General features: G+C 59.5%; 104 protein-coding genes, 2 tRNA genes and 2 rRNA genes (1 of these 108 running past the window's edge). 61 read left to right on the forward strand and 47 right to left on the reverse strand.

Annotated features, from left to right (window positions below; translation table 11 throughout):
* The 4 genes from G5253_RS08530 to G5253_RS08545 all read left to right on the forward strand — a co-directional run.
* Positions 1-142, forward strand: a 23S ribosomal RNA gene (locus G5253_RS08530); the annotation flags it as partial.
* A gap of 81 nt (positions 143-223) precedes the next feature.
* Positions 224-338: ribosomal RNA gene (rrf, locus tag G5253_RS08535) — 5S ribosomal RNA — on the forward strand.
* Positions 339-520: 182 nt separating this feature from the next.
* Positions 521-1,027, forward strand: coding sequence for an NUDIX domain-containing protein (locus G5253_RS08540; protein ID WP_266134195.1), 507 nt, complete (start codon positions 521-523; stop codon positions 1,025-1,027).
* Between the two features lie 132 nt (positions 1,028-1,159).
* On the forward strand, positions 1,160-3,322 hold the full coding sequence (locus tag G5253_RS08545) for an AsmA family protein (RefSeq protein WP_266134194.1): 2,163 nt from the start codon (positions 1,160-1,162) through the stop codon (positions 3,320-3,322).
* 173 nt (positions 3,323-3,495) lie between these two features.
* Here G5253_RS08545 and glnE read toward each other — a convergent pair whose 3' ends face one another.
* From glnE to G5253_RS08590, 9 genes are all read right to left on the reverse strand, one after another.
* Positions 3,496-6,369, reverse strand: coding sequence for a bifunctional [glutamate--ammonia ligase]-adenylyl-L-tyrosine phosphorylase/[glutamate--ammonia-ligase] adenylyltransferase (gene glnE / locus G5253_RS08550; RefSeq protein WP_266134193.1), 2,874 nt, complete (start codon positions 6,367-6,369; stop codon positions 3,496-3,498).
* A 187-nt stretch (positions 6,370-6,556) separates the two neighbouring features.
* Positions 6,557-7,900, reverse strand: coding sequence for an NCS2 family permease (locus G5253_RS08555; protein WP_005343409.1), 1,344 nt, complete (start codon positions 7,898-7,900; stop codon positions 6,557-6,559).
* A 264-nt stretch (positions 7,901-8,164) separates the two neighbouring features.
* Complete coding sequence (locus G5253_RS08560) at positions 8,165-8,494, reverse strand: hypothetical protein (RefSeq protein ID WP_216951990.1); 330 nt, start codon at positions 8,492-8,494, stop codon at positions 8,165-8,167.
* A gap of 93 nt (positions 8,495-8,587) precedes the next feature.
* Positions 8,588-10,255: an energy-dependent translational throttle protein EttA gene (gene ettA / locus G5253_RS08565; protein ID WP_005338959.1), complete on the reverse strand. Its 1,668-nt coding sequence runs from the start codon at positions 10,253-10,255 to the stop codon at positions 8,588-8,590.
* Between the two features lie 191 nt (positions 10,256-10,446).
* Positions 10,447-11,277, reverse strand: coding sequence for a 5'-methylthioadenosine nucleosidase (locus G5253_RS08570; RefSeq protein ID WP_266134192.1), 831 nt, complete (start codon positions 11,275-11,277; stop codon positions 10,447-10,449).
* A 107-nt stretch (positions 11,278-11,384) separates the two neighbouring features.
* A complete protein-coding gene (locus G5253_RS08575) occupies positions 11,385-12,242 on the reverse strand; it encodes a lytic transglycosylase domain-containing protein (RefSeq protein ID WP_216951988.1) in 858 nt (285 codons plus the stop codon).
* 155 nt (positions 12,243-12,397) lie between these two features.
* Positions 12,398-12,586, reverse strand: coding sequence for a hypothetical protein (locus tag G5253_RS08580; protein WP_227341324.1), 189 nt, complete (start codon positions 12,584-12,586; stop codon positions 12,398-12,400).
* Between the two features lie 204 nt (positions 12,587-12,790).
* Positions 12,791-13,396, reverse strand: a complete 606-nt coding sequence (locus G5253_RS08585) for a DUF2076 domain-containing protein (RefSeq protein ID WP_245094942.1) — start codon at positions 13,394-13,396, stop codon at positions 12,791-12,793.
* A gap of 110 nt (positions 13,397-13,506) precedes the next feature.
* Positions 13,507-14,520: an NAD-dependent epimerase gene (locus tag G5253_RS08590; protein WP_227341320.1), complete on the reverse strand. Its 1,014-nt coding sequence runs from the start codon at positions 14,518-14,520 to the stop codon at positions 13,507-13,509.
* A 307-nt stretch (positions 14,521-14,827) separates the two neighbouring features.
* On the opposite strand from G5253_RS08590, the gene G5253_RS08595 reads away from it, so the two are divergent.
* Positions 14,828-15,439 (forward strand): YitT family protein, encoded by a 612-nt coding sequence (locus tag G5253_RS08595; protein WP_005349421.1) that lies wholly within the window; start codon positions 14,828-14,830, stop codon positions 15,437-15,439.
* A 101-nt stretch (positions 15,440-15,540) separates the two neighbouring features.
* Here the strand turns inward: G5253_RS08595 and G5253_RS08600 are convergent, their stop codons facing one another.
* The 5 genes from G5253_RS08600 to G5253_RS08620 all read right to left on the reverse strand — a co-directional run bounded on the left by G5253_RS08600 (position 15,541) and on the right by G5253_RS08620 (position 21,816).
* Entirely contained in the window at positions 15,541-16,587 is a 1,047-nt protein-coding gene (locus G5253_RS08600; protein WP_100654460.1) for an ABC transporter ATP-binding protein, read from the reverse strand.
* Positions 16,584-17,642, reverse strand: coding sequence for an ABC transporter ATP-binding protein (locus G5253_RS08605; protein ID WP_266134190.1), 1,059 nt, complete (start codon positions 17,640-17,642; stop codon positions 16,584-16,586). The genes G5253_RS08600 and G5253_RS08605 overlap by 4 nt, the downstream gene beginning before the upstream one ends.
* Positions 17,643-17,673: 31 nt before the next feature.
* Positions 17,674-19,491, reverse strand: a complete 1,818-nt coding sequence (locus G5253_RS08610) for an extracellular solute-binding protein (RefSeq protein WP_266134189.1) — start codon at positions 19,489-19,491, stop codon at positions 17,674-17,676.
* 149 nt (positions 19,492-19,640) lie between these two features.
* On the reverse strand, positions 19,641-20,684 hold the full coding sequence (locus G5253_RS08615) for an ABC transporter permease (protein WP_013724081.1): 1,044 nt from the start codon (positions 20,682-20,684) through the stop codon (positions 19,641-19,643).
* A 106-nt stretch (positions 20,685-20,790) separates the two neighbouring features.
* Positions 20,791-21,816, reverse strand: a complete 1,026-nt coding sequence (locus tag G5253_RS08620) for an ABC transporter permease subunit (RefSeq protein ID WP_031227629.1) — start codon at positions 21,814-21,816, stop codon at positions 20,791-20,793.
* A gap of 740 nt (positions 21,817-22,556) precedes the next feature.
* Here G5253_RS08620 and G5253_RS08625 point away from each other — a divergent pair.
* The 8 genes from G5253_RS08625 to G5253_RS08660 all read left to right on the forward strand — a co-directional run bounded on the left by G5253_RS08625 (position 22,557) and on the right by G5253_RS08660 (position 31,705).
* A complete protein-coding gene (locus G5253_RS08625; RefSeq protein WP_266134188.1) occupies positions 22,557-25,112 on the forward strand; it encodes a TonB-dependent receptor in 2,556 nt (851 codons plus the stop codon).
* 108 nt (positions 25,113-25,220) lie between these two features.
* A complete protein-coding gene (locus tag G5253_RS08630; protein ID WP_005343435.1) occupies positions 25,221-25,985 on the forward strand; it encodes a DUF3450 domain-containing protein in 765 nt (254 codons plus the stop codon).
* Positions 25,982-27,355, forward strand: a complete 1,374-nt coding sequence (locus G5253_RS08635; protein ID WP_110303404.1) for a MotA/TolQ/ExbB proton channel family protein — start codon at positions 25,982-25,984, stop codon at positions 27,353-27,355. The genes G5253_RS08630 and G5253_RS08635 overlap by 4 nt, the downstream gene beginning before the upstream one ends.
* A 10-nt stretch (positions 27,356-27,365) precedes the next feature.
* Complete coding sequence (locus G5253_RS08640; RefSeq protein WP_005338936.1) at positions 27,366-27,893, forward strand: MotA/TolQ/ExbB proton channel family protein; 528 nt, start codon at positions 27,366-27,368, stop codon at positions 27,891-27,893.
* Between the two features lie 67 nt (positions 27,894-27,960).
* A complete protein-coding gene (locus tag G5253_RS08645; RefSeq protein ID WP_005338933.1) occupies positions 27,961-28,368 on the forward strand; it encodes an ExbD/TolR family protein in 408 nt (135 codons plus the stop codon).
* Positions 28,369-28,384: 16 nt separating this feature from the next.
* Positions 28,385-29,020, forward strand: a complete 636-nt coding sequence (locus G5253_RS08650; RefSeq protein ID WP_005343441.1) for an energy transducer TonB — start codon at positions 28,385-28,387, stop codon at positions 29,018-29,020.
* A gap of 11 nt (positions 29,021-29,031) precedes the next feature.
* Positions 29,032-30,273 carry a tetratricopeptide repeat protein gene (locus tag G5253_RS08655; protein WP_021230403.1) on the forward strand — a complete coding sequence of 414 codons (1,242 nt, stop codon included), beginning with the start codon at positions 29,032-29,034 and terminating at the stop codon, positions 30,271-30,273.
* A gap of 511 nt (positions 30,274-30,784) precedes the next feature.
* Positions 30,785-31,705, forward strand: a complete 921-nt coding sequence (locus G5253_RS08660; protein WP_005338927.1) for a L,D-transpeptidase family protein — start codon at positions 30,785-30,787, stop codon at positions 31,703-31,705.
* A 91-nt stretch (positions 31,706-31,796) separates the two neighbouring features.
* Here the strand turns inward: G5253_RS08660 and sppA are convergent, their stop codons facing one another.
* Complete coding sequence (gene sppA / locus G5253_RS08665) at positions 31,797-33,641, reverse strand: signal peptide peptidase SppA (protein ID WP_266134187.1); 1,845 nt, start codon at positions 33,639-33,641, stop codon at positions 31,797-31,799.
* Positions 33,642-33,959: 318 nt separating this feature from the next.
* Between sppA and G5253_RS08670 the strand changes: the two genes are divergently transcribed.
* Together G5253_RS08670 and G5253_RS08675 are read left to right on the forward strand one after the other, a co-directional pair.
* Entirely contained in the window at positions 33,960-35,999 is a 2,040-nt protein-coding gene (locus G5253_RS08670) for an NADPH-dependent 2,4-dienoyl-CoA reductase (RefSeq protein WP_266134186.1), read from the forward strand.
* A 114-nt stretch (positions 36,000-36,113) separates the two neighbouring features.
* On the forward strand, positions 36,114-36,662 hold the full coding sequence (locus G5253_RS08675) for an NAD(P)H nitroreductase (protein WP_005338924.1): 549 nt from the start codon (positions 36,114-36,116) through the stop codon (positions 36,660-36,662).
* A gap of 382 nt (positions 36,663-37,044) precedes the next feature.
* Here the strand turns inward: G5253_RS08675 and G5253_RS08680 are convergent, their stop codons facing one another.
* The 3 genes from G5253_RS08680 to G5253_RS08690 form a co-directional block, all read right to left on the reverse strand.
* On the reverse strand, positions 37,045-37,599 hold the full coding sequence (locus G5253_RS08680) for a sugar O-acetyltransferase (protein WP_266134185.1): 555 nt from the start codon (positions 37,597-37,599) through the stop codon (positions 37,045-37,047).
* A 164-nt stretch (positions 37,600-37,763) separates the two neighbouring features.
* Positions 37,764-38,642 (reverse strand): 50S ribosomal protein L11 methyltransferase, encoded by an 879-nt coding sequence (prmA, locus tag G5253_RS08685; RefSeq protein WP_005349476.1) that lies wholly within the window; start codon positions 38,640-38,642, stop codon positions 37,764-37,766.
* Between the two features lie 537 nt (positions 38,643-39,179).
* Complete coding sequence (locus G5253_RS08690; RefSeq protein ID WP_181223327.1) at positions 39,180-40,196, reverse strand: zinc-binding alcohol dehydrogenase family protein; 1,017 nt, start codon at positions 40,194-40,196, stop codon at positions 39,180-39,182.
* A 100-nt stretch (positions 40,197-40,296) separates the two neighbouring features.
* On the opposite strand from G5253_RS08690, the gene G5253_RS08695 reads away from it, so the two are divergent.
* Positions 40,297-41,169, forward strand: a complete 873-nt coding sequence (locus G5253_RS08695; RefSeq protein WP_216951974.1) for a LysR family transcriptional regulator — start codon at positions 40,297-40,299, stop codon at positions 41,167-41,169.
* 1 nt (position 41,170) lies between these two features.
* Here the strand turns inward: G5253_RS08695 and G5253_RS08700 are convergent, their stop codons facing one another.
* The 7 genes from G5253_RS08700 to acs form a co-directional block, all read right to left on the reverse strand.
* Entirely contained in the window at positions 41,171-42,598 is a 1,428-nt protein-coding gene (locus G5253_RS08700; RefSeq protein WP_042080616.1) for a PTS transporter subunit EIIC, read from the reverse strand.
* An 89-nt stretch (positions 42,599-42,687) separates the two neighbouring features.
* Entirely contained in the window at positions 42,688-44,145 is a 1,458-nt protein-coding gene (gene panF, locus G5253_RS08705) for a sodium/pantothenate symporter (protein WP_204420362.1), read from the reverse strand.
* Positions 44,135-44,398 carry a YhdT family protein gene (locus tag G5253_RS08710; RefSeq protein ID WP_005349483.1) on the reverse strand — a complete coding sequence of 88 codons (264 nt, stop codon included), beginning with the start codon at positions 44,396-44,398 and terminating at the stop codon, positions 44,135-44,137. Before G5253_RS08710 ends, panF begins: the two co-directional genes overlap by 11 nt.
* Positions 44,399-44,605: 207 nt before the next feature.
* Positions 44,606-45,946 (reverse strand): acetyl-CoA carboxylase biotin carboxylase subunit, encoded by a 1,341-nt coding sequence (gene accC / locus G5253_RS08715; RefSeq protein ID WP_216951972.1) that lies wholly within the window; start codon positions 45,944-45,946, stop codon positions 44,606-44,608.
* 15 nt (positions 45,947-45,961) lie between these two features.
* On the reverse strand, positions 45,962-46,417 hold the full coding sequence (gene accB / locus G5253_RS08720; RefSeq protein ID WP_216979391.1) for an acetyl-CoA carboxylase biotin carboxyl carrier protein: 456 nt from the start codon (positions 46,415-46,417) through the stop codon (positions 45,962-45,964).
* Between the two features lie 36 nt (positions 46,418-46,453).
* Complete coding sequence (aroQ, locus tag G5253_RS08725; RefSeq protein ID WP_139743401.1) at positions 46,454-46,903, reverse strand: type II 3-dehydroquinate dehydratase; 450 nt, start codon at positions 46,901-46,903, stop codon at positions 46,454-46,456.
* A 288-nt stretch (positions 46,904-47,191) separates the two neighbouring features.
* A complete protein-coding gene (gene acs / locus G5253_RS08730; RefSeq protein ID WP_421203158.1) occupies positions 47,192-49,138 on the reverse strand; it encodes an acetate--CoA ligase in 1,947 nt (648 codons plus the stop codon).
* 169 nt (positions 49,139-49,307) lie between these two features.
* On the opposite strand from acs, the gene G5253_RS08735 reads away from it, so the two are divergent.
* Both G5253_RS08735 and G5253_RS08740 read left to right on the forward strand, forming a co-directional pair.
* On the forward strand, positions 49,308-49,586 hold the full coding sequence (locus G5253_RS08735) for a hypothetical protein (RefSeq protein ID WP_266134183.1): 279 nt from the start codon (positions 49,308-49,310) through the stop codon (positions 49,584-49,586).
* 277 nt (positions 49,587-49,863) lie between these two features.
* Positions 49,864-50,097: a hypothetical protein gene (locus G5253_RS08740; RefSeq protein WP_216951968.1), complete on the forward strand. Its 234-nt coding sequence runs from the start codon at positions 49,864-49,866 to the stop codon at positions 50,095-50,097.
* On the opposite strand, the gene G5253_RS08745 is transcribed toward G5253_RS08740, so the two are convergent.
* The 6 genes from G5253_RS08745 to torC form a co-directional block, all read right to left on the reverse strand.
* On the reverse strand, positions 50,087-50,710 hold the full coding sequence (locus G5253_RS08745; RefSeq protein WP_216951967.1) for a MipA/OmpV family protein: 624 nt from the start codon (positions 50,708-50,710) through the stop codon (positions 50,087-50,089). The two genes, G5253_RS08740 and G5253_RS08745, sit on opposite strands and share 11 nt — an antisense overlap.
* Positions 50,700-51,839 carry a hypothetical protein gene (locus G5253_RS08750; protein WP_227341298.1) on the reverse strand — a complete coding sequence of 380 codons (1,140 nt, stop codon included), beginning with the start codon at positions 51,837-51,839 and terminating at the stop codon, positions 50,700-50,702. The genes G5253_RS08745 and G5253_RS08750 overlap by 11 nt, the downstream gene beginning before the upstream one ends.
* Positions 51,840-52,009: 170 nt before the next feature.
* Complete coding sequence (locus G5253_RS08755; RefSeq protein ID WP_266134182.1) at positions 52,010-52,378, reverse strand: hypothetical protein; 369 nt, start codon at positions 52,376-52,378, stop codon at positions 52,010-52,012.
* Between the two features lie 7 nt (positions 52,379-52,385).
* Complete coding sequence (torD, locus tag G5253_RS08760) at positions 52,386-53,054, reverse strand: molecular chaperone TorD (RefSeq protein WP_058057287.1); 669 nt, start codon at positions 53,052-53,054, stop codon at positions 52,386-52,388.
* A 99-nt stretch (positions 53,055-53,153) separates the two neighbouring features.
* Positions 53,154-55,646 (reverse strand): trimethylamine-N-oxide reductase TorA, encoded by a 2,493-nt coding sequence (torA, locus tag G5253_RS08765; RefSeq protein WP_266134181.1) that lies wholly within the window; start codon positions 55,644-55,646, stop codon positions 53,154-53,156.
* A gap of 27 nt (positions 55,647-55,673) precedes the next feature.
* Positions 55,674-56,840 (reverse strand): pentaheme c-type cytochrome TorC, encoded by a 1,167-nt coding sequence (gene torC, locus G5253_RS08770; protein ID WP_080771394.1) that lies wholly within the window; start codon positions 56,838-56,840, stop codon positions 55,674-55,676.
* A gap of 145 nt (positions 56,841-56,985) precedes the next feature.
* Between torC and torR the strand changes: the two genes are divergently transcribed.
* Positions 56,986-57,699, forward strand: coding sequence for a two-component system response regulator TorR (gene torR / locus G5253_RS08775; RefSeq protein ID WP_266134180.1), 714 nt, complete (start codon positions 56,986-56,988; stop codon positions 57,697-57,699).
* A 36-nt stretch (positions 57,700-57,735) separates the two neighbouring features.
* Here torR and G5253_RS08780 read toward each other — a convergent pair whose 3' ends face one another.
* Together G5253_RS08780 and torT are read right to left on the reverse strand one after the other, a co-directional pair.
* Positions 57,736-58,140, reverse strand: coding sequence for a GFA family protein (locus G5253_RS08780; protein ID WP_199415961.1), 405 nt, complete (start codon positions 58,138-58,140; stop codon positions 57,736-57,738).
* A 37-nt stretch (positions 58,141-58,177) separates the two neighbouring features.
* Positions 58,178-59,224: a TMAO reductase system periplasmic protein TorT gene (gene torT / locus G5253_RS08785; protein WP_266134179.1), complete on the reverse strand. Its 1,047-nt coding sequence runs from the start codon at positions 59,222-59,224 to the stop codon at positions 58,178-58,180.
* 70 nt (positions 59,225-59,294) lie between these two features.
* Between torT and torS the strand changes: the two genes are divergently transcribed.
* Positions 59,295-62,120 carry a TMAO reductase system sensor histidine kinase/response regulator TorS gene (gene torS, locus G5253_RS08790; RefSeq protein WP_266134178.1) on the forward strand — a complete coding sequence of 942 codons (2,826 nt, stop codon included), beginning with the start codon at positions 59,295-59,297 and terminating at the stop codon, positions 62,118-62,120.
* Between the two features lie 48 nt (positions 62,121-62,168).
* Here torS and G5253_RS08795 read toward each other — a convergent pair whose 3' ends face one another.
* Positions 62,169-62,453, reverse strand: coding sequence for a hypothetical protein (locus tag G5253_RS08795; RefSeq protein ID WP_088870031.1), 285 nt, complete (start codon positions 62,451-62,453; stop codon positions 62,169-62,171).
* A 324-nt stretch (positions 62,454-62,777) separates the two neighbouring features.
* On the opposite strand from G5253_RS08795, the gene glyA reads away from it, so the two are divergent.
* The 13 genes from glyA to G5253_RS08860 all read left to right on the forward strand — a co-directional run bounded on the left by glyA (position 62,778) and on the right by G5253_RS08860 (position 76,448).
* Positions 62,778-64,031 carry a serine hydroxymethyltransferase gene (gene glyA, locus G5253_RS08800; protein ID WP_005338884.1) on the forward strand — a complete coding sequence of 418 codons (1,254 nt, stop codon included), beginning with the start codon at positions 62,778-62,780 and terminating at the stop codon, positions 64,029-64,031.
* 150 nt (positions 64,032-64,181) lie between these two features.
* On the forward strand, positions 64,182-64,631 hold the full coding sequence (nrdR, locus tag G5253_RS08805) for a transcriptional regulator NrdR (RefSeq protein WP_005338880.1): 450 nt from the start codon (positions 64,182-64,184) through the stop codon (positions 64,629-64,631).
* 199 nt (positions 64,632-64,830) lie between these two features.
* On the forward strand, positions 64,831-65,940 hold the full coding sequence (ribD, locus tag G5253_RS08810) for a bifunctional diaminohydroxyphosphoribosylaminopyrimidine deaminase/5-amino-6-(5-phosphoribosylamino)uracil reductase RibD (RefSeq protein WP_206876738.1): 1,110 nt from the start codon (positions 64,831-64,833) through the stop codon (positions 65,938-65,940).
* A 55-nt stretch (positions 65,941-65,995) separates the two neighbouring features.
* Positions 65,996-66,649: a riboflavin synthase gene (locus G5253_RS08815; protein WP_266134177.1), complete on the forward strand. Its 654-nt coding sequence runs from the start codon at positions 65,996-65,998 to the stop codon at positions 66,647-66,649.
* Between the two features lie 149 nt (positions 66,650-66,798).
* Complete coding sequence (gene ribBA, locus G5253_RS08820) at positions 66,799-67,908, forward strand: bifunctional 3,4-dihydroxy-2-butanone-4-phosphate synthase/GTP cyclohydrolase II (protein WP_266134176.1); 1,110 nt, start codon at positions 66,799-66,801, stop codon at positions 67,906-67,908.
* 276 nt (positions 67,909-68,184) lie between these two features.
* Positions 68,185-68,655 (forward strand): 6,7-dimethyl-8-ribityllumazine synthase, encoded by a 471-nt coding sequence (gene ribE, locus G5253_RS08825; RefSeq protein WP_005338866.1) that lies wholly within the window; start codon positions 68,185-68,187, stop codon positions 68,653-68,655.
* A gap of 14 nt (positions 68,656-68,669) precedes the next feature.
* Positions 68,670-69,083, forward strand: a complete 414-nt coding sequence (nusB, locus tag G5253_RS08830; RefSeq protein ID WP_005343514.1) for a transcription antitermination factor NusB — start codon at positions 68,670-68,672, stop codon at positions 69,081-69,083.
* A gap of 57 nt (positions 69,084-69,140) precedes the next feature.
* Positions 69,141-70,100: a thiamine-phosphate kinase gene (gene thiL, locus G5253_RS08835; RefSeq protein ID WP_266134175.1), complete on the forward strand. Its 960-nt coding sequence runs from the start codon at positions 69,141-69,143 to the stop codon at positions 70,098-70,100.
* Entirely contained in the window at positions 70,097-70,591 is a 495-nt protein-coding gene (locus G5253_RS08840; RefSeq protein WP_139732883.1) for a phosphatidylglycerophosphatase A, read from the forward strand. Before thiL ends, G5253_RS08840 begins: the two co-directional genes overlap by 4 nt.
* Positions 70,592-71,078: 487 nt before the next feature.
* A complete protein-coding gene (locus tag G5253_RS08845; RefSeq protein ID WP_005349510.1) occupies positions 71,079-72,803 on the forward strand; it encodes a dipeptide ABC transporter ATP-binding protein in 1,725 nt (574 codons plus the stop codon).
* A gap of 70 nt (positions 72,804-72,873) precedes the next feature.
* Entirely contained in the window at positions 72,874-74,430 is a 1,557-nt protein-coding gene (locus G5253_RS08850) for an ABC transporter substrate-binding protein (RefSeq protein WP_042054176.1), read from the forward strand.
* 99 nt (positions 74,431-74,529) lie between these two features.
* Entirely contained in the window at positions 74,530-75,504 is a 975-nt protein-coding gene (locus tag G5253_RS08855) for an ABC transporter permease (protein ID WP_005349514.1), read from the forward strand.
* Positions 75,505-75,506: 2 nt separating this feature from the next.
* Complete coding sequence (locus tag G5253_RS08860; RefSeq protein WP_040068611.1) at positions 75,507-76,448, forward strand: ABC transporter permease; 942 nt, start codon at positions 75,507-75,509, stop codon at positions 76,446-76,448.
* Positions 76,449-76,522: 74 nt separating this feature from the next.
* Here G5253_RS08860 and dxs read toward each other — a convergent pair whose 3' ends face one another.
* The 3 genes from dxs to xseB are packed head-to-tail and all read right to left on the reverse strand — an operon-like array spanning position 76,523 to position 79,555.
* Entirely contained in the window at positions 76,523-78,391 is a 1,869-nt protein-coding gene (dxs, locus tag G5253_RS08865; RefSeq protein ID WP_266134174.1) for a 1-deoxy-D-xylulose-5-phosphate synthase, read from the reverse strand.
* Positions 78,392-78,412: 21 nt separating this feature from the next.
* A complete protein-coding gene (gene ispA / locus G5253_RS08870; RefSeq protein ID WP_266134173.1) occupies positions 78,413-79,303 on the reverse strand; it encodes a (2E,6E)-farnesyl diphosphate synthase in 891 nt (296 codons plus the stop codon).
* On the reverse strand, positions 79,304-79,555 hold the full coding sequence (gene xseB / locus G5253_RS08875; protein ID WP_216951955.1) for an exodeoxyribonuclease VII small subunit: 252 nt from the start codon (positions 79,553-79,555) through the stop codon (positions 79,304-79,306).
* Positions 79,556-79,765: 210 nt separating this feature from the next.
* Here xseB and pomA point away from each other — a divergent pair, with 210 nt between their 5' ends.
* From pomA to greA, 3 genes are all read left to right on the forward strand, one after another.
* The gene (gene pomA, locus G5253_RS08880) at positions 79,766-80,524 is read left to right on the forward strand and encodes a flagellar motor protein PomA (RefSeq protein WP_216951954.1); all 759 of its coding nucleotides are present in this window, start codon (positions 79,766-79,768) and stop codon (positions 80,522-80,524) included.
* Positions 80,525-80,532: 8 nt separating this feature from the next.
* Positions 80,533-81,426 carry a flagellar motor protein MotB gene (locus tag G5253_RS08885; protein WP_216951953.1) on the forward strand — a complete coding sequence of 298 codons (894 nt, stop codon included), beginning with the start codon at positions 80,533-80,535 and terminating at the stop codon, positions 81,424-81,426.
* 155 nt (positions 81,427-81,581) lie between these two features.
* Positions 81,582-82,058, forward strand: a complete 477-nt coding sequence (gene greA / locus G5253_RS08890; RefSeq protein WP_216951952.1) for a transcription elongation factor GreA — start codon at positions 81,582-81,584, stop codon at positions 82,056-82,058.
* Positions 82,059-82,112: 54 nt separating this feature from the next.
* Here the strand turns inward: greA and G5253_RS08895 are convergent, their stop codons facing one another.
* The gene (locus G5253_RS08895; protein ID WP_266134172.1) at positions 82,113-82,697 is read right to left on the reverse strand and encodes a PilZ domain-containing protein; all 585 of its coding nucleotides are present in this window, start codon (positions 82,695-82,697) and stop codon (positions 82,113-82,115) included.
* A 103-nt stretch (positions 82,698-82,800) separates the two neighbouring features.
* Complete coding sequence (gene yhbY / locus G5253_RS08900) at positions 82,801-83,097, reverse strand: ribosome assembly RNA-binding protein YhbY (protein ID WP_266134171.1); 297 nt, start codon at positions 83,095-83,097, stop codon at positions 82,801-82,803.
* Positions 83,098-83,194: 97 nt separating this feature from the next.
* Here yhbY and rlmE point away from each other — a divergent pair, with 97 nt between their 5' ends.
* From rlmE to pnp, 15 genes are all read left to right on the forward strand, one after another.
* Positions 83,195-83,824 carry a 23S rRNA (uridine(2552)-2'-O)-methyltransferase RlmE gene (gene rlmE, locus G5253_RS08905; protein WP_216951950.1) on the forward strand — a complete coding sequence of 210 codons (630 nt, stop codon included), beginning with the start codon at positions 83,195-83,197 and terminating at the stop codon, positions 83,822-83,824.
* Between the two features lie 45 nt (positions 83,825-83,869).
* Positions 83,870-85,816 (forward strand): ATP-dependent zinc metalloprotease FtsH, encoded by a 1,947-nt coding sequence (gene ftsH, locus G5253_RS08910; RefSeq protein WP_323137619.1) that lies wholly within the window; start codon positions 83,870-83,872, stop codon positions 85,814-85,816.
* 59 nt (positions 85,817-85,875) lie between these two features.
* Positions 85,876-86,721, forward strand: a complete 846-nt coding sequence (gene folP / locus G5253_RS08915) for a dihydropteroate synthase (RefSeq protein WP_139405726.1) — start codon at positions 85,876-85,878, stop codon at positions 86,719-86,721.
* Between the two features lie 15 nt (positions 86,722-86,736).
* Entirely contained in the window at positions 86,737-88,071 is a 1,335-nt protein-coding gene (gene glmM, locus G5253_RS08920) for a phosphoglucosamine mutase (protein WP_266134169.1), read from the forward strand.
* 131 nt (positions 88,072-88,202) lie between these two features.
* On the forward strand, positions 88,203-88,967 hold the full coding sequence (tpiA, locus tag G5253_RS08925; RefSeq protein ID WP_266134168.1) for a triose-phosphate isomerase: 765 nt from the start codon (positions 88,203-88,205) through the stop codon (positions 88,965-88,967).
* Positions 88,968-89,294: a preprotein translocase subunit SecG gene (gene secG, locus G5253_RS08930; protein ID WP_266134167.1), complete on the forward strand. Its 327-nt coding sequence runs from the start codon at positions 88,968-88,970 to the stop codon at positions 89,292-89,294. It abuts the gene before it with no gap.
* Between the two features lie 7 nt (positions 89,295-89,301).
* Positions 89,302-89,386 (forward strand) — tRNA-Leu (locus G5253_RS08935).
* A 92-nt stretch (positions 89,387-89,478) separates the two neighbouring features.
* A tRNA-Met gene (locus tag G5253_RS08940) sits at positions 89,479-89,555 on the forward strand.
* A 166-nt stretch (positions 89,556-89,721) separates the two neighbouring features.
* Positions 89,722-90,180, forward strand: a complete 459-nt coding sequence (gene rimP / locus G5253_RS08945; RefSeq protein ID WP_005338809.1) for a ribosome maturation factor RimP — start codon at positions 89,722-89,724, stop codon at positions 90,178-90,180.
* A 14-nt stretch (positions 90,181-90,194) separates the two neighbouring features.
* Complete coding sequence (gene nusA, locus G5253_RS08950; protein WP_227341268.1) at positions 90,195-91,697, forward strand: transcription termination factor NusA; 1,503 nt, start codon at positions 90,195-90,197, stop codon at positions 91,695-91,697.
* Positions 91,698-91,717: 20 nt separating this feature from the next.
* Positions 91,718-94,411 (forward strand): translation initiation factor IF-2, encoded by a 2,694-nt coding sequence (gene infB / locus G5253_RS08955; protein WP_005338806.1) that lies wholly within the window; start codon positions 91,718-91,720, stop codon positions 94,409-94,411.
* Positions 94,412-94,466: 55 nt separating this feature from the next.
* Entirely contained in the window at positions 94,467-94,904 is a 438-nt protein-coding gene (gene rbfA / locus G5253_RS08960; RefSeq protein ID WP_005338799.1) for a 30S ribosome-binding factor RbfA, read from the forward strand.
* Position 94,905: 1 nt separating this feature from the next.
* Entirely contained in the window at positions 94,906-95,856 is a 951-nt protein-coding gene (gene truB, locus G5253_RS08965; RefSeq protein WP_005338798.1) for a tRNA pseudouridine(55) synthase TruB, read from the forward strand.
* A 144-nt stretch (positions 95,857-96,000) separates the two neighbouring features.
* Positions 96,001-96,270: a 30S ribosomal protein S15 gene (gene rpsO / locus G5253_RS08970; RefSeq protein WP_005338797.1), complete on the forward strand. Its 270-nt coding sequence runs from the start codon at positions 96,001-96,003 to the stop codon at positions 96,268-96,270.
* Positions 96,271-96,437: 167 nt separating this feature from the next.
* A complete protein-coding gene (gene pnp / locus G5253_RS08975; RefSeq protein WP_266134166.1) occupies positions 96,438-98,579 on the forward strand; it encodes a polyribonucleotide nucleotidyltransferase in 2,142 nt (713 codons plus the stop codon).
* A gap of 226 nt (positions 98,580-98,805) precedes the next feature.
* On the opposite strand, the gene G5253_RS08980 is transcribed toward pnp, so the two are convergent.
* A complete protein-coding gene (locus G5253_RS08980; protein WP_266134165.1) occupies positions 98,806-99,894 on the reverse strand; it encodes a ketoacyl-ACP synthase III in 1,089 nt (362 codons plus the stop codon).
* Between the two features lie 225 nt (positions 99,895-100,119).
* Here G5253_RS08980 and G5253_RS08985 point away from each other — a divergent pair, with 225 nt between their 5' ends.
* From G5253_RS08985 to G5253_RS08995, 3 genes are all read left to right on the forward strand, one after another.
* Positions 100,120-101,061, forward strand: a complete 942-nt coding sequence (locus tag G5253_RS08985; RefSeq protein ID WP_266134164.1) for a LysR family transcriptional regulator — start codon at positions 100,120-100,122, stop codon at positions 101,059-101,061.
* 127 nt (positions 101,062-101,188) lie between these two features.
* Positions 101,189-101,797, forward strand: a complete 609-nt coding sequence (locus G5253_RS08990; protein WP_041207998.1) for a LysE family translocator — start codon at positions 101,189-101,191, stop codon at positions 101,795-101,797.
* A gap of 97 nt (positions 101,798-101,894) precedes the next feature.
* Positions 101,895-103,754, forward strand: coding sequence for a peptidase U32 family protein (locus G5253_RS08995; RefSeq protein WP_266134163.1), 1,860 nt, complete (start codon positions 101,895-101,897; stop codon positions 103,752-103,754).
* A gap of 85 nt (positions 103,755-103,839) precedes the next feature.
* On the opposite strand, the gene G5253_RS09000 is transcribed toward G5253_RS08995, so the two are convergent.
* A complete protein-coding gene (locus G5253_RS09000; RefSeq protein WP_266134162.1) occupies positions 103,840-104,313 on the reverse strand; it encodes a methylated-DNA--[protein]-cysteine S-methyltransferase in 474 nt (157 codons plus the stop codon).
* Positions 104,310-105,848: an AlkA N-terminal domain-containing protein gene (locus G5253_RS09005; RefSeq protein WP_266134161.1), complete on the reverse strand. Its 1,539-nt coding sequence runs from the start codon at positions 105,846-105,848 to the stop codon at positions 104,310-104,312. The genes G5253_RS09000 and G5253_RS09005 overlap by 4 nt, the downstream gene beginning before the upstream one ends.
* Before the next feature lie 411 nt (positions 105,849-106,259).
* On the opposite strand from G5253_RS09005, the gene G5253_RS09010 reads away from it, so the two are divergent.
* From G5253_RS09010 to G5253_RS09035, 6 genes are all read left to right on the forward strand, one after another.
* Positions 106,260-106,649, forward strand: coding sequence for a type IV pilin protein (locus tag G5253_RS09010; protein WP_266134160.1), 390 nt, complete (start codon positions 106,260-106,262; stop codon positions 106,647-106,649).
* A gap of 1 nt (position 106,650) precedes the next feature.
* On the forward strand, positions 106,651-107,070 hold the full coding sequence (locus G5253_RS09015) for a GspH/FimT family pseudopilin (protein WP_042656730.1): 420 nt from the start codon (positions 106,651-106,653) through the stop codon (positions 107,068-107,070).
* Positions 107,067-107,459, forward strand: coding sequence for a type IV pilus modification PilV family protein (locus G5253_RS09020; RefSeq protein ID WP_042656731.1), 393 nt, complete (start codon positions 107,067-107,069; stop codon positions 107,457-107,459). Before G5253_RS09015 ends, G5253_RS09020 begins: the two co-directional genes overlap by 4 nt.
* On the forward strand, positions 107,453-108,001 hold the full coding sequence (locus G5253_RS09025; protein ID WP_042656732.1) for a PilW family protein: 549 nt from the start codon (positions 107,453-107,455) through the stop codon (positions 107,999-108,001). Before G5253_RS09020 ends, G5253_RS09025 begins: the two co-directional genes overlap by 7 nt.
* Complete coding sequence (locus G5253_RS09030) at positions 107,998-109,629, forward strand: DUF7305 domain-containing protein (RefSeq protein WP_266134159.1); 1,632 nt, start codon at positions 107,998-108,000, stop codon at positions 109,627-109,629. The genes G5253_RS09025 and G5253_RS09030 overlap by 4 nt, the downstream gene beginning before the upstream one ends.
* A gap of 94 nt (positions 109,630-109,723) precedes the next feature.
* Positions 109,724-110,125 (forward strand): VOC family protein, encoded by a 402-nt coding sequence (locus tag G5253_RS09035; protein ID WP_182962982.1) that lies wholly within the window; start codon positions 109,724-109,726, stop codon positions 110,123-110,125.
* Between the two features lie 118 nt (positions 110,126-110,243).
* Here the strand turns inward: G5253_RS09035 and G5253_RS09040 are convergent, their stop codons facing one another.
* The 4 genes from G5253_RS09040 to G5253_RS09055 form a co-directional block, all read right to left on the reverse strand.
* Positions 110,244-111,722 carry a carboxypeptidase M32 gene (locus G5253_RS09040; protein ID WP_266134158.1) on the reverse strand — a complete coding sequence of 493 codons (1,479 nt, stop codon included), beginning with the start codon at positions 111,720-111,722 and terminating at the stop codon, positions 110,244-110,246.
* Positions 111,723-111,860: 138 nt separating this feature from the next.
* A complete protein-coding gene (gene smrA / locus G5253_RS09045; RefSeq protein WP_266134157.1) occupies positions 111,861-112,442 on the reverse strand; it encodes a DNA endonuclease SmrA in 582 nt (193 codons plus the stop codon).
* Between the two features lie 187 nt (positions 112,443-112,629).
* The gene (locus tag G5253_RS09050; protein ID WP_005338733.1) at positions 112,630-112,809 is read right to left on the reverse strand and encodes a DUF3149 domain-containing protein; all 180 of its coding nucleotides are present in this window, start codon (positions 112,807-112,809) and stop codon (positions 112,630-112,632) included.
* 121 nt (positions 112,810-112,930) lie between these two features.
* The gene (locus G5253_RS09055) at positions 112,931-113,833 is read right to left on the reverse strand and encodes a TraB/GumN family protein (RefSeq protein WP_266134156.1); all 903 of its coding nucleotides are present in this window, start codon (positions 113,831-113,833) and stop codon (positions 112,931-112,933) included.
* Positions 113,834-113,921: 88 nt separating this feature from the next.
* Between G5253_RS09055 and G5253_RS09060 the strand changes: the two genes are divergently transcribed.
* Positions 113,922-114,254 carry a DUF1904 family protein gene (locus tag G5253_RS09060; protein ID WP_266134155.1) on the forward strand — a complete coding sequence of 111 codons (333 nt, stop codon included), beginning with the start codon at positions 113,922-113,924 and terminating at the stop codon, positions 114,252-114,254.
* A 108-nt stretch (positions 114,255-114,362) separates the two neighbouring features.
* Here G5253_RS09060 and G5253_RS09065 read toward each other — a convergent pair whose 3' ends face one another.
* Positions 114,363-114,986: the 3' portion of an SDR family oxidoreductase gene (locus G5253_RS09065; RefSeq protein WP_266134154.1), read on the reverse strand. The gene runs 204 nt beyond the window's last position; 624 of the gene's 828 nt are visible here — the last part of the coding sequence; its start codon lies off the right edge, out of view; it ends in the stop codon at positions 114,363-114,365.

A 114,986-nucleotide genomic window follows, 5' to 3' on the forward strand; every position in this document is an offset into this window, starting at 1 on the left:
GAAGCGAGCCCTGAGATGAGTCATCCCTGACCCCTTGAGGGTCCTAAAGGGCCGTTGGAGACCACAACGTTGATAGGTGGGGTGTGTAAGTGCAGCGATGCATTGAGCTAACCCATACTAATTACCCGTGAGGCTTAACCATACAACACCCAAGAAGTGTTCTAAGGCTTGTAGCAAATACGAACGAATTACTTACATCAGCTTTCTCAGATTGAAGAATTTGCCTGGCGGCCATAGCGCCGTGGAACCACCTGATCCCATGCCGAACTCAGAAGTGAAACGCGGTAGCGCCGATGGTAGTGTGGCATTCGCCATGCGAGAGTAGGACACTGCCAGGCACCCAATTTAAGAACCCCGCTCATCGAGCGGGGTTTTTTATTGCCTGAAAATCAGCAAATCGCCTGATAATTGCCCCGTTTTATTCCCCTCCTCTTGAATTTCCAATCATCCCCGTCTGTTTCACTCATAAAAAATGGCCCAGAAAGCGTAAAATGGCGCTTTATTTCGTCGGAGATAGCCCATGTTTTGTCCAAAATGCGGCGGTCAAACCCTGCAGAGCGTCAGCCCCAAAGAGTTTCTCTGTGGCTGCGGTTTTCATTTTTTCCAGAATGTGGCGACTGCGGTGATGGTGGCGCTTTGCTGGCAGGATGAGGTGCTGGTTGCGGTGAGAGCGGGCAATCCGGGCAAGGGGTTGCTGGATCTGCCAGGAGGATTTGTCGATCCCGGCGAGTCACTGGAGGTGGCGCTGGTGCGCGAGTTGCAGGAGGAGCTGGGACTCGATGTTAGCGCTCATCCTTGCACCTATCTTGGCTCATTCCCCAATATCTATCCCTACGATGGCATTACCTATCACACCTGTGACACCTTTTTCGCCATCAGGCTGAGTGAAAAACCGGTCATCCAGCCGGCTGACGATGTGGCCGCCTGTCAGTGGCTGAAGATCCGCGATATCCCCTTGCCCCGCTTTGCTTTCGAGTCGACACGCACCGCGATGGCGCGGCTGCAGCAATCCTCTTTGCAAGTCTGATCCCTGCTGATGACGATGGGGATTGGCAGCGACCATCCCTGTCTCATCCTTGTCCGCTTTTGTCCCGCAGACGCCATTCGTCAGACGGTGAGTGGTATAGTCAGCCGTGGATCCGGATTCAAGGAGCATATCGTGAAGAAGATAGTTCTCATCTTGCTCGGCATTACCGTGGCGGCCTTGCTGGCCATAGTGACGCTGATAAGCCTTATCGACCCCAATCAATTCAAGCCCCAACTGGCTGAACAGGTGCGCAAGAGCACGGGCCGGGAACTGGTGATGGCGGGGGAGATTGACTGGCGTTTCTGGCCGAGTCTCGGGCTCTCGCTGGAGAAGGTGGCTCTGCGCAATCTGGCCGGTTTTGCCGAGCCGGACCTGGTTCGTTTCGAACAGGGGGAGGCCTCGGTGGCCCTGTTGCCGCTACTCTCCCATCGTCTGGAGATTGGCAAGGTGACCCTGAGTGGCGCCCATCTCTTTATCCAGACCAAGGCGGATGGCAGCTCCAATCTGAGCGGACTCATCAAAGATGCCACTGCTGATGCAAGCGCACCGGTCGTCCCCGCAACCCCTGCGCCAACCGCTGATAGCAAGCCCTGGCAGATAAGCTTGCAGGGTGTCGCGCTCTCCCAGGCCAGTGCGCTGGTACAGGATGATCGCAGCGGCACCTCGCTGCGACTGGATCGCCTCGATCTCGATATGGGGCAGCTGGCCACCGGTCAGTGGGTACCCGTGACGCTGGCCGCCAAGGGGAGTGCCGACAAGCTCGCTTTCGACGTTAAAGGGCAGACCCAGATCAAGCTGGCGCAGGAGGTGATGGCGAGTGAACTGAAAGACTTGAGCCTCAGTGGCAGCCTGAGTGATCCGTCCCTGCGACTCGACAGTTTCTCCATCAAGGGAGACCGACTGGCCCTTGGTGAGTGGAGCAACCTCACGTTGGCGCTGAAGGGGGCCAAGGTAGAGGGGCTGCAAGCTTCACTGGCTGGTTCGCTGGAAGGAACACTCAAGGGACGGCTCGATAAAGAGATGAAGCTGGCCGAGCTCTCCGATGTGCTGCTGACGGCAGCGCTGGAAGGTGATGCGCTGCCACGCCCGCAGATGAAGCTGAAACTGGCCGGGTTTGCCCGTGCCGAGCTCGACAAGCAGTTGATTACCCTGAGTAAGCTGGTGATGAGTGCCGATGAGGCGCTGCTGAGTGGTGATGGAAGCGTGCAGCTTGGTGCCGTTCCCGCAATCAGCTTCGATCTCAAGGGGGAGAAGCTGGATCTCGACAAATGGCTCGCCAAATCGGTACCGACCACACCAGCGCAGGCGAAAGAGGACAAACCGGCAGCCGGTGCTTCAAATGCCGCTGCAAGTGACAATAAAGCGGTAACCGGCAAGAGCGAAGCCCTCTCCGCGGTTGAACCGGATCTGGGCGCGCTCAAAGGTGTGGATCTGGATGGTCGGCTGCAACTTGGCAGCCTGCGCCTGAAAGGGCTGGATCTCGGCGCTGTCGATCTGCAGGTGGCTCTGGCCAAGGGACTGCTGACGCTCAAACAGTTCAGCGCGACCGTGGCTGGCGGTCAGGTAAACGCGAAAGGAGTTCTCGATGCGCGCCAGAAACCCGCCACCTACAAGGTGCACAAGCAGGTGGCCGGAGTGAACATTCGTCCCTTGCTGCAGACTCTGGCCCAGAGCGATCTGCTGGAGGGTAAGGGCGATCTCGATGTGCAGGTGCAGGGGCGCGGTCTCTCTCCTCTGGCACTGCGCAACGGAATGCAGGGCAAGGTGACCTTGAAGCTGAGCGACGGCGCCCTGCATGGCATCAACCTGCCGGAGATGATCCGCGAGGCGCGGGCCACCCTCACCGGCAAGGGGGCCGAGCAGGTGAAGGAGGCGCGCAAGACCGACTTCAGCGCCCTCACCGCCAGCTTCCAGATTGCCGACGGCATCGCCCGCAGCAACGACATCCAGCTTTTTGCCCCCGCCTTGCGGGTCAAGGGGGATGGGCAGACGGCGCTGGTGCCGGAGAGCCTCGACTTCCTGTTCCTCACCTCCATCGTCGAGAGCAGCAAGGGGCAGGGAGGCAAGGATGTGGATGAGCTCAAAGAGATCACCATTCCGGTGCGGATCGGCGGCCACTGGCCAGCCCCCAGCTATCAGCTCGACGTGAAGGCACTGCTCAGCAACAACAAATTGCTGGAGGAGAAGGCCCGCAAGGAGGCCGAACGCGGCCTCAAGAAGCTGCTGGGGGACAAGGCCGACAATGAGGCCGTCAAAGGGGTGGCTGACCAGCTGCTCAAGGGCTTGTTCAAATAGCCCCAGCCTTTCGTTTTATCCCCATGCAGAGCCCGCCCCGTGCGGGCTCTTTCTTATTGTGGAGACCGTTCTGTGAGTGTCGTATCGGACTAGGCATTGGCCTGGCAACTCTATAGGGAAGGGCCCGCCTGAATTGCTTCAGGCGGGCCCTTTTTCATTGCCGCTGGCGGGAATTACTCCCCCAGCAGGGTTTGCCAGACGGCGAGCACATGGCTGCGCTCACTCTGCAGCTGATCGTCGCTCACCTTGCGGGAGATCTCCGAGAGGTTGAGGCGATGGCCGAGGTTGCGGATCTCCAGATAGGCCTGCTTCAGCCCCTCCGCCTGATCCAGCGTCAGCACCCCCGCCATGACGCACTCATCGAAGATGCGTACGTTATCGGACCAGCGGGTGAGGGCATCGGGCTCGCCGCAGGCGTGGGCCAGCACCAGATACTGGGCGATAAACTCGATATCCACCATGCCGCCGGGGGACTGCTTGAGGTCGAACTCGCCAGCCCCCGCTTTCAGCAGGTGATCCCGCATCTTCTGGCGCATCTCGCGCACCTCGCGGGCTAGAGTCGGCAGATCCCGCTCCCTGGCCAGCACATCGCGGCGGATGCGGGCAAACTCGGCAACGATGGCGTCATCGCCATAGATGGGGCGGGCCCGCACCAGCGCCTGATGCTCCCAGGTCCACGCCTCGTTTTGCTGGTACTGCTCGTAGGCCGACAGCGACGAGACCAGCAGGCCGGAGTCGCCGGAGGGGCGCAGCCGCATGTCGATCTCGTAGAGGATCCCGGAAGGGGTGCGGGTGCTGAACAGGTGCAGGATCCGCTGTGCCAGACGCAGGTAGAACTGGCGGCTGTCGATGGGCTTGCGGCCGTCGGTGTAGCTGTTGGGGTCGCCGCCGTGCAGGAACACCAGATCGAGATCCGAGCCGTAACCGAGCTCGATGCCGCCCAGCTTGCCATAGGCCACCACCGCAAAGCCGCGCTGGCCGCTCAGCGCCACCTCGGGCGGCACCCCGTAGCGCTCGCTCATCTGGGCCCAGGCCTGATTGACCACCTCTTCGGTGATCGCCTCCGCCAGCCAGGTGAGGTGGTCGCTCACCTTCATCAGCGGCAGGGCGCCAGCGATATCGGCCGCCACGATGCGCAGCAGCTGCACCTGCTTGAACTGACGCAGCGCCTCCATCTGCTGCTCCACGTCCTCTTCGGGGATGCGCAGCAGGAACTGGCGCAGCTGGGGCTTGTACTGATCGAGCGGGGTGGGGTGGTAGAGGTGCTGGGGATCGAGCAGCTCGTCCAGCAAAATCGGGTAGCGGGCCAGCTGTTCACTCACCAGATGGCTGGCGTCGCACAGCCGTACCAGCTGGCGCAGGGCGCCCGGGTTTTCCGCCAGCAGTTGCAGATAGGCGCTGCGGGTGAAGATGCGGGTCAGCAACTCGCACACCCGCTCGAACAGGCGGGCGGGCTGCTCGCTGGCCACCACCAGTCGCAGCAACTCCGGCATCAGCCAATCCAGCGCGATACGCCCCTGCGGGCCGACCTGACGGCGTTTGTACTCCTCTTTGAAACGCAGCAGCGCAGCGCAGAGCGGGGCGGGCTCGGCCACCCCCTGCGCGGTCAGCAGTTTTTCCAGCTCGGTGGCGTCGAGCTCGGTACGCCAGAGATCGAGCCAGAGCTGCTCCAGATGGGCGGGTGCCTCTTTCTCTTCCCCCACCACGGCGGCGAACTCCTGATGGACGGCGGCCATCTCCTCATCGAGATGAGCCATAAAGGCGCCCCAGTCAGCAAAACCCAGAGCCGCGATCAGCCGCTGGCGATCCCGCTCCTCGGTGGGCAGGGTCTGGGTCTGCTGATCGCCGATCTCCTGCAATATGTTCTCGACCCGACGCAGGAAGCGATAGGCCTGCAGCAGGCGATCGCAATGGGCAGATTCGAGGGCGCCACATTGGGCGATGGCGGCCAGCGCCTCCGGCAGGTGGCGCACCCGCAGCGCCGGTTCACGACCGCCGCGAATAAGTTGCAGCGCCTGGGCGATAAACTCCACCTCGCGAATGCCGCCAGCCCCCAGCTTGATGTTGCCCTCCAGCCCCTTGCGGCGCACCTCGGCGGCGATCATCGCCTTCATCTGGCGCAGGCCGTCGATAACGCCGAAGTCGATATAGCGGCGAAACACGAAGGGGCGCAGCATTTCGGCGAGCTCCACTGCGTGCTCGCATTGGGGGCCCAGCACCCGCGCCTTGACCATGGCGTAGCGCTCCCAGTTGCGGCCGTGGTGCTGGTAATAATCCTCCATGGCGGCGAAGGAGATGGCGAGCGGGCCCGCATCGCCAAAGGGGCGTAAGCGCATATCGACCCGGAACACCTGACCATCCTGGGTGGGCTGGTGGAGGGCGTTGATGATGCGCTGGCCCAGCTTGATAAAGAACTGCTGGTTGGCGAGCTCACGCCGCCCGCCGACCGTGTAGCCGTTCTCGGGGAAGGTGAAGATAAGGTCGATATCCGAGGAAAAATTCAGTTCGCCACCGCCGAGCTTGCCCATGCCGAGGATCAGCAGCGGCTGCGGGTTGCCGTTGCCATCCATCGGGGTACCCAGCTCGCTGCACTGTTTGGCGTAGAGCCAGTCGCGAGCGGAGCAGATGAGGGCATCCGCTAGTTTGGTGAGATGGATAAAGCTCTCTTCCACCGCCGCATGGCCCAGCAGCTCGCGCCAGGCGATCACCAGCATGCGGCTGCGGCGGAACTGGCGCAGGATGCGCTTGAGCGCCTCTTCATCACTCACCTCGGCGAGCAGGGCGGTCAGATCGCTCTGGTAGGCGGGCCAGCGCTCGGAGCGCTCCAGATCCCCGGAGGCGAGCAGCTCGGTCAGCAACTCCGGCTGTTTGAAGAGGGAGTCGGCGACAAAATCGGAGAGGCCGAGCAGGGTCAGCAGGGTCTGGCGAACGGGCTCGGGCAGCGAGCCATAGTCGGGGGCTAGCTCGACCAGTCGCTGCCATTGGCGCTCGGCCTGTTCTTGCAGCAGGGGGGAGAGGGCGGAGAAAGAGGGAGAGTGCTGGGCCACGGTTGCCGTCCTTGTGGTTCACGACAGATGGTTAACGACACGAGGTTAACAACGCTGCCGGTTCAAAATGGTGGCTGCCAATCTAGCACTGTCAGGCCCCCGCGTCACAGCGCAGGGGCGAGAAGCATGATCCGGCAAATAAAAATGGGCTCCTTGTCGGGAGCCCATCGGATTGCGCTGGTCATTATCAGTGGCTATCGACCCAGACGAACTTGAGCACGAACAGCAGGGCCACCACCAGCACGCAGGGGTTGATCTCGCGCCAGCGGCCGGTGCCCGCCTTCATCACGCAGTAGGAGATAAAGCCCACGGCGATCCCCTCGGTGATGGAGAAGCTGAACGGCATCATGACGGCGGTCATAAAGGCCGGTACTGCTTCGGTCAGATCTTCCCATTTCACCCGGGTCAGCTCGGAGCACATCAGCACGCCCACATAGATAAGGGCGCCAGCGGCGGCATAGGCCGGCACCATGGCGGCGACCGGAGAGAAGAAGATAGCCAGCAGGAACAGCAGGCCGACCACGATGGCGGTCAGACCGGTACGGCCGCCGACGGCGACGCCGGAGCTGCTCTCGATAAAGGCGGTAACCGAGGAGGTGCCCATGAAAGCGCCGCCGACGGAGCTCACGCTATCCACCATCAGCGCCTGTTTCATGCGCGGGAAGTGGCCCTTGTCATCGGCCAGCTTGGCGCGGTTGGTTACGCCGATCAGGGTGCCGGAAGAGTCAAACAGGTTGACCAGCATAAAGGAGAAGATGATGCCGGCCAGGCTGATGTCGAGCGAACCCATCAGATCCAGCTGGCCGAACACTGGCTCGATGCTGGGGGGCATGGAGACGAAGCCCTTGAAGGTGACATCGCCAAACAGCCAGCCCAGACCCGTGGTGACCACGATGGCGATCAGCACGGCGGAATGAACGCCGCGGGCGGAGAAGATGCAGATCAGGAAGAAACCGAGCAGACCCAGCAGGCAGGGCAGGGAAGTGAGGTTGCCCACGGTCACCATGGTCGCGGGGCTGGCCACAACGATCCCGGCGTTGTGCAGGCCGAGCAGGGCGATCAGCAGACCGATACCGGCGGTGATGCCAACCCGCAGGGTGAGCGGAATGTTGCCGATCAGCCAGTAGCGCACCCGCAGCAGGGTGAGGATCAACAGACCCATGGCACCCCAGAAGATGGTGCCCATGCCCACTTGCCAGGAGTAACCCATGCCGGCGACCACCACGAAGGCGAAGAAGGCGTTGAGGCCCATGGCGGGGGCCAGCGCGATCGGCAGGTTGGCCAACAGGCCCATCAGGATGCTGCCGATACCGGCGATGAGGCAGGTGGTGACGAACACGGCCTGGGTGTCCATGCCCGCAGCAGAGAGGATCTGCGGGTTGACGAACACGATGTAGACCATGGTCAGGAAGGTGGTGATACCTGCGATCACTTCGGTGCGGGCGGTAGTGCCATGGCCTTGCAGGGCAAACAGGCGCTCAAGCAATCCTTGCCCGGCGGCCTGATTGGCAGCTTGGTGTTGTTGATTCATGTTGGATTCCAATAGGTGACGTGAAATAAGCAGCAGGGGAACGGGCTATCCCATCCATGCGGGGTAAATTGCCCTGTTTCTGGCGGTTAAGTAACCAGACTCGTCCTGATACCGTGACAGCGCGCACATTTTTACACAGGCGGCGCCGTTTACAAACCCCGGATCTGCGAAGCAGATCAATGAATAGAGTAAAAATTCAAACGTTTGCTTTTTGAGCATGAAAAAAGGTTCTCAGCAGAGAACCTTTTATCGAAAATTGGAGGCTTAAAGGGTTTTGAAGTAGCGCTCGACCAGCTGGGCCAGCACCGAGTCGAGCCGGTCTTGCACTTCACCCAGTTCACGGCCGAAGCGGCGCAGAAACAGGCTTGCCTGCTCTTCGGTCAGCTTGCGCCCCTCGATAAAGAACTCTTGCTCCGGCAGCTGCTTGTCATAGCGGGGGATCAGCACCCAGCTCACCAGCTCGGGCTCCACGGCGGCAAAAATCTTGGCAGCAGCGGCACAGAAGGTCTCTATATGTGTCTTGCCATCCGGCCCGAGACAACCCGGTTCAACCCGGATCTGGATGGTGAGTTTTTTCTCTATGGGGGTCGTCATCGTGCTACATCCATGCAAAGGCATCCGTCTAGGATTGTAAGCCAAAAGACAACAGAAAGGGGAGCCGGAGCTCCCCTCAACACGCAGTCAGCCTTATTTGGCGATGCGCTTGTACTTGGCGCGATGGGGCTGGATCGCCTCGGCGCCGTAGGTCTTCTTCTTCCACTCTTCGTATTCGGTAAAGTTACCTTCGAAGAACTCGATCTTGCCCTCATCCTGATAGTCCAGGATGTGAGTGGCGATACGGTCGAGGAACCAGCGGTCGTGGGAGATGACCATGGCACAACCCGGGAACTCCAGCAGGGCGTTCTCGAGGGCGCGCAGGGTTTCGATATCCAGATCGTTGGTCGGTTCATCCAGCAGCAGCACGTTGCCGCCGGTCTGCAGCAGCTTGGCCAGGTGCAGACGACCGCGCTCACCACCGGAGAGTTCGCCAACCCGCTTCTGCTGGTCGGAACCCTTGAAGTTGAAGCGGCCGATATAGGCGCGGCTCGGGAACTCGTAGTTGCCGATGCGCAGGATATCCTGACCGTCAGCGACCTCTTCGAAGACCGTCTTCTTGTCATCCATGCTGTCGCGGAACTGATCGACAGAGGCCAGCACCACGGTTTCACCCAGGGTGATGGCGCCGGAATCCGGCTGCTCCTGACCCGACATCATGCGGAACAGGGTCGACTTACCGGCACCGTTCGGGCCGATGATGCCGACGATGGCACCCTTCGGAATGGCAAACGACAGATCGTCGATCAGCACCCGATCACCGTAGGATTTGCGCAGGTTGGCCACTTCCACCACCTTGTCGCCGAGGCGCGGTCCGGGCGGAATGAACAGCTCGTTGGTCTCGTTGCGCTTCTGGTAGTCGTTGGTGTTGAGCTCTTCGAAGCGAGCCATACGGGCCTTGGACTTGGCCTGACGCCCTTTCGGGTTTTGACGAACCCACTCCAGCTCTTTCTCGATGGACTTGCGACGGGCCGCTTCGGAACTGGCTTCCTGCGCCAGACGGGCGTCCTTCTGCTCCAGCCAGGAGGAGTAGTTGCCTTCCCACGGGATACCCTCGCCGCGGTCCAGCTCCAGGATCCAGCCTGCCACATTGTCGAGGAAGTAACGGTCGTGGGTGATGGCCACAACAGTGCCTTCATAGTCGTGCAGGAAGCGCTCCAGCCAGGCCACGGATTCCGCATCCAGGTGGTTGGTCGGTTCGTCCAGCAGCAGCATGTCCGGCTTTTCCAGCAGCAGACGGCAGAGCGCCACACGGCGGCGCTCACCACCGGAGAGGTGTTTGATCTTGGCATCCCAGGCCGGCAGGCGCAGGGCATCGGCCGCGCGCTCCAGCTGGTTTTCCATGTTGTGGCCGCCCTGGGCCTGGATGATGGCTTCCAGCTCGCCCTGTTCGCGGGCCAGCTTGTCAAAGTCGGCATCCGGGTCGGCGTAGGCCGCATAGACCTCGTCTAGGCGGGCCATGGCGCGTTTCACCTCGCCAACGGCCTCTTCGACCGCTTCGCGTACGGTCTGCTCCGGCTCCAGCTTCGGCTCCTGCGGCAGGTAGCCGATCTTGATGCCGGGCTGTGGACGGGCTTCCCCTTCGATCTCGGTGTCGATGCCCGCCATGATGCGCAGCAGAGTCGATTTACCGGCGCCGTTCAGACCCAGCACGCCGATCTTGGCGCCCGGGAAGAAGCTCAAGGAGATGTTCTTGAGAATATGACGCTTGGGCGGCACTACCTTGCCGACCCGGTTCATGGTGTAAATAAATTGAGCCATTGGCTAATTCTCTTCCTTTTCAGCAGGTTAATGTCTTGGCATTAACAGACTGATGTCGTGGTGGGGCCAGGTCGACACAGGTCAACCCGGTTCCAAAAAACGTTCCGATTGTAAACCAATGGGCAAGGGGGGGCAAAGATGGGGGGGGGGGGGAAGATAGGCCGCCTGTCATGACGGCCTCTTATAGGGCCTTATGCCTTGTGGAAACTGTTGATCAGCGCGTTTGCGTAATCAATGACAAATTGCTGGCAGTGGATGGCAGTCTGCGGGTCAAACTCTTCACCGTGGAGATCGGTATTGGAGAGTACCCGGATGCCGACAAAGGGTACCTTGTAGGCCTCAGCCACTAGGGCGGCGGAGGAGGTTTCCATCTCTTCCGCGGCGGTCTGGTAGGTCTGATGCAGCCAGTTGATGCGCGCTACCTGTCGGTTCCACTCATCGGCGGTGCCAATGATGCCGGCAACTACGCGGCCGTGGCGATAGCGATCGGCCATACCGAGGGCGCGGCCAATCAGCTCGGGATCGCCAGCGAACGAGCTGTGCTCCACCAGCTTGCCGTTATCGCGCAGACGCATGGTGACCTCGAAGTTGTGCCATTTGCTCGGATCGACGCCTTGCTCGGCGGGCATCAGGTCACTGCGATAGGCTCCCATGTTGAAGCTTTTGGTACCGATAACGATATCGCCCCGGTGCAGTGCCGGATCATGGCCTCCTGCCGTACCCTGATTGATGATGAGACGCGGCTTGAAACGCTCAATCGCCAACGTGGTGGCGGCAGCGGCATTGGCCAGACCCACCTCGGTGCGGGAGATGACCACCGGATAGTCCGAGATAGTACCCTGCCAGTATGTCCAGGCCCCCACAGTCAGCTCCGTCTTGTCTTTCAGTGCGGCAACGAGAGTTTCGACTTCGACGTCCATCGCCCCCTGGATCAGGATGGGGGCCGGGGTGGCCGCCATCACGCTGGAGGAGAGGAGGGCAAAGAGGGTGAGCAGGCGCGAACAGCGTTTGATGATATTCATGGGATACCTGTAGGGCTGGCGAGAAAGCGCCGGATCCTACCGAAAGGAAAACGGTTGCGCAATGTTGGTGCGTGTTTTGTCAGTAACGGACATGCTGATGAATGGCCTCAGGGCTGCTTGTGGCCAGCGAAGTAGAGCACCCGTTTTACATACTCCTGTGTTTCGTCATAGGGTGGGATCCCGCCATAGCGTTCCACCGCTTTTTCCCCGGCATTGTAGGCCGCCGAGATCAGTACCCAGTCGCCATCGAAGCGGCGATCCAGCCACTTGAGATAACTGACGCCTCCCTTGATGTTCTGTGCCGGATCAAAGGGGTGAGTGACACCAAACCGCTGCTGGGTTTCGGGGATCAGCTGCATCAGCCCCTGAGCATTCTTGGGTGAAACGGCACGGCTGTTGAGATTGGATTCGGCGATGGCAATCGCCAGCACCAGCCGGGCATCCACCTTATGGTGTTTGGCGGCGTGGCGCAGCATGGTGACCAGTTCTTGCTTGGCAGGAGGCTGGCGGGCCACCCAGGTGTCGACATTGAAGGGGGTGGAAGGGAGCCCGGCCAGATAGCCACCCTGACCGCCACGGATCCCGATGCCGCACTGATCACCCATGGGGGCATTGCCGATGCGAGCGTTGTAGTAGCGGGCAGCCTGCCGGTTACCAAGGCGCATTGCCATGGCGAGGTAGCTGTTGGCCAGCTTGGCGCTGCGTACCGAGGCGGGGCCGGTGGCGAGCAGGCGGCCGATTCGGAAATATCCCTCTGGGTTGCCAGTGCTGGCGGCGACACAGTAGAGGGTGATGGCCTTTTGCAGATTGCCGTGTTGCTGGGCCACTTGACCCTGCTTGATCGCCGTCAGCGCCTTGGGGGCCTGTCTGAAATCCCTGCCTTGTGCCATCGCCCGCGGCGTACCTGCCAGTAACAACGACAAAAAAAGCAGCAAAAACAGTCCGTTTTCGCTGATGTGCCTCATGGGTTATCTCCTGTTTGAGTACAGAAGATATAGAGGAACATGGCTGCTATCGCCATGAACCCAGTGGATCCTGTTGTTATAGCCGGTTGGTTTCAGAGAGCAAAACGGTATGGAACTAACGGCATCTCGACAGTTTCACACCATTTTTCATCCGGTTAAAAGTCGTGGTGATACTCCTGCTCATCCAGCACGGCGGGAGGAAGCGCGCGATAGAAGCTGCCAATTTCGCTGACAACCCAGAGCAAAAGCAGGGCCAGCAGGCTGAGCAGGGGAAGCAGAGAGTGGCTCTGGGTCAGGGCATAGGCCGCAATGGCGGCACCGGTCAAAAGCAGGGTTCGGATCATGAGGTGGCTCCTTGTCGTCATGGGGGTGTTGCGTGGCCACGGACAGAGCGCCTGGGGTCGGGAGTTGTTCCCGGGTGGCACGAAGCGCGCTGAGTATATCGCGTCATGCCGCTGCCGATCCGTGGTGTCATCACACTTTCCATAGTCATGGGTTTCGTATCGAGTTGGGCCCCGCCAGATGCGGGGCCAGTAATGGTTTGACGGTCAGAAGAAACCGCCGTTGTTATCGTCACTGTCGGCCCAGCCGCCACTCAGGTTATCGTCGTCGAGAAAACTGCTGCCAACATCGGGAGGTGAATCCCAGCCGTCCCAGCGTACCGGTTCCGCATCGACCGGATTGGCGATGGGCGCTGGCTCTATTATGTCGATGATCTCCTCGGGCCGGTTGCTGTGAAACAGTCCGCCGATCATGTCGGCCAGCATCACGCCACCGGCAACCCCGGCTGCGGTTTGCAGGGCGCCCCCTAAAAAGGAGCTGGCACGGGACGCGGGCTGGGCAGGCGCGGTTGCCGGTGGCGGCGTAAAGCGCGGGGGCGTGCTGCTCTCGCTACCAAACAGGCCGGAGAGAAAACTGCCGCCGCTCGAACTGTTCTGGCTGGCCTCCAGCTCCTTGACTCGATCGTTGAGGCGGGTAAGGGCTGCCTGCTGGATCAGCAGCGCCTGGGCCATGTAGTAGGGGGCATCGGGCTGCTCTGCCAGATGCTGGCGGATCAGCTGATCCGCTTGTGGGTCTCGTTTGCTATCCCTGGCTTGCGCTTGCTTGAGGCGGTCGAACAGTCCATCGATCAGACCCTGTTCCTGTGATTGCATCTCAAATCCTCGCTATGGTGCGCAGACAGTGCGTTCAGCCATCCTAAAACCCGCGGGGCATCAGTGGTATCTGATTAACTCATCAATGACCGAGAGGCTGCCCGTGCTCGTCAGCGGACGGGCCGGTAGTAGTTGAGATACCAGCGGACAAACTCGGCAACACCTTGCTTGAGGGGCGTGGCGGGGCGCAGGCCGGTGAGGGTGTGCAGCGGCTCGCTGTCGGCCCAGGTGGCGTGCATGTCGCCTGCCTGCATCGGCTGCATCCGCTTGATGGCGGGCTTGCCGATGGCCTCTTCCAGCGCCTCGATAAAATCGAGCAGCCGCACCGGCTGGCCGTTGCCGATATTGAGGATGCGGTAGGGGGCGGCGCTCTCGGCCGCGCTCTGCTCGCTGGCATGCCAATCGGGATTGGGGCGGGGCGGCTGGTCGGCCATGGTGAGGATCCCCGCGACGATGTCGTCTATGTAGGTGAAGTCGCGGCTGAGATCGCCGTGGTTGTATACGTCGATAGGCTCGCCCGCGAGGATGGCGCGGGTGAACTTGATGATGGCCATGTCAGGCCGGCCCCAGGGGCCGTAGACGGTAAAGAAGCGCAGCCCTGTGGTGGGCAGGCCATAGAGCGCCGAATAGGCGTGGGCCATCAGCTCGCCGCTCTTTTTGGTCGCAGCGTAGAGGGAGACCGGGTGATCCACCTGCTGCGCGGTGGAGTAGGGCATCTGATCCCCCATGCCATAGACCGAGCTGGAGGAGGCGTAGATGAGGTGCTGAATCCCGTGGTGACGACACCCCTCCAGCACCGTCAGCATGCCGGTAAGGTTGCTGTCGGCATAGGCGAACGGATTGTCGATGGAGTAGCGCACCCCCGCCTGTGCCCCCAGATGGATCACCCGCTCGAAACCGTGGCTGGCAAAGAGGGCCGCCATGGCTTCACGATCCGCCAGATCCAGCCGCTCGAAGCGAAAATTGGGGAAACTGGCCAGTTGGGCCAGCCGTGCCTCTTTCAGAATCACCTCGTAGTAGTCGTTAAGGTTATCGATCCCCACCACCCGATGGCCTGCGGCGCACAGCTTGCTGGCCACATGAAAACCGATAAAACCGGCGACGCCGGTGACCAGATACGTCATGGTTGGGGTCCTGTGCAGATCATGGGGCTCCTTACGGTGATGGGAAAAGGGGGCTGCGCTTTGTAGCAGAGCCGGCGCGTTTGTGCCATGGCAAACCGCCTCTGACGGCGCGGCATGCTGCATCTTGGTGCAGCGAGTGTCAATGCCAGATGACAGGCACCAGAATGGGGCGTTCAGCCTGACTGTTGTGATCCTTTTCACAAAAAATAGACTGGACCCCATAACGAAGCCCTGTGGACAGGGCTCGCAGCCCGCCCGCAACGGCAGGCGACAGACACTCTCTCTTTACTTCGCTTGGATACAGGTTATGGACAACACCTCGATTCGCACTGCCCATCCTATTTATGAGGATGTGCTAGCCCTGCTGACGGCGGCCGGCTTTGTTTCCCTCGGCATCTTTCTGTTTCATCAGGTTGGCCTGCTCACCGGCGGGACTGCCGGGCTGGCGCTGCTGCTGCAAAAGGTGACCGGCATCAGCTTCGGCCTGCTGTTTTTCGGCATCAACCTGCCCTTCTATGCGCTGGCATGGCTGCGGATGGGGCCACGTTTTACCTTCAACACCTTTGTCTCAGTGGCAGCAGTCTCCTACATGACAGATCACCTTAACGGGGTGTTGCAGATCGGCAAGATAGAGCCCCTCTATGCGGCGCTGATCGGCGGCACCCTGATTGGCATGGGTCTGCTCATCATGTTCCGTCACAAGTCGAGTCTGGGGGGGTTCAACATTCTGGCGCTCTTTATTCAGGATCGCTTTGGCATCCGGGCGGGCAAGCTGCAGATGGGGCTCGATTGCGCCATTGTTGTCGCCTCGTTTTTCGTGGTGCAGCCCTGGATCCTGGCGCTTTCCATCGTGGCGGCGGTTATCTGTAATCTGGTGTTGACACTCAACCACAAGCCGGGCCGTTACCAGATTGCCTGACAAGCTGCGGCAGTGGCTCGATATTGCAAGAGTGACCCGATAGCACGAGGCGGCCTGATGGCCGCCTCGTCTGTTTCTACCCTGGTGTTTGTTCGCTGCGCCTAGCTTGCCTGCTCCAGCCTGCTGTCACCGCTCATGGCGTTGCCACTGATGGCGCTGCCGCTGATAGCGTGACCACTGACGGCGAGCGGGGTGTGGCAGGCCACCTGATGATGGGCCTCATCACACGCCTCAAGCTTGGGCGCCTTGCTTTTGCACAGCTCGGTCGCATGGGGGCAGCGCTGGTGGAAGTGGCAGCCGCTTGGCGGCGAGATGGGGGAGGGCACATCGCCGGTCAGCAGAATGCGCTGGCTGCGCCTGCGCGGGTCCGGCACCGGAATGGCGGAGATCAGCGCCTGGGTATAGGGGTGGCGCGGCGCCAGATAGAGCGACTGGGCATCCGCCAGCTCGACGATCCGTCCCAGATACATCACCGCGATGCGATCCGAGATGTGTTTGACCACCGACAGATCGTGGGCGATGAAGATGATGGAGAGGTTCATCTCTCGCTGCAGGCTGAGCAGCAGGTTGACGATCTGCGACTGCACCGAGACATCGAGGGCCGAGACTGCCTCGTCGCACACCAGCAGCTTGGGCTTGAGGGCGATGGCGCGGGCGATGCCGATCCGCTGGCGCTGACCGCCGGAAAACTCGTGGGGGTAGCGATCCACCGCACTTCCCGGCAGGCCCACTTTTGCCAGCAGCTCTTGCACCCAGCCGCGCCGCTGCTCAGTGTTGCCTTTACCGTGGATGATAAAGGGCTCCTCCAGGATCTGGCCCACGGTGTGGCGGCTGTTGAGGGATTCTGCAGGGTCCTGAAACACCATCTGCATCTCCTGACGCAGGGAGCGCATCTCCTTCGGGCTGAGGGCGGTGATGTCGCGCCCCTCGAAGGTGATGGTGCCTGCGGTCGGCTCGAACAGCTTGAGCAGGCTGCGCCCGAGGGTGGACTTGCCGCAGCCCGACTCACCCACCAGCCCCAGCGTCTCCCCCTGCTTGAGATCGAAGCTGATGCCATCCACCGCATGAACCGTATATTGCTTGCGCAGGAAGCCGCCTCCCAGCCGGAAGTGCTGTTTCAGATCCCTGACCGATAACAGAGTGCTCATGGGGTCAACTCCTTCCAGTAGTGACAGGCGACATGGTGGCGCGGATTGAGTTGCTCCACCGCCGGAATGGCGCTGATGCAGAGATCGGTCGCATGGGGGCAGCGGTTGGAGAAGCGGCAGCCAGCGGGCATCTCGTGCAGGGCTGGCACCTGTCCCTTGATGGTCTTGAGCAGGCTCTTGGGCTCATCCTCCAGGCGCGGGATCGAGCTCATCAGGCCGTGGGTATAGGGGTGACGGGGATGGTCAAACAGTTCGAACACATCGGCCTGCTCCACCGCCCGCCCGGCGTACATCACCACCACTTCGTCGCACAGCTCTGCAACCACCCCCAGATCGTGGGTGATAAAGATGATGGCCATCCCGGTCTGGGCCTGCAGCTCTTTCATCAGTTCGAGGATCTGGGCCTGAATGGTAACATCCAGCGCCGTGGTCGGCTCGTCGCAGATAAGCAAGTCTGGCTCGCAGGAGAGCGCCATGGCGATCATCACCCGCTGGCGCATACCGCCGGAGAGGTTGTGGGGATAGACCGCAAAGCGTTGGGCTGGTTCCGGGATCCCCACCTTCTGCAGCATGGCGATGGCCGCGGCTTTACGCTGGGCCTTGTCATACTCGGGGCGATGGAGACGAAACACCTCCATCAGCTGCTCACCGACCGTCTGCACCGGGTTGAGGGCCGTCATCGGCTCCTGAAAGATCATCGAGATGCGGTTGCCGCGCACCTTGTACATCTGATCCGGCGCAAGCGACAGCAGCTCCTCCCCCTGAAAGCGGATAGAACCGGCTACCACCTGACCGTGGGGTTTGGGCAAGAGCCCCATGATGGCGAGCGAGGTAACGCTCTTGCCACAGCCGGACTCGCCGACGATCCCCAGCGTCTGACCCGGGGCCACCTTGAAGCTGACCCCGTCGAGCACCTTGATTTTGCCGTCATCGACGGCGAACTCCACCTCAAGATCGCGTACTTCGAGGATTGGGGCCTGGTGCTGGCCGTTATCAGCGGCGAACTCCCCCCCGTTATCCGGTACGTCAAGAATGAGGGCCTGAGTGTTGGGCATAACGGCTGCTCCCTTCGCAATGGCCTGAATATCAATGACGTGCATAGGTCTTGTCGAGCAGGTTGATGGGCGCCAGCGCCTCCCCTGCCTCCTTGGCGTTGCGGGTCTCTTCCTTCACCTTGGGATCGAGCCAGAGCAGACCACCACTACTGTGAGGATAACCATCCATCGGCCAGTAGAGCAGATCCGGCGTGTTCTTGGTGGCAGGTACGTCCGGCAGCATCACATAACGCCAGCTGCTGGCCCGCACATAGTTGAGCTGCACCCCGGGCACGAAGATGGCGAGATCATAGATGCGCTGCTGGATCTGGCGGGAGATCTCGGCCCGTTTGGCCATGTCGAATTCGACGTTGTAGGCGTCGATCAGTGCGTCCAGCTCCTTGTCAGCCACGTTGAACAGGTTGTTGGTCTGCGGTTTGTTGGCATTGGCGGAGTGGAACGACTCCCAATATTGTGGATAGAGACCGCCGCCGCCCCAGCCAAGCCAGGCCGCCTCGTGTTTCTTCTCCAGCATCACCTTGAAGCCGGTGGCGCCATCCACTAGGTTAAGCTCCAGATCGAGACCCGCTTTCTTGGCCTCCTCTTTCAACACGGTCAGGCGCTTGGAGTGCTCCTGACTGGTGTAGGTGAGTGCCAGCGTCAGCCGCTCCCCCTTCTCATTTTGCAGGATGCCGTCCGGCCCCGGCTTGTTGTAACCGCCCTTGGCAAAGTACTCCCGCGCCTTGCCGATGTCATAAGCCCGCTCCGGCAGCGTCATGTCGGTGAACTCGCCAAAACCCGAGCCGAAGGTGGTGGCTCTGTCATAGTCGCCGCGCAGCACGGTCTCGATCATCTTGTCGATGTTGAAGGCGTGCTGGATGCCGAGGCGCACGTTCACGTCCGCCAGCTTGGGGTTGGCCACATTGAGGTGCACCCCCTGACCGCCCTGTTTGGTGTCGGTCATGGCCATTACCTTCTGCACGTAGCCTTTTTTGTACTCCGGGGTGACCGCTTTTTCATGCCACCAGTTGGGCAGGATCATCTCGAAGGTATCGATCTCCCCTTTCAGGAAGTGGCGGAAGGCGATGTTGTGGTCGCGGATCACCTGCACCTTGATGGTGTCGATGTTGAATCTGTGCTGGTTGTAGCGATCGTCTTTTGCCCACCAATCCTTCTGCTTGCTGAAGGTGACCGACTTGCCCTTCTTGACGTCGCTGATCACGTAGGGGCCTGTGGTGGGAACCACGGCCCAGTTGTACTGCTTCACCCAGTTGGGGGTCAGCTTGTAGTAGTGCTTGGGCTGGGGCCACAGCTCGGTGGTGTTGAGCAGGTCCATCTTGGCCTTGCGGTTGCCCGCTTTGACCATAATGGTGTGATCATCGATCTTCTCTACCGCGACCACTTCAGTGGTGTAGTAGTTGTTGAACCAGGGCCCCTTGATGTGTTTGGAGCGCATCATCTCGTAGCCGAAGGTGTAGTCGTCAGCATTGACCGGCTTGCCATCCGACCATTTGGCGCGGGGATCCAGCTTGAAGTAGACGGTCTGGCTGTCTGGCGCGATGGCCCAGTGGGTCGCGAGCGAGGGGATGGGGTTGCCGGTATTGGGATGGAAGCTGATGAGTCGCAACTGGTTATCGAGAATAAAGGAGCGGAACGATCCGTTGGAGTCAGGCCCCACGGTGCGGAACGTCAGCGGAAAGCTCTCCACAAACATATTGAGGCTGCCGCCCGGCTGCGCCTTGGGGGAGGCGAACACAGGATCCGTGTCGTTGGTCTCCCATTTGAGATCCGCGGGCAGGCTGGCCGCCCAGACCCAGGATCCGTTTACCAGCACAAAGAGAGCACCTATCCATTTGATTTTATTTTTCATGTTTGACTTCCAGGTCTGGCCCCTACACTGGGGGTCTTGATTGATAACGGGATTATCCCTTGCTCCCGGGACCGCCGATGGCGGCGGCCCGTCCTTCATTAATCACTGTTCGTTACCCGACGCCAGCCGATGCGCTGGCATCGGCTGGCTTATTGGTAACGGGTAAATTTGCGCGGATCGAACGCCTCGCGGATCGCCTCACCGATAAAGGAGACCATGATCAGCACCAGACTCACCGCGGCCACCACCGAGCTGACGATCCAGATGGCATCCAGATTGTTGATGCCCTGGGAGAGCAGCTCCCCCCAGCTCGGGGTCGGTGGTGCCAGCCCGAAGCCCAGATAGTCGAGGGCCGTCAGGGTGGAGATATTGCCCACCACGGCGAATGGCGCCAGGGTGACGATCATCATCAGGGTGTTGGGCAGGATGTGGTTGAAGATGATCCGCCCGGTGGTCGCCCCTTGCGCTCGCGCCGCCATCACATAGTCTCGCGCCCGCTCCTTGTAGGTGAGGGTGCGCATATACCAGGTGATCCCCATCCAGCCGAACAGCACGTTGATGGCGACAAACAGGCCGAAGTTGGGCTTGGCCAGCGACACCAGGATCATGATGACGTAGAGAAACGGCACCTGGGACCAGATCTCTATAAAGCGTTGCAGAATGAGGTCAAAGCGGCCGCCGAGAAAGCCCATCAGACAGCCGATGGTGACCCCGATGGCGTAACTGGCCGCCAGCGCGATAAAGGCAAAGCCGATGGCGATGCGAAAGCCGTAAACCAGTCGCGCCAGCACGTCGCGGCCGCTGGTGTCGGTGCCGAGGAAGTGGCGCTCGGCCGCGCTGGGGGCGTAAGGCGGGTAGGCATCCTCCTTGAAATCCTGCTCGTAGGGGTTCCAGGGTACCGGCGGCAGCAGCACCCAGTCGCCCTGGCCCTCTGCGGCAAATTTGGCCTTGAGCTGGCGGTAGTTGGTTTCGTACTCGTAATCGAGCCCGAACTGCTGACCGGGGATCACATCGCCATAGGTGGGGAAATGCAGCTGGCCCTGATAGCTCACCATCAGTGCCCGGCTGTTGACCAGCAGCTCCGCCAGCAGGGAGAGCAGCACCAGGGTGGTGAAGATGATGAAGGAGTAGTAACCGCGCTTGATCGATTTGAAGCGCTTGAGTTTTTTCAAGGTAACCGGATTGAGCTTCATGGTCAGTCTCCAAACCGCACGCGGGGATCAACCAGGGCAACACAGATATCGGAGACGATATGGCGTGATATCAGCATCGGCATGGCAATAGAGGTCTGGTTCATGGTCAATCTCCAAACCGCACACGCGGATCAACCAGGGCAACGCAGATATCGGAGACGATATTGCCAATCAGCATCAGCATGGAGGTGATGGCCAGAATGCCCATGACGGTGGGGTAATCCCGCTCGACGATCGCCTCGTAACCGAGCAGGCCGATGCCGTCGATGTTGAAGATGGTCTCGATGAGGAAGGAGCCGCCAAAGAAAACGGTGAGCACAGACCCCAGGTGACTGGCGATGGGGATCAGGCTGTTGCGCATGGCATGGTCGGTGACCGCCTTGCGAAACGGTAACCCCTTGGCCACCGCAGTACGCACATAATCGGCCGACAGGTTCTCCATCAGGCTGTTTTTCATGGTCATGGTGAGGATGGCGAAATCGCCGATGGCGTAGGCGATAAGCGGCAGCAGAGCGTGGGCAAAGACAGTGCGGATCTGATCCCAGCTGCTCTCCATGTACTCAAAGTCGTCCCCCGGAAAACCGCCCATTGGCAGCCACTCCAGATGGAAGGCGAAGACGGTGATGAGGAAGATCCCCACCACGTAGGCGGGCAGGGCATAGGCCATGTAGATAAGCATGGAGCTTAACGAGTCGAAGCGGCTGTTGTGCCTGAGCGCCTTGGCCACCCCCAGCGGAATGGAGACCGCATAGCTCAGCAGAAAGGTCGCCAGTCCAAAGAAGGCGGTAACGGGGAGCCGCTCCTTGATGAGATCCCACACCGGCTCGTAGTAGCGGGTCGATTCGCCCAGATCCAGCACCGCCAGCTTCTGCAGCCACTCCCAGTAGGCGACCAGCATCGGCTTGTCGAGACCATAGAAGGCCTTGAGCTCCTCGATCTGCTCATCTGAGAGGGCTTGCGCCCCCTTGCTGCCGCTGGAACGGCCGGATTCATTCTGGGAAACCTGGGCTTGCAGCAGCATGCGTTCGACCGGTCCGCCCGGCACGAAACGGGTGATGGTGAAGACGAGCAGGGTGATACCGAGAAACGTCGGGATGATCAAAAGCATCCGGCGTAGGAAATACGACAGCATGGTGGAACCTCGTCCTTGTTGTTCTTTTTTGCGGCCAGTCAAATCCGGTGACGGGCCTGTCCTTCCTGGCATTACGCGCTGGATTGGTTGCCAAACAGCAGACAATCCGCTTGGCCACTGTAAAAGCTCTGCAACAAAAATCAAGTACAAGGAAATGGAAAACTGGGACAAATGACCCGCTGAGACCAAAAGCACCGAAAAATGACGTTTTTTATCTGAAAAGTGAAAATCAAAACAAAACGCTACTGCTCAACATTATTTTAAAAAATATAAACAGCTGTTTGTTTGAATCTTTTTTTTGTTTATGTGATTGAATTTTAAGTGCTTTTATTTCTGCTGTCAAAGAAGGGAAAACGATATCATCTCGACAAATTTATCTATCTCCCCCATCGGAGTGGTCAGTCACAATAATAATTAAAATAGAGTTTTATTCTTATTTTTGCCAATAAATCGAAATAAGATATAAAGAGACAGCACGTAAACAAATAAGTTCATCAACTTTTAATTCAGCGTCTTTTACATGTTTTAACAACGATTTCACATTGCGCGGGATGTTTTTGGCAGAATTATTCACTAATTATGCCGGTCAAAATTAATACACTCCGCTTATTCCACATCTCACCCTCCCGATCCCCCCACTCCATTGACGTCGCCAGTCAAAGATTGATAAGCCTTACGCATCGCTCCAAAGAGGGCGGTATCAGGAAGCAAACAATAAACAACCAGGAAGGATATAAGCGATGCTTAGGAAGAGCAGAATCTCTGCTGCGATTGCGTTCGCCTTGGCGAGCCTTGCGGCGGCCCCATCCGTATCTGCCGAAGAAGGGCAGAACGTCGAAAAACTGCAGAAAATCAAAGTCACTGGCTCCCGTATCTCTCGTGTTGATGTTGAGGGGGCGACTCCGGTTGTCTCTGTCAGCAAGGCCCAAATTGAACAGTCTGGCCAGCAGACTGTGGCTGATTATCTGAAACAGGCCTCCTACAACTCCTTTGGTGGTTTCTCTCCATCCTCCGGTAGCTCAGCCCAGTCACAAGCCACCGTAGGGCTGCGTGGCCTTGGTGAAGATCGCACGCTGGTGCTGCTCAATGGCAAGCGTATCGCCGGTTCTCCCTCCATGGGGGGCACCGCCATCAACCTCAACACCATCCCCATGGCGGCCGTTGAGCGGGTGGAAGTGAACCTGGACGGTGGCTCTGCCCTGTATGGTTCTGATGCCATCGGTGGCGTTATCAACGTGATCCTCAAAGAGGGTTTTGAAGGCTTGTCATTCCAGGGGCGCGTCGGTTCACCGACCGAGGAAGGTGGTGACGAACAGAGTGGTTCCATCGTCAGCGGTATTTCGGGTGAGAAAGGTTCCCTGATGATGGTCTACGAACATGATGTCAAAGACGAAATCTATTACAAGGATCGTGACTATCTGGCCAAGCAGGGGGCTGAGTCTCCTAGCCTCTATGGTCGCAATATCAAGGGAGTAGACGCGGCAACTGGCAAGACCGTAACCCGTACTCTGAATGGGGTCGACTGTGAAAGCACCGGCGCCGGTTTTGTCACCAAGGGTACGGCTTGCCGCTTCGACTTTGCCCAGGTCGCAGCCAAGACCGCCTCGCGTACTCGCGACACCGTCTATGTCAACGGCCGCTACCATATCAACGACAATGTGGATTTCGTGCCACAGATGATTGGTTCCCGGGTCACCAGTTTTGGTCGTTTCGCCCCTGCTGCAGGTGCCTTCACCGTGGATGGCTCCACCCCTGAAAGCGCTGCAGTCCTGGCTGCCAACAACTTCAGCACCGCCAAGGCTGCGACGGTTTACTACCGCTTCAACAACGTCGGTCCCCGTGACAACGAAGTGACCGACTTGACCGGTACTCTGAACCTGGGTTTTGAAGGGGTGGTTCCGACCGAGGCGGTTGGCGATCTGGAGTGGAACGCCGGTTACATGTACTCCAAGACAGATAACCAGAGTATTGGTAATGGCTATGTATTGGAGCCGGCGGTTCAGACTCAGGTAAACAGTGGAAACTTCGTCAACGGCAGCTTCTCCGCTGATGCCACCAAGGATCTCTCTTATACCACCAGCCGCAACTCCAAGATGGATTTCTTCCAGTGGTATGGCGGTCTGGGTTGGGAGATGGGCGAACTGCCTGCTGGACCGGTCAGCTGGTATCTGGGTGCCGAGTATAACGATTGGGTTTACTCCGACACCTACGACAGCCAGTCCGAAGCGGGTAACGTACTGGGTTCATCCGGCAACTCCGGTAGCGGTGTGCGCGATGTGTTTGCCACCTACATCGAGAGCCTGATCCCCATCACCGAGCAGATCGAGCTGAACCTGGCGGGTCGTTACGACAAGTACAGCGACTTTGGCAGCGCCTTCTCGCCCAAAGCGAGTCTGCGTTATCAGCCACTCGACCAGCTGATGTTCCGTACCTCCTGGTCCCAGTCTTTCCGCGCGCCGGGTCTGAATGATCTCTATGCGGCGGATGCCCAGTCAGCGGACTTTGCCAAGGACTATGTCTACTGCCAGGCCAATGGTATTGCCAACTGTTCCGAAGAGCAGTACGAGACAACGCGCCAATCCAACAAGAACCTGAAGGAAGAGACGGCTGACACCTTTACCATTGGTGCTGCTTACAACCCGCTGGACAATCTGAACCTGTCGCTCGATTACTACTACATCAAGATTGATGACGTGATCCAGTTGGCTACCACCCAGACCCAGTTCTATCAGGAGCTCAATACCGGCAGCAACCCGAACGTCATTCGTGACGCCAACGGCGATGTCGAGAAGGTCTATGCCGGCATGGTCAACTTGGGGCAACTCAAGACCAGTGGTATCGACTTCAAGGCGGACTACAAGTACGACTTCAACTCCTTCACCCTGCGTTACGACTTTGGCAGCAGCTACATCCTGAAATATGAGGAAGGTCTGTTTGCTGGTGGCCCAATGGTTGACAAGAAGGGCTGGAATGGCAAACCCGATTTCCGTTTCAACTCCGGGATCGGTGCCAACTTCCCACAGCTGTGGAATCTGGATACCTACCTGAGTACCAACTATATCGACTCCCAGAGCCAGGACTATGTGGATGACAAGGAAGAGGGCCATATTGCTTCCAACACCGTCTGGAACCTGAACGTGGCGGTCGATACCAGCTGGAATGGCAAGATCCAGACCGGTGTGAAGAACATGTTCAACCGTGGCCCCTCCCTGTCAAATGATGGTTACACCTACGATGAATACCTCTACAGCATTGACGGACGGGTCTACTACATCGACTACACCCAGAAGTTCTAATCAACCCCGTTGATATACAACCTCAGCCGGCCCGGTCGGGCCGGCTGTGCCCAACGTCCAAGGAAGTTACGGAGATAGGGTAATCCTATGAAGACAAGGACCATTACAATGAAGAAAGCGCTCCTTGGCAGCCTGGTTTCGGCCGCCTTGTTGACCAGCTTCAATCTGAGTGCCGCCACTGCCGGTCAGGCCGTGGACGCTCAAGCCGCCACCGACAACGCATCCAAAGTTTCCCAGCAGAAGATCGACAGCTATGCCGAATCTGCCGAATCCGCACTGGCCCAGTACAAGGCAGCCCTGCGTCAGGTCGACAGTCTGCGCACCTACAACGAGCAGGTGAGCAAGATGGTCGAGTCCCAGAGTGCCGAGCTGGCGTCGATGCAAAAGCAGATCGCCCAGATTGATCAGACCAGCACCGAAGTTGTCCCCCTGATGCTCAAGATGATCGACTCCCTCGAGCAGTTTGTGGCGCTGGATCTGCCGTTCCAGAAGGTCGAGCGCGAGGACCGCGTAGCAGCCCTGACCGACCTGATGAACCGTGCCGATGTCACCATCTCCGAGAAGTACCGCAAGATCCTAGAGGCCTACCAGATCGAGGAGGGCTTCAGCCGCACCATCGAATCCTACAAGGCGAGCCTGGACAAGGATGGTAGCGAGAAGACCTACGAGTTCCTGCGGGTTGGCCGCATCGCGCTGCTCTATCAATCCCCGGATGGCAATGAGACCGGGATGTGGAACAAGAAGACTCGCCAGTGGGAAGAGTTGCCCCAGGAGTATCGCAGTGCGGTTGAACAGGGCCTTCGCATCGCCAAGAAGCAGGCGCCTCCCGCTCTGATCAAGCTGCCGGTTCAAACTGCGGAGAAAGCATCATGAAAGGAATCAAACTTGCGATTGCCTCCCTGATTGCGGGAGCAACCCTGGTCACCCTGCCGGTGACCGCCGCCGAAAAACCGGTGGATCTCAATGCGCTGCTGAATCAGGTCAAGGCCTCCAGCCTGAGCGAATCCCAACTCAACAAGGAGCGGGAAGCCCGCTTCCTGGCTGACAAGAACGAGCAGGGGGCGCTGCTGGCCAAGGCCAAGGCCGAGCTGGCTGCCGAAACCGCCAAGGGCGAGCAGCTCAAGGCGACCTTCGATGCCAATGACAAGCAGCTGACCGAGCTGACTGAAACCCTGCGCCAGCGTTCCGGCAACATGGGTGAGATGTTCGGCGTACTGCGTCAGTTCGCCGGTGAGTTCAAGGGGATCTTCAACGCCTCCGCCCGTCGGGTCGAGCATCCGGAACAGACCGCGCTGCTGACCCGTCTGGCCGAGAGTAAAGAGCTCCCCTCCAGCGACGATCTGGAAGCGTTCTGGACCACCACCCTCAGCCGCATGGTGGACGGTGGCAAGGTGAGCCAGATCCCGGCGACTGTGGTCTACGGCGAAGGCAACCAGGCCGAGAAGACGGTCACCCAGATCGGTGAGTTCAACACTGTCTCCGAAGGCAAGTACCTCACCTTCGTGCCGGAGACCGGCAAGTTCGAGCAGCTTTCCCGTCAACCTGACAAGGGGGTGCTGGCACCGATCGCCGAGTTTGAACAGGGCGGTGACGGGGTCAAGCCCATCTTTATCGACCCGTCTCGCGGCGTGATCCTCTCTCTGCTGGTGCAGTCACCGACTCTCAAGGAGCGGATCGATCAGGGTGGTGAAGTGGGTTACGTCATCATGGTGCTCGGCGTGCTCGGTACCCTGCTGGCCATCTTCTGCGGTATCCGCCTGTCGCTGATCGGCTCGTCCATGCGCAAGCAGCTGAAATCTGATCAGATCATCAAGGGCAACCCCATTGGTGACATGCTGGGGGCCTACCAGAGCCATCGCGGTGACAACATCGAGGATCTGGAGTCCAAGCTCGACGAGATCATCCTGCGCAACGTGCCCAAGTTCGAGAAGGGCATCAGCATCATCAAGCTGATCGCTTCCGTCGCGCCGCTGCTGGGCCTGCTCGGTACTGTAGTGGGGATGATCGCCACCTTCCAGGCCATCACATTGTTCGGTACCGGCGATCCCAAGCTGATGGCGGGCGGTATCTCGGAGGCGCTGGTGACCACCATGCAGGGTCTGGTCGTCGCGGTGCCCATGCTGTTCCTCTACACCATTGTGCAGACCCAGAGCCGTCGTCTGATCCAGGTGCTGGAAGAGCAGAGCGCCGGTTTCGTTGCCCGTTATCAGGAACGTCTGCACGCCTCCAAAGCCGCAGCGTAAGGAGTCACCCATGTGGTTCTGGTTGATTGAAGAAGTCGAGTCGGTCCGCCGGTTTTTGGGATTGGGGGGCGATGTACTGGTCGCCCTGTTCTTCCTGACCCTGATGATGTGGGCCCTGTTGCTGGAGCGCTGGTTCTACTTCATGGCGGTCTACCCCAAGCAGGTGAAGCAGACCAAGGCCACCTGGCTGGCTCGCACCGATCATCTCTCCTGGTCTGCCAAGCAGATCCGGCGCGAGCTGGTCTCACGGGTTGCCATGGCGGTGGACAAGGGGATGCCGGTCATCAAGGTGCTGATCGCTCTCTGCCCGTTGATGGGGCTGCTCGGCACCGTGGTGGGGATGGTGCAGGTGTTTGACACTTTGGCCATCACCGGCACCGGTTCGCCGCGGGCGATGGCATCGGGGATCTCCAAGGCAACGGTACCGACCATGGCGGGCATGATCGCCGCCCTTTCCGGCCTGTTTTTTGTCAACCAGCTCGATCACAAGGCCAAACTGGCGGTGCAAAAGCTGGAAGACAACCTGAAACACGGTTGATGCAGGATGCATACCCCCGGCGAGGCATGGCCTGCCGGGGGCACAGAACAAGCAAGGAGTTTCTGCTATGAGAAAACGTTACAGCGACAGCGGTGCTGACGAGGCGGCTATCGATTTGACCCCCATGCTGGACATAGTGTTCATCATGCTGATCTTCTTCATCGTCACCACCTCCTTCGTCAAGGAGTCCGGTGTCGAGATCAACCGTCCCAGTGCCAGCACGGCCGAGACGGTGAAGAAGGGCAATATCATGGTCGCGGTGCGCGAAAACGGTCAGGTCTGGGTCGACAAGCGGGTGGTCGAGGTCGGTGCGGTGCGCGCCAACATCGAGCGGCTGCGGGCCGAGAACCCGGAGAGTGCCGTGGTGATCCAGGCCGATAACGAATCCCGTTCCGGTCTGGTGGTGCAGGTCATGGATCAGATCCGCATGGCCGGTGTCCAGAACATCTCCATCGCGGCAGACAAGAGCAGCTGATGCCGGAGAGAGACCTATGAGATACCTGATATCGTTGGCGGTCTCCTGTGTGGTGGTGTTCTTTCTGTTTCTGGGAATGAACAAGCTGATCACACCGGATCACCGGGAGCTGGTGGAGAAGGATGACGTCACCATGACCGATTTCATCCGCCTCAAGCCCCAGGAGACCCTGCAAGAGAAACAGCGGGAGCTGCCCAAACCGCCGCCGCCCAAGCGTCCGCCGCCGCCTCCCGAGATGGAAGTGGCTAGCACGGATCGGCCGAAGATGGAGAGTGCGCCGATGGACATGCCCAAGCTCGACATCCCGGTCAACATCGGTGGTGGCAACGCGCTGGGTGCCTACAGTACCGGCGGCGGTGGTGGCGGAGTCGGTGGCAACAACGGCGCCATTCCGCTGGCAACCTTCGAGCCCATGATGCCCCGCAAGGCGGCACTGGCGGGGCTGGCCTCCGGCAAGGTGCTGGTGGAGTTCACCGTCACCGAGCGCGGCACTGTCAGCAACGTGCGGATCGTCAAGGAAGAGCCGCGCAGCTATGACCTCGGCAAAGAGGCGCGCAAAACCATCGCCAAGTGGACGTTCAAACCGGCCATGGTGGATGGCAAGCCGCAGGCGAGCCGTATGCAGCAAGAGATCGAGTTTGCGGTCAACTAAGGAAGGTGGCGATGAACAAGTTACACAAGATGATCCTCGCCCCGGTCGCCATGGCGGTGCTGCTCAGCACCGCCAGTTGGGCCGCCGAGCAGCCGGCCCTGTCGGATCGGGCCTATCGGGCGGTCAACAAGGCGCAGGAGCTGATCACCGAGAAGAAATACGGCGAGGCCAATGCCAAGCTGCAAGATGCCCTCTCCGGCGCGGGCGAACGGGTCTACGACAAGGGGGTCATATTGCAGACTCTCGGTTTCGTGGCCGCCCAGCAGGAGAAATACGGTCAGGCGACCAAGTACTTTGCCGATGCCATCGCGACAGGCGGCCTGCCACCACCGGTGGCCCAGCAGGTGCGCTACAACCTGGCCCAGCTCTATATGGCTGAGGGTAATTATCAGGGGTCGATCAAGACCATGAAGGAGTGGTTTGCCAACCAGGGCAAGGATGACAAGCCCAACTCCCATGCCTATATCACGCTGGCCAACGCCCACGTGCAGCTCAAGCAGTACCGTGACGCGATCCCGGCAGTGGATCAGGCGATCAAGCTGTCGGCAGGTAAAGCGCCGGAGTCCTGGTATCTGCTGAAGATGGGCGCTCACTACGAGCTGAAACAGTACAAACCGGCGACCGAGGTGCTGACCTCTCTGGTCAACATGTTCCCGGAGAAGAAGAAGTACTGGACCCAGCTGTCGGCCATGCATATGCAGGCAGGCAACGATGCCAAGGCACTGGCGGCGCTGGAGTCGGCCTATAACCTCGGCATGTTGACCGAGGCCGCCGAGCTGCAGCGCCTCGCCAACTACCTCGCCTTCACCGGCATTCCCCATCGCGCCGCACGGGTGATGGAGAAGGGGATGAAGGACGGGGTGATTGAGCAGAGCGCCAGCAACTACAAGACCCTGGCCAACTACTGGCATCAGGCCAAGGAGCTGGATCCGGCCATCGACACCCTGGCCAAATCTTACCAGCTGGCTCCGAGCGCCGAATTGCAGCTGAAAATGGCGCGCATGATGATCCAGAGCAAACGCTATCAGGATCTGGTGGCGCTGGCCGCCAAACCGGCCGCCAATGCCAATGGTGAACAGCGTGCGGATCTCAAGTTCCTGACCGGGGTCGCCTATTTTGAGCAACAAAAGCCGAAGGAGGCCCTCAACGCCTTCACCCAGGCGGCTCAGAATGGCAACGTCAGCGGTCGGGCATCTCCGTGGATCAGCTTCCTCAAAGAGCAGAGTGGCACCGGAGAGGCAGCCGTCCAGTAATTCCAATGACAACTACCTGTAGTCCCTTTTATGGTTGCCTGGTGGCTCCATTAACCGCTCTTCGGAGCGGTTTTTTTATGGTGGCGGCCAGCACCGGCGGGTGGCCGATGCGCGGTTTTATCCCTCTTCATGCCAATACAGAGCCTCCCTCGACATTGGCCTATCTCCCCGGATGCGACAAACGTTTTAGCTAGGGCTGCAACCGTGACACAAGGTGGCGCAGCGCTGTGGCTGACGGGAGCTCGGGTGGCTCGCTGCCAGGCGGGCCGTGCCATTCATCTTTCTCTTTGCTGCGACTTGCCTGTGTGGCTTTTGCCCTGTTGATAAGCGTCACATCGAAAACGGCTACTTTTAACAAGAAAAGCAACATATGGAAGTTGAAATTTTGGCCGACTCAGGAAAGAATGCGCGCTCGGTTATTGGCGTCGTGGGGCAGGTTAACCCGCCACCGGCAGACCGAGGATGAGACGGCCCCCGGCCCATTTGGTATAGGAAACCACACAGGAATTTTATGAATCCCCTTCGCACTGCCGCTTCGGCCCTTTTATGCACATTTGCGCTGGTCAGCCAGCAGGCTGCCGCCGTCGAGTACCGTCTGCCTGCGGCCAACAGCCGCCTGATCGGTGAAAATCAGGAATACGTGGTGCCTGCGGACAACCGTCCGCTGGAGCAGATCGCTGCTGACTTCCAGCTGGGTCTGACTAACATCATGGAAGCCAACCCGGGCGTTGATCCCTATCTGCCGAAAGCGGGTAGCACCCTGATCATCCCCCACCAGCTGATCCTGCCCAACGCGCCCCGCGAAGGGATCGTCATCAACGTTGCCGAGATGCGTCTCTACTACTACCCGAAAGGGAAGAATGTGGTGGAAGTACTGCCCATCGGCATCGGTCAGCTGGGGGTAAACACCCCGGAGAACTGGATCACCAAGGTAGAGCGCAAACGCGCCAACCCGACCTGGACCCCGACCGAGAACATCCGTCGTCGCTATGCCGCCCAGGGCAAGACCCTGCCGGCAGTATGGCCAGCCGGTCCGGATAACCCCATGGGTCTGCACGCCCTCTATATCGGCAACCTCTATGCCATCCACGGCACCAATGCCACCTTCGGCATCGGTCTGCGGGTGAGCAGTGGCTGCGTGCGTCTGCGCGCTGACGACATCAAGTATCTGTTCGACAACGTGCCGGTCGGCACCCGCGTCCAGTTCGTCAACCAGCCGGTCAAGACCACGGTCGAGCCGGATGGCGGTCGCTACATGGAAGTACACGAGCCGCTGTCGCGCACCGAGGAGGAGTTCAACTCCACCGCCTCCGTGCCGCTCCCGATGACACCGGCTATCACCCGCTTCATCGCCCACGCCGAGTCTGACTCCAACGTGGTCAAGCAGGTGCTGGAACAGCGTACCGGTATGCCGACCCGCCTTAATCCCTGATTGAGCAAGTTGGCGGTGCCGCGCGCACTGGCTGAATAAAGAAAACGGCGACCAGATGGTCGCCGTTTTTCATGGGTGAGTCACCGCTTGCTCACTGCACGCAGACCGGGCAGAAGGCGTAGGTGCCTTGCGGATCGTTGAAGCGGGTGAGCGGGTCGATACTGCGGTTCACTTCCACCAATGCCTTGCCAAATCCAGCCGGCAGCCAGCTTTGCAACTGGGGGGCCAGCACTTGAGCACTGCTGTCAAACAGCTGGCGCAGGAACTTGTCCTTGGTGGACTCCTCCTGCTCGATGGGGGTCACCTGCCACTCTTTGAGGTTGGCCAGTTCGGCGGCTGCCTTGATGGCGTCATCCAGATTGCCGAACTCGTCCACCAGCCCCAGGGCCTTGGCATCTTCGCCGGTCCAGACTCGGCCTTCGGCCGCTTTTTCGGCCTCTTCCGGGCTCAGACCACGGCCCTTGCTGACCAGACCGATGAAGCGCTGGTAGGTATCTTCCACGCTCAGCTGTATGGCCTGACCGACGTGATCCGGCAGGGCGCGGGTCGGGCCGACGCCGACGTAATCTGTGGTGCCGACCCCGTCGGTATGCACGCCGAACTGGGCCAACGCCTTGTCGATGGTGGCGAACATGCCGAATACCCCGATGGAGCCGGTGAGGGTGGTCGGGGAAGCGAAGATTTTGTCCGCATCGGCGGAGATCCAGTAGCCCCCGGAGGCGGCATAGCTGCCCATGGAGACCACTACCGGTTTGCCTGCCTGTTTCAGGGCCAGCAGCTCGGCGCGGATCTGCTCGGCTGCGAAGGCGCTGCCGCCGGGGCTGTCGACCCGCAGGACCACGGCTTTGACCTTGTCATCGCGGCGGGCATCGGCCAGCAGGTCGGAGAGGCTATCACCGCCTATGGTACCGGCAGGCTGGACGCCATCCATGATGGCGCCGCTTGCGACCACCAGACCCACCTCATCCTTGCCGCTCTGGGGATATTGTTCCGGAATGGCAGCCAGATACTCTTTCAGGCCGACCCCTTTCCAGCCGTGGTCGTCCGCTTCACCCACCTCTTTAATGACCGCCTGGGTCATCTCGTCGCGGGTGGCCAGCTGATCCACCAGCCCGTTGTCGAGGGCGTAGTTGGCGGCATTGCCACCGGCTTTGCGCAGCAGCTCGAGGAAGCGCTCCTTGCCCGGCGCGACCGCATCGGGTTCGATCTCCCGCAGCTCGGCTACGTCAGCCACATAGGATTGCCACAGCTGATCCAGCCAGCGCTGGTTCGCTTCTTTGCTCTCGGGAGACATCTCGTCGCGGGTATAGGGCTCGACGAAGGATTTGTAGGTGCCGACCTTGAATACATGCGGGGTGATGTTGAGCTTCTCCAGCGCCGACTTGAAGTAGGTCTGGTAGACCCCAAGCCCCTCGATCACCACGGCGCCACTCTGGTTGAGCAGCACGTGATCGGCGTGGGCCGCCAGCAGGTATTGCCCCTGAGTGTAGAAGTCGGCCATGGCGATCACCGGTTTGCCGCTCTCCCGGAAGGAGTCGATGGCACTCGCCACCTCCTGCAGTTTGGTGAAGTTGGCTCCCTGCAGCCCTTGCGGCTTGATCACCAGCGCCTTGATGCGCTCGTCATCCTTGGCACTCTTGATGGCCCATAGCAGGTCGGAGAGGACGATCTCGCTCGGCTGCTCATCGCTGCTGTCCATCTGACGCAGCAGTTGTACGGTGGGATCTGTCTGGGAGCGTTGCTCCACCAGCACGCCGTTGAGATTGAGAGTCAGCGCGCCTTCGATAGGCGCCTTGGGAGCCTCTTTCTGGCTGACGCTGAAGACGATGACCAGCACTACGATGAGAAACAGCAGATTGACCAGCATCAGCCGGGTGAAATTGAGCAGGCGCCACAGGCTGCGGAACAACCAACCCAGACCTTTGAAAATAGACATAGTCGCGTTATCGCCCTGTTAATGGGTAGAGAAGAGCCATTATTAACCAGTTGCGGGCGAAATTGCCATTTCCGACTGGCGGATCCCGTTTATCTTCGTTCAGGGCACGGCTGTTCGCTGAAAAATTGTCCAAACATTTGTTTGAAAAAGAATTTTCGATTCTTTACTCTAGCTTCAGTTTGATAACAAAAAATTAACTGGAGGCATCGTGAGCCGCTATCCGACCCTGCTGACCCCGCTCGACCTTGGCTTTACCCAGCTGCGCAACCGGGTGTTGAGCGTTGTTCCATGCACCCTGGCCTTAAAGAGGAAGGCATCATGAGTCGCTATCCCCATCTGCTGACGCCCCTTGACCTCGGTTTTACCCAGCTGCGCAACCGTGTGTTGATGGGCTCCATGCATACCGGCCTCGAAGAGGAGAAGGGCGGTTTTGACAAGCTGGCCGCCTTTTATGCCGAGCGCGCCCGTGGTGGTGTTGGCCTTATCGTCACCGGCGGCATTGCCCCCAACCTGCGCGGTCGGCTAGTGCCTCACGGCTCGCAGCTGAGCTTCCCCTGGCAGGTGAGCAAGCACAAGAAGGTGACCAGCGCCGTGCATCAGGAGGGGGGCAAGATTGCGCTGCAGATCCTCCATGCCGGTCGTTATGCCTATCATCCGTTCAGTCTGGCGCCGAGCGCCCTCAAGGCCCCCATCTCCCCGTTCAAGCCACGCGCCATGAGCGAGCGGCAGATCCGCGGCACTATTCGCGACTTCGCGGCTACAGCAGCGTTGGCCAAGGCGGCCGGTTATGACGGCGTCGAGGTGATGGGCTCGGAAGGTTATCTCATCAACCAGTTCATCTGCGAGCGCACCAACAAGCGCACCGATGGCTGGGGTGGCAGCAGCGAAAACCGGATGCGCTTCCCGGTGGAGATTGTCCGCGCCATCCGCGAGCGGGTCGGCACCAACTTCATCATTATCTTCCGCCTCTCCATGTTGGATCTGGTGGAGCAGGGCTCGACCCTGGAAGAGGTGATTGCGCTCGGCAAAGCGCTGGAAGCGGTGGGGGTGACCCTGATCAACACCGGCATCGGTTGGCACGAAGCGCGCATTCCCACCATTGCCACCAGCGTGCCGCGCGGCGCCTTCAGCTGGGTGACCGCCGAGCTGAAAAAGCATCTCAAGGTGCCGCTTATCACTACCAACCGGATTAACACCCCAGAGGTGGCAGAGCGGATTCTGGCGGGGGGCGAGGCGGATATGGTCTCCATGGCGCGCCCTTTCCTGGCTGATCCCGAATTTGTCATCAAGGCGGCCGAGAACCGGGCGGATGAGATCAATACCTGCATCGCCTGCAACCAGGCCTGCCTTGACCATGTGTTCAAGCAGAAGCGGGCCTCCTGTCTGGTCAATCCCCGCGCCTGTTTCGAGACCGAATTGACGTTTGGCCGCGTGCCCCAGCCCAAGAAGCTGGCGGTGGTGGGGGCGGGCCCGGCCGGGCTGGCGTTTGCCTGCTACGCTGCCGAGCGCGGTCATCAGGTGAGCCTGTTCGATCAGGCCAGCGAAATCGGCGGCCAGTTCAACTTCGCCAAGCAGATCCCCGGCAAGGAGGAGTTTCACGAAACCCTGCGCTATTTCGCCAAACGGCTAGAGAAGTGCGGCGTCGAGCTCTATCTCGGCCAGCGCCAGAGTGCCGAGAGCCTGCTCGGCGGCGGTTTTGACGAGGTGATCCTCGCTACCGGTATTCGTCCGCGCACCCCCAATATTCCAGGCATCGAACATCCCAAGGTGATGAGTTATCTCGACGTATTGCGGGATCACAAACCGGTCGGCCAGAAGGTGGCGGTGATCGGTGCAGGCGGCATCGGCTTCGATGTGGCCGAATTCCTTGTGGAGAAAAGGGTAGAGAAGAAGGTGGAGACGGATGCCGATGGGCACCGTGATCACTGGCTCAAGGAGTGGGGCATCGACAAACAGCTTGGCGAGCGCGGTGGCCTCACGGCTCCTGAAATCGACGCCCCCGAGCGCCAGATCTGGCTGCTCCAGCGCAAGGAGAGCAAGGTGGGTGACGGACTTGGCAAGACCACCGGCTGGATCCACCGTACCGTGCTCAAGAACCGCAAGGTGCAGATGCTCTCCGGGGTGCAATATCTGGGGATCGATGACGAGGGCTTGCACATTCAGGTGGGCGAGAGCAAGCAGTGTCTGCCGGTGGATCAGGTGATAGTCTGCGCCGGGCAGGAGCCCCTCAAGGAGCTGCAGGCGGGTTTGCAGGCAGCAGGCAAGCCGGTGCATATCATCGGTGGTGCCGACGTGGCAGCCGAGCTGGATGCCAAGCGCGCCATCCGGCAAGGGGCCGAGCTGGCTGCGATCATCTAGCCAGCTGTGCCATCCTGCCCTTTATCGTGCGATAAACCCCTGAGCCTCAGGGGTTTTCTTCATTCGGTGCTGTGCTAAGGTAGCGCCATCATTGCCCCAGAGAAGGAATTGCCCATGGATGCCCTCACCCTGTTGCTCAATCGCCACTCCTGTGGCCGTCTCGCCGATCCCGCCCCGAGCGGTGAGGTGCTCGACAATATCCTCAAGGCGGGCCTGCGTGCGCCGGATCACGGCACCCTGACCCCCTGGCAGTTCATTCTGTTTGAAGGGGAGGGGCGTGAGCGGCTGGGCAAGCTGCTGGCCGAGGCGGCCCGTGCCCGTGGCGAAGATGAAGAGAGCATCAAGAAGTGCAGCGAAGCGCCACTGCGGGCGCCCTTGGTCGTCGCCGTGGCAACCCGTTATCAGGATCACCCCAAGGTGCCGAAACTGGAGCAGGAGCTCTCTGCAGGTTGTGCCCTGATGGCGATGCAGATGGCGGCGCAGGCACAGGGCTTCAACGGTATCTGGCGCTCCGGCTGGTTTATCTTCGATGAGCAGATCAACAAGGGATTGGGACTGGCGGCAGAGGATCAGCTGGTGGGTTTCCTCTACCTCGGCACCCCCATGCTGGAAGCACGCAAACTGCGCGAGCTGCCGCTCGATGAGTTTGTCCGCCGTTTCTGACACCTCGGCAACGTTGCGGTTGAGAGAAGCAAAGCCTCGAGAAGTCGGGGCTTTTCTGTTTAACCGTGAATAGTAACCAGAGAAATTGGGGAAAATAAATGGCTCAAAGAGGCTTCGCGCGCCATAGCAGGTAATTATTTAAATAGTGCGATGTACCTCGCAATCCTGTGGTATTTCACTATGTAAAACGTTTGCGTATTCGCTAATATCTCCCTGCCAGTTTAGAAGGGCACTCCTTCTAATTTTTCTGCGATGAGAGTCGCAATTCCGTAGCACCTTTTAACAGCCCAACGTCTTCGTGACATTGGGCTTTATTTTTTTATGGGGTGTCGGGGCTGTTGTGAGTTGATGGCGGTATCGGCATACAACGCGGTTGGCTGCCTTATGCTCTGTTTTTGGCTGGCAGGATCCGGGCCGGGTTGCCGACTACCCGAGCACCGGCCGGTACATCTCTGGTGACTACGGCGCCCGCGCCGACGATCGCCTCCCGCCCTATGGTGACGCCGGGCAGCAAGATGGCGCCTCCACCAATCCAGACCTTGTCTTCAATGGTGACCGGCAGCGCTGTCTCTGTTCCCTGAATTCGTTTGTCGGCCTCCAGCGCATGGGCTGCGGTATAGATCTGCACGTTTGGCCCAATCATCACATGGGCGCCGATGCGAATGGGGGCGTTGTCCAGCAGGGTAGCCCCCATATTGATGTAGCTGCGCTCGCCAAGGTGGATGTGGCAGCCATAGGTGCAGTAGAGGGGCGGGCAGATAAAGGCATTCTCTGCCAGTTCGCCAATCAGCTCCGCCAGTAGTGCCCGCTGCTCTGTCTCCTCTTCCGCCTGATTGAAACGGCGATAGCGCCGTGCCGCCTCCCGGCGCAACTGGGCCAGCTCGGGTGCCATGCAGTTGTACGGTTGGCTGCTAATCATCTTCTGGTATTCGCTCATGGCAGGGCCTCAATGATGTGGAAGAACGATGTTAATCCCTTATTGGCCAGAGAAGCGTGAACCGTCCCCCAGAGTAGGAAAGGGGGGAGAAACAACAAGAGCACCCGTGGGTGCTCTTGTTTAATAAAGATGCTGACTTGCCGCCTTGAGAGTGGGAGCTATGTTTAGCCGTGCTTGCGGCCGGAGAGGCGGCACCACTCCTCCTTGACTGCGGTCGGGTCCATCTCGAACCACTGGCCGTAGATAGTTTCCAGTTCCGGGGCCTGGCTCTCCAGCACGCCGGAGAGGGCCATCAGGCTGCCCGGCTTGCCGTGGCCGGCGATCAGCGGAGCCAGTTCGCGCAGCGGGCCTGCCAGGATATTGGCGACCACCACGTCCGCTTCGACATCTTGCGGCTGGTCGGCCGGCAGGTAGAGCTCAATCTGGTCGGCGACGCCGTTGCGCGCGGCGTTGTCGCGGCTGGCCTGAATGGCCTGCGGGTCGATGTCGATGCCGATGACGCGGGCAGCACCCAGTTTCAGGGCGGCGATGCCGAGAATGCCGGAGCCACAGCCAAAGTCGACCACGGTTTTACCGGCCAGATCCAGCCCGTCCAGCCACTGCAGGCAAAGGGCGGTGGTGGGGTGGGTACCGGTACCGAAGGCCAGACCCGGATCCAGCATGACGTTGACTGCATCGGGGTTCGGCACATCGCGCCAGCTCGGGCAGATCCAGAGGCGCTCGCCAAACTGCATGGGGTGGAAGTGATCCATCCACTCGCGCACCCAGTCCTTGTCTTCCAGCTGCTCGACCTTGTAGCCGACATTTTCGCCGAAGATCTGCTGGAAGAAGGCGATAGTGGGGGCCGGATCGGTTTCGGCATCGAACAGCCCCATCACTTCGGTCTCGCCCCAGAGCGGGGTTTCACCGGGCATGGGTTCATAGACGGGCACATCCTTGGCATCCATAAAGGTCACCGCCTGGGCTCCACGCCCCAGCAGCATGTTGCTCACCTTGTCTGCGGTCTTGGCAGTGGCGTTGATTCGAATTTGTATCCAGGGCATGGCGTCGACTCTTCATAAATGTGAAACCGCGAGATTCTACCATCATGGGGCAGTGCTGTCGTGGTTTGCCCATGACGTGGAGGGATTAGGGGGCTTTTGCCGGATTGGCACGGTTCCTGTATTGCTCTATGCAGGCGAAGACGACCGGTTTTCGCTGAACGCTTTGCTCAAGTTCCGTCATCTTTCACTGCCACCCTCGGGTGGCATTTTTTTATCTGCACTTGTTTGCCTAGTAAACAGTCTGCCAGATAAAAAAAGAGCAAGGTCGGCTCCTTGCTCAAGGACGGGCTGACGCCGTTTTGGCGCATTCATGCTGCTGTTGGCACGCCAGATGCAAAGACTAATATGTCCTGCATAAGGATATGTGTGTGATTGTTACCCCAATGTTCAGGTATTCAGGCCATTTCTCGCGAAATGGCCTCTTTTTTGGCTGATTGTCGGACGTTGGTCTGCCACAGGCTGTCATGAGTGCCGCTGATTGTGCCCGTTTGGGGCATCTCCTTGGTGAACTTATCCCATCATGGTGCGTTGGAGGGCTTAGTTGGCAAAGCCGCTCATGTCGATCACCAGCTTGCCTACCATGCGGCCTGCTTCCACCTCGGCATGGGCCTGAGCCAGCGTGACCGGGGTCAGTGACGGGATGGTTCTGGTCAGGGTGGTCTGCAATACCCCTTCATCGACCAGTGCCGCCACCCGGCCGAGCAAGCGGTGCTGTTCGATCATGTCCGGGGTCTGGAACAGGGAGCGGGTGAACATGAACTCCTGGCTGAAGGTGACGCTCTTGCTCTTGAGCAGGGAGAGATCCCACGGCTCGCTCGATTCAGCGATGGTGCAGATATGGCCAAATGGGCGGATCAGCCCTGCCATGGTAGCCCAGTGCTCGGCGGTGGCGTTGGTGCAGAAGATGGCATCGACCTGAGTGATGCCAAGGGCGGTCAGCTCCTCCTGCAACTTGTGGTGGTTTACGACCTGATGGGCGCCCATCTCGAGGCACCACTCACGGCTCTCGGGGCGGGAGGCAGTAGCAATCACCTCCATGCCGGTGAGCTGGCGGGCCAGCTGGATGGCGATGGAGCCTACGCCACCGGCGCCGCCGATGATCAGCAGTTTGCCACGGCTCTCGCGGGTGAGGGCAAAGCGCTCGAACAGGGTCTCCCAGGCGGTGATGGCGGTGAGCGGCAAGGCGGCGGCCTCCACATCGCTCAAGCTGGTGGGGGCGATCGCGGCGATGCGCTCATCCACCAGTTGCAGGGCGCTGTTGCTGCCCGGGCGGCTGATGTCGCCGGCATACCAGACTCGGTCGCCCGCCTTGAACAGGGTGACTTCGCTGCCGGTGGCGATCACTTCCCCCACCGCATCCCAGCCCAGCACCCGGGGCGAGCTTTCAATTTTGGCCTTGGGGGAGCGCACCTTGGTATCCACCGGATTGACGGAGGTGGCAGTAACCCGGACCAGCAGATCCCGCGGACCCGGAACCGGATCGGGCAGGTTGGCTGCGATAAAGCAGTCGGGGTGGTCGCTTGGCAGATAGTGAGTCAGGGCAATGGCTTTCATGGTATTTCCTTTCAAATCGCTGTGTTCGGGATTGCCACTCACTCTAGTCTGGTTGATTATCAAGATTAAGATGGGTAATCGGTAAAGACTGTTTGAATATATGAACAATGTCGATCTGGAGTTGATGGGGCTGTTTGCCACCGTGGTGGAGCAGGGAAGCTTTACCCGAGCCGCCGAGCTGCTCGGTATGCCCAAGTCGTCGGTGAGCCAGAAGATCTCGCGGCTCGAATCCCAGCTCGGGGTGCGGCTGTTGCAGCGTACCACTCGCAGGTTGAGCCTGACCCCGCAGGGGGAGCTCTATGTGGAGCACTGTCAGGGGCTGCTGGCACTGGCCCGCAGTGCCAATCTGGCGATGGCACGGCTGCGCTCGGCCCCGGCGGGGCGGGTGCGGATCACTGCCCCCGAGGCGACCGGCACCCTGCTGCTTGGCCGGATCCTGGCCGAGTTTCGTGCGCTTTACCCCGAGGTGGTACTGGAGCTGACCCTGAGCGATGAGCAGCTTGATCTGGTGGGCGAGGGTTACGATCTGGCGCTGCGGGCGGCGCCGCTGAAAGACTCCAGCCTGATCTGCCGGCGTATCGGTCAGGTGCCGCGCCATCTGGTTGCGGCCCCAGCCTATCTGGCGGCCCACGGCATGCCGCAACAGTTGAGCGAGCTGGGCCGCTATGCCTGTCTGGTGCACTCGGCCATGCCGGTGTGGCCATTGCTGGAGGGGGGCTGGCGGCCGCAGGGGGCCTGTGTCAGCAACAGCTTGCTGGCGCTGCGGGAGATGGCGCTTCATGACGGGGGGATTGCCCTGTTGCCCCACCATGTCTGTGAAGGGGATTTGGCGGCGGGGCGGCTGCAGAAGGTGTTGCCGGATCAGCCCATTCCGGCCAACCCGTTTTACCTTATCTATCCGAGTCGGGAGCATCTGGCTCCCGCCCTGCGCACCCTGATGGATTTCGTGGCCGAGCGGTTGCCGTTCGCCTGAGTTACCAGCTGCTCTGGCTGGCCGACTCCTGATTGGGTTTGAGGCCGAGGGGGACCGACTGGCGCTCCGCCAGCATGCGGATCTGCCCTTCAATCAGGCTGGCGCTGGGGCCCAGCACCAGCACCAGCTGGTGGTCGTTGAGCTGGATCCAGGAGAGGCAGCCCAGACCCAGCAGGCGGGATTCATCCACCAGTGAAATATCGCGCACCCGCAGGCTGAGGCGGGTGATACAGACACTCATCGCCACCAGATTGTCCATCCCGCCCAGCACCTTGAGGTACTGGATCGCCAGCATCTGCGGGTCTGAGGGGGCAACGCTGGCAAGGCGCGGATGCTCCACCGCGATGGGCTTGCTCGGCATGCTGAGGGGGGCGCGCTCCAGCAGTTGGTAAAAGAGCAGGGTGTAGGCGACGAAAAACAGGATACCGACCGGAATGAGCCAGAAGCTGTGCTCCCCAGCCTGATAGCTCAGCACCAGATCCAGCAGACCGGCGGAGAAGTAACTGCCCACCTTGATCCCCAGCCCGCTACAGACAGCGAGCGATAGCCCGGTCAGCAGGGCGTGGGCGAGAAACAGCCAGGGGGCGGTAAAGGCGAACAGAAATTCGATAGGCTCTGTGATACCCACCAGTGCCGAGGTGAGCGCCAGGGTGAGTAGCAGCCCGCCCTGTGGCAGCCGCTGCATCCGCTGGCGGTGCAGCCAGATGGCAAAACAGGCGCCCGGTAGTCCGAACATGATGATGGGGTAGAGACCGGCCACATACCCTTCATGAAGGGGTTGGGCGGTGGCCAGCGCCTGCAGGTTGCTCTCGCCAAGGCCGATGACGCTGCCCAATACCTGATGCAGCCCGAGCGGGATCAGCAGCCGGTTGAGGGTGCCGTAGCAGAAGGCGCCAAATGGCGTGGTGAGCAGCTCGGAGGTGAGCAGGGTCAGCCCGCGCTCCAGTGGCGGCCACAGCAGCGAGAGGGGGATGGCGATCAGCAGGCAGGCCAAGGCCGACACCAGCAGGCTGGGAAACTCCCCCCTGGCGATCTGCAGCCAGCGGGGCAGGGTTTGCTGGTGAACCCAGGGATAGATAATGGCGGTGGTGAGTCCCGCCAGCAGGCCGCAGATCATGTCTGCGTGCAGGTTGGGGGCCAGAGTATTGAAAGCTGTGCTGAGCAGCAGGAAGTTGACCGCACCCGCCAGCGTCTGTCCGCCCAGCTCCTGCCGACTCAGGCCAAAGGCGATCGCCACCGCATAGATAAGCGGCATCTGGCTGAAGATCGCCTGACCGGTGAGGGAGAGCACCGCCAAATCGAGCACGTCGGGTTGGCCAAGCCGGTAGATCAGCGCCGCCATCGGCAGGATGGAGACGGGCAGCAGCAGGGCATAACCGAGCCGCTGCAGGGCTTGAGTAACGACTTGTCGAGTGGCTTTAACGGGCATACAGCGGCTACGTTCTGTGACTTGGCGCACAGTTTAACCGGAAAACACCTATTTGGGGATAGTTTTGGAACCCCTAATTTATATTTTTATTATTTCTGCCCGAAAAGCTCGCGCACTTCCCGCGAGGGCGGTGCCGTCAGCAGGCTCACCGTGATAAAGACCACCAGCGCCAGTGTAAGGCTTGGCACGATGGCGTGCAGGCCAGCCAGCTTGATCCCCCACTGACTCAGTACCCCATAGCTGACGATGCCGCTGACCATGCTGGCCAGTGCGCCCGGGCCGTTGGCCCGCGACCAGTAGAGGCCGAGCACCAGTGGCCAGAGGAACACCGCCTGCAGACCGCCAAAGGCGAGCAGGTTGAGCCAGATGATCATCTCAGGCGGTTGCAGCGCCGCCAGCAGCACCAGGGTGCCCAAGATCAGGGTACAGAGCAGAGAGAGACGCGGAATGCGCACCTCCAGCTTCTCCTGCTTTGGATTGAGATAGTTGAGGTAGAGATCTTTCACCAGAGTGGCGGAAGCCTGGATCAGCTGGGAGTCGATGGTGGACATGATGGCCGCCATCGGCGCCGCCAGAAAGACCCCGGCCAGCCAGGGGGGCAGCACTTCCATCATCAGGGAGGGCATGATCTTGTCCGGGCTGTCCATGCCGGGCAGGATGGCGCGGCCAAGGGCGCCCGCCAGATGCATGCCAAACATCAGCAGGGCGCTGACCACAGTACCGATCAGAATGCCGCGATGGAGCGCCTTGCTGTCGCGATAGCCAAAGCAGCGCAGCGCCGAGTGGGGCAGCCCCACCACCCCGACACAGACCAAGATCCAGAAGCTCAGCATAAAGGGCTGGGTCAGCATGTCGCCGGCCCCCTGCGGGCTCACCAGCTTGGGGTCGATCTCCCTGAGCTGGTGGATGAGGTTCGGCAGGCCGTCACCGGCAATCAAAATCCCCGCCAGCAAGGCGCCGGTGCCGATCAGCATGATGATCCCCTGCAGGGCATCAGTCATCACCACCGCGCGAAAGCCGCCGATGATGGTGTAGAGCAGCACGCAGCTGGCAAACAGCATCAACCCCTGCTGGTAGGAGAGGCCGGTAGCGGTCTCCAGCAGGCGGGCGCCGCCGATGAATTGCACCACCATGGTCGCGATAAAGGCGAGGATGATAGTAATGGAGCCGAGGATCACCACCGCCTTGCTCTGGTAGCGGGCCCACAGCATGTCGTTGATGGTCACCGCATTGACCCGGCGGGCGATGATGGCGAACTTCTTGCCAAGCACTCCCAGAGTGAGCCAGACGGTGGGCAGCTGGATCATCGCCAGCAACACCCAGCCCAGACCGATCTTGTAGGCCGCGCCCGGCCCACCGATAAAGGAGGAGGCCGAGGTGTAGGTGGCCACTAGCGTCATCGCCAGCACCAGCCCGCCCATGCTGCGGTTGCCGATGAAGTACTCCTGCACGAAGTTGCCTTCTGCGCGATGGCGGCTGGCCCAGAAACCCACCCCCAGCACCAGCACCAGATAGATGACGAGCGGCAGCATCAACTCAAGATTCATGGGATGACTCCTTGCCGGAAGGGGAGTGGGTATCGAGGGGGATCTCCACAAACAGCCGGTTCACCATCAGGGCGCAGAGCAGAATGAACAGCAGCGGCATCACCATGCAACTGAGCAGGAACCATAGCGGCAGCCCCCACAACTCCAGCTGGAGCGGGATAAAATAGGCGGTGCCATACCAGGCAAAGAAGTAGAACAGGGTCAGCAGCAGGCAGAAAGCTGCTTCCCGGCGGGCGAGAGCAAAACGGTTCACCTTGGCCTCCGACAAATTTGAGGGGCGCAAGGATAACAAAAAAGGGCCATGTCGCCATGGCCCTTTTTCAGCAGAGGCTCCTTGCGGAGCAGACTTCCACCGGAAGTCCGGTCACTATCAGCGATCCTTACAGACCCAACTTCTTGTGCAGATAGTGGGCGTTGGTACTGCCACCGTGCAATGTCATCGGGTCTCTATCAGCGATCCTTACAGACCTAACTTCTTGTGCAGGTAGTGGATATTGGTGCCACCGTGCTGGAAGTTTTCGTCTTTCATGATCTCTTTTTGCAGCGGTACGTTGGTCTTGATCCCTTCCACCACCAGCTCGTCCAGCGCATGACGCATGCGGGCGATAGCAATGTCACGATTCTCGCCGTAGCAGATCAGCTTGCCGATCATCGAATCGTAGTGGGGCGGTACCTTGTAACCGGCATAGATGTGGGAGTCCCAACGCACGCCCAGTCCACCCGGCGCGTGGAAGCGCTGCACCAGACCCGGAGAGGGCATGAAGGTGGCCGGATCTTCGGCGTTGATCCGGCACTCGATGGCATGGCCACGGATGCGGATATCCTGCTGGGTGATCGACAGGGGCTGACCGGCGGCGATGCGCAGCTGCTCCTTGATCAGATCGATACCGGTGACCATCTCGGTGACCGGGTGCTCAACCTGGATACGGGTGTTCATTTCAATGAAATAGAACTCGCCGTTCTCGTACAGGAACTCGAAAGTACCCGCACCGCGGTAGCCGATCTCGATACAGGCGCGCACACAGCGCTCGCCGATGAACTTGCGCATTTCGGCGGTGATGCCGGGCGCCGGCGCCTCTTCCACCACTTTCTGGTGGCGACGCTGCATGGAGCAGTCACGCTCGCCCAGATAGAGGGCGTTGCCCTGGCCGTCTGCCAACACCTGAATTTCGATGTGGCGCGGGTTTTCCAGGTACTTCTCCATGTAAACCATGTCGTTCTTGAAGAACTGGCCTGCTTCGGATTTGGTTAGGGCAATGGCGGAGGCTAGCTCGGCCTCGCTGCGTACCACGCGCATGCCACGACCACCGCCGCCACCGGCAGCCTTGATGATCACCGGATAGCCGATGCGCTTGGCAATAGCGGCATTGCGCTTGGTGTCGTTGTCCACCGGACCGTCAGAGCCCGGTACACACGGTACGCCTGCCTTCTTCATCGCTTCGATGGCGGAGACTTTGTCACCCATCAGGCGGATGGTCTCGGCGCGCGGGCCGATGAAGATGAAGCCGGATTTTTCGACCACTTCGGCAAAATCGGCGTTCTCGGAGAGGAAGCCGTAACCCGGGTGGATGGCCACGGCACCGGTCACCTCGGCGGCGGCGATGATAGCCGGAACGTTGAGGTAGGAGTCGGTACTGGCTGGTTTGCCGATACAGATGGATTCGTCGGCCAGCAGCACATGTTTGAGCTCCCGGTCGGCGGTGGAGTGAACGGCCACTGTCTTGATCCCGAGCTCTTTGCAGGCGCGCAGGATCCGCAGGGCAATTTCACCGCGGTTGGCGATGACTACTTTGTCCAACATGGGTGGCGATTTCCCTTATTCGATGATGAACAGCGGCTCGTCAAATTCGACGGCCTGACCATTTTCAACCAGGATCGCTTTGATCACACCGGCCTTGTCAGACTCGATTTGGTTCATCATTTTCATGGCTTCGACGATGCACAGGGTATCGCCGACATTGACTTGCTGACCCACTTCCACGAACGGCTTGGCTTCCGGGCTGGAGGAGCGGTAGAAGGAGCCAACCATGGGAGAGCGCATCAGGTGACCGCTCGGTGCGGCATCTGCGGCCGGCGCAGCGGAAACCGGGGCGGCGGCTGGAGCGGCAACCGGAGCGGCTGCTTGCTGCATGATCATCTGCGGTGCGGCAGTGACCTGGCCTGCGAAGTTGCGGCTGATGCGAACGGACTCTTCACCTTCGGAGATCTCCAGTTCGGCGATGCCGGACTCTTCAACCAGTTCAATCAGCTTCTTGATTTTGCGGATATCCATTAGCATTCTCTTTCTTCTTTATCTGATCAGTGATTATCAAGCCGCGTGCAGATGGCGCACGGCCGCGGTTAAAGCGAATTGATAGCCATCGGCCCCCAGACCACAAATGACCCCTTTGGCGACATCAGACAGATAGGAGTGATGACGAAACGGCTCCCTGGCATGAACGTTTGACAGGTGAACCTCGATAAAGGGTATGGCGACACCCAGCAGCGCATCGCGGATGGCGACGCTGGTGTGGGTGAAGGCGGCCGGATTGATGATGATGAAATCCACCTGACCCATGGCCTGATGGATGCGGCTGACCAACTCATGTTCGGCGTTGGATTGCAGATGTTCCAGAGTGACACCGAGTTCGCTGGCGTTGAGCTTCAGATCGGCGACGATCTCATCGAGCGTCTTGCTGCCGTAGATACCCGGTTCCCGTTTGCCCAGCAGATTCAGGTTTGGACCGTTGAGCAGGAGAATTCGGCGATGTTGCGACATATTGAGTGCATCCTCGATGATCATGCTGCTATCTGTCAGCTATCTTGTGGACTACCTGAAATCTAGCCATTTTCTGCGCAAATCGGTGTGCCCTGGCACACAGATTTCGCAATTATATTGATTTCGTGAAAATTAGCAGCATTTTACTGGTCTAATCTCTACATCTGGCTATTTATTGAGCGCCACCTCCCTGTGCACCCAGTTTCAGCCGCTCAGGCCGTTTGTACCGCTGTAGAAACAGCAAAGCCGGCACAGGGCCGGCTTTGTCGAGCAACAAACGAAGCGGGATCAGGCTGCTTCCGACTTCTCGCGGATGAGTTTGTCTACTACGCCCGGATCCGCCAAGGTGGAGATATCCCCCAGGCTGTCGGTCTCGCCGGTGGCGATCTTGCGCAGAATTCGCCGCATGATCTTGCCGGAACGGGTCTTCGGCAGCCCCTCCGCCCAGTGAATGACATCTGGCGTGGCGATGGCACCGATCTCCTTGCGCACCCACTCCTTCACCTCTTTGTGCAGCTCACGGCTCGGCTCTTCCCCGGCGATCAGGGTGACATAGGCATAGATGCCCTGACCCTTGATCTCGTGAGGAACCCCCACCACCGCGGCTTCGGCGATCTTGGGATGGGCCACCAGCGCCGATTCAATTTCGGCGGTACCCATGCGGTGGCCGGAGACGTTCAGTACATCATCCACCCGTCCGGTGATCCAGTAGTAGCCATCGGCATCGCGACGGGCACCGTCGCCAGTGAAGTAGCGGCCGGGGAAGGTGGAGAAGTAGGTCTGCTCGAACCGCTCGTGATCGCCGAATACGGTGCGCATCTGACCCGGCCAGGAGTCGGTGATCACCAGATTGCCCTCGGTGGCCCCCTCCAGCGGTTCGCCCATGTTGTCGACCAGCGCAGGTTGCACCCCGAAGAAGGGTTTGGTGGCTGAGCCCGGTTTCAGGTCGGTGACGCCGGGCAGCGGCGTAATCAGGATGCCGCCGGTTTCGGTCTGCCACCAGGTATCGACAATGGGGCAGCGCTCATCGCCAATGGTGCGGTAGTACCACTCCCAGGCTTCCGGGTTGATCGGTTCACCCACCGAGCCCATGATGCGCAGGCTCTGGCGCGAGGTGCCGGTGACAGCTTCGTTGCCCTTGGCCATCAGGGCGCGGATGGCAGTGGGGGCGGTATAGAGGATGGTGACCTGGTGCTTGTCCACCACCTGACTCATGCGGTTGGTGGCCGGGTAGTTGGGCACCCCTTCGAACATGATGGTGGTGGCGCCGTTGGCGAGCGGCCCGTAGACCAGATAGGAGTGACCAGTGACCCAGCCCACATCGGCGGTACACCAGTAGATGTCCTCTTCGTGGTAGTCGAACACATATTTGAAGGTGAGGGTGGCATAGACCAGATAGCCGCCGGTGGTGTGCAGCACCCCCTTGGGTTTGCCGGTGGAGCCGGAGGTATAGAGGATAAAGAGCGGATCTTCGGCGTTCATCGCCTCGGGCGGGCAGTCGCTGCTGACGGTGGCGGTCGCTTCATGCCACCAGATGTCGCGGTGGTTGTGCCAGGCGACATTGCCGCCGGTGCGCTTGAGCACGATCACCTTGTTAACCTGGGTATCCGGGTTGGTGAGCGCTTCATCCACGTTTTTCTTGAGTGGCACCGAACGGCCACCGCGCAGTCCCTCGTCGGCGGTGATCACGATGCGCGAGCCCGAGTCGATGATGCGACCGGCCAGCGCTTCCGGCGAGAAGCCGCCAAAGACGATGCTGTGCACCGCGCCGATGCGGGTACAGGCCAGCATGGCGATGGCGGCTTCGGGCACCATGGGCATATAGAGGCAGACCACGTCGCCGCGATGAACCCCCTGAGCTTTCAAGACGTTGGCAAACTTGCACACTTCGCTGTGCAGCTCGCGGTAGGTGAGTTTGCGATCTTCGGCGGGGTTGTCCCCTTCCCAGATGATGGCGACCTTGTCACCCCGTTCGGCGAGATGGCGATCGAGGCAGTTGGCGGAGACGTTGAGCTGGCCATCTTCAAACCACTTGATGGAGACATGGCCCGGATCGTAGGAGGTGTTTTTTACCTTGGTGTAGGGCTTTATCCAGTCGAGGATTTTGCCCTGTTCACCCCAGAAGGTATCGGGATCCTCGACGGAGGCCTGGTACATGGCGGCGTAGTCGCCCTTGTCGAGCAGGGCGCTGTTGCTGATATGGGGTTTGACCGGATAGACCTTGCTCTCGCTCATCACTCACTCCTTTGAATACATACTTTTAATAATTAAGTAACAACTTATACCTTTGGCTGATGGGGGCAATTAGACTTTTGGATAGACAGCAACATTTGGTTACAGGGTAATGGGTGACACTCAGGTGGTGAGTGGGTAAAAAGGAGGACTTTGATGGATGGAGGTAGTTATGTTCTCTCTATTGCTCTGTGCATCCCTCTGGCAGTTTGATGTGCCTGTTCTGGCAGACAAGCCCCCCAAAGAGTTTGTGATTACGCATCAGGAGCCGTCACAGACAGTGCGGGATCGGGTTGCCGATGAGCTTGGCAACGCATGGCAGGCAAAAAAACCGGGGGCCAAATTTTCCCTCAGTGAGCCTGGATCCCGTTATTCGGGCGACTCCCCGCTCACACGCATGCTCAATGAGCGGGATGATGGTGGTGTTCCCACCCTGACGTTTGGCAGATAGTCATATCTATCGCCAGGGGATTTTCCCCTGCGGCACCAATGACATCATCATCCTTTGATGAACGCAGTCGACCTGACGTTGCGTACCAATAGATAATCCCTTCTTCCCCTGTTAAGGGCTTGTGGGCACAGATGTTCAGCCTGAGTTGCAAGCCCTTGCTACCGTGGTCCTTTTGACATCCCGAGAGAGCGTTATGTCGCTAACAGAGGATGTTTATCATGCGCGATCAGAGCGTTAGTGCTTGAGCTGTGCGGCTTGCTGGCAAAGAGGGCTGACGATGATTGACTCTGTTGTAATGGAATTTGGCAACATGGTTGGCATGTTGCCATTTGGTCAGGAAACCTGGAGTGCGCAGCAACAGGATATCCCCCTGATTGCAGGAAGCAGTTGCATTGTAGAGCCTAATGATGCGATGGGTTTGACTGTCTGTGCGTTTTCATTTGGCTGGACCCAAGATAGGTGGGCGCTGGTAAACGTGGAAGTTGCCTGTGGTGTGAGTGTTACCAGCTGAAGCGATAGCTCAGGGTCAGGTTCACGACGGGTTGCCAATCGCGATCCTTGATGAGCCACTGCTTGGCACCCGCTTCTGCGTCGAGTTGCCACTTTTGCCAAGCCCAACTGTGCTCCAGGGTTAGCCCCCAGTCTCGCCAACCTTCATGAGCATCATAAGCGGCCATGTGTGCCTGACTGCCCCGGGTCAGCCAGAGGTTGAGGGAGAGCCCGGCCGGCAGCGGCAGGCTGTGCTCCATGTACCAGAGCTGGCCATAACGGCCAGTGAGGTCGACGAGCTGGGACAACGTCAATTGATGGTCATCATCCAGCTGCCATCCCAGGCGCCACATAGCACTGAAACGGGTACTATCAACCACTGGCATGGATCCAACTCCCAAGGCGATAAAACTCTTTTCATAGAGAGGTAGTGCCAGCCCGGCACTGCTTCCGTTAGTGAAAAGGAGCCCAACCTGGGTCTCCCGTTCATAACCCCACCAGAGTTGGCTGTGCTGGGTTGCGTTACTACTGGCCTGGTTACTATCCAGTTGCCAGCTGCTGCCCAGTAACAACTCCTTTGCTTGCAATGGTAGCGTCACCAGTATTAGCAGCGACAGCCAATACTTATTTGCCATATAGCCGCGCCCAGTCCCGATCCTGATGCATTCCCATCAGATGACAGATGATGCCGGAGCGCTGGAAAGCATAAATAAGCAGTATGCTGGCGGTGCAGAGCAACATGATAAGGCCAAAACTGTTGGGCAGTATGGTGCCCTGACGGGCGGTCCACCACAGTAGCAAGGGGCCCCACAGGTGCACGAAGATGCTCTTGTGGAAGATGAAGACGGTCAGCGAGTACATGCCGATCCAGTTGAGTGGTCGCCAGCAGAGACGGATATTGTGTTGGTGTAGCCAGAGCACGGTACCGATCACCAGAAACTCCATACCCCAGATCCCGGCTCGGCCGATCATGTCCAGCGCCAGTTCGTGTTCGTTGGCGTAGATGTCGTTGAGCTCGACCGTGCTTGTCTCGCCGAACATGAGATAGATGGCCAGCGCCACCAGCGACAGCGTCAGTACCAGACGGTTGAGGCGATCTCGCCATTGTGGGCGCTGATGCCAGCACCAGCCATAGAGAAAGCCGAAACAGCCACTGGCCATGAAGAGGTCGAGACGGGCATCCAGCTCATAGTCGGGGTGAACGTGCAGCTTCATCCAGCTGTCGATATGGCCGAGCAGATCCTGTACGCCGAGTTGATCCAGTAGCAGGCTTAGAAGGGTCAGCAGGAGCATGCCGCGGATGCCGAACCAGGCATACACCATGGAGAAGAGCGCCAGCAGGCACATCCAGAGCATGACCGGGTAGAACGAGATGGCCTCGCCGAAGTTGGGGGCGATGACCAACCCTTCGACATAGAGCATCAGTATGATGCTGGCAAACAGGGCCAGCTTGCTACCCAGCTGCGGTTTGAAGTTGGCCTGATCGCGGCGGCTCAGGTTGAATGCGGCCAAGGCCAGGTAGATCTGGCTGACCCAGGGGATTAACCAGGCTGATGCGTGTGCTGTCAGCTGATCCATGGGGAGCAGGTGTCCCGCCATTGCCTTGTGTGATACATAGAAGCTGTCCCACAAGGCATGTTCCCGATTGAAGAAATCGATGTACCAGTAGTTGAGGTAACCGGTGTAGTGCTCAAAAACGGCCATGAAGATGACAAGCCCGCGCAACAGATCGAGGCCTGTGATGCGCGCATCCTGTGGAGGCATACGATTGCTCCTGTGTAGTGTGGCGAAAGGAGCGGCACTATATCGGCTTTTGTAAAACTGAACGGGAGCTGAATGTAAGCAAATATTACGGGGTGCTGTACCGATGTGCTTGTAATCGCTGGGAAGTGCCTGACCTGGCTGTCATGATTTGCAATATTATTGGCTGTTTTTTAGCCTTTCTCTCGGCCAAATGCTTGAATACCGCGCACAAATACCAGCCAGCCGAGCAGATGGAAGGGGAGGGCGAGCAGATAGAGCAGCAGGAAGTGCGACTCGCTGCCACTGCTGTTGATGAAGTCGAGCCAGGCGGCCAGCAGCGCCAGCATGCCGGCAATCTGGAAGCGGCGGCGCAACACCACCTCGACGCCGAGATTGGCAAGGTAGAGGGTGAGCAGGATGCCGGCAAAGCCGGTGAGCTGGGCGGTGCCGTAGAGCTCGCGATCCGGGTTGAACAGCAGCGCGATCAGGGGAGTAATGCCCTGATCCAGCGGGATCAGGGCCAGCAGCCAGCATGCAATCAGAAGCAGGGCTGTCTTCATCGCGGCCTCAGTCGGCAGACGGTGCCGGTTTGACCAGAGAGAGGTAGTTGGCATCCATCTTGAGGAAGACCCCCAGCAGACGGGCACTGGCGCCGTAGAAGCCAAACCGGTCGGCGGCGCGACAGGCGCTTTCGAACTTGTCAAACCAGCCCAGCAGATGACCGTGCAGCAGTGCTTCCTGCTCGTCGAGCCAGCGTTCCCGCTCGGCTGCACTCTTGGCTTCCGCCGCACGGATGATGAGATTGCCCATCAGATCCAGCTCGATGGCCAGATGATCCGCAGGCTCTTTGTATTTGTCGCTGACATTGATACCAAGGCGATCGAGGCGGGCCTGCATCTCGGCCATCGGGGCCTGCATCAGCAGCTTGGCCTCGCCGCGGTAGAGCGATTCGTAGGGCAGGGCGCCCTGTTTGGGATCCACCAGAAACAGGCCGGCGAAGTCGGCGGCCAGTTCCAGCTGGCGATCCGGGCGCACCAGCAGGCGGGCGATAGCATCGTTGAGCTCGGCCACGGCTTCGCGCATCGGATCCAGGGTGGAGAGGCTTTTCAGGAAGCTTCGCACATCATAGGTGTCATATTCGGCGATCTGCTCATCACTGAGTTCGGCGGCGAACAGGGTGGAGAACCACCAGTAGAGTTCGGCCCGGCGTTCGCTGGTAGCCATAAATTCCTGCATTTTTCCTCCGTGGATGGCAATCGGGAGCCTTGATGGCTCCCGATTCTAACGACTTTAAAAATAAAGGAAACTCAAGGGGGCGTTTTCGTCCCTCCGTGGTCAGAGTGCCGGGAACATGGGGTCGATGCCCTTGGCCGATTCAGGCGCGCCGAAGGCGGTGACGGCGGGCGCCTGTCCGCGGAACTTCTCGATCTCCACCAGCGCGGTATGGGCCGTGGTAGCCTGCGCCAGGCTGGAGGAGCCGATGTCGGCGGTCAGCACGTTGGGATCGCCGTAGGTACAGAGCGTCCCTACCTTGCCGCCCTCTTGCGGGCCATACCAAGCCCCTTCCTGAATGCGCACCACCCCAGGGGCGTAGTCATCGCTCACCACCAGCCCGGCCAATACCTGACCGCGACCGTTGAACACCCGCACCAGATCGCCGTCCTTGAGGCCACGGGATTTGGCATCCTGCGGATTCATGTAGACAGGTTCGCGACCCTGCACCGTGTAGGTGGCGCGGTAGTTGTCGGAGGAGCAGAGCTGGCTGTGCAGCCGCTTGTCCGGGTGGCAGGATTGCAGGTGCAGCGGGTACTGTTTGCTGCCCGGCCCGCCGTGAGAGCGCTCGTAGGGTTCAATCCAGACCGGGTGGCCCGGGCAATCCCCATAGCCGTAGTCGGCGATGGTCTTGGAGTAGATCTCGATAAGGCCGGAAGGGGTGCCCAGTGGCTCCAGATCCGGCTCCTGACGGAACGACTCGTGGCGCACCCAGGGTTGGCCCGCCGGGAAGGTGACGAAGCCTTCGCCGTGCCAGAACTGGCTGAAGCGGGGCAGACGAATGCCGATGCCGCGGCCCTGCAGGCGGGCGTCGTCATAGATGCTCTGGATCCACTCCAGCTTGCTCTTGCCGCCGGTGAACTCGGCCTCACGACCGAAGCGACGGCAGAGATCGGCGAAGATGTCGTAGTCATCCCGCGCCTCGAACAGCGGCTCTACCACCTTGTACATGGCCAGAATGCCCGCGTTGGAGTGGGAACCCCACTGCTCGATGTCATCCCGCTCATAAGTGGTGGTGGCGGGCAGCACGATATCGGCGAAACGGCAGCTGGCCGTCCACTGGTGATCGATGCTGACCACGGTTTCCAGCTTGCGCCAGGCGGCGACCATCTTGTTGCGATCCTGCTGGTGGTGGAACGGGTTGTTACCGCAGAACACTGCCATCTTCATGTGGGGGTAGGTGATGGTCTGGCCGTTGAAGGCGATCTGCTTGCCCGGATTGAGGATGCAGTCGACGAAACGGGCCACCGGAATGAATTTGGAGTAGCCCTTCCAGTCGCCATCATGGAGCGGCTTGACCCCGGGAATGACCGAGCTGAAACCTGACATGATGGGGCCGCTGGAGGTGATGGTGCCCGCCCCGTTGTAGTGCCAGCCAAAGCCGTAACCGCCCCCCGGCAGGCCGATCTGGCCAATCATCGAGGCCAGTACCACCAGCATCCAGGCGTACTGTTCGCCGTGGTGCATGCGCTGTACACACCAGCCGCCGATAAGCTGGGTGCGGCCGCTGCTCATGGCGCGGGCCAGCTCGCGGATAGTCTCGGCAGGGACGCCACAGATGGCGGCGGCCCACTCGGCATCCTTCACCTGACCATCGCTGGTGCCCAGCAGGTAGGGCAGGAACTTGTCAAAGCCGGTGGTGTAGTTCTTCAGGAACGCCTCGTCGTGGCGCTTCTCGCTGTAGAGGGTGTGGGCGATGCCCAGCATCAGCGGTACGTCGGTTTGCGGATTCAGGGTCACCTGATCGCAATTGAGGTACTTCTGGGTCTTGGATTTGACCGGGTCGACACTGATCACCCGGATCTCGCCTTTGGCCACCTTCTCTTTCAGCTGTGCCCAGTAGTCGTAGACGCTGTGATCCGGCACCAGCCAGCCCACCTGCAGGTTCTTGATGGGATCTGAGCCCCAGATAACGATGGTTTTGCTGTGCTCCAGCACCAGCGGCCAGGAAGTCTGCTGTTCATACACCTCCATGGCGCCCGCCACGTGGGGCAGGATCACCTGGGCGGCACCGGTGGAGTAGTCACCGGCCTTGGCCAGATAGGTGCCGTGTAGGTTCATGGCGCGTCCCAGCATGGCGCCAGCGGAGTGCAACTTGCCCACCGACTGCCAGCCGGAGTGGCCGGCATAGAGGGCGCTCGGGCCATAGGTCTCCTGCACCCGCTCCAGCTCGTGATAGAAGAAGTCCAGCGCTTGTGACCAGGTGACCCGCACGAAGCGGTTCTGGCCGCGTTCGCTGGTGTCGGACTGGTGCCCCTTGCGCAGCCAGTCCAGTCGCACCATGGGGTAGCGGATGCGGGAGGGGTTGTAGACCACCTCACTCAAGGCCTTGAGCATGTCGGTGGGGTGCTTGTCATGCTCGAACGGCAGGGTCTCGACCCAGCGGCCATCGACCACCCGGGCACGGAAGGCGCCCCAGTGGGAGCCGGACTGCACCAGCTTGTCGCCAGACTCGGCGGCCATTACGGCGCGACCGAGCAGGGAGGGGCCGATCAGGGCAGAGGCACCGCTGGCCAGCAAGCCACCCAGAAAACCACGACGGGAAATATTGATCATCTTGTTATTCCTCTTTCGAATCCGGACTTAGTGGCTGCCCTGACCACCGGTATCGGCGGCATGGTTTTGCAGGTATTTGAGCAGGGTGCGCTCCTCTTCCTTGCTCAGGCGATAGTAGGCAGACATCGCTTTGAGCCCCGAGATCCAGCCGTTGGCAGTGAAGTGAGCGGGATCCGGCGCGCCGTGGCAGGAGTTACAGGTGGATTTGTACATTTCGCCGGCGTAATCCCAGATTGGCTTGAGCGAGGACTCAAAGCCCTTGCCATCGACCCAGGCCTGCACCTGAACCTGTTCCCACTTGATATGGGTGGCGCTGTCGGTCTCCTGTTTGAGCACTTTCTCGCTCGCTTTCAGTTCGTCACGGATGGTGGCGACGAAGACCCGCTTGCCCATGTATTCGCTCAGCACCCGGCCCTTGCCATCGCTCTCGCGCCACCCTTCGATGGTCACCTTGAGGCGATCGCCGCTGCGGTCTACGACGTCGATGCGGGAGGCGGGCAGCAGTTTGCCGACCGGGTCGCTGCTCTGTTCGCTGGCGTAGAGATCTTTTTCACCCAGGTTGTAGAGGGTCTCGGCGGCTGGCGCCTCTTGCGCGTCGTTGACCAGGGTGGCGTAAGTGGCCCGGAAGCCGCCCGCCATGTTGGGCAGTTCGTGGGCGATGCCTTTGTGGCACTCGATGCAGTTCATGTTCTTCGCCGCCGCATCTTTCATCGCCAGCGCAGCCGCCGGGGACTGTTTGGCGTGATCCATGTTGTCGTAGCTGTGGCAGGACTTGCAGGTCTTGGAGTTCTGGCTGCTCATCCGCGCCCACACCTTCTCGGCCAGATGCAGGCGCCGGTCCTCGAACTTCTCCTGGGTGTCGATGCTGTGGCCTATGTACTCCTGATAGAGGTCGTTGGCCGCCTCCATCTTGCGGGCCACCTTGCCGACGAAATCCTTCGGCTGGTGACAGTCGGTACAGACCGCCTGTACCCCTGAGGCATTCTTGAAGTGGATGGACTCCTTGTACTCCGGATAGACGGTGTCTTTCATGGAGTGGCAGGAGATACAGAATTCGAGGCTGCTGGTTTTCTCAAAGCCGTAGTGCAGGCCGACGGTGCCCGCGAGGGTGACGCCGACGCCCACCAGAAGCAGCGCCAGTACCGACCAGCGACGGCTGGGGGTGCGCAGGAAGTGCCACAGTTTTTTCATCATGCTCTCTCACATCACTTTTTTGATGGGAGCCATGATAGGGAGGCGTTGTGAATAGGGCTGCCGCCACAAATTAATGAAATAGGGGTATTTATGACAAAATGTGAATAGAATAATCCTCCCTTGTCGACCATCGTGAACCCTGCCCATGAGCTACCACATTCTGGTTGTTGAAGATGATGCGGTTACCCGCGAGAAGCTGACCGGCTATTTCGAGCGGGAGGGCTATCGGGTGACGGCGGTCGAAAACGGCCAGGAGATGCGCGCCGTGCTGGCGGAGCAGCCGGTCGATCTGGTGATGCTGGATATCAACCTGCCGGGGGAAGATGGTCTGCTGCTGACCCGTGAACTGCGGGCGCGCAGCACGGTGGGGATCATTCTGGTCACCGGCCGCAGCGATGCGGTGGACCGGATTGTCGGCCTCGAGATGGGGGCCGACGACTATGTCACCAAGCCGTTCGAGCTACGGGAGTTGCTGGTGCGGGTCAAGAATCTGCTGTGGCGGATCTCGCTGGCGGCCGCTGCGTCGAGCGAGCCTGCGGTGGCTGACGATGCGGTGCGCTTTGGCCCCTGGCGTTTTGACATCCCCCGTCGCCAGCTCAGCAAGGACGGAGTGCCGGTGCGCCTGACCAAGGCCGAATATGAAGTGCTGGTGGCCTTTGTCGCCCATGCCGGGCGGGTGCTCAGTCGGGAGCGGATCCTGACCCTCATCAGCCATCGCGGCGATGGCCCGAGCGATCGCACCATAGATGTGTTGATCCGGCGGCTGCGCGGCAAGATGGAAGCGGATCCACGGGATCCCCAGCTGTTTGTCACCGTCCATGGTGAAGGCTATCTGTTTGCCGGCGAGATAGCCTCCTGACTCCGTTGCGGTGGCCCTGGCCTGTTTGACCGGGTATCAGACCGGCGGGCGGGTATCAAATTGCGGGCAGTCGTCGCCAATCTGGTGCCAGGGCGCCTTGGAGCCAACGAAGATGTGAAACGCGGGCCGCTGGCTCGGCACGTCGTCCAGTACTCCGAGGCGCAGATTGATCTTGCCGCTGCTGCTCTTCTGGCTGAACAGGCTGGAGCCGCAGTGACGACAGAAGGCCAGGGTGGTCTCTGCCGATTTCCGGTAGCGGCCGATGGCCTCTTCCCCCTTCACTATGGTGACCTTGTTGCCATCCAGTCCGCCGACCGAGGCGTAATCTCCCCCTGAAAACTTGCGGCATTCGCTGCAGTGGCAGTTCCCCATATAGTCAAACTGATCCGGCAGGGTCAGGGCGACGGCGCCGCACAGGCAGTTGGCATGTAACTCTTTCATCTCTTCTCCTTGAGTGTGCTAATCGGATTTGGAACGGCTATTCGACCCGATAGACGGGACGAAAAGCGCCATCCGAGAGGGAATCGGCGGGGTCGGTCAGTGGCGCAGACAGCGTCAGAATGGGTGGCCCCATCACCCGCGGACACTGCTCGGCATTGGCATCAGGGTGTTGTAGCAGGCAGACCGCCTGAGCGACCGCAAGGCGCCCCTGCAGCCGCATCTGATCGCTGTTGGCTGCCAGGATCTTGCCCCGGCGCAGGCCCCGCTGTATCCCGTGGCTGAAGTAGGTGCTCAGCACCCGTGGTCTGTCGAGATGGCGCTGCGCCAGCTCGTTGACCGCCACTTCGGCGGCGATGGCGCCCCCCACCAGATAGTCGAGGTCGGGATAGCGGGCCAGCGTCTGCTGCACCAGCGTGCGCTGGATTTCCCGGCTGTTGTCGCCGCGCTCGGTGGTGACCAGCTTGATGGCGCTCCCCTTGATGGCGTCGGCAAAGCCCGGCTCGACGAAGTTGTTGCCGCCACTCGCCTGCGGGCCGGGGAAGAGGGCAACCGAGACCGGTTTGCTGCCAGCGGGGTGACGCTGCGCCAGCCAGTGGCCGATTTGCCAGCCCATCTGGTACCAGGAGACCCCCACCTTGGCCTGCACCAGACCGCTGGGCAGATCGTTGACCAGACCAAAGAGCGGCAGCGGCGTGGCCTTGATGGCCTCGCGCAAGCCCTGATAGCTCACCGCGCCGAGCAAGATGGCGTCGCTCCCTTCCTGCACGCAGCGCTGCAACTGCTGGCGCTGCTCGGCGAGGGCTCCGTAACCCCCCGCTTCGTGGATCTGCAACTTGACTCCCAGCCGCTTCGCTTCGTCCACCATGCCCTGATTGACCGAAAGCCAGTAGGCGTCGCGCAGATGGGGGTAGAGGGCACAGAGGGTCAGCGGCTTGGTTGCGGCGGCGGGTTCCTGCCACTGCTGGTGCAGCGGCTGGCCGCTGAATTCGCCGCCGGGCCAGATATCGACCGCAAAGGCGAGGGCGGCGCGGGGAAGCATTAGCAACCAGATCAGCAACAACGGGGAGAGATAGACGCTTCGCATGGTCAGGGGTTTTGTTAAAGTGTTGGGCCATATTATCCGGTCAAAGCCGACCACAACCAAGGGACTTCCCGTGAGAATCTTTTCCGGCCTGGGTGGCAAGTTGCTGCTGGCCTTCTCCCTGATGGCGTTGTTGACCCTGAGTGCCTCCCTGCTGGGCTGGGTGGGGCTTAGCCATCTGCGCCAGCTGGAGCAAGGGGTGCAGCAGACTCTGGCCGATCAGGAGCTGGCCCGCACGCTCTCTCGTCTCAGCGGCGAGATCCAGAGCGCGTCCCGGCTGCTGGCCACCGCAACCAGCGAGCAGGAGCGGGAGCATCAGGGACGCTTGCTCACCCTGCAGGGGCAACAGCTGCAACAGGTGCTGGCGCAACTTGGTCGTGGCCAGGGTTCAACAAGCCTCGATCAGCTCAGTCAGAGCATCATCGGCAATCTGGGCCAGCAGGGCTGGCTGGTGGGTGAAAGGTTGACCCTGATGGCTCAGGGTGAAGCGCAGCGGGCCCGTCTGGTGGCGGCGGCCGGGCAGATTGCCGAGCTGGCGCGCAGTCAGATGGAGAACGCCGAAACCGTGATGGTGGCGGGATTGGGTTCCCTCTACCAACAGCAAGGTGCGCAGGCGACCCGGACGCTGGACCGCCTGCTGGAGCAGGATCTCGACTGGCTGGAGCAGATGACCGAGCTGCGTCATCGCACCCTGATGCAACAGCAGCGCATCGAGGAGATGTGGCGCAGCGAACGGCAGGAACAGTTGCAAACGCTATTGCAAGAGGGGCAGCGGGAGCTGGCCATCTTGCAACTGCGGGCCGGGGCGGTGACCGATCCGGCTCGCCGGCAGGCGATGGAGCAGGCGCTGACTGTGCTGGCGCAAAGCGACAAGCTGGTGCAACTGCGCAGTGACTGGCTCGGCAAGGGGGAGGCGCTGCGGGTGCTGGCCAATGCCAATGAGGCCCTGATGAGCAGCCTCAACCAGCAGGTCGGTGAGCTGGTCAGCCGTGCCCGCGATTCGCTGGGGCAGAGCCAGCAGGCGCTAAGCCAGCGCCTCAGGCTGCTGGAGCAGGCGTTGATGGCCATTGGCCTGCTCACCCTGCTACTGCTGATGCTGCTGATGTGGCGCATGGTCTACGGCCGGATCGTCTGGCCGCTGCAACGGGCGGTGGCGGGGATGAGCCGGTTGGCGCGCGGGGATCTGGCCCCCCTTGAGCCGATCGCCAGTACCGGGCGCGATGAGCTGGCGGAGTTGGGGCGGGCCCTGCAGGTGTTTCGTGACAATGCGGTAGAACTGGGCCGCTATCAGCGAGAGCTGGAGTCGCGGGTCGAGGAGCGCACTGGCCAGCTCAGCCACGCCAACGAGCGGCTCAATGAGGAGGTGGAGAAGCAGCGGCAAGCCCGCGCCGAGGCCGAACAGGCCAACCGCGCCAAGTCGGTGTTTCTCGCCACCATGAGCCACGAGATCCGCACCCCCATGAACGGCATTCTCGGGGGCCTGACGCTGCTGGAAGATACCCACCTGAGCGATACCCAGCAGCGCTATCTGGCCGCCATCGAGCACAGTGGCGAATCCCTGCTGGAGATCCTCAACGACATTCTCGACTACTCCAAGATAGAAGCGGGCCATGTGGAGGCGCGCCGTGAGCCCTTCCCCCTGTTCCTGCTGGTGGATGAGCTCTGCGCGTTGTTTCGGCCAAAGGCAGCGGCCAAGGGGGTCACTCTGGCGCTGGAATATGCGCCTGGGCTGGCGCCTGTGGTCGAGGGGGATCTGGGCAAGCTGCGGCAAGTGCTCGGCAACTTGCTCGGCAATGCGGTCAAGTTTACCGCCCGTGGCCAGATTACCCTGACGGTGGCGCCCCTTGTCTGCCAAGGCCCTTGCGCCGAGCCCTGCATCCGCTTCGTGGTGCGCGATACAGGCCCCGGCATTCCGGCCGATGAGCAGGAGGCGGTGTTCGAGGCGTTTCGCCAGCGCAAGCGTGATATAGGCCATCAGGGCGGCACCGGGCTGGGACTGGCGATCAGCCGCAAGCTGGTGGCCGCCATGGGGGGCGAGCTGATCCTTGCCAGCGAACCGGGCAAGGGGTGTGAATTCAGCTTCAGTTTGCCGTTGCAGCGTTCGAGCGCCCAGTTGCCTGCCGAGGCGCAACCGCTGCACCTTGGTCAGTCCCGCGACATCCTGCTGGTGGAGGATAACGAGATCAACCGGTTGGTGGCGCACGGCATGCTGACCCGCCTCGGCCATCGCGTCACCCTGGCGGAGGATGGTCGCAGCGCGCTGGCGCTGGTGACCGAGCGCCCCTTTGAGCTGGCGCTGCTCGATATCAATCTGCCCGATATGGACGGTATGACCCTGCGCGAGGATCTGGCCGCCATCAGCGAGGAGATGCATGAGCGGCCGCTGCCCGCCATCGCCATCTCGGCCCAGATGTATCCGGAGGATATCCGCCACTGCCTTGCCGCCGGGTTTGTCGATTTTGTCGGCAAGCCGGTGCGGCTGGCGGTGCTGGCCAATGCCATCGATCAGCTGTTTCGGCAAGAAGGGGCCTCTATCGAGCCGCGGGTGCAGTTATCAGTAGCCGTGCCCCCAACTAACCGGCCAGAGTGGGCCAATCCGGTGCTGGACGCCGATCTGCCCCTGCTCGGCATGGCGCGGATCCGCCAGCTGGTCGCGCTGTTTGAGTCGCAAGGGCGGGTGTTGGTAGATAAGTTGGCTCAGGGGGAGGGGAAAGAGCAACGTCAGCTGGCGCACAAGCTCAAGGGGAGTGCCCTGGCGCTGGGGTTGACCGAATTGGCCAGCCACTGTGCGTCTCTTGAGGCGGGAGGCGGGGAGCCTGCGGCAATCGGGGCGCAATTTGACGAGGCGGTGAGCGGGTTGCAGCAGTGGCTGGTGGCCAACAGGGATGCGCAGTTCTGATCCCTGCTGGCGATGCACAACGTTCAGAGGGGGCCAGCCCCTGCGCCGTTATTCGATCTCCCGAAACAGCACCTGCTTGCACTTGGCACAGACCCATTCCCTGCGAAAATCGGTCAGGTGCACCATGCCTACCTCCAGCAACTCGTGGTGGCCGCAGTGATAACAGAAGATGATGTCGCCATCGACTGATTCAGGGTGGGCCGCCAGATAGTCGGCTTTGGTGGGGAGCTGCTCCCACGAGGTGGTGGGGACATGTTTGCGTTGGCTGGTGTAGTAGACCCAGTAGAACAGAAAAAAGACCGCCAGGATCACGAATGTCAGCAGATGGTCCATCTTGAACTCCTCCGGTTAGGTGCAGCCCCTCGGATGCATGGCTGCAATCAGCTCCATCATCATTAAATTTGTTTCGAATGAATATGTTACAGGATGGATAAAGAGGGCGTTGTGATCCCCTTCGGGTTTTGCCCGCCCGCAGCGGGATGAAAAATGTGCCGTTTGGCGGAGCGGCCAGGGTATTGAACGGGGAGGGAATCTTGCTTTTTACAACATAAATTCAACATTTTTTTAGGTGGTTGGACTGTCTCTTTGATCCAGCTCACGTTACAATGCCCGCGCCCACTTCACCTAACGCGCAAACGATTTTCAGGAGAGAAACGGATGTTGAAACGTGACATGACCATCGCCAATTATGATCCGCAATTGTGGCAGGCCATCACAGACGAAACCCGTCGTCAGGAAGAGCATATCGAGCTGATTGCGTCTGAGAACTACACCAGCCCCCGTGTCATGGAAGCCCAGGGCTCCCAGCTGACCAACAAGTACGCCGAAGGTTACCCCTCCAAGCGTTACTACGGTGGTTGCGAGTATGTGGATGTGGTCGAAACCCTGGCCATCGAGCGCGCCAAAGAGCTGTTCGGTGCCACTTACGCCAACGTGCAGCCGCACTCCGGCTCTCAGGCCAACAGCGCCGTTTACATGGCTCTGCTGCAGCCGGGCGACACCGTGCTGGGCATGAACCTGGCCCACGGCGGTCACCTGACCCACGGCTCTCCGGTCAACTTCTCCGGCAAGCTTTACAACATCGTGCCTTACGGTATCGATGAGTCCGGCAAGATCGACTACGACGACATGGAACGTCAGGCTGTCGAGCACAAGCCGAAGATGATGATCGGTGGCTTCTCTGCCTACTCCGGCATCGTTGACTGGGCCCGCATGCGCGAAATCGCTGACAAGGTCGGTGCTTACCTGTTCGTCGACATGGCTCACGTGGCTGGCCTGATCGCCGCAGGCGTCTACCCGAACCCGGTTCCCCACGCTCACGTGGTCACCTCCACCACCCACAAGACCCTGGCCGGTCCGCGCGGTGGTCTGATCCTCTCCGCCGCTGACGACGAGGAGCTCTACAAGAAGCTCAATTCCGCGGTCTTCCCGGGTGGTCAGGGTGGCCCGCTGATGCACGTCATCGCCGGTAAAGCCGTTGCCTTCAAAGAGGCGCTGGAGCCGGAGTTCAAGACCTATCAGGCTCAGGTCGTGAAAAACGCCAAGGCGATGGCTGCGACCTTTATCGAGCGCGGTTACAAGATCGTCTCCGGCGGTACCGACAACCACCTGATGCTGGTTGACCTGATCGGCCGCGAGCTGACCGGTAAGGATGCTGACGCTGCGCTGGGCAAAGCCAACATCACCGTCAACAAGAACTCAGTGCCGAACGACCCGCGCTCCCCGTTCGTCACCTCCGGTGTGCGGATCGGTACCCCGGCCATCACCCGCCGTGGTTTCAAGGAGGCCGAGTCCATCGAGCTGACCCACTGGATCTGCGACGTACTGGACAACCACGACAACGATGCCGTGCTGGCCACTGTACGCGAGAAGGTGCTGGATATCTGCCGCCGCTTCCCGGTTTATGGCTGATAAGCCAGACCATCCGGTTTGAGATCAATGCCACCTGCGGGTGGCATTGTTTTTTCTGGCTTTTACCGGTTTTGGATGGCCGTGCTACACTGGCCGACCTAGATCCTGGCCCGCCGGGCCGGTCCCTGTTCCATTAACGCCGGAGGTCCGATGCATTGCCCATTCTGTAGTGCGGTTGATACCAAGGTGATCGATTCCCGTCTGGTGGCAGAAGGCCATCAGGTGCGCCGCCGTCGTGAGTGTCTGCTCTGTCACGAGCGTTTTACCACCTTCGAGATGGCCGAGCTGGTGATGCCCCGCGTCATCAAGTCCAACGGTTCCCGCGAGCCGTTCAACGAAGACAAGCTGCGCGCCGGCATCCTGCGGGCGCTGGAGAAGCGGCCGGTGAGCATGGAGGCCATCGAAAAAGCGGTCAACCACATCAAGTCACGCCTGCGTGCCACCGGTGAGCGTGAAGTCGCCTCCGAGCTGGTGGGCAATCTGGTGATGGATGAGCTCAAGAGTCTGGACAAGGTGGCCTATATCCGCTTTGCCTCCGTCTATCGCAGCTTCGAAGATATTCGCGAGTTCGGTGAAGAGATCGCCAAATTGGAGAAATGATGGTATCGGATGGGCAAGTGGATATCCACTTCGCCCCTCTCTACCTCAGGACACGAAGATATTCGCGAGTTTGGCGAAGAGATCGCCAAGCTGGAAAAGTAAACCGCCATTCTCACCCATGTTGCCGCGTCCGATTACGCTGCGCTAATCGAACCTACGATACTGCGTAAAGTCGAGATGTGTTGTCAAAGGAGCCCGGATGTTTAGTCAAGATGATTACCAATGGATGAGTCGGGCCCTCGAACTGGCCCGCCGCGGCCGCTACACCACGGCCCCCAACCCCTGCGTCGGTGCCGTGCTGGTCAAAGATGGTGTGGTGGTTGGCGAAGGGTGGCATCAGAAGGCGGGCGAGCCCCATGCCGAGGTTTACGCCCTGCGCGCCGCCGGTGACAACGCCCGTGGCGCTACCGCCTATGTAACCCTCGAACCCTGCTCCCATCACGGTCGTACTCCCCCCTGCGCCGAGGCGCTGATCAATGCTGGCGTAGCCCGGGTGGTGGCGGCCATGGTCGATCCCAATCCCCAGGTGGGTGGGCGTGGCCTGCGTATGCTCTCCGAAGCGGGCATCAAGACCGATTTCGGCCTGCTGGCGAGCGAAGCCGAGGCGCTCAACCCGGGCTTTTTCAAGCGGATGCGTACCGCCTTCCCGCGGGTGACCGTCAAGCTGGGGGCCAGCCTCGATGGCCGCACCGCCATGGCGAGCGGCGAGAGCCAGTGGATCACCTCCCCGGATGCGCGCCGTGACGTGCAACGACTGCGTGCCCGCCACGATGCGGTGCTCTCCAGCGCTGAAACCGTGCTGGCCGATGGCGCTTCCCTGACCGTGCGCTGGGACGAGCTGCCCCCCTCGGTCAAGGCGAGCTACCCCAAAGAGACCCTGCGCCAGCCGCTGCGAGTCATCGTCGATTCGCAAAACCGCCTCACACCCGACTTGCCGCTGTTCCAGAGCGAGAGTCCGGTGCTGCTGGCCCGTCACAAGGCATCCGGCGAGTGGCCCGCATGGGTGCAGCAGCTGGAGCTGCCGCTGCTGGATGGCAAGCTGGATCTGGTCAGCCTCTTCATGCTGCTGGCCAAGCAGAACGTCAACTCGGTACTGGTCGAGGCGGGCCCGCGGCTCTGCGGCGCTCTGCTGGAGAAGGGGCTGGTGGATGAGCTGGTGCTCTATCAGGCGCCCAAACTGATGGGTGACGAAGGGCGCGGCCTGTTCCATCTGCCGGGCCTGACCCGGCTGTTCCAGGCGCCCAAGCTCGCCATCAAGGATGTGCGCATGGTCGGCCAAGATATTCGTATTACCGCCAAAATAGCCTGATTTATCAATGTTCAAGGGGGCATAATCAGCCTCCGTCATCAGCAAGGTGATCTGCATGTTTACCGGAATTATCGAAGCGGTGGGAACCCTGGCCGAACTGCGCCGTCAGGGCGATGACATGGCCCTCACCGTCCATGCACCAGGTCTGGATTTTAGCGACGTCAAACTGGGCGACTCCATCGCCACCAACGGCGTCTGCCTCACCGTGGTGGCGCTGGGCGACAAGAGCTATACCGCCGATGTGTCGCTGGAAACCCTCTCCCGTACCGGTTTTGCCGCCGCCAGAGTGGGCGATCGGGTCAACCTCGAGAAGGCGCTGATGCCCACCTCCCGCCTCGGCGGCCATCTGGTCTCCGGCCACGTGGATGGGGTAGGGGAAGTGAAAAGCGTCTCCAGCAGCGGCCGCGCCATCGAGTACTGGATCAAGGCGCCGGGGGAGCTCTCCCGCTATATCGCCGAGAAAGGCTCCATTGCGGTGGATGGCATCAGCCTCACCGTCAACGCGGTGCAGGGGGACCTGTTTCGCCTGACCATCGTGCCTCATACCGCGCAGGAGACCACCATCGCCAGCTGGAAGCCGGGCCACAAGGTCAACCTCGAGGTGGATCAGATCGCCCGCTATCTGGAGCGGCTGATGATGGGAAAAAGTCAGGAGAGCAACGCCTCGACCCTGACCATGGGGACGCTGGCCAAGGCAGGTTTTCTCTGACGGTGAGCGCTGAATCTGGCCCCCAAAACGATTTTCTGTGATCCCGCTCTGATTGAAATGGAGCCGCTAGCCCCAATCTAGAGCAACATACACTCGCATTTGCGTTGAGCCTGCGGGCTCAACCCCCAAGCACACTGATGGAGTAGCCCATGGCGCTGAGCACAACCCAGGAAGTCATTGCCGATATCAAGGCTGGCAAGATGGTGATCCTGATGGATGACGAAGACAGGGAGAACGAAGGGGACCTCATCATGGCCGCCTCCTGCGTCCGTCCGGAGGATATCAACTTCATGGCCCGCTACGGCCGTGGCCTCATCTGCCTGACCCTGACCCGGGATCGCTGCAAGCAATTGGCGCTGCCGCTGATGGTGGATCGCAACAATGCCCAGTTCTCCACCGCCTTTACCGTCTCCATCGAGGCGGCAGAAGGGGTGACCACAGGTATCTCCGCCGCTGATCGCGCGGTGACCGTGCAGGCGGCTGTGGCGGCCAATGCCAAGGCGGCCGATCTGGTGCAGCCGGGCCACATCTTCCCGCTGATGGCGCAGGATGGCGGCGTGCTGACCCGTGCCGGTCACACCGAAGCGGGCTGCGATCTGGCCCGTCTGGCCGGTTTCGAGCCTGCCGCCGTCATCGTCGAGATCCTCAATGAAGATGGCACCATGGCGCGCCGTCCTGACCTGGAGATCTTCGCCGAGGAGCACGGCATCAAGCTTGGCACCATCGCCGACCTTATCGAGTACCGCAACCAGCACGAGACCACGGTCGAGAAGGTGGCCGAGTGCAAGCTGCCCACCGAGTTTGGCGAGTTCGACCTCATCACCTTCCGCGACACCATCGACAATCAGGTGCACTTTGCCCTGAAAAAGGGTGAGGTGCAGGCCGATCAGCCGACCCTGGTTCGCGTCCATCTGCACGACGTGTTGAGCGATCTGCTGCTGACCGATCGCCACGCCGCCCGCAGCTGGCCGCTGCCCAAATCCATGGCCCGCATCGCTGACGAAGGCGGGGTGCTGGTGATTTTGGGGGCGGAATCCCATGGCGCCGAGCTGCTGGCTAGGGTCAAGGGTTTTGAAGCCGCCGACAAGGGGTTGGCGCCGGAAGGAGCCAAGTGGCAAGGCACTTCTCGCCGCGTTGGTGTGGGTTCCCAGATCCTCAAGGCGCTCGGCGTGAGCAAGATGCGCCTGTTGAGCTCGCCGAAGAAGTACCATGCCCTCGGTGGTTTCGGTCTGGAAGTGGTTGAGTACGTCGGCGAGTAAAGCTCCACCAGAGAAGTACCATCCCCTTCCGGGTGGTTTCGGTTTGGAAGTGGTTGAGTACGTTGGCGAGTAACGTACTACCAGAGAAGTACCATCCCCTTCCGGGCGGTTTCGGTCTGGAAGTCGTGGAATTTACCGGCGAGTAAGCGCGCCGGACTGGTTAAATCGCGATCATGGCCGTCTATTGCGGCCATGGTTTTTGTCGTGGGTCTGTTGTGCTAGAATGTGCGCACTTTTGACTCCGGCCCTTTTGATTGCACAGATACAGGATTTCCAATGAAGGTTATCGAAGGAAATATCGCCGCTCCTGAGGCGCGCGTTGCTATTGTTGTTGCCCGTTTCAACAGCTTCATCAACGACAGTCTGGTGAACGGCGCGGTGGACGTACTGAAGCGTCAAGGTCAAGTGCAGGACAGCAACCTGACACTGGTAAAAGTGCCGGGCGCGGTTGAAATGCCATTGGTCATCAAGAAGCTGGCCAAGAGTGGTCAATACGACGCCATCGTGGCGGTCGGTACTGTCATCCGTGGCGGCACCTATCACTTCGACCTGGTGGCAAACGAGAACAGCAAGGGCATGGCCCAGGTAATGATGGAATATGAAATTCCCGTTGCCTTCGGTGTGTTGACCACTGAAAACATTGAACAAGCCATCGAGCGTGCAGGTACCAAGGCGGGTAACAAGGGTGCAGAGGCTGCACTGGCAGCGCTCGAAATGATCAACGTCCTGAAAGAACTGGACGTGTAACGAGGAGAAGTACATTGAAACCGTCTGAGCGCCGTAAAGCCCGCCATTGCGCCACCCAGGCCATCTACCAGTGGCAGATGACCAAGGCTAACGTGGGTGACATCGAAGAGCAGTTCAAGATCGATCAGGACACCAAGGGTGTAGACCTGAACTATTTCCGCGATCTGCTGTTCGGGGTAGCCCTCCACTGCAGCGAGCTGGACAAGGTGTTTGCACCTTTCCTCTCCCGTCCGCTGGAAGAAGTGGACATGGTGGACAAGGCGATCCTGCGTCTGGCGACCTACGAGCTGACCCGTCGTGATGATGTACCGCCGCGCGTGGTCATCAACGAAGCGATCGAGCTGGCCAAAGCTTTTGCTGCCGATGACAGCCACAAGTTTGTCAACGGTGTACTGGACAAGGTGATCAAATCGCTGAACAAGCGTTGATCCTGCTGTCCGTCAGCATCTAAGAGAGGAGCCAGCTTATTGCTGGCTTTTTACTGTATGGGTGAATTTGAGCTGATTGATAAGTACTTCAAGGTTCCCCACGCCCGCAAGGACGTGGTGATGGGCCCTGGAGATGACTGTGCCCTGCTGACCCTGCCCCCCGATACCCAGCTGGCGGTGAGCACCGACACTCTGGTGAGCGGCGTACACTTCTTTCCCGACATGGATCCGGTGGATCTCGGCTACAAGGCGCTGGCGGTCAATCTCTCCGATCTCGCCGCCATGGGGGCCGAGCCGCGCTGGGTGTCGCTGGCGCTGACCTTGCCTGCCATTAACGAAGGTTGGGTCGCCGGTTTTGCCGAAGGGTTCCTGGAGCTGGCCGAGTACTACAATGTGGCGCTGGTGGGCGGAGACATGACCCGCGGGCCCCTCTCCATCACCATTTCGGTGAAGGGATCGGTGCCTGCCGGGCGCGCCCTGATGCGCAGCGGTGCCAAAGCGGGTGACGGCATCTATGTGACCGGCACTTTGGGGGATGCCGCGCTGGCGCTTTCCCACCTGCTGGGCAAACGCACCCTCAACGAGAACCAGCTGGCTGCGGTGCTGCCACGGCTCGACCACCCCCATCCCCGCATTCTGGCCGGTCAGGCGCTGCGCGGGCTGGCGGGCAGTGCGCTGGATCTCTCCGACGGGCTGGCATCGGATCTCGGCCATATCCTCAAGGCCTCCGGTGTACGGGCCCAGATCGATCTCGATCTGCTACCGCTCTCGCCGGTGCTGCAGGATGCGGTGAGCGAGCATGAGGCGTGGCAACTGGCGCTGGCCGGTGGCGATGACTACGAGCTCTGCTTTACCGTACCGGAGGAGCACCGCGGCGCGCTCGATACGGCGCTGGCTCACAGCGGGGTCAAGTTCAGCCGCATCGGCCGCATCGTGGCGGGAGAGCCGGGCATCGACTACCTGCGTGGCGACCAAGCGGTCGAGCTGCAACTGAAAGGGTGGGATCACTTCGCATGAGTTTGTTCAGGATAAAGCCCGAGCTGACACGACTGGATCTGAAAAATCCGCTTCATTTTTTGGCGGTGGGGTTTGGTTCCGGTCTCTCCCCCAAGGCGCCAGGCACCATGGGCACCCTGGCGGCCATTCCGCTCTATCTGCTGGTGAGCGGGCTGCCGACCCACTGGTTCATCGCCCTGCTGGCGGTTGGGTTTGTGGTCGGTATTCGTATCTGCCAGAGCGCCACCGATGCCATCGGCATGCCGGATCACGGCGCCATCGTCTGGGACGAGGTGATCGGTTTTGGCGTCACCATGATCGCCGCGCCAGGCGGTTGGGAGTGGGTGGTGGCGGGCTTCGCGCTGTTCCGGTTGTTTGATGTGCTCAAGCCCTGGCCCATCTCCTGGTTTGATCGCCGGATCCACGGTGGCCTGGGCATCATGCTGGACGATCTGATCGCCGGCCTGTTCGCCCTGTTTTGTATGCAATTACTGGCATTCTGGCTCGGTTGAGAGCCATCTTCCGGGGGATGACCGCTCTGGCATCCCCCGATTTATATCTGCTTAATTTTCATTCATCGGCATATGCTGCCGTTTATCATCCATTTCACATAAATATTCACTACTCATTCGGGGCTCGTGATTGTTTTGGAAATAGTGATAAATGCTGCTTGTTGCGTTGTTGTTGAAATTAAAGTAATGATACCAATAGATGTACGGACGCACCGGCCATTTGTGTGATGAAAATCATCATTTATCTCTGCCGAATTGGTGGTTATCTGCACAAAACATTGCGGAATTGTATAACTCAATCATTTACACCCGTGGTCAAACCGTCTAAGTTACTCGCGGGTTATTCCAAAAAAATGCAAAAAACCCGCCCGGATCGCTGGTTTCGCTGCCTCATGGATTGAGCAAATATTGCCCAAGGTAACAACCGGCATCTGCGGCTGATTTACGGACGAATTATTTGGGACGGATGTCCCCCGCAGAGGTAAACATGTCCTTGCTCGAAGTAAAGAACTTGCGGATCGAGTACCCCTCCCGCTACGGGGTGCTGGCCGCGGTGAAGGATCTCTCTTTCTCTATCGAAAAGGGTGAGATTGTCGGGGTTGTCGGTGAATCCGGCGCCGGCAAGTCCACCATCGGCAACGCCGTTATCGATCTGCTGAGCCCGCCGGGTCGCATTGCCCGTGGCGATATCTATCTCAATGGCGAGCTCATCTCCGGCAAGAGCCAGAATGAGATGCGGGCCATCCGTGGCTCCCGTATCGGGTTCATATTCCAGGACCCCATGACCTCCCTCAACCCGCTGTTCACCGTTGAGCATCAGCTGGTGGAGACCATTCTGGCCAATACCGACCTCTCTCGCGAAGCCGCTTTTGCCAAGGCATTGGAGCTGATGGGGGCAGTGGGGATCCCGAGTCCGGAGCTGCGCATCAAGCAGTACCCACACCAGTTTTCCGGTGGCATGCGTCAGCGGGTGGTTATCGCCATCGCGCTCTCCTGCGATCCGGAGCTGATCATCGCCGATGAGCCGACCACGGCGCTTGACGTCTCCATTCAGGATCAGATCCTCCAGCTTATCCGCGCCCTCTGCAAAGAGCGTCAGGTGGGCTGCATGTTGGTGACCCACGACATGGGGGTGGTCTCCAACGTCACCGACAAGGTGGCGGTGATGTATCGCGGTGATCTGGTGGAGTTCGGCCTGACCGAACAGGTGCTGGGCAGCCCCAATCACCCCTATACCCGCAGCCTCATCTCGGCGGTGCCCCGCTCCGATGTGAAGCTGGTGCGTTTCCCGCTGGTCTCCTATATCGAGGATGCCAGTGCGCCGGATACCAATATCGACCTCAAGACCCACTGGCTCGGCCAGAGTCAGGACGAGCGTGCCTATGAAGGGGCGCTGCTGCGGGTGGAGAACGTCGATCTGAAGTTCGTCACCAAGGACTCCATCTTCCCGAGCCGCCGCCAGTATGTACGCGCTTGCAACAACATCAGCTTCGAGATCTTCGAAGGGGAGACCTTCGGTCTGGTGGGGGAATCGGGCTCCGGTAAATCGACCATTGCCCGCGCCATCACCGGTCTCTATCCGCCTGATACCGGCAAAATCTTCTTCGAAGGGATCGATCTGACCGCCCTCAAGAGCGAGCGCGAGCGTCGCCCGCTGCGCCGCCAGATGCAGATGGTGTTCCAGAACCCCTATTCGTCGATGAACCCGCGGATGAAGGTGCGCGACATCATTGCCGAGCCGATCCGCTTCCATCAGCTGGCGAGCAGCGAGAGCCAGATTGAGGGGATTGTCGGCGATCTGCTGGATCACGTGGGTCTCGGTCGTGGTGCCGGGGTCAAGTATCCCCACGAATTCTCCGGCGGTCAGCGCCAGCGCATCTCCATTGCCCGCGCCCTGGCCACTCGCCCGCGCTTCCTCATCTGCGACGAGCCGACCTCGGCGCTGGATGTGTCGGTGCAGGCCCAGATCCTCAACCTGCTCAAGGATCTGCAGCAGGAGCTCAAGCTCACCATGCTGTTTATCAGCCACGATCTGCCGGTGATCCGCCAGATGTGCGACCGCATCGGGGTGATGCAGCACGGCCATTTGGTGGAAGTGGCCGAGACCGAGAAACTCTTTACCAATGCCGAGCATGAGTACAGCCGCAAGCTGATCTCCCTCATGCCGGAGTTCAAGGGAATGTCCCGCGAGGGGCTGGAAATCGCAAGCTAGGAGAGCGCCGGTGCGCCGGTCTGCTTGTCAATAAAAGTGTCATAAGAAAGCCAAAAGCATGGAGAACAAGATGAAGAAAGGATTGTCCAAGATTGCCCTGGCGCTGTTTGCCGCCGGTTTCGCTTTCAGTGTCTCAGCCGCTGATATCAAGGTGGGTGTCGCCTCTGACGCCACTTCGCTGGATCCGCAGGAGCAGCTCTCCGGTCAGACCCTGGAGATGTCGCACCTGGTATTCGATCCCCTGATGCGTTACACCCAGGACTTGCAGTTCGAGCCCCGTCTGGCCGAGAAGTTCGAGCGTGTCGATGACAAGACCGTCCGCTTCCACCTGCGCAAAGGGGTCAAGTTCCACTCCGGTAACGACTTCACCGCAGACGACGTGGTGTGGACCGTCAACCGCCTGAAATCCTCCGTCGACTTCAAGGCGATCTTCGATCCCATCAGCGAAGTGAAGAAGGTCGATGACTACACCGTCGATCTGATCACCGCCAAGCCCTTCCCGCTGGTGCTGCAGACCGTCACCTACATCTTCCCGATGGACTCCAAGTTCTACACCGGTAAGACCGAAGCGGGCAAAGACAAGGCCGAGATCGTCAAAAACGGCGACTCCTATGCCTCTACCCACGTCTCCGGTACTGGCCCGTTCACCGTCAAGTTCCGCGAGCAGGGTGTGAAGCTGGATTATGCCCGCAACGCCAACTACTGGGATAAAGCCTCCAAGGGTAACGTCGAGAACCTGACCGTGGTGCCCATCAAGGAAGATGCGACCCGTGTTGCAGCCCTGCTGGGTGGCGATGTGGACATGATCTATCCGGTTGCGCCGAACGATCTGGAGCGCGTGAAGAATGGCAAGGATTCCCAGCTGGTCACCCTGTCCGGTACCCGCGCCATCATCATCGAGCTGAACCAGAACACCAACCCGGCGCTGAAAGACAAGCGTGTACGTCAGGCGATCAACTACGCCATCAACCAGGTGGGTATCGTCGAGAAGATCAACAAGGGCTTCGGTACCCCTGCTGGCCAGTTGAGCCCGAAAGGCTATGCCGGTCACAACGAGGCGCTGGTGCCCCAGTATGATCTGGCCAAGGCCAAGGAGCTGATGAAGGAGGCCGGTTACGAGAAAGGCTTCAAGATGACCTTCATCTCCCCGGCTGCCCGCTACGTCAACGACGTCAAGATTGCCCAGGCTGTCTCCGCCATGCTGGCCAAGATCAACATCAAGGTGGATCTGAAGACCATGCCGGTGGCCCAGTACTGGCCGGAGTTTGACAAGTGCGCCGCGGACATGCAGCTGATCGGCTGGCACTCCGACACCGAAGATACCGCGAACTTCTTCGAGTTCCTGACCTTCACCAAGGACGCCAAGACCGGTATGGGCCAGTACAACTGCGCCGGTTACGCCAACGCCGAAGCTGACAAGCTGGTGATGGATGCCAACGCCGAGACCGATCCGGCCAAGCGTGCCGAGATGCTCAAGAAGGTCGAAGCCATGCTGATCGAAGATGCTGCCTACGTGCCGTTGCACTGGGAAGATCTGGCCTATGGCGCCAAGAAGAACGTCGACATCAAGCCGGTGGTCAACGTGATGAACTTCCCTTACCTGGGTGACCTGGTGGTCAGCAAGTAAGAGAACGTCACAAGGAAGGACGGGGCGGGGTGGTCAGCTGGCCACTCCGCCCACTAACAGAAGCCTGTGCCACGACACAGGCCACGTAGAAGGACAAGCATGTTTACATTCCTGCTGAAACGGTTCTATCAGGCCGTGATAGTGATGTTCGTCATCAGCCTGGTCGCCTTCTCCATCCAGGATAACCTGGGTGATCCGTTGCGCGAGCTGGTGGGGCAATCCGTCTCCGAAGCCCAGCGTCACGAGTTGCGCGAGAAGATGGGCCTTAACGATCCCTTCCTCATCAAATACAGCCGCTTTCTGAAAAATGCGGTGCATGGGGATTTGGGCACCTCCTATTTCTTCAAGCGACCAGCTCTCGAGGTGATCCTCGACAAGCTGGTGGCTACCCTTGAGCTGGTGTTTGCTGCCGCGCTCATCATCGTGGTGGTCTCCATTCCACTCGGTGTCTATTCGGCGATCCGCCCGCGCAGCATTCCCACCAAGATCATCATGGCGGGGAGCAGTATCGGCATCTCGATCCCGGTATTTTTGACCGCCATCATGCTGATGTACCTCTTCTCCATCCAGCTGGGCTGGCTGCCGGCCTATGGCCGCGGCGAGACCCGTAACCTGCTGGGCTGGGAGTCGGGCTTCTTTACCTGGGATGGCATCCTGCATCTGATCCTGCCGGCGGTGTCCCTCTCTTCCATCATGCTGCCGCTGTTTATCCGGCTGGTGCGCTCCGAGATGCTGGAGCAGCTCTCCTCCGAGTATGTCAAGTTCGCCCGCGCCAAGGGGCTGGACAACAACAAGGTCTACTATCAGCACGCTCTGAAGAACACCATGCTGCCGGTCATTACCGTCGGTGGGGTGCAGATCGGCACCATGGTGGCTTACACCATCCTGACCGAGAGCGTGTTCCAGTGGCCGGGTACCGGCTTCCTGTTCCTTGAGGCGATCCACCGGGTCGATACCCCGCTGATCACCGCCTACGTCATCTTCGTGGGACTGATCTTCGTGGTGACCAATACCCTGGTCGACCTGCTCTACGGGTTGATTAACCCGACCGTTAACCTGACTGCCAAGGGGTAAGCATGAGTAACGCTGTAACTGCAAGCCCAAGCCGTTGGGCACGATTCAAGAACTCTGACATCGTCTACTACTTCCTGCGGGACAAGGTAGCCATGTTCAGCTTTGCGGTGTTCGTGGTATTTGTGCTGGCGGCGCTGCTGGCGCCCTGGCTCGCCCCGCACAACGTCTATGACCAGACCAGTTTTGATCTGATGGATGCCGAGTTGCCCCCCTCCTGGCTCGAAGGTGGCGAGGAGCGCTTCTGGCTCGGCACCGACAACCAGGGGCGGGATATCTGGAGCACCATCCTCTATGGCGCCCGTATCTCCCTCACCATCGGTCTGTTTGCGGTGGCGCTGCAGCTGGTGCTCGGCATCGTCATCGGTCTGATCGCCGGCTACTTTGGCGGTCGCATCGATAACCTCTTGATGCGCTTTGCCGACGTGCAGCTGTCGTTCTCCACCATGATGGTGGCGATCATCATCTCCGCCATCTTTCAGGCAACCTTTGGCTCCGAGTTCTACTCGAAGTTCGCCATCATGATGCTGGTGGTGATCATCGGTATTGCAGAGTGGCCGCAGTACGCCCGTACTGTGCGCGCCTCTGTGCTGGCGGAGAAGAAGAAGGAGTATGTGGAAGCGGCCAAGGTGATGGGGTTCCGCGCCCCGCGCATCATGTTCCGCCACATTTTGCCCAACTGTTTGTCGCCCATTCTGGTTATCTCCACCGTGCAGGTGGCCAACGCCATCATGAGCGAGGCGGCACTCTCCTTCCTCGGTCTGGGGATGCCGGTTGATCAGCCCTCGCTCGGTTCGCTCATCAGCGTCGGCTTTAACTACATCTTCTCCGGCTCCTGGTGGATCACAGCCTTCCCGGGCATCTGTCTGGTGGTGCTGGTGCTGGTCATCAACCTGCTGGGTGACTGGCTGCGGGATGTGTTTAACCCGAAGATTTACAAGGGTTAACTCCGGTCAGAAGTAAAGATACAAGAAGGGCGCCATCAGGCGCCCTTCTTGTATCTTCTTTAACTAGCAGCAGGTCAGGCTTGCAGCCAGCTTTCGATGCTGCGCTGGATGCCTGCATCGTCCAGACCGAGCAGGGCATAGATCTCCTGCTGGGTACCCTGTTCCACGAAGCGATCCGGTAAGCCAAGGTTGAGCACCGGCTTGCACTGCTTGCTGCGCATCAGCAGTTCGTTCACCGCCGAACCGGCGCCGCCCATGATGGCGTTGTCTTCGATGGTGACGAAGTGATCGTGGCTGGCCGCCAGCGACAGCACCAGCGCCTCATCCATCGGTTTGACAAAGCGCATGTCCACCAGGGTGGCATCCAGTGCTTCGGCGGCCGCTTTCGCGTGGTGCAGCAAGGTGCCAAACGCCAGAATAGCGGTGCCCTTGCCCTCTCGCAGGATTCGTCCCTTGCCAAGCGCCAGCGCCTGCATTTCTGACGAGATGGGGGCGTCGCTCAGGCTGCTGCCGCGCGGATAGCGCACTGCGGCAGGGCCCTGATGGAGATAGCCGGTATAGAGCATCTGGCGGCACTCATTCTCATCAGATGGCGTCATCACCACCATGTTGGGCACGGTGCGCAGGAAGCTGATGTCGAACGCCCCCTGATGGGTCGGGCCATCGGCGCCCACCAGACCGGCCCGGTCGATGGCGAATAGCACCGGCAGATCTTGCAGCGCTACGTCGTGGATCACCTGATCGTAGGCGCGCTGCAGGAAGCTCGAATAGATAGCGACCACCGGCTTCTTGTCGGCGATGGCAAGACCGGCAGCGAACGTGACTGCATGTTGCTCGGCAATCGCCACGTCGAAGTAGCGATCCGGATATTGCTGGCTGAATTTTACCAGCCCCGAGCCTTCGCGCATGGCGGGGGTGATGCCGACCAGCTTTTCGTCTTTGGCGGCCATGTCGCACAGCCACTGGCCAAAGATGGCGGAGAAGGTGGGTTTGGCGCTGCTCGCCTTGGGCAGGGAACACTCGTCAGGATTGAACTTGGGCACGGCGTGATAACCGATGGGGTCTTTCTCAGCCGGCTCGTAACCCTTGCCCTTCTTGGTCTTGACGTGCAGCAGCTGCGGGCCCTTGAGATTGCGCATGTTGCGCAGGGTCTCGACCAATGCCTCTATATCGTGACCGTCGATGGGGCCGATATAGTTGAAGCCGAACTCCTCGAACAGGGTACCGGGCACCACCATCCCCTTGAGGTGCTCTTCGGCCCGCTTGGCCAGCTCCTTGACCGGTGGCAGACCTGCCAGCACCTTCTTGCCGCCTTCGCGGATGGTGGTGTAGAGCTTGCCTGACATGACCCGGGCCAGATGGTTGTTGAGCGCGCCGACATTCTCTGAGATGGACATCTCGTTGTCGTTGAGGATCACCAGCATGTCCTTGTGAACATCGCCAGCGTGGTTGAGCGCTTCAAAGGCCATCCCTGCGGTAATGGCACCATCACCGATCACTGCAACGACCTTGCGACCGAGCCCTTCGCTCTCGGCGGCGACCGCCATACCGAGCGCCGCACCGATGGAAGTGCTGGAGTGGCCGACGGAGAGCACGTCGTACTCGCTCTCGCCACGCCAGGGGAAGGGGTGCAGACCGTCTTTCTGACGGATGGTGTGGATCTGATCACGGCGCCCGGTCAGGATCTTGTGGGGATAGGCCTGATGGCCCACGTCCCAGATCAGCCGATCGAACGGGGTGTTGTAGACGTAGTGCAGGGCCACGGTCAATTCGACCGTACCGAGACCGGAGGCAAAGTGTCCGCTGGAGCGGCTGACAGAGCGCAGCAGATATTCGCGCAGCTCGTTGCACAGCACCGGCAGCCGATCTTTGGGCAAGGAACGCAGCTCGACCGGAGTGTCCGCGAGGGCCAGGTTGGGGAAATTGCTAATATCAACGCTCATATTGTTACTGTTATCCAGCGTTTAGTGGGTTCGCTCGATGATGTAATCGGCAAACGCTTCCAGAATGTCGGTATTGTAGGGCAAGGATTGCAGGGCTGTTAAGGCTCTCCCATGCAGTTCGCGAGCCAGCTCACGGGCGTTCTCGAGTCCGAGCAGGGCCGGGTAGGTGCTCTTCTCAAGTGCCAGATCGGAGCCTTGCGGTTTGCCCAGAGTAGCGGTGTCACCAGTAATGTCGAGGATGTCATCCTGTACCTGGAAGGCAAGGCCAATTGCGGCGGCGTAGGTTTGCAGCGCAGTCAGGGTTGCATCATCAACATCCGCCTTGCACAGGGCGCCCAGTGTCACGGCGCACTCAATCAGTGCCCCCGTTTTATGGCGGTGTACCTGTTCCAGTTCGGCGAGCGAGATCTGGCGCCCTTCGGCCTGCAGATCCAGCGCCTGACCGCCGCACATACCCAGATAGCCGGAAGCGCGGGCGAGGGTACTCAGCATCCGCACCCGGTTGGCCATCAAGGTATCGGGCATGGGGTGATCGGCCAGAATGGAGAACGCCAGCGTCTGCAGCGCATCACCGGCCAGAATGGCGGTGCCTTCATCGAATGCCTTGTGAACGGTCGGCTGGCCGCGACGCAAGTCGTCGTCATCCATGGCGGGCAGATCGTCGTGCAGCAGTGAGTAGGCATGGATGCACTCCACGGCAGCCGCAGGGCCGTCCAGCAGGTCGCTCTTTACGCCCAGCATTTCGCCGACCGCGTAGACCAGAAACGGGCGAACCCGCTTGCCGCCCAGCAGCAGGCCATATTTCATGGCATCACGCAGACGAGGCGCCATGGGTGGCAAAGCTTCAAGTTTTGCCAACAGGCAGTCATCAATACGCTGGCGATGCTGACGGGAAAAATGGACCAGTGCCACTCACTCGTCTCCTTGTTCTGGCTGGAAGGGGGTCAGCTGATCACTGCCATCGGCCTTGCTCAGCAGGATCTGGATCTTCTGCTCGGCTTGCTCCAGCTTTTGTTGGCCAGCCCGCACCAGATGGATTCCCTGCTCGAACTGTTTGAGGGCCTCCTCCAGCGGTAGGGAACCTTGCTCCAGCTGATGAACGATGGTTTCCAGCTCTTCGAGAGTGGCGTCAAAACTCAGACGGTCGATTTTTTTACTGGCCATGTCCATCCTCGGGAATTGAAAAAACGGCTTATATTAACATCGACCGCCCACCGGGGGGAGGCTGAAAAACGCTGCCTCCTCAAACTCTCGATAAACTGGCCGATAATGAACCATGATTCTCAGTGGATGCATGCTTGCCGCTTGGGTCGCAATAGCAGAAAATTCAACAAACTATAATTGGGCATAAGAACCGGTGACAGGAGTAGGGACGTGGATCTAGGCAGTCTGATAGGGATAGTGCTGGGTTTCGGGGTGGTGGTGTACGGCATGCTGCTGGGGGGCCCCATGAGCATGTACGTCGACATGCCATCGGTCTACATCACCGTATTGGGCTCCATCTTCATCGCCATGATGAAGTTCAACCTAGGCCAGTTTCTGATGGCGTTTAAGGTCGCTGGTAAAGCTTTTATGTACAAGGGCGACAAGCTGGAAGACCTCATAGTTAAAGCCGTTGAGCTTGCCGATGCCGCCCGTAAAGGCGGATTTCTGGCGCTTGAAGCGGCCGAGATTCCCAATCCCTTCATGAAAAAAGGGATCGATATGCTGGTGGATGGCCATGATGCCGATGTAGTGCGCGCAGTGATGGAAAAGGATATCGAGTTGACTGCCGAACGTCACGTCATTGCGATCAAGGTGTTCCGTACCCTTGGGGATCTTGGCCCGGCGATGGGGATGATCGGTACGCTGGTGGGTCTGGTGGCCATGTTGGCCAATATGAGTGATCCCAAATCTATCGGTCCTGCCATGGCTGTAGCCCTCTTGACCACTCTGTATGGTGCGATCGAAGCCAACATGCTGGCCATCCCGATAGCCGACAAGCTGGAACTGCGAAGCGGCGAAGAGCGCCTTAGCCGTTCGCTGATCCTCGATGCCATCATGGGGATCCAGGATGGCCAAAACCCGCGGGTGATCCAGTCCATGCTGCAGAACTATCTGAACCAGTCCAAACGCAACAACGGCAGTGAGTAGGGAGCCCTATGTCTGATTGCAAATGCCCGCCTCCCGGCCTGCCCGGTTATATGGGGACCTTCGCCGACCTCATGTCTCTGCTGATGTGCTTTTTCGTGTTGTTGCTCTCCTTTGCCGAGATGGATGTGCAGAAGTTCAAGCAGATTGCGGGGTCCATGGAGAAGGCATTCGGGGTCCAGAATATCCTTGAGGTGAAAGATATTCCGAAGGGAACTTCTGTCATTGCCCAGGAGTTCCGTCCTGGCCGCCCAGAGCCAACCCCGATTGATACCGTGATGCAGCAGACCATGGACATGACCCAGACCGAGCTGGATTTTTTGCCCGGTGAGGCCGAGCAGGCAGGTGGTCAGGACAAGAGTGATGGCAAGCAGACGGGGGGGGACACAGCTCAGGATGCTCAGAAGGCGCAGCAGCAGTCCAATACCCTGGCAAAGGCGCTGGCCGAGCAGATGAAAGATCAGATCCAGGATGGTGCCATCGAAATCGAGGCGTTGGGACAGCAGATTATTATCCGGATCAGGGAAAAAGCCTCCTTCCCGGCTGGCTCGGCGTTTCTGCAACCCCAGTTCTGGCCGGTTATTCGCAAGGTCGCGACCCTGCTCAAGGATGTACCGGGTGAAATCACCATATCCGGCCACACCGACAACGTGGCGACCGAGGACGAGCTGTTTCAGTCCAACTGGGAGCTTTCGTCCCAGCGAGCAGTGGCTGTGGCACACCAGATGATCAAGGTCCCAGGATTTGATCAGGGACGCTTGATTGTGCAGGGGATGGCCGATTCCCAACCATTGGTGCCCAACAATACTCCCGAGAATCGCCGGATGAACCGACGGGTAGAGATCGCTATCATGCAGGGCAAACCGACCATTTCCTCTCCTATTTCGGTACCGGAAGGAAAGTAATATTTCTTGGAGCAACAGATAAAGCGGGATCTGCATCAGGGGGCCGACATGGATTTTGTGTTGGCTTCATATTAAGATGCGCCATCCGAACCGAGTGCTGCGGCGTCCTGACAGATAGCCGCAGCTTCTATTTTCAAGCAACCCAGGTTTCGACTATGAATCATACTCCGATGACTGTTCGCGGCGCTGAGAAGCTGCGCGAAGAGCTCGAATATCTCAAGACCGAGCTTCGTCCCCAGATTATCGAAGCGATTGCTGAAGCCCGTGAGCACGGTGATCTGAAAGAGAATGCCGAATACCATGCCGCCCGTGAGCAGCAGGGGTTCTGTGAAGGCCGCATTCAGGAAATTGAAGCCAAGCTCTCCAATGCCCAGGTGATCGATGTCACCAAGATGACCAACAATGGTCGCATCATCTTTGGTGCCACCGTGACCCTGCTCAAGAGCGAAACAGAGGAAGAGGTTATCTACCGCATCGTGGGTGACGATGAGGCTGACATCAAGCAGAACCTTATCTCTGTCAACTCTCCGATCGCCCGCGCTCTGATTGGCAAGGAAGTGGACGATGTGGCGCTCGTCAAGACGCCCGCAGGTGATGTGGAGTACGAAATCCTGGACGTTGCCTACATCTGATGTAGTTAATGCGGGATGAGACGGGGGAGCACTTGCTCCCCTGTTTGTTGCGCTTCAGGCTGGTTGGTAAGCGTCGTTGAAGGTGTCCTGATGGCGCTGAAACAGCCAGTGACGAAGTCGCTCTATGTTTGCCTCGCTCATCTGGAAACTGAGTGCCCAGGTTGCACGGTCTGCATTAGATTTGACCCGTCTCACCAGCCTGGCCTGCAAGGGAAATGGCGCCTCTGTGGCGATCTGCAGAGTTCCCTGCAAGGTAGTATCCGCCATCATATCTATGGGCAGATCTTCCACGATGAGGCCATTGAGCGAAAGGCTCAGCACTTGGAGTACTCCATGAGCTGTTTGCAGTGTCGCTTTCTGGGCAAGTATCCAAGCTCTTGGCTGGGCAAACCCCAGCTCCCGGATCACTGGCGCAGCGAGCCGAGGCTCGACAAAGCCATCTTCTCTCTGGATAAAGGTGAGGGGGAATCGCAACTGATGGCCTGCATAGCGGGCTTCCAATACCAGCTGTTCGGCTTTTTGCAGCAAGCCAAGCATGGGGTTGTCGAGATGTCCGCTCAGAAGGTGGGTCGCCTCCGAGCATCCCAGCTCCCGCAACATGGTCAGTTCATCGTCGGTCAGAATAGGATGGTGAGCCATGGCGCGTGTCCGAAACTATTCATCGCAGGTTAAGGGCTTGGCGACTACTGTGGCAAGCGACTCGGGAAGAAGTGAAATAAGGAAAGAGCAATGCTCTTTCCTTTTACTTGCGAGGCAGCTGGATTTTGGGTTCGTTGGCCTGACGATAGATGGTCAGCACATGACCCATGCTTTGTACTTTTACAGAGCCTGTTTCACGGACGATGGCATCCATAACCAGTTGTTTTATCTCGCGATCTTCAGAGGCAACCTTAACCTTGATCAGCTCGTGATGGTTCAGCGCCAGATCGATCTCCGCCAGTACACCTTCGGTCAGACCGTGCTGACCCAGCAGGACGACAGGCTTGAGGCTGTGGGCAAGGCCCTTGAGGTACTGTTTCTGTTTATTGTTGAGAATCATCGCAATTTCTTCATAAGTCAGGGTTGAAAGGGGCGTATTCTACCCCCACTTAGCCCTTAATACTAATAACCCTTGTGGTTTTTTAAAGCCGATTATCATGACCCAGAAAAAACGTTCCGCCAGCTCCACCCGCTGGTTAAAAGAACATTTCGACGATCAATACGTCAAAAAAGCCCAGAAATTGGGGCTGCGTTCCCGTGCTGTTTTCAAGATCGACGAGATCCAGGGCAAAGACCGCCTGTTGAAAAATGGCATGACGGTAGTGGATTTGGGGGCTGCCCCCGGCGGCTGGTCTCAATTCGCGGTCGAGCAGGTTGGCGAATCGGGTCGTGTCATCGCTTGCGATATTCTGCCTATGGATCCCATCGCCGGTGTCGATTTCCTGCAGGGGGACTTTCGGGAGGAAACTGTACTCGGTGCCTTGCTGGAGCGAGTCGGACCCGACAAGGTCGATGTCGTGATGTCCGACATGGCCCCCAACATGAGCGGCACCCAGCAGGTGGATCAGGCTCGTGCCATGTATCTGGTCGAGTTGGCTCTGGACATGTGTCATCAGGTATTGCGCAGTGACGGCAGTTTTGTGGTGAAGGTGTTTCAGGGGGAGGGCTTTGATGCCTATCTGAATGAAATTCGGAAACTTTTCTCCGCCGTTAAAATTCGTAAACCAGACTCATCCCGCGCCAGGTCACGGGAAGTCTACATTGTGGCTACCGGTTTTAAACTGTAGTACCCTAACCTTCATCGTTAACTGTCAGTCTGCGAGGTTACTGATTTGAGTGACATGGCGAAAAACTTAATCCTGTGGCTGGTCATCGCCGTCGTATTGATGTCGGTGTTCAATAGCTTCAGCCCCAGCGATACCACCAGTCGCCAGCTGGACTATTCCAGCTTCGTTAAAGAGGTGACCCAAGATCAGATCCGTGAAGTGCGGATGGACGGTAAGGTCATTAATGGCGTCAAGCGTACTGGTGAACGATTCACCACCATCATCCCGGCGCCGGATCCCCAGCTGCTCAACGATATGCTCAATCACAACGTCAAGGTGATGGGCGAGAAGCCGGAAGAGCCGTCTTTGCTGACCTCTATCTTCATCTCCTGGTTCCCGATGTTGCTGCTGATCGGTGTCTGGGTCTTCTTCATGCGTCAGATGCAGGGCGGCGGTGGCAAAGGCGCCATGTCGTTTGGCAAGAGCAAGGCTCGCCTGATGAGTGAAGATCAGATCAAGACTACCTTTGCCGATGTAGCTGGTTGCGATGAAGCCAAGGAAGAGGTGAAGGAGCTGGTCGACTATCTGCGCGACCCGAGCAAATTCCAGAAACTGGGTGGCAAGATCCCGACCGGTGTGCTGCTGGTTGGTCCTCCCGGTACCGGTAAGACCCTGCTGGCCAAGGCCATTGCGGGCGAGGCCAAGGTGCCGTTCTTCACCATCTCGGGTTCCGATTTCGTGGAGATGTTCGTCGGTGTCGGTGCCTCCCGGGTGCGTGACATGTTTGAACAGGCCAAGAAATCTTCTCCCTGCATCATCTTCATCGATGAAATTGATGCGGTCGGTCGCCAGCGTGGCGCCGGTCTGGGTGGTGGTCACGATGAACGTGAGCAGACCCTTAACCAGATGCTGGTCGAGATGGATGGTTTTGAGGGCAATGAAGGCATCATCGTCATTGCTGCCACCAACCGTCCTGACGTACTGGATCCGGCACTGCTGCGTCCGGGCCGTTTCGACCGTCAGGTTGTGGTCGGTCTGCCGGATGTCCGTGGTCGCGAGCAGATCCTGAAAGTGCACATGCGCAAAGTTCCGCTGGCGGATGACGTCAATCCGGCGCTGATTGCCCGTGGTACCCCCGGTTTCTCCGGTGCGGACTTGGCCAACCTGGTCAACGAAGCAGCCCTCTTCTCTGCCCGTGAGAGCCGCCGAGTGGTCTCCATGGCCGAGTTCGAGAAGGCCAAGGACAAGATCATGATGGGGGCGGAACGTCGCTCCATGGTGATGAAAGAGTCTGAAAAAGAGATGACTGCGTATCATGAAGCTGGTCACGCCATTATTGGTCGCGTGGTTCCGGATCATGATCCCGTCTACAAGGTCTCTATCATTCCGCGCGGTCGTGCGCTGGGTGTGACCATGTATCTGCCGGAGCAGGATCGCTGGAGCCACTCCAAGCAGCATCTGGAGTCGATGATCTCCAGCCTGTATGGCGGTCGTCTGGCGGAAGAGTTGATCTACGGTGCCGAGAAGGTCTCGACCGGCGCGTCCAACGACATCGAGCGAGCTACCGATATCGCACGCAAGATGGTGACCCAGTGGGGTATGTCCGAGCGTCTCGGCCCGATGCTTTATGCGGAAGAAGATGGTGAAGTGTTCCTCGGCCGCAGCATGGCCAAGGCCAAGCACATGTCCGACGACACTGCGCGCATCATCGATGCCGAGGTGAAGCAGGTCATTGATCGCAACTACGACCGCGCCAAGCAGATCCTGCTGGATAACATGGATGTGTTGCACAGCATGAAAGATGCGCTGATGAAGTACGAGACTATCGATGCCAAACAGATCGATGATCTGATGGCTCGTCGCGAGGTTCGTGCTCCGAGCAACTGGCATGACGAGCACGGTGATACCCCGCAAGGCGGTTCCACTGTGGCTGCCGAGACCAAGCCTGCCGATGAGGCTGCACCGGTGTCGGATGTCACTATCGACAAAGCCAACGACGCACCGGCCAAATAATTGTGACTCTCCAAACCCCGGGCTTGCCCGGGGTTTTTCTTTATCAGATGGACGTGAAAATGCAGTTAACCAGCAAGGGGCTCAGCCTCTCCCTCGATCGTCCCCATGTGATGGGGATCCTCAATGTGACGCCCGACTCCTTCTCTGATGGCGGTAATTTCAACCAGTTTGAACGGGCAATGGCCCATGCGCGCCAGATGGTCTCTGACGGTGCGACCCTCATCGACATCGGTGGCGAGTCAACCCGCCCTGGTGCGCCCGATGTGAGCGAGCAGGAGGAGCTGGACAGGGTCATTCCTGTCGTGGAACAGATGGTCCGTGAGCTGGATGTGATGATCTCCCTCGATACCTCCAAAGCGGCGGTGATGCGGGAGGGTTGCAAGGCGGGAGCCCATCTGATCAACGATGTGCGGGCACTGCAAGAACCTGGAGCACTGCAAGCCGCGGCCGAAGCTCGGGTTCCGGTCTGTCTGATGCATATGCAGGGGCAGCCGAGAACCATGCAGGTCGAGCCGCACTATGACGACCTGATCGGGGAGGTACGCGCCTTCTTTGATGAGCGTATTGCGGCTTGTCTGGCGGTCGGGATCCGTCGTGAAGAGCTGTTGCTGGATCCGGGATATGGCTTTGGCAAAACCCTTGCACACAACTATCAGCTGTTGGCGGCTCAAAAGGAACTGCTTGATTATGGCTTGCCGCTATTGGTGGGGATGTCGCGAAAGTCTATGATAGGCAACCTGCTGGGCCGTCCGGTGGATGAGCGTCTGGCGGGCAGTCTGGCATGCGCCCTTATCGGCATGCAGCATGGGGCCCGCATCATCAGGGTACACGATGTACGGGAGACCATGGACGCATTGCGCGTCGGTTGGCTGGCAATGACGGGACAAGATTTTATTTCCAAATAATAAAGAGAACAGACAATGGCAAGAAAGTATTTCGGTACCGATGGTGTGCGCGGCAAGGTTGGCGAATACCCGATCACCCCTGATTTTGTAATGAAATTGGGTTGGGCTGCCGGCAAAGTGCTCTCCAAGAAGGGCACCAAAAAGGTGCTGATTGGCAAAGATACCCGCATCTCCGGTTACATGCTGGAATCCGCGCTGGAAGCGGGGCTCTCCGCGGCAGGCCTTAAAGCCATTCTGATGGGGCCCATGCCCACGCCGGCGGTTGCCTACCTGACTCGCACTTTCCGTGCCGAAGCTGGCATCGTCATCAGCGCTTCCCACAACCCCTTCTACGACAACGGCATCAAGTTCTTCTCCGCCGATGGCACCAAGCTGCCCGATGATGTCGAGCTGGCTATCGAAGCCGAGCTGGATCACGAGCTCAAGTGTGTCGAGTCTGCCGAACTTGGCAAAGCGGTGCGCATTGATGATGCTGCCGGTCGCTATATCGAATTTTGCAAGAGCACCTTCCCCTCCCACATGAATCTGGATGGGGTGAAAATGGTGGTCGACTGTGGCCACGGCGCCACTTACCACATTGCGCCTTCGGTTTTCCGCGAGCTGGGTGCTGAAGTGATCACCATGGGCTGTGCCCCGGATGGTCTCAACATCAACGATGGTGTCGGTTCGACTGCGCCTGACGCACTGGTTGCCAAGGTACTGGAGTGCAAGGCCGATCTGGGGGTTGCCTTTGATGGCGATGGTGACCGTCTGATCATGGTTGACCATACCGGTTATCTCATCGACGGTGACGAAGTGCTCTATATCATCGCGCGCGATGCCCTGCGCAATGGTCGCCTCAAAGGCGGTGTCGTCGGCACCCTGATGGCCAACATGGGTCTGGAGCTGGCGCTGCAAACTCTGGGCATTCCGTTTGCTCGTGCCAAGGTGGGTGACCGCTATGTGCTGGAGATTATGGAAGAGAAGGGCTGGCGCATCGGTGGCGAGAACTCCGGCCACATTATCTGTCTTGATCAAACCACTACGGGTGATGGCATCGTAGCCGCTTTGCAGGTGCTCACTGCCATGCGCAGTGCCGAGATGCCGCTTGTCAAGCTGCGCTCCGGCATGAGCAAGTTCCCGCAGGTACTAGTGAATGTTCGTTTTGCCGAAGGCAAGGATCCGCTGGCCGCGGATGCTGTCATGGCTGAGGTTGCCAAGGTGGAACAGGAGCTGGCTGGTCGTGGTCGCGTACTGTTGCGCAAATCAGGTACCGAACCGCTGATCCGGGTCATGGTCGAAGGGGAGCATGAACAGCAGGTGCGTGACATGGCCCAGCGCATCGCCAAGCAGGTTGAATCGGCGTTTTAATGAACAGCTAGGGCGGCTTTTTAGCCGCTCTGGTTGTATCTTGTTCAAACGATTCAAAAATTTAAAAATAGCACTTGTCAGCTGAGCATCCTCTGGATATTATCAGCCCCGCTTTCGCAAGGGAGTTGCCGATGGGACATCGCAAACCGTTTGTAGCAGCAAACTGGAAGTTGCACGGTAGTAGGTCGCAGTTAGAGCAGTTTACGAGTCAGTGCCTGAACGGCGTCGACGGAAAAGTAGATGTGGTTCTCTGTCCTTCCCATGTGCATCTCGACTTTAGCGCTTCACTGCTCAACGAGCAGAAAGTAATAAAGTTGGGGGCTCAGAATGTGAGTCAGCACGCGACTGGCGCTTACACTGGAGAAATCTCGTGTCAGATGCTGGTTGAGGCAGGGTGTCGTTACGTATTGGTAGGGCACTCCGAGCGCAGGCGTCTCTTTGGTGAGACCAGTTTTATCGTCGCAGAGAAGTTCGCGGCAGCCAGAGCGGCAGGCTTGATTCCCATCCTGTGTTTAGGTGAATCAGGTGCGGCGAGGCAGGCGAGAAGAGCCTTCGAGGTGATCGCTGAAGAGCTGGATATCGTCATAGAGAAAAATGGCGCGATGGCTTTCGATAATGCTATCATCGCCTACGAGCCGATTTGGGCTGTAGGTACAGGTAAATGCGCCACACCCGAGCAGGCACAAGAGGTTCATTCCTTTATACGTGGTCGCTTGGCGGAGGATACTCCGGTAATAGGTGAGAAAGTTAGGATCATCTATGGTGGGAGCGTAACGCCGAGCAATGCGAGAGATTTGTTTGCCCAACCCGACGTAGATGGCGGCTTGATTGGCAGAGCGAGTCTTGATAGCGATGCGTTTTTAGGAATTGTTGAAGCGGCAAAGGGTGCAAGTTAAATGTACGAGATTCTTTTAGTCGTTTATCTGCTGGTTTCACTGGCTCTGATTGGTCTGGTGATGATTCAGCAAGGTAAAGGGGCTGATATGGGCGCCTCCTTCGGCGCAGGGGCATCGAATACCGTATTCGGCTCCAGTGGTTCAGGTAGCTTCCTGACCCGAACAACAGCGATTTTGGCTACTCTGTTTTTCGTAATCAGCTTGCTGCTAGGTTCAATGTCCAGCAACAAGGCAAAGCAGGGTAGTGAATGGGAAAATCTGCAACAAACCAAACAGGTTGAGCAGTCCAAAGCGCCAGTGAAGAAAGATACTGACGTTCCCGAGTAAGAGTTTTGCCGTGGTGGTGGAATTGGTAGACACGCTATCTTGAGGGGGTAGTGCTCTAGGGTGTGCGGGTTCGAGTCCCGCCCACGGCACCAATTAAGCAGTGAACTCGGGAAACCGAGTGTATTATAGCCAGTCAGTCTTGTATCGAGAGAGTGAAGTGGCTATAATCTCGCACGATTTCGGACGCGGGGTGGAGCAGCATGGTAGCTCGTCGGGCTCATAACCCGAAGGTCGTCGGTTCAAATCCGGCCCCCGCAACCAAATTTCACGCATTTCCTACGCTCAGGAAGGCGGTCGCTGCGAGGCGACAATCAGGGTAAAGCGCCAAGCCCCGATTTGACATCGGGGCTTTTTGTTATGTGCAATTTACTCTGAATCGATATCTATCTGGGCTTTATGCCCTTTTTTTGTTTTTCGGAGGGTGACTTTGGCTACGTTGGAACAACGTTTGACCGATCTGCTCGAGGCTCCGGTCGTTGCCTTGGGTTTTGAACTTTGGGGTATTGAGTTTATCCGCGCGGGTAAACACTCCACCTTGCGTGTCTATATTGACGGCGAGCAGGGTGTGACTGTCGAGAACTGTGCTGAGGTCAGCCATCAGGTTGGCGCCATCATGGACGTCGAAGATCCCATCACCGAGGAGTACTACCTCGAGGTATCCTCCCCAGGCCTGGATCGTCCCCTGTTCAAGGTTGCCCATTTCGAAAAATACGTTGGCCAAGAGGCGGCGGTAACGCTTCGGATGGCAACAAACAACCGCCGCAAGTTCAAAGGCGTAATCAAAGCTGTGCAAGGCGACATGATCACCCTGACAGTAGATGGTAAGGACGACGTGTTGGCTTTCACCAATATCCAAAAAGCGAACATAGTGCCGAACTTTGGTTAACGAGGCTATCGGATATGAATAAAGAGATTTTGCTGGTCGTTGACGCAGTATCCAACGAGAAAGCGGTACCCCGCGAGAAGATCTTCCAGGCTCTGGAAACCGCGCTGGCGACTGCGACCAAGAAGAAATATGAAGGCGAGATTGAAGTTCGGGTCGAAATCGATCGCAAGACCGGTGACTACGACACCTATCGTCGCTGGCTGGTAATCGCAGATCAAGCCGCGATGGAGAACCCTTACGCCGAGATTACCCTGGAAGCTGCTCAGATTGATCAGCCGGATATCCAGGTCGGTGAATATGTTGAAGACCAGATTGATTCTGTCACCTTCGACCGTATTACTACCCAGACCGCCAAGCAGGTTATCGTGCAGAAAGTGCGCGAAGCGGAGCGTTCACAAGTAGTTGATCAGTTTAAAGATAAAGAAGGCACCATCATCAGTGGTGTCGTCAAGAAGAGCAACCGCGACAACGTCATTCTGGATCTGGGCAGCAATGCTGAAGCCGTGATCTTCCGTGATGACATGCTGCCGCGTGAAACCTTCCGCCCGGGCGACCGTGTCCGTGGCCTGCTCTACGCAGTACGTCCAGAAGCCCGTGGTTCCCAGCTGTTTGTCAGCCGTTCCAGCCCGGACTTCCTGAAAGAGCTGTTCCGTATCGAAGTACCGGAGATCGGCGAAGAGATGATCGAAATCATGGGCGCTGCCCGTGACCCGGGTTCCCGCGCCAAGATCGCGGTGAAGACCAACGATCGTCGTATCGACCCGATCGGTGCCTGTATCGGTATGCGTGGTGCCCGTGTGCAAGCTGTCTCCGCAGAGCTGAGCGGTGAGCGTGCAGACATCGTGCTGTACGATGACAACCCGGCCCAGTACGTGATCAATGCCATGGCTCCTGCCGATGTGGCCTCCATCATCGTTGATGAAGACAACCACACCATGGATATCGCCGTGGAAGCTGCCAACCTGGCCCAGGCCATCGGTCGCAATGGTCAGAACGTGCGTCTGGCCTCCCAGCTGACCGGTTGGGAGCTGAACGTGATGACCGTTGAGGACATGCGTGCCAAGCACCAGGCCGAGAACGACCGCATCATGAACCTGTTCACCAGCACCCTGGATATCGATGACGATTTCGCCGGTCTGCTGATGGAAGAGGGCTTCTCTACCCTGGAAGAGATCGCCTTTGTACCGGTCAACGAGCTGCTGGCTATCGACGGTCTGGATGAAGACATGGTCGAAGAGCTGCGCAAGCGCGCCAAAGATGCCCTGACTACCAAGGCACTGGCCAAAGAAGAGTCTTTCGATGGCGTCGAGCCGTCCGAAGAGCTGCTCAATCTGAACGGTCTGAGCCGCGAACTGGCTTACGCTCTGGCGGGCCGTGGCGTGGGCACCCTGGAAGATTTGGCTGAGCAAGGTATCGATGACCTTGCTGATATTGAAGGGCTGACTGCCGAGAAGGCAGGTGAGCTCATTATGGCTGCTCGCAATATCTGTTGGTTCGGAGAAGAGCAGTCCGAGTAAGATCAAACGGAGGAAAATGAATGGCAGAAGTATCAGTCAAACAACTTGCCACTGACATCGACACACCGGTTGATCGTCTTCTCCAGCAGTTTGTCGATGCCGGTATCAGCAAGAGCAAGGCCGACGACATGGTCAGCGAGTCTGAGAAACAGGCTCTGCTGGCACACCTGAAGAAACAGCATGGAGGTGACGAGGTCGCCGCTCCTGCCCGCATGACCTTGCAGCGCAAGACCAAGAGCACCATCAGTGTTCAGGGTACTGGCGGCAAGAACAAGGAAGTGCAGGTAGAAGTGCGCAAGTCTCGCACCTATGTAAGACGCTCGGCGCTGGAAGATGAACAGCGTCAGGCGGAAGCCGAGGAAACAGCGCGTTTGGAAGCAGAAGAAAAAGCTCGTCGCGAGGCCGAAGAGAAGGCTCGTCTCGAAGCTGAAGAGAAGGCTCGCCGTGAGGCTGAGCAAGCTCGTCGTGAAGCTGAGGAAAAGGCGCGGATCGAGGCACAATCAAAGGCTCGACAGGCTTCACAGCCCGCCAAAGCAGCCAGTAGCACAGCTCAGCAAGAGGCAGAAAAGATGGCCAAGCGCGAAGCAGAAGAACTGAAGCGCCAACAGGAACAAACAGCTTTGAAAAAAGCTGAAGAACTCGCCGCGAAGAAAGCCGAAGAGGCTCGTCTCATGGCGGAACAGAACGCAGCCCGCTGGGCTGAAGAAGAGGCCGCTCGCGCCAAAGAGAGCAGCGACTACCATCTGACCACCAACAAGCATGCGCAAGCCGCAGAAGACGAGTTGGATCGGAAAGAAGAGACCAGCCGCCGCACTGCCGCAGCTGCCAAGGCACCGAAGAAAGCCGGTCGTCGTGAAGATGATCGCGACTCTCGCAACCCGCGTGCCCGCAAAGGCAAGCGCGGCAAGGTCGCCATGCCGAACGCCATGAAGCACGGCTTCAACAAGCCGGCTGCCGTGGTGAACCGCGACGTCGTCATCGGCGAGACCATCACTGTGGCCGAGCTGGCCAACAAGATGGCCGTCAAGGGCGTTGAAGTCATCAAGGTGATGATGAAGATGGGTGCCATGGCCACCATCAACCAGGTGATCGACCAGGAGACCGCTCAGCTGGTCGCCGAGGAGATGGGTCACAAGGTTGTGCTGCGTCGTGAGAACGAGCTGGAAGAGGCGGTACTGTCCGATCGTGACGAGACCTCCGAAGCCAAGCCGCGCGCACCGGTCGTGACCATCATGGGTCACGTTGACCATGGTAAGACCTCGCTGCTCGACTACATTCGTAAAGCCAAGGTTGCTGCTGGCGAAGCCGGTGGTATTACCCAGCATATCGGTGCTTACCACGTCCAGACTGACAGTGGCATGATCACCTTCCTGGATACTCCGGGTCACGCGGCGTTTACCTCCATGCGTGCTCGTGGTGCCAAGGCGACCGATATCGTTGTTCTGGTTGTTGCAGCTGACGACGGCGTGATGCCGCAAACCATCGAAGCTATCCAGCACGCCAAGGCTGCCGGTGTACCGCTGGTTGTTGCGGTCAACAAGATCGACAAGCCGGAAGCGGATCCGGATCGCGTCAAGACCGAACTGGCCCGTTACAACGTCATGTCCGAAGATTGGGGTGGAGACTGCCAGTTCGTGCACGTATCCGCCAAGTCTGGCGAAGGCATCGACGACCTGTTGGAAGCCATCCTGATCCAGGCTGAAGTACTGGAGCTGAAAGCGGTGGTTGATGGCATGGCCAACGGCGTCGTGATCGAATCCTTCCTGGATAAAGGTCGTGGTCCGGTTGCTACCGTACTGGTACAAGAAGGTACTCTGCGTCAGGGCGACATCGTTCTGTGTGGTCTCGAGTACGGCCGTGTTCGCGCCATGCGTGACGAACTGGGTCGCGAGATCAAGGAAGCGGGTCCGTCCCTGCCGGTGGAAATCCTGGGTCTGTCCGGCGTACCCTCTGCCGGTGACGAAGCCACCGTTGTCCGTGACGAGAAGAAAGCCCGTGAAGTGGCGCTCTATCGTCAGGGCAAGTTCCGCGAAGTCAAGCTGGCTCGCCAGCAGAAGGCCAAGCTGGAAAACATGTTCGCCAACATGACCGAGGGCGAAGTGTCCGAAGTGAACGTGGTGATCAAGGCCGACGTACAAGGTTCTGTGGAAGCGATCTGCGATGCGCTGGTCAAACTCTCCACCGACGAAGTGAAGGTGAAGATCGTGGGTTCCGGCGTAGGTGGTATCACCGAAACCGACGCGACCCTGGCTGCTGCTTCCAGCGCCATCCTGGTTGGTTTCAACGTCCGTGCCGACGCATCTGCGCGCAAGGTCATCGAATCCGAGAGCCTGGATCTGCGTTACTACTCCGTCATCTATGACCTGATCGACGAAGTGAAGCAGGCCATGAGCGGCAAGCTGGCCCCTGAGTATCGTCAGGAGATCATCGGTCTGGCTGAAGTGCGTAGCGTCTTCAAGTCTCCGAAGTTCGGCGCTGTTGCCGGCTGTATGGTTACCGAAGGTGTGGTCAAGCGTTCCAACCGTATCCGCGTTCTGCGTGACAACGTGGTTATCTATGAAGGCGAGCTGGAATCCCTGCGCCGCTTCAAGGATGACGTCAACGAAGTTCGCAACGGCTACGAGTGTGGTATCGCGGTCAAGAACTACAACGACGTGCGCGAAGGCGACCAGATCGAAGTTTACGAGACTGTTGAAATCCAACGGACTCTGTAAGCCGAGAGTTAGACAAAATAGGGGGCCGCGGCCCCCTTTTATCGCAGGATAGAATATGGCCAGAGAATTCAGCCGGACCCGTCGGGTCGGACAGCAGATCCAGCGTGAAATCGCGCTGATCCTGCAGCGCGAGGTGAAAGACCCGCGCATCGGCATGGTGACTGTTTCCGATGTGGAAGTGTCCCGTGACCTCAACTATGCCAAGATTTACGTCACCTTCTTGCAGCTGGAAAATGATGCCGAGCGCATCAAGGAAGGCTTGCAGGGTCTGACCGAAGCAGCCGGATATATCCGTAGTCTGCTGGGCAGTGCCATGCGTCTGCGCGTGGTGCCCGAGCTGCGTTTCTACTACGACCAGACCCTGGTCGAAGGGATGCGTCTCTCCAACCTGGTGACCAACACTGTGCGTGAAGACAAGCGTCGCATGGCCGAATCCGGCCGTGACGAAGAAGCTGAATCAGCACCGGATGACACGACTGAGGATAAAGCCTGAGATGACCCGAAGACGTCGTTTCAAGGGCCGTGATGTGCACGGCATTCTGCTGCTGGACAAGCCGACCGGCCTGACCTCCAACGATGTGTTGCAGAAGGTCAAGCGTATCTACAACGCCGCCAAGGCCGGTCACACCGGCGCACTGGATCCGCTGGCGACCGGCATGCTGCCGATCTGCCTCGGCGAGGCCACCAAGTTCTCCCAGTATCTGCTGGAAGCGGACAAGCGCTATGAGGTGACCGCCAAACTGGGCGAGCGCACCAACACCAGCGACTCCGACGGTGAGGTGGTCTCCACCCGTCCGGTGAACGTGGCTGTCGGTACCCTGATCGAGGCGCTGGACCAGTTCCGCGGTCCCATCATGCAGGTGCCCTCCATGTACTCCGCGCTCAAGCACAACGGCCGTCCGCTCTACGAATATGCCCGCGAAGGCATCGAGATTGAGCGTGAAGCCCGTCCCATCACCGTATTCGAGCTCAAACTGCTGAGCTTTGAAGGTGATGAAGTTCGCCTTGAAGTGCACTGCAGCAAGGGCACCTACATCCGCTCTCTGGTGGATGATCTGGGTGAAGTGCTGGGTTGTGGCGCCCACGTGACCCAGTTGCGCCGTACCCAGGTGGCCAGCTATCCGTACGAGCGTATGCTGACCCTGGAGCAACTCGAGTGCATCTTCGAGCAGGCCAAGGCCGAGAGTATCCCGCCGCGCGAGCAGCTGGATCCGCTGCTGCTGCCGATGGATACCGCCGTGGCAAGCTTGCCCGAGGTGAACATGCTGGCGGTTGTGGCTGCCTATGTGAATCAGGGCCAGGCCGTGCAGGTGGCAGGTGCGCCGCAAAGCGGTCAGGTTCGCATGACGGTCGGCCCGGAGCGCGAGTTCATCGGGGTTGGCGAGATTGATGATGATGGCCGCGTCGCTCCCAAGCGACTGGTGCGTTATCACGACGAGGAGTGATCCTCAGGCGGTATCAGCGCGTCTTTCCCGTTTCGCCTCTTTATCGTTGCGAAAAGGGGCGGGGGCGATTATGATACCGCCCTCATTTCACGGCTGAATTAGAGATTGGCTGTGAACCTTTAAACACTCTACTGGAGTATTACCATGTCTCTAAATGCTGAGATCAAAGCTCAAATCGTTGCTGACAACGCTCGTTGCGCCAACGACACCGGTTCCCCCGAAGTGCAAGTTGCCCTGCTGACTGCCCAGATCAACCATCTGCAAGGTCACTTCAAAGAGCACTCCAAGGACCACCACGGTCGTCGCGGTCTGCTGCGCATGGTTTCCCAGCGTCGTAAGCTGCTGGACTACCTGAAGCGTAAAGATTCCGAGCGTTATGCAGCTCTGATCGCCAAGCTGGGTCTGCGTCGTTAATCGACCATCAGATTTCGCGAAAAAGGGGAACCGTCAGGTTCCCCTTTTTTATTGCTCTTCAAGCCGTTGTCTGCCTCACAGAATTCGCGTCGCCGCTTACCTTTTGCATCGAATCAAGTATACTTGTGCGCGAATTTAAAGAGCCAAATTGTAAAAAGGAAATTCACGTGAATCCTATTGTAAAGTCATTCCAGTACGGTCAACACACCGTCACTCTGGAAACCGGTGTGATGGCCCGTCAAGCCACTGCGGCCGTTATGGTCAGCATGGACGATACCTGCGTATTTGTGACCGTAGTCGGCAAGAAAGAGGCCGATCACGGCCGTGATTTCTTCCCGCTGACCGTCAACTACCAGGAGCGTACCTATGCTGCTGGTCGTATCCCGGGTGGTTTCTTCCGTCGTGAAGGCCGTCCGAGCGAAGGCGAGACCCTCATCTCCCGTCTGATCGACCGTCCTATTCGTCCGCTGTTCCCGGAAGGCTTCCTCAATGAGGTTCAGGTCGTTGCGACCGTAATGTCCGTGAATCCGGCCGTATCCCCCGACATCGTTGCCATGATCGGTGCCTCTGCTGCACTGGCCATCTCCGGTATCCCGTTTGGCGGCCCGATCGGTGCTGCTCGCGTGGGTTACATGAACGGTCAGTATGTGCTGAACCCGACCACCACCGAACTGCCGCAGAGCGATCTGGATCTGGTGGTTGCCGGTACTGCCAATGCCGTGCTGATGGTTGAGTCCGAAGCGGCCATCCTTTCCGAAGAAGTCATGCTGGGCGCCGTGGTATACGGTCACGAGCAGATGCAGACCGTGATCAATGCGATTAACGAGTTTGCAGCTGCCGTCGGCACCAAGCCGTGGGACTGGACTCCGCCTGCCGTCAACGAAGCTCTGAAAGCCAAGGTTGCCGAGCTGGCGAGCGCCGAACTGGGTGAAGCCTACCGCATCACCGAGAAGGCAGTTCGTTACGAAACCATCGCAGCCATCAAGGGTCGTGTGGTTGAGCAAGTTATCGCTTCCGGCGTGGAAGAAGATGCCAAGAAGATCGGCGAAGAGTTCCACAGCCTGGAAAGCCGCATCGTTCGTGGTCGCGTAGTACGTGGTGAGCCGCGTATCGATGGTCGCGATCCGGAAATGATCCGCGCCCTGAGCGTAGGTACCGGTATTCTGCCCCGTGCTCACGGCTCTGCCCTGTTCACTCGTGGTGAAACTCAGGCCATCGTGGTCGCCACTCTGGGTACCGAGCGTGACGCCCAGAACATCGACGAGCTGACCGGCAACCGTGCCGATCGCTTCATGCTGCACTACAACTTCCCGCCATACTGTGTCGGTGAGACCGGCATGATGGGTAGCCCGAAGCGTCGTGAAATCGGTCACGGCCGTCTGGCCAAGCGCGGCGTTGCTGCCGTGATGCCGAGCGCCGCCGAGTTCCCGTACGTGGTGCGCGTGGTGTCTGAAATCACCGAATCCAACGGCTCCTCCTCCATGGCGTCTGTCTGTGGTTCCTCTCTGGCGCTGATGGATGCCGGTGTGCCGATCAAGGCCTCCGTTGCCGGTATCGCCATGGGTCTGGTGAAGGAAGAAGAAGGTTTCGTCGTGCTGTCCGACATCTTGGGTGACGAAGATCACCTGGGCGACATGGACTTCAAAGTAGCCGGTACCACCGAAGGTGTGACCGCGCTGCAGATGGACATCAAGATCGAAGGCATCACCAAAGAGATCATGGAGATTGCTCTGAAGCAAGCTCGTGGCGCTCGTCTGCACATCCTGAAAGTGATGGACGAAGCTATCCAGGCTCCCCGTGCCCAGATCTCCGATTTTGCACCGCGTATCCACACCATCAAGATCAATCCTGAGAAGATCAAGGACGTGATCGGTAAGGGGGGGTCCGTGATCCGTGCGCTGACCGAAGAGACCGGCACCAACATCGAGCTGGATGATGACGGTACTGTACGTATCTCCGCCGTGGCCAACGAAGCCGCCATGGAAGCGATCCGTCGCATCGAGGCTATCACCGCCGAGATCGAAGTGAACCGCATCTATGAAGGTAAGGTTGTTCGTCTGGCCGATTTCGGTGCATTCGTCAACATTCTGCCGGGCAAAGATGGTCTGGTACACATCTCCCAGATCACCGACGCTCGCGTGCAGAACGTGGCTGACCACCTGACCATAGGTGACGTGGTCAAGGTGAAGGTACTGGAAGTGGACCGTCAGGGCCGCGTACGTCTCTCCATCAAGGAAGCGAACGCTCCGACTGATGCAGCCCCGGCTGCTGATGCTCCGGTTGCTGCCGAAGCGCCTGCCGCAGAGTAATCTGTCCTCCTGAACCGGATTCTCCGGTTGCATAAAAAAGTCCGGCGCCCTTTGGGGCGCCGGACTTTTTTATGCGCTGAGGCTCATCACGCCGAAGTTGGCTCTCTGCTCAGGATGTGGTGGGCATTGCCGGAGCATCAAGAGGTCAGGTTAGAAAAGTATCGCGAAGGGGGAGGGAGAACGGGGTGGGAGAAAGGAGCCTGAGGATTCAGGCTCCTGATAAGGATCAGGCCTCGTTGGCGTGGGCCTTCTGACACCCTTCGACGGCGTGAGCAATCAGTTCCAGTGCGCTCTGGTCGCAGGGTGGCAGCTCGGCCTCGCACTTGTTGATAGGGGTAACACGATCGCCCCACTTGATGATGGCGGCCCCCCAGGTCAGGCCGGCACCGAAAGCGGCGGTCAGCAGATAGGAGTTTGGCTGGACACGGCCCTGCTCCAGCGCTTCGCACAGGGCGATGGGCACGGTAGCGGCGGAGGTGTTGCCGTAGTTTTCGATGTTGACCATCACCTTCTCCATCGGCGCATTCATCCGCTTGGCGAGGGTCTCGATGATGCGGATATTGGCCTGATGGGGGACGATCAGGTCGATCTGCTCCGGCGCAATACCTGCCTGCGCCAGCACAGTGCTGGTGGCCTCACCCATGCCGCGCACAGCACGTTTGAAGATCTCCGGTCCTTCGAAGTTGAAGGTGAACAGGCCATCGATATCGGCAAAACGCACCCGGTCGGTACCGAAGTTCGGTACATGCAGGATCTCCCGCGCTTCGCTGTCGCAACCCAGCTTGTTGGCGATCAGGCCACACTCCTGCTCGCTTGCCTCTATCACCACGGCACCGGCACCATCGCCAAACAGTACGGCGGTATCGCGGCGTGCCCAGTCCAGCAGGTAGGTGAGGCGCTCGGCGCCAATCACCAGCACCTTCTTCATCATGCCAGTCTGCACCAGCGAGGTAGCGACGGAGAGGGAGTAGACGAAACCGGTGCAGGCCGCATTGAGGTCAAAAACGGCGGCGTTGACGGCGCCAAGCTTCTTCTGCACTGCAGAGGCTGCGCTTGGCAGCAGGTTGTCCGGGGTGGCGGTGGCCAAGATGATGCCATCGAGATCGCTGGCTTCCAGACCGGCGCAAGCCAGTGCGCGGCGACCGGCCAGGGTGGCGAGATCCGAGGTGCTGACGTGGGAGATCCGGCGGGCCTTGATGCCGGTGCGCGGATAGATCCACTCGTCTGATGTATCCATGATGGTGCTGAGGTCGTCGTTGGTCAGCACGGAGGGAGGCAGGCATTTGCCCCAGCCGGTGATATTGGCGTATTTCATCTTGTTACCGCTTCTCAAGTGGATCGCCCGCGGGCGGAAAATCGTGCAATTATGCCGTACGAGACAACCACTGTCATCTTGTGGTCATGGTTATGTGCAGGGGGCTCAGCTGTGCCATCTGGTCGCAAAGGGCTGCAACGTGCGGAACATGGCTGGAAATTTTGCTTAAAACGCGGGACTCCTCTGCCCTAAGATAGGCGTTTCACCACCGATGAGGGTATCTCCTTGCTCAGAGCCAATCTCAACTTGTTGCCGACCCTCAAGGTGCTGCTGGAGACCCGCAATATCAGTCGCGCCGCCGAGCTGTTGCACCTGAGTCAGCCCTCTATCAGCAAGCAGCTTGCTCAACTGCGCAGCGAGTTTGATGACGAGTTGCTGGTGCGGGAGGGGCAACGCTGGCTGCTGACGCCACGGGCCGAACTGTTGGCCGCCCAGCTGGCGGATTCTCTCGGTGCGCTGGAGCGACTCTACGAGGCGCCCGGATTTGACCCGAGCCGCTGCGAGCGGGTGTTTCGGCTCGCCTCTTCTGATTATGTGGCCCAGCATATCCTGCCGGACATCTGTGCTGCACTCGCCAAAGAGGCGCCGTTGGCGGCGCTGGAGTACAGCCTTTGGGACAAACGTCAGCTGCCGCAACTGTGGCAGTCGGAGCTTGATCTGGTCTCCACCATCACCGAACAGGTGCCGGATCAGATCCGCGGTCTGCATCAGGGGGAAGATCGGCTGGCGGTGTTGATGGGATGTCACCATCCGCTGGCAGGCAAGGCGCTGAGTCTCGATGACTATCTCGCCTGGCCTCACCTGCAGGTGAGCGGCGGTGGCGACAAGGACAGCCCGGTGGAGCAGGTATTGGCGCCGCAGGGACTGAGTCGGCGCTGGTTTGCCAGAGTTCCCTTCTTTCAGGCTGCGGTGGAGGTGTTGTTGCGCACCGATTGCCTGATGACCACTCCGGCTCATATCGCCTGGCAGCTTTCCTGCGGCCATGAGCTCACCTTTGTCGATCTGCCCTTTGCTACCCGCGACCAGCAGTATCATCTGCTGTGGCATCAGCGCCACCATCAGGATCCGGCCCACCGCTGGTTTCGCGAGCTGGCCTACCCCTTCCTGCGGGATCACCTGCAACGCACCGTTGGCGAGAGTCGCAAGCAGCTCGATCTCGGTGGTTAGCCCCGGTCAGTTGTGTGGCGCTATAGCCATGGGTTATGGGTTCTATTCATAACTTTCACTACTGGCATAATGGCTCAGCCCGTACCCTGAGTGCAGGTCATTATATCGAGCGCAAAAGAGGAAAAGCATGGAACTGACGAGTTGGCTGGCACTGGCCGCAATCTGCGTGATGGGCGCCATCAGCCCGGGGCCGAGCCTGGCACTGATCATCCGCAACACTGTGCAGGGCGGGCAGGGGCATGGCGTCGCCACCGCGCTTGGCCACGGCCTCGGGGTTGGTATCTATGCGCTGGTTACCGCGCTTGGCCTCTCGATCCTGATCACCCAGACCCCGATCCTGTTTGATCTGATCCGCTACGGCGGTGCTGCGTTTCTCGCCTGGCTCGGGGTGAAAGCCCTGCTGGCAAAACCAGCCAGTGGTGAAGCGAGTGAAGAGGTGCACCAGTTGCGCGGTCGGCAAGGGGCCTTTGAAGGTTTTATGGTGGCCTTCCTCAATCCCCAGCTGGCGGTCTTCTTCATCGCCCTGTTCAGCCAGTTTGTGCGGGCCGATACCGGCTGGAGCGAAGGGGGCATCATGATGCTCACCGCTGGCGGGATCGATGCCGTCTGGTACGTGCTGGTGGCACTGGTGCTCTCGCGCGGGCCGGTGCTGGCGTGGCTTAAAGCCAAATCCTTTGTGATCGATAAGGTGAGCGGCCTGGTGCTGCTGGGACTGGCACTCAAGGTGGTTATCTAATCCTGTATTTCGCAGATACCTTAAGCGGGATCAAGGCACGCGGGTGGTGAATGGGCTAGAGTAGCGGCCATTTGCTGTCCGCCCTGATCCCGAGACCATGCACCAGAACAAGCACCCGTTAAGCCACAACAACCGGTTGGAGCTGCTGGCTCCGGCCAAGAACCTCGCCTACGGCATCGAAGCCATCAACCATGGTGCCGATGCCGTCTACATGGGGGGGCCGGCCTTTGGCGCCCGCAGTGCGGCGGGCAACTCCATCGAGGATATCGAGGCGCTGGCGCGCCACGCCCACCGTTTCGGCGCCCAGGTCTTTGTCGCCTTCAACACCCTGCTGCACGATCACGAGCTGGAGCAGGCCCGGCGGCTGACCCACCAGATCTACGAAGCCGGTGCCGATGCGCTCATCGTGCAGGATATGGGACTGCTGGCGCTGGATTTGCCTCCCATCGCGCTCCATGCCAGTACCCAGACCGACAACCGCACGCCGGAGAAGGTGAAGTTTCTGCAGGATGTGGGTTTCTCTCAGGTGGTGCTGGCGCGCGAACTGTCTCTTGCGCAGATCCGCGAGATCAGTGCGGTGACCAATGTGCAGCTGGAGTTCTTTATCCACGGCGCGCTCTGTGTCTCCTACAGCGGCCAGTGCAATATCAGCCATGCCCGTACCGGCCGCAGTGCCAACCGTGGCGAGTGTGCCCAGCTCTGTCGCTTGCCCTGCTCGTTGCAAAAGCCGGACGGTGAAGTGCTGGTGGCCGACAGCCACCTGCTGTCGCTCAAGGATATGGATCAGACCGACAACCTGGAGGCCTTGATCGAGGCGGGGATCCGCTCCTTCAAGATTGAAGGGCGCCTCAAGGGGCTCGACTACGTCAAAAACGTTACTGCCTGGTATCGCCAGAAGCTGGACGCCATTCTCGATAGTCGCTCCGATCTGGTCGCAGCCTCGGCGGGTCGTTGCAGCTACAGCTTCACGCCTGACCCCAAGAAGAGCTTCAACCGCGGCAGCACCGATTATTTCCTCCATGGCCGCAAGCAGGGGATCGATTCCACCAAAAGCCCAAAATATGTGGGCGAACCGCTGGGGCGTGTCACCAAGGTGACCCGTGACGGTATCGAGATTGACGGCAAACAGGTCACCCTCAACAACGGGGATGGTCTGGGCTTCTTCAAGCCGAACAACGAGCTGGTGGGGATGCGTCTCAACAAGGTCGAAGGTAAGCAGTTACTCCTGTCAGAGCGTATGCCGGGGTTGAAGGTGGGCACCGAAATCTACCGCAACCACGATCAGGCGTTCAGCAAGATGCTGGAGAAGGCGAGCGCGGATCGCCGCATCCGGGTCGATATGGTGCTGGCAGAGTGCGATGAGGGCGTGATCCTCACGCTCACCGACGAGCAGGGCATCAGTGCCGCAGTGGTCTTGCCTTGCGACAAACAGCCTGCCGACAACCCGGAGCGGGCGTTGCAGCAGGCGCGGGATCAACTTGGCAAACTCGGCAATACCCTGTTTGTGGCGCGCAAGATTGAGTTGGCATTCACTCACCCGCTATTTATCGCCGCATCAAAGCTCAACGGCTTGCGCCGGGATGGTATCGCCGCGCTGGAGGCCGCACGCGTGGCCAGCTACCAGCGCCCGGAGCGGCGCATTGCCCTGCGCGATGTCAGCTATCCCCAGCACCGTCTCTCCTACCTTGGCAATGTGCTGAACAGCGCGGCCGAGCAGTTCTTCCGCGAACATGGGGTGGAGCGGATTGCTCCCGCCTATGAGGCGAACAAGGAGGAGCGGGAAGTGGTGCTGATGATCACCAAGCATTGCATCCGCTATAGCCAGAACCTCTGTCCGAACGAGGTACCCGGTCTCAAGGCCGAGCCGCTGGAACTCAAGATGGGTAAAGACACCTTCCGCCTGCGTTTTGACTGTAACCGCTGTGAAATGCATGTGATGGGCAGCCTGAAACGCTGATCAAACAGCCCCTTTCTCAGTCAGGAAAGGGGCAATTTTTTATCGCAGGCGCTCTACTCAGACTCCTTTAATCGCCCACCTCCCTTTAATTGCCCCTCTCCAGCGCCAGCAGCGCTTTTTTAATCTCCAATCCCCCCGCATAGCCGGTCAGGCTGCCGTTTTGGCCGATCACCCGATGGCAGGGGACGATGATCGAGAGTGGATTGCGGCCGTTCGCCGCGCCCACTGCCCGCACCGCATCGGGTTTGCCGATGGTGCGAGCGATGTCGCTGTAGCTGCGGGTCTCGCCGTATGGGATGTCGCACAATGCTTGCCATACCGCCTGCTGAAAGGCGGTACCACGGGCTGCAAGGGGCAGGGAGAAGCGCTGCAAGCGACCGGCAAAATAGGCGCCAAATTCGGCGAGGAAGGGAGCCAGCGCTTCGTGATCTTGCTGCCAGCCACTCATATCGGGCAGTGCCCTCAGGCCCGCCACAAAGTCCACGTGCACCAGACCGGATTCATTGATGGCGACCAACAGATCGCCGCAGCGGGTCGGCAGGATATCGTAGCGGATCATGGGGTTATCTCCTGTTGTTGGGTATCTGGCTGTTGTTCATTGCTGGTGGCATGGCGCAGCAAATCGGGCGCTTCACTCATGGCATGCCACAGCCAGCTGGCCGCATAGCTGCGCCACGGCTGCCACGTTGCACTTTGGGTTAACACCTCTTTCACCGGTAGTTTGGTGCCGCCGCCGAGTGCCTTTTGCAGTACCAGATCGGAGGCGGGGAAGGCATCGGTATCCAGCCCGCAACGCAGCCGCCAGTAAGCGACCGTCCAGGGGCCTATGCCCGGCAGCGCCAGCAACTGTTCGTCACTGGCTGTCGTGAGGGTCAGCTCGCCGCTGGCCAGCGCCTTCGCCACTCCACGCAGGGTACGAATGCGGCTGCCAGGCATGCCGATGCCGTCGAGATCGAGTTCGCACAACTGGGCGGGGGTCGGTAGTTGCGCCACCCCGAATTGCGCCTCGGTACGGGCTACCAGCCGCCCGAGTATGGTGATGGCCCCCTTGACCGACACCTGCTGGCCGACGATGGCGCGCAGCATCACCTCGTACTCGTCCCAGCCACCCGGCAGTCGCACGCCGGGCCAGCGCGCCTGCAAGCGGGCGAGCAGCGGTTCCTGACCGAGCTGATCGCCGATCCGCTGCATATCGGCATCGAGATCCCACATCCTGCGCACCCGATAGAGCAGATCGGGCAGCGCCGCGAGCGGCAGATCATGGACGGTGAGCTGCAGGCTATGCCCCTTGCCCTGCGCGATGCGCACCAGCGCGACCTGATCGCCGACCCGGTAGCGCCGCTCATACACCTCACCATCTACCCGCTCTAGCCCCGGGATTGCCCGCAGCCGGTAGAACGCCAGCATGGCCGCTACGTCATACGGGGGGCGGTAGGGCAGTTGCAGCGTCAGGGTTGCGCCGCGGGGCTGCGTGCTCATGTGCTCTGGCGCATGACCCTCTTGTTGGCGCAGGGAGCGCGGGGCCAGTCCGTAGGCGTTCAGCCAGGCGTCATTGAAGCGGCGGATGCTGGCAAAACCGGCGGCAAACGCGATATCTGTGATGGGGAGCCGGGTCTCGGTCAGTAGTTGTTTCGCGAGCAGCAGGCGGCGCGTCTGCTCCACCTGTTTTGGTGAGGCGCCGAGGTGCTGCTCGAACTGGCGGCGCAGGGTGCGTTCGCTGATCCCGGCCTCAGTGGCCAGTTTGGCGAGCGAGCCCTCCGCCAGCTCGCCGCGATCGATGCGTGCCAGCAGACGAGCCAGTTCAACCGGCAGATCGCCACGGGCGGCGGGGGCCAGCTCGGGGCGGCAGCGCAGGCAGGGGCGCAGCCCATACTGCTCGGCGGCCGCGGCGCTTTGGAAGTAGCGCACATTGTGCTCGTGCGGTGGCCGTGCCGGGCAGACCGGCCGGCAGTAGATGCCGGTCGAGAGCACGCCGGTAAAGAAGCGGCCATCGAAGCGAGCGTCGCGGGCGAGCCGTGCGGCGTGACACTGTTCGCGGCTGAGGGTGTTGATCACCTCATCCGGTGACGACTCTGGGCTGGGCTTTGCATTCATGGTGTTGGCGGCTTTGCTGGAATAGATGGCAAGAGAGTAAGGGGGCGCGGGGGCCGTGACTAGCCAGAAACGGACAGGAATAACAAAAGTTGGTGAAAGGTTTTTTTACTCTTTCGTTGCACGGCCGGGTTTCACTCTTCGTCACGCTGTTATTCCTGTATCGCGGCTCGGCAGAAGGGGTCATAACGGACGGGTCGTCGGCACGATTGGCCTAGCTTTATTTGCTTAGCGAGATTAGTGGCGGCGAAAACTGCTTAAAAATTAATAACAGATCACATAATTATCTTTTTTACATTGAGTGTGGCGATTTTGTGTTGTTCAATCGAGTCAGTTAATTTTTGATGATTATTAAGTCATCGCATTTGCGGCCCAGGGCCGGCCAATAACAACAACACTTGCCAAGGATGATAAGTGAACGACTGTAAGGCATGGCCCCATTGCCGGGGCTTTAGTCTGATCGAGTTGTTGATCGCCATGACGGTTGTCAGCATTCTCGCAGCCATCGCGTTGCCAGCGTATCAGGGTTATCTGCAACAGGGACGCCGTTACGAAGCGCAGCAGCAACTGCTGGATCAGGCGCTCGCCCTCGAACGTATCTATACCCAACAGGGCCGTTATCCCGACACGTTTGCCACTCCTTCCAACACGGATTTCTACCAGTTCAGCTACAGCCAGCAAGATGCTGGCGACTACCTGCTCAAAGCCATTCCAACGACGCGACAACAGGATGAGTGCGGCACTCTGACCCTAGATCAGACCGGTTATCGCGCGGCCAATCGCCATGACTGCTGGGGATCATAAGATGAACGTGCGCGGATTTACTCTGATTGAGTTGATGATCACGGTCGGCATCGCCGCTATTTTGCTGCTAGTCGGGTTGCCCTCCATGAGTCAGCGCCTCGCGGCCGAACGACTCGATCGCAGTGCGACCGAGCTCGCGTCAGCCTACCGCTTTGCCCGCAGCGAAGCGGTCAAGCTGACCCTGCCGGTGGTACTGCAGGGCACCGAGAACGGTGGCTGGGAGGTGATGGCTGACAGCAAGTTGCTGCGTCAGGCGGCAGCACCTGCTGGCGGAGTGGTGATCAAACCGTTTGAGCCGATCCGGATCGCGCCAACCGGCAGCAGCAGCCACGCCGAGATCACTCTGGCCAATCGCCTCGGTGAGCAGCGTGTACTCTGCGTGGCCCCGAGCGGTCAGCTGCTGCAAGGGAGCTGCTCATGAGACACGCCGCACTTGCCCGTCAGCAGGGGTTCAATCTGGTGGAGATCATGGTCTCCATGGTGTTGGCGGTGATGGTGTTTCTTGGTCTCGCCAAGGGGCAGGTGGTCTCGTTGCAGCAGGCGCACTATAGCCTGCAGAGCACCCTGGCCACGATCGAGGCGAGCAACAGCGTGGAGCAGATCTGGGGTTCGCTGTGCGAAGTGCAGCGCAAGCCGGAGCGGTTCACCCAGGGCGATTTTCTTGCCCGCTTCACCCTGCTCGAGGGCCACCGGCTGGTGCTACCGAACCGTTATAGCGACAACTTTGTGGTCGCTATCGAGTGGCAGGATGAGCGGGTCTCCGGCGCCAAGCGGGTGGAGCTGAACGCAGGATTTCCACCACTATGCTGAACGTTCCCTTCCGACAGCGAGGTGTCAGTCTCGTCGAGCTGATGATCTCCATGGTGCTCGGTCTGATGCTGATGCTGGCGATTTTTGCCGGTTACGTGCCCATCAAGAGCACGGTCGAGCAGAGCAAGGCGTTGGAGCAGGCGAACGAGGTGCTGCGCTTTGCCACTCTCACCTTTACCAACAGCATCAAGCAGGCGGATCAGCTGATAGCGGTCACCCCTGATCGCCTGACGCTGGCGTTCAAGGTGGAAGGGGGCAGTCAGGTGCTCTCCTGCCTTGGCAACCAGAAAACCGCCGATTTTACCGAGCAGTACCGCTTCACGCCGCCGGTACTCAGTTGCGATGACGGGGATGGCCCGCGTCTGTTGCTGGCCCATCTTCAGGATCTTGAATTCGGCCAGCAGGGTGCGTTGGTCAATATCCGCATCTTGCCCGAAGGGCTGCCCAGCTATCTGGCGCCGGGGGTCGAGGTGCAGGTGGCACGCCGCAAGGCGGTCTGGGCGGCAGCACTGGCCACATCCGGTGCAGGAGGAGCAGGATGAACAAGGGATTGCAGGGGCAGCGGGGAGCCGTATTGCTGGTGGTGCTGGTGGTGAGCCTGCTGTCGAGCCTGCTGGTGTTTACCAGCATTCAGGAGAATCAGCTGCAAACCCGCCTGAGCGGCAATTTTCACAAGAAGATCAATGCGCAGCTCAGTGCCGAGCAGGGGATGAACGACAGTTATCGCGCCCTGCATCAGGCGCTCGGCGCCGAACCACGGATAGAGTGGGATCAACTGGTGCAGAAGGTGCCTGGCAAGGGGGAAGGGGCCATGGCGGGCAGCCGCTTTCGCATCGATCAGCTGGATGCCTCTACAGGCAGCAAGTTGGCGTTGCAGAGCCATGGCCGTTATCTGGAGGGCAATGCCAGCCTCAACGCCCTGTTTGCCCTCAAGCGCGAGCCGGGCAATCTCATCTTTCAGGATTCGGTGGTGGCGTGTGAAGGGTTGAGCCTCTCTGGGAGCGGTTTTATCGACAGCTACGATTCGCGCAAGGGGGCGTACAAGGAGTCTGTTTCCGGGACTCTTAATCAGGGGCAGAACGCCAAGGTGGCGACCGTCAGCGACAAGGCCAATGTGGTGCTCGCCGGGCACTCCCCCATCTGGGGTGATGTGCGGGCGACCGGCTCGGTGACCTTGAACGGTTCTTCACCTGTTGCGGGTAATGTACTTGCTGGTGGCGACATCACCATTTCTCCCTCTGATGGGGTGGTCAGGGTTGAGGGCAGCGTAAACGGGAGTGGAAATTTTGCCTTGCAAGGGGGGCATATTGCCGGAGCTGTTGCGATCAATGGTGATGTTTCTATGGGTCATGGCACAAGCATTGCTGACGACAAGTTGAACTATGGTGGGAACGGGGCATTCCTTGATGCCAAGCATCAGAAGTATCTGGATCCCCAATACCGAACTCATCCCAAGCTACCGCCTGTGGCCGGGCAGGTGTGTGACCCGCTCAATGTGGCCGCGTTGCCCAAATCGTTCCCCCCTGCAACGCTGCCCATCAATGGCCCGCTGACGCTCGGGGCCACCCAGCAGATGGTGCTGACCACGGATCCCTCCACCGGCTCGGTAACCAGCAGCAACCAGCACAAGCCCGGGCTACCGTTCCCCGGCAAAGGGGAGCTGTTTGGCAAGGAACAGACTATTTACAAGCTCGACAGCCTCAATATGGGGGCCGATGCCAAGCTCACCATCAAGGGGGATGTGGTGCTGCTGATCGACAAGGATTTCACCATGACAGGCAGCAACAAGTTGACGGTGAGCGAGGGGAGCAGCCTGACCCTGATCGTCAGCGGCAAGGTCGATCTTGGGGCCGGTGCCGAGGTGACGGCAGCCAAACAGGGGCTGACCGCTGGCGGTACGCCCGCTATCTCCATCTATTCCGCGTATAGCGGCAAGGATGGGGTCAAGCTGTCGGGCAATACGCCGCTCTATGCCGCTCTCTATGCCCCGCTCACCGAGATGAAGATCAGCGGAAGTGGCGGTCTGTACGGGGCGGTGCGTGCCAAGCACCTGACCGAGAGCGGTGCGGGCGGTGTGCACTATGACGAGGCGCTGGGCATGGCAGATCTGGGGGACGATCAGGGGCCGCCACCGACGTTGGCACTGCGGCAGTGGCACTTTGTGCAGTGAGGCTGGCGAGCCGCTAAAAAGGATCGAATGGGGCGCGCAACTGTGAGAAGGTGGAGATCTGTCCACCAAGTCGTTCACTGTTGAGGAGTGCTCCATGCCAGGCCCAGCTCGTGCCGGTGCCCTGATCTATGCCAAGGATCCGGGCCTGCTGACCCACTTTTACCGTACTCTGCTGCAGATGGTGGTCTGCAGTCAGGATGAGCAGCTGGTGGTGCTGGAAAACAGCGATATCCAGCTGCTGATCCATGCCATTCCCGAACCTTATGCCGAGCAAGTCGTTATCAAAAGGCCCCCGGAGTTGCGGGAAGAGGGGGCCATCAAGCTGTTCTTCACCGTCGCCAGCCTCGCCTGGGCAGAAGCGAAGGCGGCGGATCTCGGCGGCGGCCTGCTGCCACAGCAGTGGACGGGGCCCGGCTTTGTGGTGCGCAACGCCTTCGACCCTGAGGGCAATATCCTGCAACTGCGCGAGTTGCTGGGTTCCCCTGATCCTCTCTGAATCCTCTCTTTTTACAGCATGGTGGTGGGGCGTGCTGTGCCATGTACAGCCATAAAAACGGGGCCCTGTAGTGGTCAACTAAAAAGGGCCCCGTTCTGCTGTTAGCTTACTGCGCTCATTACTTCAGGTAGCGCTGTTCCAGATGCTGGCGAAGCCAGTGCGGGTTGAGCGCTTCACCGGTGGCGCGGCGCACCAGCTCGTCGGTGCTGTGCAGGCTCCCCTGTGACCAGATGTTGCGCCCGAGCCAGCCGAAGATCTCCGGCAAGCGGCCCGCTGCGATCACTTCCCCCATGCTGCCCAGCTCTTTTTCGAGGGCAAAACGCAGCTGGGCGGCATACATGGCGCCCAGGGTGTAGCTCGGGAAGTAGCCGAACGAGCCGTCGGTCCAGTGAATATCTTGCATGCAGCCATTGCGGTAGTTGCCCTTGGTGGAGAGTCCCAGCCACTGCTGCATCTTGGCGTCCCACAGCTCGGGGATGTCGGTCACCTCGATCTTCCCTTCCACCAGATCGCGCTCCAGCTCGTAGCGCAGGATAACGTGGGCCGGATAGGTCACCTCGTCCGCATCGACCCGGATAAAGCCCGGCTCGACCCGGCTGTAGAGCTTGGCCAGATTGTTCGGTGCAAATGCCGCCTGCTCGCCGAAGTGGTGACGAATGCGTGGTGCCAGCAGCGCGAGGAAGGCGGGATGATGCCCCAGCTGCATCTCGCAAAACAGGCTCTGGCTCTCGTGGATCGCCATGGAGCGCGCTTCGGCCACCGGCTGACCCAGCAGATGGCGCGGCAGCCCCTGTTCGTAACGGGCGTGGCCGGTCTCGTGCACTATGCCCATCAGGCTGGAGACAAACTCCTGCTCGTTATAGCGGGTGGTGATCCGCACATCGGTCGGCACGCCGCCACAGAAGGGGTGACTGCTCACATCGAGCCGGCCGTGGGCGAAATCAAAGCCGAGCAGCCCCATTACCTCCTGACCGAGCGCTTGCTGGGTCGGTATGGGGAAGGGGCCTTGTGGCAGCAGCAGGGCATCGCCCTTCTGCTGTTCACTCACGGTCTGGATAAGAGCCGGCAGCCAGTTGGCGAGATCGCCGAAGATCTGATCGAGCCGTGCGCTGGTCATGCCCGGCTCATAGAGGGCCAGCATGGCGTCGTAGGGGCGCACGCCAAGCGCATCGGCCCGCAGCTGCGCCACGTCACGGGAGAGTTTCACCACCTCCTCGAGATTGGGGGCAAAACCGGCCCAGTCGTTTTGCTTGCGCTGGCTGCGCCAGGCGTGTTCGCACTTGCTGCCAGCCAGCGACAGCGCTTCGACCAGCTCACCGGGCAGCAGGCTGGCATCTTGCCACTGGCGCTTGATCTCGCCGAGGTTGGCCCGTTGCACTTCATCCAGCGTCTCACTCTCGGCCTTGGCAATCCAGTCGCCCAGCTCGGGAGCAGTGCGCTTCTGGTGGATCAGCAGACCGAGTTCGGCCATCGCTTCGGCGCGAGCATCGTTGCCCCCTTCCGGCATCATGGCCGCCTGATCCCAGCCGCAGATGGCGGCGAGGTGGCTAAAGCGGTGGATCTGCTGCTGATGTTGTTCAAGCTTTTGATATGACATGGGATTGTCCTTGTTATCGTCCCTGATGGTATGCCGCCCCGTACCTGGCATGCTCGGGGCCGTTCGATGCTAACACCGCCGCTGTATAGTTGACCACCTTCATGCAGGCGGGCCAAAGGCGTGGGGGCGAAACGCGGATTAGCCGAGCCGCTTCTGGTGCCGTTCGCGGTTTTCCGCTTTTTTGCGTTCGCTTTTACGCAGCAGCACGTATAGAGCACCGCTGCCGCCGTGGCGACGCTCGGCACTGTGGATCGCCATGACGGCGGGCAGTTGCGGCAACCAGGCGCTGACATAGCTTTTCAGCAGGGCACGCGGGGTGCTGCGCTCCCCCTTGCCGTGCAGGATCAGCAGGCAGCGGATATCCCGGACTTCACAATCCGTAATGAACTGCACCAGCGTCTGGCGCGCTTCGTTGAGGGTTTTCTGGTGCAAGTCCAGGCTGGCCTGCAGCTCGTATTTGCCGAGCCGCAGCTTCTTGTAGACCCCCTCCTGCACCCCATCGCGCTTGAAACCGACGATTTCGTGCGGATCGCGCATCTCGATGGCCTCCATGGTGAGGTGGTCGAGGGCGAGTTGCTCGGCGGTGGCAGCCTGACGGCGAGCGAGCTGCGCCTCGGTCGGGGCGGATTTGGCCGCCTGGGGATGGATGTTGTCGCTGCGAATGGGCCGCACGTCGGCCACTTCATTCATAAATAGCGAGAGTTCGTCGTTATGAGACACGGCAGGCTCCCCATAAGAAAAAGTGGGGGTCATTATAACGGTCGCAACCGGCACAGAAAACGGGGAAAGGGGGAGGGGATAAGGGGCACCCGGCATGGACACTGGTGCATCCTGGACCGGGAATCACAGTCGCGAACCATAAAACAGCACAGGCGGTCAGTGTGAACTGCCGCCTGTGGTCAGAGGATTACTTGCCCTCTTTGGGCTGTTGAGAATGGGGTTGCTGTGAATGAGGCGGTTGCGAGTGCATCACCTTGTAGATGAAGTAGGCCGCGTAAGAGCTGATCAGCAAGAAGGTGCCGATAATCACCAGCATCGACATCAATCCCACGCTGTTGCCAAACATCAGGTCCAGCCAAAAGTCCATTTTATTGCTCCTGTCACCCGGTTGATGACAGGCATGATAAATACCTCTTTGCCCTGTCCGGGATGATCCCGATCAACTCCCTTGCAGGTTGTTTAATAACCAGCGCGATCTGTGATAGTTCTCACTGGACTCCTTGCGACCGAGCCTGCACCGGACCCGGTGTGGTGAGCGGGGTAATGCGCCACCCTTGCTGCTCCAGCAACGCCAGCAACCCCTGCTCGCCATAAAGGTGCAGGGCGCCTACCACGATAAAGCTCTCGTTGGGCAGGGTGGACCATTTCTTCAGCCAGTTATGGTTGCGCTCGGCCAGCAGGGTCTGCTCCATCCAGCTCTGTAGCGCGGGCGGGGCCATCTCCTCCTTGAGCAGATTGATCAGCGTCGCCTCATCCCCCTGCTGCCACGCCTTCATCACGGCGGCGAAACCTGTCTCCAGCATCGGCAGCTCATCCAGGGTGCTGGCGAGCATCAGGGTCTGGTTGTCACCCACGCTGGCCAGATAACCGAGCTGCTCCAGCAGGGTTTCAAAACCCACTACCGGTTTGCCCTCTTTGGCGGCCCGGACGGCAAAGTGCTGGTCTATCCCGAGTTCACTCTTGAAGTCGGAGCGGGCCATGGCGGCCTGGGTCAGGGTAATGGCGGCAAACCAGGGGCGCAGGGTAGAGAGGGTAGCTTCGTCGATGCCATAGCGGGCCCCCGCCATCAGGGTGCGTTGATAGAGCTCGGCAGGCAGATGATCCTTGAGCGGCTTGCCATCCACCAGTCGGGTGAGGGAGCCGGTCTGTTGCCACTGATCCTGCGTGATGCTGTTCATGTCCACCTCCATCACCAGTGCGCGACTCTGCAGCCAGGCACGCTCCACCGGCTCGGGCAGAGGATAGAGGGCTGGCTTGCCCGCATGGATGGAGCCCAGCAGCCAGTGTTGCTGGTTGCCCTTGCTCACCCGATAGAACGCGGGATCGGCAAAGGCGTGCAGCGGTAGCAGCAGGCAGAGCAGGAAGGCAAAGAGGGTGCGATGAAATCTCATGGGGATCCTTAATGTGCGCCGGGTGACTTCTCTTGCTGACAATAACTCCTATGATAAGTCCTCATTTCAGATAACCAAGAGGTTTGCCATGCCCCATCTTCGTTTTCGCGCCGTGACGCTCGATACCCTGCAACAGTTGAGCGGCCCGCTGCTGGCCGAGCTTTGCGAGCTGACCGGCGGCAAGCCGGAGTTTGTCACCATGGAGCGGGTGGAGAGCTGCTGGATCCGCAACGGCGAGCCAGAGACGGGTTTTCCGTTTGTTGAGCTGCACTGGTTCGAGCGGCCACAAGAGATGCAGGACGCCGCCGCGCGCCTTATCACGCGCCATTTGAAACGGGTGCTGGGGGAGCAGATCTATGTGGTGGTGCAGGTGATCCCTCTGGTCAAGAGTGCCTACTACAGCAATGGCGAGCACTATTAATGGCGAGCACTATTGAAGAGAGGAACAAACCAGGTTGGCGGGACGGGTGACGCTGCTACCCGGCTAACGCCACTTGGGCGACCGGGTACTTGGTCGCCAATCACAGGATCAGGCCGATTTTGCCAGCAGTTTATCGAGCCAGCGAGTGGGCAATACCCGTCGCAGGAAGGCAAACAGCCGGGTCGGAGTGGTCACCGGATAGCGCGCTTTGGGATGGGCGTGGGTCAGCGCATGGAGCAGCGGCGGGATGCAGGCTTCGCTGGAGAGGGTAAAGCCGCTGGTTGCTCCCTCTTTTTCCAGCCGTGTCAGGGTCTGGCGATAGGCCAACTGATGACGGCTCTGGGCCGGATCGATGTGGCGCAAGAAGGCGCTGCGGGCATTGGCACGAAAACGGGTATCGATGGGGCCCGGTTCAATCAGGCTGATATGTACCCCACTACCCGCCAGTTCGAGGCGCAGAGTGTCGCTATAACCTTCCAGCGCAAATTTGCTGGCGTTGTAGGCGCCGCGATACTTCATGGCAACCAGTCCCAGAACCGAGCTGTTCTGCACTATCCGTCCCTCTTTGGCCTCCAGCATCGGCGGCAGCACCTGACGGATCAGATGGTGCCAGCCAAACAGGTTGGTATTGAACTGCTCCCTGAGCGCTTCGGTGGGCAGATCTTCCAGCGCCCCGGGTTGGCCATAAGCGCCATTGTTGAACAGGCCATAGAGGCGCCCGCCTGCCAGATG

Origin of the sequence: Aeromonas sp. 602658, assembly GCF_049173005.1 — a bacterium.
In the GTDB taxonomy this organism is placed as follows: Bacteria; Pseudomonadota; Gammaproteobacteria; order Enterobacterales; family Aeromonadaceae; genus Aeromonas; species Aeromonas veronii_A.

Excerpts from the sequence above, each read along its gene's own strand:
- G5253_RS08540 (WP_266134195.1), top strand. The coding sequence starts at position 521 with ATGTTTTGTCCAAAATGCGGCGGTCAAACCCTGCAGAGCGTCAGCCCC.
- G5253_RS08555 (WP_005343409.1), bottom strand. The coding sequence starts at position 7,900 with ATGAATCAACAACACCAAGCTGCCAATCAGGCCGCCGGGCAAGGATTG.
- G5253_RS08560 (WP_216951990.1), bottom strand. The coding sequence starts at position 8,494 with ATGACGACCCCCATAGAGAAAAAACTCACCATCCAGATCCGGGTTGAA.
- ettA (WP_005338959.1), bottom strand. The coding sequence starts at position 10,255 with ATGGCTCAATTTATTTACACCATGAACCGGGTCGGCAAGGTAGTGCCG.
- G5253_RS08570 (WP_266134192.1), bottom strand. The coding sequence starts at position 11,277 with ATGAATATCATCAAACGCTGTTCGCGCCTGCTCACCCTCTTTGCCCTC.
- G5253_RS08575 (WP_216951988.1), bottom strand. The coding sequence starts at position 12,242 with ATGAGGCACATCAGCGAAAACGGACTGTTTTTGCTGCTTTTTTTGTCG.
- G5253_RS08580 (WP_227341324.1), bottom strand. The coding sequence starts at position 12,586 with ATGATCCGAACCCTGCTTTTGACCGGTGCCGCCATTGCGGCCTATGCC.
- G5253_RS08585 (WP_245094942.1), bottom strand. The coding sequence starts at position 13,396 with ATGCAATCACAGGAACAGGGTCTGATCGATGGACTGTTCGACCGCCTC.
- G5253_RS08590 (WP_227341320.1), bottom strand. The coding sequence starts at position 14,520 with ATGACGTATCTGGTCACCGGCGTCGCCGGTTTTATCGGTTTTCATGTG.
- G5253_RS08595 (WP_005349421.1), top strand. The coding sequence starts at position 14,828 with ATGGACAACACCTCGATTCGCACTGCCCATCCTATTTATGAGGATGTG.
- G5253_RS08600 (WP_100654460.1), bottom strand. The coding sequence starts at position 16,587 with ATGAGCACTCTGTTATCGGTCAGGGATCTGAAACAGCACTTCCGGCTG.
- G5253_RS08605 (WP_266134190.1), bottom strand. The coding sequence starts at position 17,642 with ATGCCCAACACTCAGGCCCTCATTCTTGACGTACCGGATAACGGGGGG.
- G5253_RS08610 (WP_266134189.1), bottom strand. The coding sequence starts at position 19,491 with ATGAAAAATAAAATCAAATGGATAGGTGCTCTCTTTGTGCTGGTAAAC.
- G5253_RS08615 (WP_013724081.1), bottom strand. The coding sequence starts at position 20,684 with ATGAAGCTCAATCCGGTTACCTTGAAAAAACTCAAGCGCTTCAAATCG.
- G5253_RS08620 (WP_031227629.1), bottom strand. The coding sequence starts at position 21,816 with ATGCTGTCGTATTTCCTACGCCGGATGCTTTTGATCATCCCGACGTTT.
- G5253_RS08625 (WP_266134188.1), top strand. The coding sequence starts at position 22,557 with ATGCTTAGGAAGAGCAGAATCTCTGCTGCGATTGCGTTCGCCTTGGCG.
- G5253_RS08630 (WP_005343435.1), top strand. The coding sequence starts at position 25,221 with ATGAAGAAAGCGCTCCTTGGCAGCCTGGTTTCGGCCGCCTTGTTGACC.
- G5253_RS08635 (WP_110303404.1), top strand. The coding sequence starts at position 25,982 with ATGAAAGGAATCAAACTTGCGATTGCCTCCCTGATTGCGGGAGCAACC.
- G5253_RS08640 (WP_005338936.1), top strand. The coding sequence starts at position 27,366 with ATGTGGTTCTGGTTGATTGAAGAAGTCGAGTCGGTCCGCCGGTTTTTG.
- G5253_RS08645 (WP_005338933.1), top strand. The coding sequence starts at position 27,961 with ATGAGAAAACGTTACAGCGACAGCGGTGCTGACGAGGCGGCTATCGAT.
- G5253_RS08650 (WP_005343441.1), top strand. The coding sequence starts at position 28,385 with ATGAGATACCTGATATCGTTGGCGGTCTCCTGTGTGGTGGTGTTCTTT.
- G5253_RS08655 (WP_021230403.1), top strand. The coding sequence starts at position 29,032 with ATGAACAAGTTACACAAGATGATCCTCGCCCCGGTCGCCATGGCGGTG.
- G5253_RS08660 (WP_005338927.1), top strand. The coding sequence starts at position 30,785 with ATGAATCCCCTTCGCACTGCCGCTTCGGCCCTTTTATGCACATTTGCG.
- sppA (WP_266134187.1), bottom strand. The coding sequence starts at position 33,641 with ATGTCTATTTTCAAAGGTCTGGGTTGGTTGTTCCGCAGCCTGTGGCGC.
- G5253_RS08670 (WP_266134186.1), top strand. The coding sequence starts at position 33,960 with ATGAGTCGCTATCCCCATCTGCTGACGCCCCTTGACCTCGGTTTTACC.
- G5253_RS08675 (WP_005338924.1), top strand. The coding sequence starts at position 36,114 with ATGGATGCCCTCACCCTGTTGCTCAATCGCCACTCCTGTGGCCGTCTC.
- G5253_RS08680 (WP_266134185.1), bottom strand. The coding sequence starts at position 37,599 with ATGAGCGAATACCAGAAGATGATTAGCAGCCAACCGTACAACTGCATG.
- prmA (WP_005349476.1), bottom strand. The coding sequence starts at position 38,642 with ATGCCCTGGATACAAATTCGAATCAACGCCACTGCCAAGACCGCAGAC.
- G5253_RS08690 (WP_181223327.1), bottom strand. The coding sequence starts at position 40,196 with ATGAAAGCCATTGCCCTGACTCACTATCTGCCAAGCGACCACCCCGAC.
- G5253_RS08695 (WP_216951974.1), top strand. The coding sequence starts at position 40,297 with ATGAACAATGTCGATCTGGAGTTGATGGGGCTGTTTGCCACCGTGGTG.
- G5253_RS08700 (WP_042080616.1), bottom strand. The coding sequence starts at position 42,598 with ATGCCCGTTAAAGCCACTCGACAAGTCGTTACTCAAGCCCTGCAGCGG.
- panF (WP_204420362.1), bottom strand. The coding sequence starts at position 44,145 with ATGAATCTTGAGTTGATGCTGCCGCTCGTCATCTATCTGGTGCTGGTG.
- accC (WP_216951972.1), bottom strand. The coding sequence starts at position 45,946 with ATGTTGGACAAAGTAGTCATCGCCAACCGCGGTGAAATTGCCCTGCGG.
- accB (WP_216979391.1), bottom strand. The coding sequence starts at position 46,417 with ATGGATATCCGCAAAATCAAGAAGCTGATTGAACTGGTTGAAGAGTCC.
- aroQ (WP_139743401.1), bottom strand. The coding sequence starts at position 46,903 with ATGTCGCAACATCGCCGAATTCTCCTGCTCAACGGTCCAAACCTGAAT.
- acs (WP_421203158.1), bottom strand. The coding sequence starts at position 49,138 with ATGAGCGAGAGCAAGGTCTATCCGGTCAAACCCCATATCAGCAACAGC.
- G5253_RS08735 (WP_266134183.1), top strand. The coding sequence starts at position 49,308 with ATGTTCTCTCTATTGCTCTGTGCATCCCTCTGGCAGTTTGATGTGCCT.
- G5253_RS08740 (WP_216951968.1), top strand. The coding sequence starts at position 49,864 with ATGATTGACTCTGTTGTAATGGAATTTGGCAACATGGTTGGCATGTTG.
- G5253_RS08745 (WP_216951967.1), bottom strand. The coding sequence starts at position 50,710 with ATGGCAAATAAGTATTGGCTGTCGCTGCTAATACTGGTGACGCTACCA.
- G5253_RS08750 (WP_227341298.1), bottom strand. The coding sequence starts at position 51,839 with ATGCCTCCACAGGATGCGCGCATCACAGGCCTCGATCTGTTGCGCGGG.
- G5253_RS08755 (WP_266134182.1), bottom strand. The coding sequence starts at position 52,378 with ATGAAGACAGCCCTGCTTCTGATTGCATGCTGGCTGCTGGCCCTGATC.
- torD (WP_058057287.1), bottom strand. The coding sequence starts at position 53,054 with ATGCAGGAATTTATGGCTACCAGCGAACGCCGGGCCGAACTCTACTGG.
- torA (WP_266134181.1), bottom strand. The coding sequence starts at position 55,646 with ATGATCAATATTTCCCGTCGTGGTTTTCTGGGTGGCTTGCTGGCCAGC.
- torC (WP_080771394.1), bottom strand. The coding sequence starts at position 56,840 with ATGATGAAAAAACTGTGGCACTTCCTGCGCACCCCCAGCCGTCGCTGG.
- torR (WP_266134180.1), top strand. The coding sequence starts at position 56,986 with ATGAGCTACCACATTCTGGTTGTTGAAGATGATGCGGTTACCCGCGAG.
- G5253_RS08780 (WP_199415961.1), bottom strand. The coding sequence starts at position 58,140 with ATGAAAGAGTTACATGCCAACTGCCTGTGCGGCGCCGTCGCCCTGACC.
- torT (WP_266134179.1), bottom strand. The coding sequence starts at position 59,224 with ATGCGAAGCGTCTATCTCTCCCCGTTGTTGCTGATCTGGTTGCTAATG.
- G5253_RS08795 (WP_088870031.1), bottom strand. The coding sequence starts at position 62,453 with ATGGACCATCTGCTGACATTCGTGATCCTGGCGGTCTTTTTTCTGTTC.
- glyA (WP_005338884.1), top strand. The coding sequence starts at position 62,778 with ATGTTGAAACGTGACATGACCATCGCCAATTATGATCCGCAATTGTGG.
- nrdR (WP_005338880.1), top strand. The coding sequence starts at position 64,182 with ATGCATTGCCCATTCTGTAGTGCGGTTGATACCAAGGTGATCGATTCC.
- ribD (WP_206876738.1), top strand. The coding sequence starts at position 64,831 with ATGTTTAGTCAAGATGATTACCAATGGATGAGTCGGGCCCTCGAACTG.
- G5253_RS08815 (WP_266134177.1), top strand. The coding sequence starts at position 65,996 with ATGTTTACCGGAATTATCGAAGCGGTGGGAACCCTGGCCGAACTGCGC.
- ribBA (WP_266134176.1), top strand. The coding sequence starts at position 66,799 with ATGGCGCTGAGCACAACCCAGGAAGTCATTGCCGATATCAAGGCTGGC.
- ribE (WP_005338866.1), top strand. The coding sequence starts at position 68,185 with ATGAAGGTTATCGAAGGAAATATCGCCGCTCCTGAGGCGCGCGTTGCT.
- thiL (WP_266134175.1), top strand. The coding sequence starts at position 69,141 with ATGGGTGAATTTGAGCTGATTGATAAGTACTTCAAGGTTCCCCACGCC.
- G5253_RS08840 (WP_139732883.1), top strand. The coding sequence starts at position 70,097 with ATGAGTTTGTTCAGGATAAAGCCCGAGCTGACACGACTGGATCTGAAA.
- G5253_RS08845 (WP_005349510.1), top strand. The coding sequence starts at position 71,079 with ATGTCCTTGCTCGAAGTAAAGAACTTGCGGATCGAGTACCCCTCCCGC.
- G5253_RS08850 (WP_042054176.1), top strand. The coding sequence starts at position 72,874 with ATGAAGAAAGGATTGTCCAAGATTGCCCTGGCGCTGTTTGCCGCCGGT.
- G5253_RS08855 (WP_005349514.1), top strand. The coding sequence starts at position 74,530 with ATGTTTACATTCCTGCTGAAACGGTTCTATCAGGCCGTGATAGTGATG.
- G5253_RS08860 (WP_040068611.1), top strand. The coding sequence starts at position 75,507 with ATGAGTAACGCTGTAACTGCAAGCCCAAGCCGTTGGGCACGATTCAAG.
- dxs (WP_266134174.1), bottom strand. The coding sequence starts at position 78,391 with ATGAGCGTTGATATTAGCAATTTCCCCAACCTGGCCCTCGCGGACACT.
- xseB (WP_216951955.1), bottom strand. The coding sequence starts at position 79,555 with ATGGCCAGTAAAAAAATCGACCGTCTGAGTTTTGACGCCACTCTCGAA.
- G5253_RS08885 (WP_216951953.1), top strand. The coding sequence starts at position 80,533 with ATGTCTGATTGCAAATGCCCGCCTCCCGGCCTGCCCGGTTATATGGGG.
- greA (WP_216951952.1), top strand. The coding sequence starts at position 81,582 with ATGAATCATACTCCGATGACTGTTCGCGGCGCTGAGAAGCTGCGCGAA.
- G5253_RS08895 (WP_266134172.1), bottom strand. The coding sequence starts at position 82,697 with ATGGCTCACCATCCTATTCTGACCGACGATGAACTGACCATGTTGCGG.
- yhbY (WP_266134171.1), bottom strand. The coding sequence starts at position 83,097 with ATGATTCTCAACAATAAACAGAAACAGTACCTCAAGGGCCTTGCCCAC.
- rlmE (WP_216951950.1), top strand. The coding sequence starts at position 83,195 with ATGACCCAGAAAAAACGTTCCGCCAGCTCCACCCGCTGGTTAAAAGAA.
- folP (WP_139405726.1), top strand. The coding sequence starts at position 85,876 with ATGCAGTTAACCAGCAAGGGGCTCAGCCTCTCCCTCGATCGTCCCCAT.
- glmM (WP_266134169.1), top strand. The coding sequence starts at position 86,737 with ATGGCAAGAAAGTATTTCGGTACCGATGGTGTGCGCGGCAAGGTTGGC.
- tpiA (WP_266134168.1), top strand. The coding sequence starts at position 88,203 with ATGGGACATCGCAAACCGTTTGTAGCAGCAAACTGGAAGTTGCACGGT.
- secG (WP_266134167.1), top strand. The coding sequence starts at position 88,968 with ATGTACGAGATTCTTTTAGTCGTTTATCTGCTGGTTTCACTGGCTCTG.
- nusA (WP_227341268.1), top strand. The coding sequence starts at position 90,195 with ATGAATAAAGAGATTTTGCTGGTCGTTGACGCAGTATCCAACGAGAAA.
- infB (WP_005338806.1), top strand. The coding sequence starts at position 91,718 with ATGGCAGAAGTATCAGTCAAACAACTTGCCACTGACATCGACACACCG.
- rbfA (WP_005338799.1), top strand. The coding sequence starts at position 94,467 with ATGGCCAGAGAATTCAGCCGGACCCGTCGGGTCGGACAGCAGATCCAG.
- truB (WP_005338798.1), top strand. The coding sequence starts at position 94,906 with ATGACCCGAAGACGTCGTTTCAAGGGCCGTGATGTGCACGGCATTCTG.
- rpsO (WP_005338797.1), top strand. The coding sequence starts at position 96,001 with ATGTCTCTAAATGCTGAGATCAAAGCTCAAATCGTTGCTGACAACGCT.
- G5253_RS08980 (WP_266134165.1), bottom strand. The coding sequence starts at position 99,894 with ATGAAATACGCCAATATCACCGGCTGGGGCAAATGCCTGCCTCCCTCC.
- G5253_RS08990 (WP_041207998.1), top strand. The coding sequence starts at position 101,189 with ATGGAACTGACGAGTTGGCTGGCACTGGCCGCAATCTGCGTGATGGGC.
- G5253_RS08995 (WP_266134163.1), top strand. The coding sequence starts at position 101,895 with ATGCACCAGAACAAGCACCCGTTAAGCCACAACAACCGGTTGGAGCTG.
- G5253_RS09000 (WP_266134162.1), bottom strand. The coding sequence starts at position 104,313 with ATGATCCGCTACGATATCCTGCCGACCCGCTGCGGCGATCTGTTGGTC.
- G5253_RS09005 (WP_266134161.1), bottom strand. The coding sequence starts at position 105,848 with ATGAATGCAAAGCCCAGCCCAGAGTCGTCACCGGATGAGGTGATCAAC.
- G5253_RS09015 (WP_042656730.1), top strand. The coding sequence starts at position 106,651 with ATGAACGTGCGCGGATTTACTCTGATTGAGTTGATGATCACGGTCGGC.
- G5253_RS09020 (WP_042656731.1), top strand. The coding sequence starts at position 107,067 with ATGAGACACGCCGCACTTGCCCGTCAGCAGGGGTTCAATCTGGTGGAG.
- G5253_RS09025 (WP_042656732.1), top strand. The coding sequence starts at position 107,453 with ATGCTGAACGTTCCCTTCCGACAGCGAGGTGTCAGTCTCGTCGAGCTG.
- G5253_RS09030 (WP_266134159.1), top strand. The coding sequence starts at position 107,998 with ATGAACAAGGGATTGCAGGGGCAGCGGGGAGCCGTATTGCTGGTGGTG.
- G5253_RS09035 (WP_182962982.1), top strand. The coding sequence starts at position 109,724 with ATGCCAGGCCCAGCTCGTGCCGGTGCCCTGATCTATGCCAAGGATCCG.
- G5253_RS09040 (WP_266134158.1), bottom strand. The coding sequence starts at position 111,722 with ATGTCATATCAAAAGCTTGAACAACATCAGCAGCAGATCCACCGCTTT.
- G5253_RS09050 (WP_005338733.1), bottom strand. The coding sequence starts at position 112,809 with ATGGACTTTTGGCTGGACCTGATGTTTGGCAACAGCGTGGGATTGATG.
- G5253_RS09055 (WP_266134156.1), bottom strand. The coding sequence starts at position 113,833 with ATGAGATTTCATCGCACCCTCTTTGCCTTCCTGCTCTGCCTGCTGCTA.
- G5253_RS09060 (WP_266134155.1), top strand. The coding sequence starts at position 113,922 with ATGCCCCATCTTCGTTTTCGCGCCGTGACGCTCGATACCCTGCAACAG.